We start from the raw sequence: 115,343 nt of genomic DNA on the forward strand, positions 1-115,343 counted from the left end.
TACCAGTGTGCTGGAGGGGATGAACAATCGCATCAAAGTCATAAAGCGAATGGCATACGGATACCGTGATAACGAATACTTCTTTCTCAAAATCAAAGCAGCTTTTCCCGGACTTCCGCGATGAACCTCTTTTTTTTACGCAGGAAGGCCGAAGTAGAGCAGGCTCATATCTTTATCAGAGCTGTTGACCACGGCATGCACTTCACCGGCATCGATGCGGATCGTGCTTCCCTCTCCAACTTTTACACTTTCACCATCAACGATGAATTCACCCTCTCCTGAGAGAAGGTAAAAAACCTCACAGATATGCTCATGATGGTGAGCTGAAACCTGCTGGCCGGGAGCCAGTATCGCTTGCGAAAGACGAACTGAGCAGGGCAACTCCGATTCATGCAGTAGCACCCTTTTCTTTATTTCAGGATCATGCGCCACAGCCTGAACTGCAACCATCTCAAGATTCACCACTTTCATCACGCCCCCCCTTTCATCCGCCACTGCTCTGAACTACTCTGCTGCAATGGCTGAACCGTTTAAGAATCTATTCAATGAAGTACTGATCGACAATGTTGCCGCCTCTCTGGTCAAACACTGCCCTGACTTTGATGCGATGGCCTTCAAATCATCGGTTTTCGACGCCCACTGGCAGCAGCGTGAGCTCAAGGATCGCATCTATCACATCGCCACATCTATGCAGCCCCTGCTGCCATCAGATTATGCGCAGGCCGTTGCGATCCTACAGCTTGCTGGCGCAGCGTTCTCCGGCGTTGAATATCTGATTTTTCCGGCTTATGTGGAACTGTTCGGCCTGGACGATTACGAGCCTTCGGTCAAAGCCCTTGAAGTGATGACCCCCTACTCCTCATCGGAGCTGGCTGTGCGCCCGTTTATCATCCGTTATGGAGATCGCATGATGACGCAAATGGAGCGATGGGCGGAGTCGGAGAATGAACACGTGCGCAGACTGGCCTCCGAGGGCTGTCGACCACGCCTGCCCTGGGCGATGGCACTGCCCGGGTTCAAGAGAGACCCTGGAGCTGTACTCAACATCATTGAAAAACTGATGGATGATAAATCCGAATATGTGCGCCGCAGTGTCGCCAATAATCTGAACGACATCTCCAAGGATAATCCGGACGTTCTGATCGATCTGCTGCACAAACGTTTGGGGAAAAACAGTAGAACCGATTGGATTCTTAAACATGCCAGCCGCAGCCTGCTTAAACAGGGAGATTCGCAAGTACTGCAACGGTTCGGCTTCAGTGATCCGGAGCATGTAAAAGCAGCAAATCTTGAAGTCGATCAAAACGTAGCTATCGGCAAACAGCTGGCTTTCTCCTTTCAACTGCAGACGACTGACAGAGAGCTGGGCAAACTGCGCATCGAATATGCGATCGATTTTATGAAGGCCAACGGCAGGCAGGCCCGAAAAATATTCAAGGTGTCAGAAGCCGACTATGCCGACACAACGAAAACAGTCGCTAAAACCCACTCCTTCAAACTGATTACTACCCGCCGTTATTATCCGGGCAGGCACGATCTTGCTGTGATTGTGAATGGCAAACAGCTGGCCTCAGAAGCCTTTGAACTGCTGGCTGAACAGCCATGAGAAACATCGGCAAAGTCTCAAGAACGTGGTTAAGAGCAATCGAACTCCACACACTGGATGATCTGAAGCGTTGCGGCTCAGTAGCTACCTATCGCATGATTAAATCGATGCAGCCTCAAGCTACGCTGAACCTGCTCCGGGCACTTGAGGGTGCGATTCTCGATATCGACTGGCGTCACATACCGTCGGACCGGAAAGATCATCTGCTCAAATCCCTGCAGCAGAATCACCCTGATATCTGATTATCAAGCCTTGTCGCCACTACCCTCCAGCTTGGATCTGATCACCTGGCTCATCTCCCCCACCTGATAGGGTTTAAGTAACAGCGTACAGCTCTCCGGTAGCGTCGTGCTGGCCATCGCCTCCTCACGATCATATGCAGTAGCAAATATCACAGGCACATCTGATCTGATCTCCTGCATCCTTCTGGCAGCCTCACCGCCACCGAGTCTGGGCATAACCAGATCAAGGATCACCAGATCAATCGTCTCACACTTTTCGCGGAACAGCTGCACAGCAGTCTCCCCGTCGGTAGCGGTCAACACCTGATAATTCAAACTGGTTAACACCGCCTCACCAACCTCACGCACACGCTCTTCATCGTCCACAAGCAGAATCGTTTCGCCATGACCTTTAATTGTTTCAAACGCCTTTTCCAGCTGCTGGCTGCGTCCTGCCTCTTTCACCAGTGGCAGATAGATATGGAAACTGGTTCCCTGACCCTCACAGCTATCCACCTCTATGACGCCGTGATGATTCTCGATCGCACCATAGGCCATCGATAGGCCAAGCCCGGTACCTTTCCCCACCTCTTTGGTGGTATAAAACGGATCGAAGATTTTAGCCTGTTCCTGCGTGGAGATACCACATCCGTTATCAACAATGGAGAGACGGGCAAACTGTTTCACATCCAGTTGAGGATGGCGGCTTATAAATTCCCTGTCAGCCGAATACTCATTCAGCAGTAACTCCACCTTTGGCTCTCTCACACCCGATACCGCATCATGCGCATTATTAAGAAGATTCATAATCACCTGCTGCAACTGGGTCTCATCACCAAGAATAACCAGATCTTCAGCCGGGATATCACAATTAAATTCAATGTTTTCAGGAATAACAACGCTGTTGAGTTGTAAAATCTCCTGCATGAAAGAGCTTAATCCGAACAGTTTCATCTGCACCCGGTCTTTGCGCGCAAAGGTAAGCAGCTGCTGAATCATCTTGGCTGCGCGAAACCCCAGCTGTTCAACAACCTCCAGTCGCTCATTGACCGTCGGGTTATCACCGACCAGTGAGCGCGCGAGATAGATATTGCCCGTCATGCCGGCAAGCATGTTATTAAAATCATGGGCGATGCCACCGACAAGTGTCCCCAATGATTCCATCTTCTGTGACTGACGAAACTGCTCTTCAAGCTGCAGATGCTCAGTCATATCCTTGGCCATCAGCAGATAACCGAGCTGTTCATCACCTTCTTTAATAGCTGAGAATTCGATATCAAGCGTACTCTCGCCATTGCCCTTAACCAGACTTTTCCTGTAGTGACCTTTCTTTTTCACTTCTGAGATAATCCGTTCCTGATCCAGAGAGGGAAAATGGCCATGAACCAGAAGGTTTTGCAGCGTGTATCCTGCCAGGGATTTATCATCGTATGAAAAGAGAGTGCTTGCCGCAGGATTTGAAATGGCAACAACCATCTGTTCATCCAGTGCAATAATGGCTGAATCAATCTCGGAATTCATAATATTGGTTAGCAGAACACTTTTACTCAGACGCTGTTTGGCATGGCTTAACTGGGTACGCATATGTTCCACGTAGCGTGTCTCAAAGGCAGTAAGCAGACTGGTCTGAGTGACAAGGCCAACAAGAAAACCATCATGATCCACTACCACCAGCTGACGAATCGAATGCTGTTGCAGCATTTCAGAGCTCTCGTATGCCGACACATTCAGATCAACCGTGATCACCGGACTACTCATAACATCAGCCACTGAGACGCCATCTGCACAGCCTGTTTTTTCGATAATGGCAGGGATATCACGCTCAGTGATAATTCCAACCGGTTGACGCTGACTGGTTACAACCACGGAGGTCTCTTCTCTTTCAACCATCATCGCAATAACATCAAAGAGCAGATCATCAGGCGCAACCCGAGCGGCAGTGGGAAGCATGACATCCATCGCACGTTTTTTATGCAGAAGATCCATCATGCTCACAGCACGTAACAGATCAGAATGCGTCAGAACGCCGGCAACTTTATCACAATCGGTCACCACCAGATGACGAATATCTCCGCACTTAAGCATCTCATAGGCATCAAAAACAGATGTATCTGCAGAGGCGGAGAGCACAGGTGAACTCATCACCTCTGATATGGGTTGTGTTAAATCGGTATTATGATGAACCAGGCGCATCACATCTCGCTCGGTAAGTATCCCTGCAGCTTTGGCCTGATCATCAACAGCCACTATGCAACTGATACGCTCATTACGCATGATGCCGATAGCCTTTGCTATCGTCTCATCCGGTTTTACCTGAAACAGTTTACCTGACAGTAGCTGATCCACCTTTGTCGACATCAAACACCTCCCCCGCAGTAGCAGCAACCTGCATACGGGCCAATCACGCACTCTGACAAGCAAGGTTAATGCCTTTCTCTATATTCGGGGATATGATCCGTAAATAGTTATCCCCTCAAAGGAGCGGCGTATGACCAAGGGAAGCTGTCTGTGTGGGCAGGTGAGATATGAGATCAGTGGTGAGATGGGGCCGATCACGCACTGCCACTGCCCGAGTTGCCAGAAGGCTCATGCTGCCGCCTTCTCCTCTGTTGCAGCCGTGCAACTTGCTGATCTGAGATTCACAGCCGGTGAAGCGCTGCTCAAGTTCTATGAATCATCGCCGGGTAAAAAACGCTACTTCTGCTCCAACTGCGGCTCCCAGATTTATGCCAAACGTGAGGATCAGAACCACTATATTTTTCGTATGGGTACCATTGATGGTGATCCCGGCACCCGGCCTGCCCAGCACATCTTCACCCGCTACAAAGCACCGTGGTACAATATCCATGATGATATCCCTGAGTTTCACGAATGGGTCGTTCCGGAACAGCAGCGCAGTGCATCGACAGCGCCTGCATATCAGCAGCTCTGCACGATCATGAAGATCACACTTAATCTGGCATCAAAAAGAGCGGCCAGCACCTCCTTGCTGCTGCTTGAGGTCAATGCGGATGAACAGCAAAGTCTGACGACTGAAATCACCCATGAGATAAAAGGCACGATTCGAGCCTCTGATCTGATCGAACCACTTGGCAACAGCCGCTTCGCCGTACTGCTCCCCTACACCGATGCCAGAGCCGCAGTGATCCTGGCTGAACGCATTCGCAAGAGTGTTAAAACTGTCGCTCATCCTGCTGCGATCAGTATTGGTGCTGCTACACTGACTCCGGATCAACTCAATGAGACAAACCTGAGAGAAAATATCGATCTGTTAATTCATATGGCAGAGAAAGCGTGCCAGAGCTCCAACAGAAGCGGTGGTGAAAAAGCGATCCATTTTGACCGTTAGCGTTTAATCAATCCGACAATAAAGATCAGGATCACGGCACCCAGCACTGCAGCCATCAGCGTACCGATCATGCCGGCAAAAGAGAAACCGAGAAAACCGAATACGAACTTGCCGATAAAGGCACCGATCACACCGATCACCATATTACCGATCAGCCCGTATCCGCCACCCTTCATCAGGTTACCGGCAATCCAGCCAGCCACTGCACCAATGAGTAGAAAAATAAGTAAATTCATCGTCACCTCCCGATACCAATCGATGAGAGCTTAACCAACTGTTGCTATTTCAGCCATGCACTCACTGCGCAGCAGGCAGCTGCCAGTCACCACCGAGCGATTTATACAGCAGTGTGAGCGTGGTAAGCAGACGTGTTTCACTGCTGATAATATCGTTGCGCGTTGTCATCAGTGAGCGTTCAGCATCAAGGATGACCAGAAAACTCTCCTCACCGGCCTCATAGCGCAGTTTGGAGATTTCAAAAGCCTCTACTCTGGAGGCCTCGGCAGCGCGCAGCTGTTGAAGTGTCTGCCACTCGCGTGCGTAGGTGATCAGGGCAGACTCCGTATCTTCCAGCGCCAGCAGAATGCTCTGCTCATAGCGGGCAAGTGCCGCCTTCTCTTCGGCGTTTGCCACATCAACAGCGGCATGCAGGGCGCCACCGGCAAACAGCGGCCAGTTCAGTAATCCGGCCAGTGAGCGGGTCAATGTGGCCGGGGTAAACAGATCACTGAACAGGCGCGCGCTGGAACCGAGTGAGCCGGTCAGTGAAAAACCGGGATAGAGATCAGCTGTAACAACGCCGATATTGGCCGTTGCCGCCGCCAGTTCACGCTCCGCCTGCAGCAGGTCGGGGCGTCGTTTGAGTAGCTCCGAGCGCAGCCCGACGGGGACACGATCACGGATCACCGGCATCGGTTTTTCTTGCGCAAGCGTTGCCAGATAAACTTCCGGCGCCTGACCGGTCAATACGGAGATACGAAAGATGCGCGCCATCATACGGGCTTCCAGATCGGGCAGTCCGGCCTGCACACTCTCCCGCTCGCCTCGTGCGCGCAGCAGATCCAGCTCACTGCTGACACCCAGTTCGGCCTGCGCAGCAGCAATCGCCTCCACCGCCGCAAGCAGCTCAATATTGTGCCTGCTCAGGGCAAGCTGACGCTGCAACCCGCGCAACTCAAAGTAGCTGGCTGCCACTTCGGCAATGACTGCAAGCCTCACCCCCTGCCGCGCAGCCTCTACTGCATCGATCCGGGCATCAGCCGCCTGCATCGCCCTGCGCGTACCTCCGAACAGATCAATCTCCCAGCTGGCATCAAGAGATGCATCAAAACTGTTGCGCGTGCCTGTGTTAGCGCCAAATCCGGTCTGCCTGCTATAGCGACTGCGACGCGCTTCACCTGTCGCATCGAGTGTCGGCAACAGCCCTGCAGCAGCCTGCTGTCTGATCGCTTTTGCCCGCTCAACATTGGCCAGCGCAACGGCAAGTTCGAGATTGTTCGCCGCTGCTTTCTCTATCACTTCAGAGAGCAGCGGATCATCGAACTGCTGCCACCAGATACGGGTTGAATCCGATGCCTGCAAAACCTCCTTCGCCACAACTTCACCCTGCCACTGCTCGCCATGTTTAAATGCCGGCTGCTTGTAATCCGGGCCAACGGCACAGGCAGACAGACTCAGGGCAAGCAGGCAGAGAGCAGCCGGTTTCATATCTTCTCCTCATGCTCAAGAAGCTCCGCTTCCAGCTTGCGGCCTGTGGCTTTAGGCGATGCGGTCTGCTGCGACCATAGTCGGTACATCACCGGCACGATAAACAGCGTGAAAAAGGTGGTCACCAGCACACCCGCCAGAATCACCGTACCGATCACCAGTCGCGTCTCTGCTCCGGCACCGGAGGAGAGTATCAGCGGCACTGCTCCCATCGCCGTGGTCAGTGCGGTCATGATAATCGGACGCAGACGTTTGCCGGTCGCCTCGATAATCGCCTGGCGGTACTCCACCCCCTCATCGCGCAGCTGATTGATGAATTCGACAATCAGGATGCCGTTCTTGGCGGCAATGCCGATCAGGATAATCAGCCCGATCTGACTGTAGATATTCAGGCTCATACCAAAACCCCAGAGCGCTGCCAGCGCACCGGTAATGGCCAGCGGCACCGTCAGCATAATGGTCAGAGGGTGCAGGAAACTTTCGAACTGACCGGCCAGCACAAGGAAGGCAACCATCAGGGCCAGTGCAAAGACCAGATAGATCGAGGACTCGCTATCGATAAAGTCGAGCGATGGCCCCTTATAATCAATGGTTGCGCCCGGTGGCAGGTTATCGCGCACCAGCCCTTCGAGATAGGCCAGCGCCTCACCCAGTGAATAATTATCAGCCAGATTGGCCTCCAGTGTAATGGCACGCTGGCGGTTGTAGCGGTTGAGTGTATTGCTGTCGGCAAACTCACTGACCTGCACCAGCGAGGAGAGTGGAATCAACTGGCCACTGAGCTGGGAGCGCACCCGGACATTGCTGATATCGGAGGGTTGCTGCTTGAGCGACTTCTCACTCTCCAGCAACACATCGTACTCCTTGCCGCGATCAATATAGGTGGTGACACGGCGCCCCCCCATCAGCGTCTCCAGCGTCCGGTTGATCTCACTCACCGAAACGCCCAGCGCATCAGCGCGATCTCTGCGCACTGAGAGGCCGATCTGCGGTCTGGTCTCATTGTAATCGTGGTCGAGTCCGACAAGGCCGGGATGTTCAGAGGCTTTGGCCATGATAATATCGCGCCAGCCGGCCAGCTCCTCATAGGTCGGGCCGCCAAGTACAAACTGCACCGGTTTGACCTCGCCGCCGCCGAAGGCCTGCCGCACCATACTGAAGACACGCACGCCGGGAATATCGGCGGTCAGCTGTTTGACCTGATCAAGATAGAACCAGATCGGTTTGCGCCCGCTGTCCCAGTGGCTGAGCACGACAATGCCGCGGGCATCACTGTAGTTGGAGGTGGCACCGAAACTGCCCGGTGCGCGCATCAGCAGACGCTGAATCTCACCGGTTTCGGTAAACGGCATCAACCGTCGTTCAATCTCATCCATATGTTCACGCAGATAATCATAGGAGGCACCTTCAGGCCCCTTGATCATAATATAAAAGACACCGCGATCCTCTTTGGGTGAATACTCCTGCGGGATCTGACGCAGCAATAGCACAGCAACCACCAGCATCAGGCCGATCACCAGCAGGGCCAGCCAGGGGCGATCAAGCATGCTGTTGAGTTTACCGAGATAGAAGCTTCGCAGCCGGGCAAAACTCTTGTCCAGACGCAGACTCAGGCCACTGCTGTCGCTGCGCCCCTGCAGCAGTTTCGAAGCGATCATCGGTGCGATGGTCAGGGCGGCGAAACTGGAGAAGACCACCGCCGCTGTAATGGTGATGGCGAATTCGCTGAACAGGCGTCCGATATCCCCCTCCATGAAGGTGATCGGAATAAATACGGCGGCCAATACGGCAGTCGTAGCGATAACAGCAAAACCGACCTGACGGGTACCACGAAATGCGGCAACCAGACGCGACTCCCCCATCTCCATACGCCGGTGAATATTCTCCACCACCACAATGGCATCATCCACCACCAGTCCGATGGCCAGCACCATCGCCAGCAGGGTGAGCAGGTTGATCGAATATCCAAAGGCGTAGAGCACGGCAAAGGTGGAGATCAGAGAGATCGGCACGGTCACCGCCGGCACCAGCATGGCGCGCATACTGCCAAGGAAGAGATAGATCACCGCCACCACCAGCAGCACGGCAATCAGCAGTGTTTTGAACACCTCATCAATAGCGTTATCAATAAATACACTGGAGTCGTAGCTCTGCTCCATATGCATGTGCGGCGGCAGCACCTCATTGACACGCGCCATCTCCTCTCTGGCCAGTCGGGCCACCGAGAGGGTGTTGGCCTTGGACTGCTTGACGATACCGACACCCACCATCGGGATACCGTTACCGCGCAGGATACTGCGCTCTTCGGTCACGCCGACCTCTATCCGTGCCACATCGCCGAGGCGCACCAGATATCCATCGTTGCCGCTCTTGAGCACCAGCCCGCGAAAATCATCGGCACTGCTGTAGCTGCGCTGCATACGCACGGTGAAATCGCGTTTTTCAGACTCCAGTGTACCGGCCGGCAACTCCACATTTTCACTGCGCAGCACCTGCTCGATATCACCGGCAGTGAGTGCGAAAGCAGCCAGCCGATCGCGATCCAGCCAGATGCGCATCGCCTGCTCTTTGGCTCCGCCAATACGTACACGCGCCACACCATCGAGTGAGGCAAAACGATCCTCCAGATAACGCCTGGCATAATCGGTGACCTGCATCGTGGTCATATCCTTACCGGTCAGATGTACCCACATAATCACCCGCTCATCGGCATCGGATTTACTGATATCGGGTGGGTCGGCACCATCGGGAAGGTCATCCATGATACGGGATACACGGTCGCGGATATCATTGGCCGCCGCATCGATATCGCGATTGATGCTGAAGCGTACCGATATATCAGAGCGCCCATCGCGACTCTTGGAGCTGATTGAACGCACCCCCTCTACACCGGCAATGCGCCCCTCGATCACTTCGGTAATGCGCGTCTCCACCACATTGGCAGCAGCGCCCCGGTAGTTGGTGGTGATGGAAACGACGGGTGGATCGATATCGGGATACTCGCGCAGCGGCAGATTGGAGAAGGAGAGAATGCCGAACACAATGAGCAGCAGATTGAGCACCAGCGCCAGCACAGGCCGACGCACACTGGTATCAGATATCCACATCTAGAACGCCTTCAGGAACGCAGTATGTCTCATCGGCCTGCTGCGGTTGGGAGAGGCAGTGACTGCCAGGTTTCGCTGACAGAGAGAGGTTGGCCCGGTTTAACAAAACCCATGCCGCGCACCACAACCAGCTCATCGGCGGCAAGCCCTGCGGTGATTTCAACCTGACCGTGGCGACGCAGGCCGGTCTCAACCGGCCTGATTTCAGCTTTGCCCTCAGCGTTCATCAGCGTCAGGAAATGTTTGTCCTGTTTCTGGGTCACACTCTCTTCCGGCACCATAAAACCCTGACGCTCATGCTTACGCAGCTCAATGCGCATCAACATGCCCGGTATCAGCCTGCCATCGCGATTATCAATCTCGGCCCGCAACAGTATTGAACGGGTCACCGGATCGATACGCGAATCGATACCGGTCAAACTGCCGCTAAAGGTTGCGCCGGGCAGCGCATCACAACTGGCCTGAATAGCAGCACCGACACTCAACCCCTCCAGCTCGGTGGAGGGGATGGTGAAATCGAGTTTAATGAGCGTGGCGTCATCCAGTGTCGTGATAACGGTTCCCGGCTGCAGCATCGCCCCGGGACTGATCCGGCGAATCCCCAAACCTCCGGCAAAGGGCGCTTTCAGCGTAAGCTCATCGATTCGTGCAGTGATCTGTTTGATGGTGCTGGTGGCCACCGTAGCCAGCGTTTTGCGCTCATCCAGATCGCGTCTGGCAGCGGCCTTGCGCGCCAGCAGTGTCTCCAGACGTTTGATTTCACGTCGATGTTCAGCCAGCTGTGCCGTAGCAGCGCCCAGTTGTGCCTGCTCCTCATCCTGCTCCATACGCACAATCACCTGCCCCGCTTTAACCTGCTGACCATCACGAAAGAGAATCTTCTCAACACGGCCGGCAATTCTGGCACTGATCTCCACCGATTCACGGGAGCGGGCTGTACCCAGCGCTTCTGTACGGTCAAACAGCGCTACAGGATGGGCTTTGAATACTACAACAGGTCTCTCTTCTGCCTGTTTGCCGGGCAACGGCTGATTATCACAGGCGCAGAGCAGCAGCGTGAGCAGCAGCGTGAGCAGCAGCCCAAAGAGATAAGGGGGAAACTTGTCTGAGATTACAGAGCAGCGGTTATACAACATAAGCTGCATGCTATCGGCAGGGGGGAAACTGTGACAGCAGATTTACACGATATTTACACTTCAACCAGCAACAGAATATGGCACGGCAGATTTCGGCATAACAGAAGCCGCATGAGAGAAGCCGGTGAGAATGCAGGCTTGCAATCGGGATTTGACTGATTATGATGCGCCGCCACTGTATGGGAAACCATGCAAACTACATACCTTGCTCCGGGCGCGCTAATCGTACCGGGGCGTACGTTTGTACACCGAGAGGAGCGCCGTTTTGTATTACGAAACTATTTTTATCGTTAATCCTGATATCTCTCAGGAAAACACCGAGAAACTGACCGATGGTCTGGTCGAAAAAATCGAAAAAGTCGGTGGCCGCATTGTTAAACGCGAAAACTGGGGTTCACGTCCGTTGTCATATACCATTGCCAACCGTAAACGTGGCAACTACATGCTGCTGGTAACAGATGGCAGTGCCGATGCGATCAAGACCCTTGAGCATGCGATCAGCCTTGAAGAGCGTATTATCCGCTCCCTGACCACCAAACTGACTGAACTTTCTGACAAACCATCTCCACTGCTGCGTCGCGCTCAGGCTGCTGCCAAGCGTGAAGAGGTTGCTGCTGAAGAGAAAGCTGAAGCGGCAGCTGCTGCTGAAGCAACTGCTGCACCTGAAGCTGCTGTTGAAGAGAAAGTTGCTGAGGCCGCACCTGCTGATGGAGCAGACGCAAGCGCCTGAGTTTAACCGCGCCCGAGTTTCGGGCCGGCTACGCAATTTGCGTAAACGCTGGACACCGGATGGGGCTCTGGCACTGATTGCGGAACTGGTAACATCACGCCCGCAACTGGGCCCGGTTCGAGCAGGAGTCCAGGATCAGCAACCGATGCCACTTCGAGCAACAGGCGAGATATGCAACACAATCTCGGCGCTTGAAGGCAGGCATGTTGTTGTTGAAGGCTGTTTACGCAGACGATTTTACAGCAGGGACGGTGAACCTTGCTGGGGACAGGTGGAGATCTGGGTTGAAGCATGCCGATTGAAAAAACAATCCGCAGCTGACCCGGAACAGACCTGAGAAGAGATTTAGGAGTAATAGATGAGTGAAGATGTAAAAACAACTGCTGCTGCACCAGCACGTCCACAGGGTGACCGCCCTGCACGTCCACAGGGTGACCGTCCTGCACGTCCACAGGGTGATCGCCCTGCTCGTCCACAGGGTGACCGTCCGCGTCGTCCACAGGGTGATGGTGGTCGTTTCCAGCGTCGTCGCAAGTTCTGCAAGTTCTGTGCAGATACAAGCCTGACCATCGATCATAAAGATCCGGATATGCTGCGCGGTTTCATTACCGAGCGTTGCAAGATCCTGCCATCACGCGTGACTGGCACCTGTGCCAAACACCAGCGCTCACTGACCACTGCGGTCAAACGCGCACGTGTACTGGCGCTGCTGGCATTCACCCCGCTACACCACGATTGATATCCTCGATCGTAGGGTGATCTGATGCAGGATCAGGCACCTGAACAGCAGGTTATGCCGCCGCTGGTTGATTTTATACTGACCCGGCGGCTGCCCTGTGCAGCACTGATGAGTTTCATGCTGCTTGGCATGTGGCTTCCGGCCATTGTACCGGGTATACCGACTGTCTTTGCCCTGCTGGTGATGACGCTGGGTATGGCCCTGCATCTGATGACTCCGGCACTGGTGGCACTGATCACCTTTGGTGGAGGGTTAAGATTTGCCCTGCAGGTTGTTGCTATCGCGGCAGCTGCAGTGACAGCCCTGAGCGGTTTCTCGCTCTCGGCAGGCGTGGTGACACTGCTGCTTTATGGTCTGCTGCCAGCCCTTGCTGCAACAGCCCTGATGCAGCCCGGTGGCGTTCGCCGCAGTGCACAACAGCTGGCAGTGGGCACAGGTATTGCGGTGATAGTCGGTCTGCTACTGGCAGCCGGCACGAAGAATCTGGGGCTGCAGGAGTGGGTCAACCTGCTACTGGAGCCACTGTTTGCTGATATGGCTGCGCTTCCGGCCGAACAGGTGCAGGCGATGCAGCTGTTCAGGGAGTCGATGGTTGCAGTGTTACCGGGCCTGTTGGCGCTGACACTGTGGATGACCTGGTGGGGTAATATGGGTTCGGCCCGTATTCTGGCCAGGAGATATGGTTTTTATCATGGTGAAGAGGCAAGCCTGCTCACCCTGAGTTTTGACAATGCACTGGCGTATCTGTTTGCTGTTGTGATGCTGCTGATGGTGATTGTCTCGGGTAATCTGCACTACCTTGTGGCCAATGCCGCGATCGTTATTGGCGGTCTGCTGGCAGCACAGGGGGTTATGGTTGCCCACAGCTGGCTGAAAGTGAAAGGACTGACTTTCTCAATCGGTCTGATGTATTTGATGTTACTCATCTGGTCTGCAATGATCGTACCATTCGTCATTGTCGGCCTGATGGATATTTGGTTTGATTTTCGCCGGAGATTTCCGGCTGCTGGAGGATAAAATGCAATTGATTCTTTTGGAACGTGTTGAAGGTCTGGGTAATGTTGGCGACGAAGTTACAGTTCGTCCCGGTTATGGCCGCAACTACCTGATCCCTAATGGTAAGGCTTCGCTTGCCACTGCCGGTAACCGCAGTGTGTTTGAACGCCGCCGTGCACAGCTTGAGAAGAAGCAGGAAGAAGTTCTGGCTGCAGCTAAAGCTGAAGCTGAGAAGATGTCCGGTCTGAGTCTTGAAATCGTACGTGCTACCTCTGATGGTACCCACCTCTACGGTTCAGTCAGCACTGTTGACCTCGCTCACCTGCTCACTGAAAACGGTTATACCGTTGAGCGTCGCAACATTCTGCTGGATGATCAGATCAAGGTTGTTGGTGATCACGAATTCCGTGTGCGTCTGCACCCGGATGTGACCGCTTCCCTGTCGATCAAAGTCTCTTCCGAGCAGCTTTGAGTCAAGCCATTCCCCTGCGTACCGATACGCTCAGAGAGCGTACACCGCCTCATGCCTATGATGCTGAGCGGGCGGTACTCGGGGGAATTATGCTTGATGCCGAGGCACTGGAGCGACTGGAAGGTTCACTAGAGCCTGAACACTTCTATGTCGAAGCCAATGCCCGGATTTTTTATGTTATCCAGGAGCTTTCAGCGCGCGGCCAGCCGGTCGATGCACTGACCATCAAGGATAATCTGGAGCGGCGCGATGAACTCGCCTCCTGTGGTGGCGAAGCCTATCTGGCCGATCTGGTCACTGCCGTCCCTACCTCCGCCAATGTAAAACATTATGCCGATCTTGTTCGCGAGCGTTCTGTACTGCGCGAGTTGCTCTCTGTCTGTAGCAGCGTTAGCCGCGATGTATATGAAGAGACCGCGCGTGATGTCAACGAACACCTCGATACCGCTGAGAAGAATATCCTCGCGGTTGCCGAGAAGTTCAACCGTTCCCGCCCCTCCTTTGCCAAGATGAGTGATCTGATGCTCTCAAGCTATCGGGAGCTTGAAGAGCGCTATGCCAATAAACAGCTGGTTACCGGCGTCTCCACAGGTTTTGATGATCTGGATGAGAAGACCTCGGGCATGCAGCGCGGCGATCTGATTATTGTTGCCGGCCGTCCGAGTATGGGTAAAACCGCCTTCTCGATGAATCTCGCCCAGAATGCCGCCATGCGTGCAAGTGATAAAAACAGCGGTGTTGTGGCTGTCTTCTCGCTTGAAATGTCCTCCCAGCAGATCGCCCTGCGTATGCTGGCCTGTGAGGCACGCGTGGACATGCAGCATCTGCGTACCGGTCGTTTCTCCTCTGATGACTGGCGCAAACTGGCAGCAGCCAGTGGCTCACTGGCAGAATCGAAGATCTTCATTGATGATACCCCGGCCATTTCAGTGATGGAGCTGCGCTCCAAATGCCGCCGTCTCAAACGTGAAAATAAAGGCCTTGATATGGTGCTTATCGACTATATCCAGCTGATGAGTGGTCGTGCCAGCTCTGAGAACAGAGCCCAGGAAGTTTCCGAAATCTCCCGCTCCCTCAAAGGTCTGGCCAAGGAGCTGGATGTGGCAGTGATCGCCCTCTCCCAGCTTAACCGCTCGCTAGAGCAGCGCGCTGATAAACGTCCGGTGATGTCCGATCTGCGTGAATCTGGTGCGATTGAGCAGGATGCCGATGTGATCATGTTCATCTATCGAGATGAGGTGTATAACAAGAAACCCGAGAACGAAGGTCTGGCAGAGATCATTATCGCCAAACAGCGTCAGGGTCCGATTGGTGATGTGAAGCTCACCTTCGTGCACCGCTTCACCCGCTTCGAAAACCACATCTCCGCCGGTTTCGACGACTAATTCATCTTTCCCGAACACCTGCATGCAGCAATTGCGGTCATTCAATCATTCGAATGATTTGGGGTTCGCCTCCCTGTAATAATGGCACCCCCAAAGCTTGCACGTCTCCTTTTTCTCCATACCGGAGAGCTGCTCTCTCACCTCTGAAATTACATGATGAATACAGAGCGTCTCATCGACCTCCCAGCACTGAGGCCCGTCTTTCTTACCGTACATGGGACACTCTGACTGTTTGCAGCCAAGATACTCGTAGCAGCGCATAGCACCTCCGCGTCATGACATACACACTCAACCGTATATTATAAGCTTAATTCCTACGGCCTTATTTGTCGAATGACCATTGGCCGGAGGCCATTGGTCGATGGGTAGCGTATCATTGAATAAATTTACGCTGAATTCCCTACCGTATTGGGAAAAGCATTCACCTGATCCCCCAGGGGAGCAAGCAATGGTGCTCCCATTGCGCGATAGCTTCAATTCACCTGATCCCCCAGGGGATGCCCTTCTCTCTCTTTGAGGTTAACATCGCGACCTCGCAGGGGGAAAGGGTATGAGTCAGCAGTTTAAAGATCGTATTATCATGGTGACCGGTGCATCTGATGGCATCGGCCAGCAGGTTGCCGCAGCGCTCGGTGAAGCAGGCGCCAGCGTTATTGCCCTTGGCCGCAGTGAGGATGGTCTGCAGCAGACAATGGAGCGCGTTGAAGAGCTCGGTAGTCGTTGCCTCTGTATCCCGTTTGATCTCAATGATTTCGACAACTACGGTAAACTGTTCCTCTCCCTTAAAGATCAGATTCCCCACCTTGATGGCTTGGTTCACTGCGCTGGTGATATGGATCGCTGCACGCCGCTGCAGTATGTGAAGGTTGATGATTTCCGTAAAATGCTCGATATCCATCTTACCGCACCGAATATGCTGACCCAGATCATGTTCCCGCTGCTCAGACGTGCTGAGGCTGCATCGGTGATCTTCACCAGCTGTGATATGGTCGATAAGGATATGGCCAACTGGCACGGTTATGGCATGGCCAAGCGGGCGCTCGCCTACGCTGCAGCGATGTGGCAGATGGAGCATCCCGACAAACCGTTCCGCTTCAACACCCTTAATCCGGGACGTGTACGCACCAAACTCTTTAAGCGCACCTACGGTGGTGAACATCCCGATATGGTGCCGCCGGCCAGTAGTGTGACCCCGGCCTACCTCTATCTGCTATCGGATGAATCCAAAGCGCTGCGTGGCCAGACCGTGCATGCCAGCGATCTGTTCGCAACCAAACAGTAATCGGGCAGAGTGCTTATACTCAGGCTTTTCGAACCGCCTGCTCAACACCCTCCAGCAGCAGTAGTGCTGCATCAAAGTCGTAAGCATCGAGATGTTTCTTCATGCGTGGAAGCTTGGCTGCAATCGATGTGCCGGAAAGGGCTGACTCAAGCTCATCAAGAAGATCAACGGCATCACCGTCATAATCCTCCAGTAGCAGGCGCATGCGTTTAAGCACGGCATTGGCCCGGTCGCGATCAAACTCACCATCCTCTGCCACCACCACCGTTTCAGATTTCCCCTCAAGCCAGCCGCGGATTGCAGCGATAATCTCAACAAGCATGTTGGCAGCCACCCGAAAATCATCCGCATTGGTATCGCTGCCTTCGCGAATCAGCAGCTCCAGTCGGCCAGCCTCATCATGCAACGCTTTGGCACCGATATTTCCCGCCACACTCTTTAAGGAGTGGAACAATCGCTGCGCAACAGCAGCATCACCGCGCTCCATCGCCTGCAAGGCCTGTTCTGTGACATTAGCCTGACTCTCGACAAACTTGCCAACAACCTTACGGTAGAGTTGCAGATCACCACCCACGCGCCTCAGGCCATCGCTGACATCAATACCATGCAGCTGTGGCAGCGTCTCATCCTGAGTCTGCTCGACCATGCCAACCTCACCCAGACGGAAACTGCTCACCCACTTCTCCAGCTTACTATAGAGGTCCTGCGGATCGATCGGTTTGGCGATATGATCATTCATGCCCGCCTCAAAACAGTCACGCACATCTGAGGGCAGCACATTGGCAGTCATGGCGATAATCGGAAGATTTGCAAAAGCGGCATCGCTACGAATCAGACGCGTAGCCTCCAGCCCATCCATAATCGGCATCTGCATATCCATCAGCACACCATCAAAACTATCCGAGCGCACTGCATCAACGGCCTGTTGCCCGTTGTGGGCAACAACCAGACTGATACCTGCTTTAGTGAGCAGCCCTTCAGCCACCATCTGGTTGATCGGATTATCCTCAACCAGCAGCAATCTGGCCCCCTGCAGATGTGCCACACTGCCAGCCAGCCCATCTTTACCTGTAGCCTGCTCATGATCACTACTACTAAAACCGAACACGCCTGCGATCGATTCAAGAATCGAGGTGGCTGTAACAGGTTTGAGCAGTGTGGATGCAAAACCGGCTCTGGCAGCCTCCTCATTGGCCACATTCTGACCATAGTTGGCGGTCAGAATAGCGGGTGGCAGCGTTTTGAGCCTGGCGGCTTTACGGATCAATGTGTAGCTCTCAAAACCGGTTGTTTCAGCCAGAGTCCAGTCGATGATCAGCAGACCGAAAGGATCAGTTGCGGAATCCTTCAACGCTTTCGCTGCCTCTTTTACTGTCGAGACATGCGCGGCACGCATGCCAAAGCTCTCAATAAAACGGGCCAGAATGATTTTGGAGGTGGGGTTATCATCAACAATCAGCGTACGCAGCCCCTGCAGCGGCTCAGGCACGACAATCACTTTGGAGACACTCTCAGTAGCTGCCTCAAAACGCGCCGTAAAATAGAAGCAGCTACCCTTGCCTTCGACACTGTCCAGCCCGATTTCACCACCCATCATCTCAACCAGCTGTTTGCAGATCGCCAGTCCCAGACCGGTACCGCCATAACGGCGGGTAATCGAGCTGTCGGCCTGGGTAAAGGCCTGAAACAGGCGCGACTGCTGCTCTTTACTCAGGCCGATACCGGTATCGGTCACCGTAAAACGGATCAGATGGCCATGTTCATCAGATGACTGAATTCGGGCGCCAACAATGATCTGCCCCTCTTCGGTAAACTTTACGGCATTGTTCACCAGATTCAGCAACACCTGTCCCAGACGATGCGGATCACCATTTAAGCGTGGCATGCGGGGTGGAAAATCGATAAGGAAATCGAGCCCCTTTTCACTGGCGCGAACACCACCGATATTGGCCAGATTATGCATCGCCTCATCCATATCGAAATCGATGCGATCCAGCTCCATTTTGTGCGCTTCGATCTTGGAGAAATCGAGAATATCGTTGATGATGGAGAGCAGCACTTCGGAAGCCTCCAGCGTTTTGGTCAGATAGTTGCGCTGCTGTTTGTCTCTTTCGCGATCCAGCGTCAGATGTGTCAGTCCGATCACCGCATTCATCGGGGTACGGATCTCGTGGCTCATATTGGCAAGGAAATCACTCTTGGCCTTCATCGCAGCAATGGCCCTGTCTCGCGCTTCAGCCAGTTCGCGGGTGCGATTCTCCACCTGCTCCTCCAGCGTATGGCTATGCTCTTCCAGCTTCTCATAGGAGTCGCGCAGGCTTGCCGCCATCTCCTCTAGTGAGCTTACCAGTACACCGATCTCATCTTCAGTGCGGATACTGATATGCGGCGTGGCACTGAAATCGCCGCCGGCCAACTCGTGCGAAAAGCGAACCAACTGCTGAATCGGACGCGTCCACATGCCTGCCAGGAAATAGACCACGATGGAGCCGACAACCAGAAACAGCAGCGCTGTAAGTGTCGCCTGCAGCAGCATATGGTTCATCTCATCAGCCACATAGGCTTCCGACTCTTTCAATGCCTTGTTCAACTCATCGAGAGAGAAACCAAGTCGCAATACACCCCACTGCTCCTCATCCACCAAAATCGGTACAATCGACTCCATGAAGGCGAGCTCTCCGACTTCGAATTCGTGTTTGGCTTTGAGCTTCTGACTGACAGCAAATTCGGAGACATGACCGTGCAGAATCTCCTGCCTCAGCTCACTGCTCAGATTGGCACCATAGGCGACTCTGGGCTGATCACCCTGCATCAGAATCACATATTTGAGATCATCGATATCGCGCACGACCTCACGCACATACTGGTTGGCCAGAGACAGACGGTAGGTGGCAATCAGTTTCTGCAGATGACTGGACATCTGTTCCGAGGCGCGATCTGATTTCTTGGTCATCTGCTCCTTGAGAAAAGAGCTGTGAGCATTGAGATTTTTTTTCAGGGCAGTTTTCTGACTGGTCACCTGCAGCACCGTCAACAGTCCCACAATTGCCACGATCATGCCGACCATCGCCACCATCAGTTTCCAGCGAATACCTTTTCGTATCGAGAGCTTTCCCATCAACTCAGTATCATTCATCGACAACCCTTATGGTGCAGCAGCACCCGGCAAATTAGATGCGTATCATCATCACCTGTCTATAACAATTCTATGGGAAGCATCACAAACAGGCCAAAAATAAAAAAACGGTGTAGGCGCTAACGGGTGATCCGGCTATCATTGCCTCATGTCGAATTCACCTGATCTTTCCGTTTCATTTGCCGGTCTCACCCTGCAAACCCCACTCGTCCTGCTCTCCGGCTGTGTCGGTTTTGGCGAGGAGTACACCCGTGTTGAGGGGTGGGATAACCGCAACATCGGCGCGGTTATCCTCAAAGGCACCACACTGGAGCCGCGCATGGGCAATGCACCACACCGCGTTTATGAGACCCCATCGGGCATGCTCAATGCTATCGGCCTGCAGAATCCCGGTGCGCGTTATGTGGTAGAAAATATCCTGCCCAACCTGCCGCATGAGCAGACCCAGTTCTGGGCCAATGCCAACGGCACCTCGCCTGAAGAGTACGCCGAGGTGGCCCGCATCTTTGAAGATTCACCGGTTACCGCCATTGAGATCAATATCTCCTGCCCCAATGTTAAGGAGGGTGGTGTCCATTTCGGTAACGATCCACGCATGGCGGCCCGCGTGGTCGAAGCGATGCGTCCCCACACCAGCAAACCGCTGATCACAAAACTCTCGCCCAACAGTGCCGATATTGCTGAAACAGCACGTCTGGTGATTGAAGCGGGCAGTGATGGCCTCTCGGTGATCAATACACTGGTGGGTATGGCTGTGGATATCGAAAGTAGAAAACCGGTCATCAATAATATCTCCGGCGGTCTCTCCGGCCCCTGCATCAAACCGGTTGCGCTGTGGAAAATTCATCAGACACGCGCTGTTGCAGCCAAACACAATATCCCGATTCTCGGTCAGGGCGGCATCACCAATGCCAAAGATGCGGTTGAATTTGCCGTGGTTGGCGCCGATGCCATCGGTATCGGCACTGGTCTCTTCTATGATCCACTGATGTGTGGAAAGTTGTTGGACGGTCTCTCCGATTATCTCAATCGCCACAATCTGGGCTCCTATACAGAGCTCGTGGGAAGCCTTGTTACGAACAAAGCTTAATCTGCTGCTGATTGCTCTGCTGCTCACTGCGGCAGGGGCTGCAGATGCCGGATCACTCTCTGTTGTTGGTCAATCCCGCTGGGTAGAGGTGGGCAGAGTAATCGATGGCGATACCTTCCACACCAAGAGCGGCGAAAAGGTGCGTCTGCTTGGTATCAACACACCCGAGATCGCCCATGACAGCTCGCCTGCCCAACCCTACGGCATCGATGCCAAACGCCAGCTAGAGCAGTTGATCAGTGGCAAAACCGTACGTCTGCAACTGGATCGAGACAGAAAAGACAACTACGGCCGTACACTGGCTCAGGTTTTTTTAAGGGATGGCAGCTGGATCAATGCACTGCTGGTACGCCAAGGTCTGGCCCTTGTCTACACCTTTGCCCCGAATTTCCAGTGGGCGCAGCAGCTGTTAAAAGAGGAGGCACTGGCGCGCAACAATATGCTCGGCATCTGGAAATCAGAGAGGTTTAAAGTGCTTGATGCCGGCGATGTGACGGCTCACCTGATCGGTCAGTTTCGTCTGCTGCGCGGCCGCATCAAGAGCAGCGGCCCATTCCGCTACCAGCTCGGTAAAGTCATGGTCACCATTCCGCGCAGCGCCAGAGGGTGGTTTACTCCTGCACAGATGCCCCATGACGGGCAGCAGGTGATTGTGCGTGGCCGCATACGCACATCAACCGGTGGTGGCCTCTTTCTCGCTTTGCACTCACCCTTTGATCTGGAATAATCCGCTTTCTGCCCTCATCCTTGGGCTCTCTCAATCCGGAGGTAATTTGTGAAATCCCGTTTCATGCTGCTGTTGATGCTATTAACCCTGCTCTCTGCCTGCGCCAAAAATCCGGCCACCGGCAATCAGGACTTTGTCATGATGAGTGAGACCGAAGAGCTGAAGATCGGTAAACAGGCCTTTGCAGAGTTCAGTAAAAATCTGATCCTGCTGCCTGAGAGTGATCCACTGGCGCAATATGTGAACCACGTCGGTCAGAAGGTGGCGGCAACTGCGGATCGGCAGGATCTCTTTTACCACTTCTATGTTGTTGATGATGCAACGATCAACGCCTTTGCCCTGCCCGGTGGTTATATCTTTATCCATCGCGGCCTGATCAACCATATGAATAACGAAGCCGAACTTGCTGCTGTGCTCGGCCATGAGGTCGGCCATGTCACCGCCCGCCATTCGGTACAGCAGATATCCAAGGCCAGAGCTTATCAGACGGCCCTGATGATCACCTCTGTGTTTGTTCCCATCCCGCAGGGGGCAACGATGTTCTCCGACCTGATCGCTCTCTCCATCATTCAGGGTTATGGCCGTGATGCCGAGTTCCAGTCCGACGAGTTATCTATCCGCTACCTGACTCAGGCCGGTTATGACCCCAACGCCACCATCGGTATTCTGAAAACACTTAAGCGACTGGATGAGATCGATACGCTTGAGAAAACAGATGCCGGTGAGAAGGTGGAGAAATACCACGGCGCCTTCTCCAGCCACCCGGAGACACGCAAACGTATCGAAAAGAGTATTGCCGAAGCCGCTGCAGGTCAGCTCAGTGGCGGCCTGACCAATCGCGACACACTGCTTTCAGCCATCAATGGTTACGCCTATGGCGACAGTGCTGAACAGGGCGCAGTTGTTGGCCGTCGTTTCCTGCATCCCGAGCTCGGTTTTCAGCTTGAGTTCCCCAAGGAGTGGGTGATCAACAACACGCCGCAGGCGCTGCAGGCACGCCTGCGCAAGCAGGAGGTCTACTTCCAACTTCAGCTGGTTGAGCTGCAGAAGCGTTACAGTGTTGAAGAGGTATTACAAAAGTCTTTTCCGAAAGAGCGTAATCTTAAGATCAACAGTGGCAGGCAGGCCGGTATGGACTACGCCCACGCCAGCATTAAACGCTCAGCCCCCAAGGTGAGCTTCGCCATGATTGATGCCCACGTCTTTCTGCAGGGCAGCAGAGCTTTTGTACTGACCATGTGGTGTGACAGGGATGAGTTCGATAAACACGCAGCTGATTTTGCCACCATTGCCAAATCGTTCCGCTCTTACGACAAACAACGTGACGGAGATGTGCCGCGCATAGCACTACATCAGTGGAGAGCGGGTGACTCATGGCAGGCTCTCGCCGCCAGCAATAAGAACATTCTGGGTCGTTTCACGGCTGACCGGCTGGCTGCACTCAACAGCATGGGCCTGGAGGAGAAGCCTGCTACAGGCAGCCTGATAAAAATCGTGAAGTAAAAGCGGCGCTGATCTTGCTTGTTGATTATACAGCACCTAAAACAGGAGGCTCTATTGGCCCCTTTGAAACAGACAATCAGTAACGACTGCATGCGATGTTTAACTTCGCAAATGATTGTTATATCAAGTCTTTAATGATCCACGCCTCCAACTTTCCACTACTTGACCGCATCTCCAGTGGCATTCTGGCGATCGACAGAGATGGCAGGATTATGCTCTGGAACAGTGTCATGGAATCGTGGCACAGGAAAAGCAGGGCTGAGATGAGCGGCAAAAATCTGTTCAAGCTCTTCCCGCATCTGGACAACAGTATGTTCAAAGCAGAGCTGGCCGGAGTATTTGATAGTAGCAACACAGCAGTTTTCCCTGCTGCTGATCAGCAGATCATCCCCTGCCCGCTTGCCGGTGGCGAGTTTCGTCATCAGAAAGTAACCATCTCGCTGCTGGATGAGCATCAACTGGCACTGTTCACCATCGAGGATCAGACCGAACAGCGCAAATTGATCCACGACTACAGGAAGATAGCAGCCAGCCTTCAATCTGAACTGAATCAGAAAAGCCGTCTGATTAGCGCTATCGATCAGGCTGCCGAAGCGATCATTATCGCCACGGTTGATGGTAAAATTGATTATGTGAACAAGGCCTTTTTCACGCAGACGGGATGGCAACATAGTGATCTCAGCAACGCCACACTGGCGCAGCTGTTCACGCAGGCTGAAGATGGTTTTGAAACACACCTGAATCGGGTATTTAGTGAAGGAAAAACCTGGCAGGGACGACAGAAGATCAGTGGTAGTGACGGCACACTGTTTACCGCCTCGGTCAGTATCGCCCCCATTCAGGATGAGAGCGGCACAGCCACCCATGTGGTGATTATTCAGGAGGATATCAGCCAGCAGGTCGCTCTTGATGAGCGTTTGCGTCGCTCACAGAAACAGGAGGCGCTGGTCACCCTAGTTGGCGGCATTGCACACGACTTCAACAATCTGCTCGCCGGCCTGATCGGCCAGACCTACCTGGCCAGCCGCGAAGTTAAAGAGATGCCCAAGACGCTGACTCGTTTGAAGAAGGTGCAGAAGATTGCTCAGGAAGCCTCTGAGATCGTCAAGCAGCTGTTAACCTTTGCCCGACAGGGCGACCATTCAGCCAAAGAGTTCCCGCTCAGCGCCTTCATCAAAGAGTTCCATAAACTGGCGCAACATACGGTACCCGAATCGATTCAACTGCGGTTGGATTTCTCACCTGACGAATACACCTTCAGAGGTGATGCCAATCAGCTGCAGCAGTCACTACTGAACATGATCCAGAATGCTGTAGAGGCGTGTGGTGACAACCATAATGGGTTGATCGAACTGACCCTTAACCCGCTTGATCCAGCTAAAGATATGGCGCACATTGTTAAATATCCGGTACTGCGACATGGCAATTTTGCCCATATCCAGATCAGAGATAACGGACGCGGTATCAGCAGTGAAAACATTGAAAAAATATTTGACCCTTTCTACACCACCAAACAGTTGGGCAGTGGCTTGGGATTGGCCATTGTTATGGGTTGTATCCGCAGTCATCACGCCATTATCGATGTGCAGAGCACGCCCGGAGAAGGCAGCACATTCCATCTCTTCCTGCCACTGAAAGTGGCCAAACCCATGACCCCGACCATTCCCGTGGAAAATTCACTCAACGCCACTATTTTGCTGGTCGATGATGATCCCAATGTACTGGAACCGACCAAAGAGTTGCTGGAGTGCATGGGGCACCATGTCACACTGGCGTGTGATGGAATTGAGGCGTGTGAACGCTTCGAGTCCAATCCGGCCCAGTGGGATATTGTCATCACCGATATGGTGATGCCACGCATGAACGGGCTGGAGGCAGCACGCAGGATGCGCATGCTGGTGCCAACGATTCCGATCATCTTTGCTACCGGTTACGATCGTTCTCTGGTGATTGAAGATACCCGCAAAATGGCGCAGACACTGCTGATCAGCAAACCGTTCAATCCTGACGAACTGGATCAGCAGATTATCAAAATGGTGAAAACCAACCGAGGCAGTTAAAGGCCTGTAATGCATAGCGAGCATCGATACAGCACGGAGCTCATTCTCCTGCAGCTTCCACCTTATTCGGCCCCGTCAAACAACCCCTGCAGCAAGGCGTCGCTCATCTGCTGCATGTGATCAGGGAAGAAATGCCCAGCCCCCTCAATGGCATGGAAATCGATATGGGCTTTGTCTTTGACGCTGGCTCGCACCCGCGCAAAGGGGACAATCTCATCATCGGTGCCTGCAATCACCGTGATCGGCCTGGTCTCGCCACGCATGAAAGCGAAGGGCCAGAGATTCACGGCAGGTGCAACGGCAAACATATGGGAAACGCGGCTATCGCTTCTGGCAGCCTGCAATCCGGCATAACAGCCAAAAGAGAAGCCGGCCATCCAGAGTGGTGCGTAGGGGTGCATCTGGCTCATCCACTCAAGAGCTGCGCGGGCATCATCGCTCTCCCCTCGCCCCTCATCCCATTCGCCTTGGGACTCTCCCACGCCACGAAAATTAAAACGCAGAACAGAGCAGCCCTGCTGCTCAAATGCGCGGCTCATCCAGTAGACCACCTTGTTACGCATGGTGCCGCCAAACTGCGGATGCGGATGACAGACCACCACGGCAGGGCTCTCCTCTTCACCGGGATGGTAGAGCCCCTGCAGTCCGCCGACAGGGCCCGGAACAGTGACCTTAATATGCTGACTCATCAGTGCCCGAACATCTCGCTATAGGCGACTTCGGAAAAGCCCACTTCAATACCATCACCTTTTACCAGCACAGGGCGTTTGATCATCGAGGGATATTCACACATCAATGCAATGGCACGCTCCCTGTCTACCCCCTCTTTCTGCTTATCAGTCAGCTTGCGCCAGGTCAGGCCGCGCCGATTCAGCAGCAACTCCCAGCCAACCCTGTCAGCCCATTGCGAGAGAAGATCACGACTGACCCCCTCTTTTTTGTAGTCGTGAAAGGTATATTTTACAGCATGTGCATCCAGCCAGCTGCGCGCCTTTTTCATGGTGTCGCAATTGGGGATACCGTAGAGGTCACACATCAGCAAACTCCTTTATTGTTAAAATCAATATTGGAAGAGCCTGACTTTATTAAGCACATCCATCGGGTAATCTCAGTCGGTCTGTTCGCGAATGAATGCGAAGAACTCCATCGCCCCCTCTGTGGTGAGTGGCGTAACAACCATCTCGATCGAGAACTCAAAGCCGTCACGATGCAATCCCTGGGTTCGCATCGGCTTGTACAGCCATGGGCCGATATTGGTTTTTTTGTAGTGTTGCATGCCGCGACGATGATCCTCGCGCAGCCGTTCAGGAACGATTGTCTCAAGTGGTTCGCCGATAATCTTATGGCGCGGCCAGCCAAAGAGAATCTCGGCACTGCGGTTCCACTCAATGATATTGCCATCGGCATCAGCGCTGACATAAGCATCGTAGGTGTGGTCGATGATCGCCTGCAGACGCTCACCCTTCTTCTCCAGCTGACCCCGCAGTGCCTGCTGGCGGCCGAAATCACGCTGGGCATAAAAGCCGAAACCGATCAGCGTCGCAGAGATCAACAGCCGCATCCAGAGCTCATCGGCATCCGCACTGAACAGATTATCCAGGAAACTTTCATCACCGAATATGAACACATGCAACAGCGCTTCAGCAGGCCAGAACAGCACCGCCACAAGAATCCCTAAACCACTATAGCCTATCCGCTGCAGCATCAACCCTCCCGTTCAGGCGCATCGCAACGTGCAACCTGAAAGCGCCTTCCCTGGCACGCTTTGAGTAATATGTACCTCGATCACTGCTGTTGCAACGCATATTGCGCAAAAAGCTGTGACGTTGAGACATTCCGATCCAGATAGAGAGAGAGCAATTGCAGATCAGCCGCTCCTCCGATCTCCCCGCTAACAATGGTGTCAAAACCGGCTCCACCAATCAACCTTAATCGGGTTGTGATAAACAGCCGATCAAGCACCCGATCAGCAATCAGAGTCCTATGCACCTGCGGTCCGGCAATCATATAGGCACTGCGATAACCCTGCTCTATCAACACGCTTTTCACTGCAGCACCGGACACATCAGGGCTATCGAGCACAAACAGTTCAACGCCTGCAGCTTGAAGTGCCGCACCTCTGGCAGGCTCAGCCCGGTTGCCTGTACATATCAAAACACGTCGTCCCTGTAGCAGCTTCAGAGCAGCGACAGGAATATCGAGACTATTGGATAGTATCAGCACGTCAGGCTGAGCTCTCAGGCCCGCTGACTTTCGCCAGTCTCGAAGGTCGGCATATTCATCCTCCTGCCCCACCGGCAACAGATCCTGAGCTTCACCTTTGGCGAGCTGCCTGAAATAGCGGGCAGAGGTGATCATCACATCAGCCTGAGCTGCCAGTTCCTGATAGAGCCTCCAGTCGCGACGATTGATGATATCCGTAGGTACCTGTGACTGCGATGGGCGCTCCGTGGTGAGCGAGATACGTCCATCGAGACTGGTGATGTAGTTGGAGTAGATCAGCAGATCACCATCGGCAGCCTGCCTGTGCAGGTTCAAGCCAAGGTAGAGCCCTTGAAGCGGCCTCTCCTCCTCAGTCGGCGGATAGAGTGATAGCACGGTCACGCTGGCAGAGCCGCTGACGCATTTGCCGATGAAAGAATAAAAGCAGCCATAGAGCCATAGACTATAATGGTAATGAAGGCTGTTCACAACGGAGGTATTCCATGGCTATTGCCATGTTTCGCGATCTGTTTTTCTGCTCTGCCATCATCCATATCGGACTACTGCTCTGGTGGCTTCTCTTCTTCAGGGAAGCTCTGAATATCTACGTCCATGTAGTTCTTCAGCACGCAAAGGCAAAAGCGTGGTTTTTCCTTTGCTTACAAAACCAAGCACTTACTGTGCATATTTTGGCAAGCCATCCATGGCTTGCACGGATACGCTGACTTTTTCAGAGCATCCTTAGCTTTGCCCGTGATCTGATCTATCGCATGCACAGCCGTTTTTTCAAACTTCCGGATGCGACGTTTGATGCCATCCACTACGGCGGCATGGCCGTCTACAAACTATGCATCTTCATTTTCACTATTGTCCCCTACTTTGCCTTGCTGATTATCAGCCCATAAATAACACTCGGGCTTATGCAGGAGAAAAGCACCATCATTGAGCAGTTGCGGCAGTGGAGCGTCAGATTGAAAACCGGTCTGCAAACGCTCTACCTGTGCGGCAAACATCCTGAAACACCGAGGCTGGCCAAGACCATTGCTATCATTGTTGTCGTCTACGCCTTAAGCCCAATCGATCTGATTCCCGACTTTATTCCCGTCATCGGTTATCTGGATGATCTGCTACTGGTTCCGGCAGGTATCTGGTTAGCCATTCACCTGATTCCCGATCCCATCTGGCAGGCCTGCAGAGAGGAGGCGCTTCGCCATCCGATGCAGCTGCCGATAAACCGTACAGCAGCTATCTTTGTGGTCATCTTCTGGCTGATTATTCTGGCCCTGCTGTTATGGCTGTGGCTAGAGCCAGATTCAGCCGCTAGTCTCTAACCTGAATCAAGGAGCTCCTATGTCCCCATTGCGTTTTGTTCAATCCGGCCTGTTCGCCACCACCCTGCTTATCACCACCCCTGCAACTGCCGGCTGGATGGATCAGCTCGGTGGCGCTGTCGATACCTACAACAAGGCCACGCAAGGCAGCACAGCCACTGCCACAGCATCATTAACCAACAGCGATATGATTGCAGGGCTTAAAGATGCACTGCGGGTCGGCTCTGAACAGGTGGTCGGACAACTCAGCAAAAACGACGGGTTCAACAGTGATCCGAAAATTCATATCCCCCTCCCTGAGAGCATGCAGCACGTGAAATCGGCTCTCTCAGCAGTCGGCATGGGTTATATGATGGATGATCTGGAGCTGAAACTGAATCGCGCTGCCGAGGTGGCGACCCCCAAAGCCAAACGCATCTTCGCAGATTCGATCAAAGCGATGACCATTGATGATGCCAAAAACATCCTCAGTGGCCCGGATGATGCCGCCACCCAGTACTTCAAAGGCAAGATGAGCAAGCCGCTCTCGGCAGAGATGCGCCCTATCGTACAGAGTGCACTGAATGAAGCCGGAGCCGTGCAGGCCTATGACTCCGTGATGGGTGAATACAGCTCACTGCCTTTCGTACCTGATGTAAAAGCCAACCTCACCCAGCATGTACTTGATCTGGGACTGCAGGGCATATTCCTCTACATGGCCGAAGAGGAGGCCGCGATCCGTAAAAATCCGGCCAAGCGCACCACCGACATCCTGCGAAAAGTATTCAGCCGCTAACCACACTTCGTATGTAAATCGGGTGAAATCCGGGGTTGCTAACGTTGTTGTAACGTTCTACGTCGCTTCTCTACACATAAGAAAAAGTCCGACAGGACCCATGCATTTTATTTAGAAGAAGCTATACTCTCTAAACTGATTGGAAGATCAGCGCCCCCTATACATCAACAGCAGAGCAGGAGCAGCATCAGGGCTATGGTTCAACAGCAAGACAGTACGCTATCACGTGGATGGAGAGTGATCTCAACCATCGACTCTTCGCACTCACTTATCAGTTGGGTGGGCATCACACTGACCACCTTTATCGCGGCTATTGTTGCCGATATGGCTCACGCTTCAAAATCGACCGTAGTGATCATCGGGGTGGCTGTATTTATTCTCACTACCCTGCTGGTGATGACTATACTCGGTCGACGTAAAGCGGTGGAAGAGAAGAGGATGATCGACAGCACTGCCAAAATATCTCTTCTTCAACTGCGCAGTGAGGCACTTTTGAGAGGCTGGAATTTCAGCCGGGGCAGCGAGCAGACGCTGGAGTTTACCCTGACCGTCAGTCAGGCCGCACTGGATTGTCAGATCGAGTTCTGGGGGCGCAAAGAAATTGACGCCGCAGAGGAGGTAATCCGATCCAATCCGCTGCAACCGATTCCCGCTGGTCACTGGTTAGAGTTTGCCGTTGAACCGGTCCGCTTTGTCACCTCAACGGACAACTATTTCACTCGCAGTTATGAGTTCCCTTCACTGGAGAAAAAAGGCTACCTCGATCTGCATCTGAACCGCGAGCAGGCTCTTATATGGTTAGATACGACTGCAGAATCCTCCAGAAATCCAGACCTGAAAAGCCAGCCAACTGATTAATTACCACAAATCTACAGGACAGTAGATTTGGACGACGATTAGTCGCCCTCAGGGATAGCGGCAGGAGCCGCTAGTCAGAACCAGCTACCATCATCGAGGTCATCTTTGCAGCGTCTTAGCTGTTTATCATAGATGGCAGCCTTGCGTTTGACCTTTTGAGACACCTTAATCAGCCACGGTTTTTTGTTATAGGTTTTACGTTTCCAGCCACCATGCCCTTCATGATAGGCAAGATACTGATTGTAGGCATCCCACTTGGAGATGCCGAGGGTTTTCTGTGAGTAGGTGCCATACCAGCCGATGAAATCGGTGGCATCTTCGAAATCATCACGATCTGCCCCCCAGTTGCCGGTCTGATCAATATACCAGTCCCAGGTCTCATCTTTAACCTGGGCATAACCGTAAGCGGTAGTGATACGGCCATAGGGGATAAAGCCCAGTATCCAGTCACGCGGGGTTTTCGCCTCAGCCCGGAAACGGGACTCCTGCCACATGATCGCCATCTGCACATGCACCGGTACGCCCCACTTCTCAAAGGAGTCGTTGGCATACTCATACCAGTCATCTTTCTCTTTAAAAATTGAGCATACATCATCAACATTTTTCGGCGGCCCACTGGCACAGCCAACCAGAGCAAACAGAGAAAAGATCAGTAGCAGCCTGGTCAGTGACATATCTACATCAGCACCCGTTCGATGCCGCCATTTTTCACCTTCTGAATAAACTGCTTCTGCCAATCTTCACCATGCAGGTGTCTGGCCAGTTCAATGACAATGTAATCTGCACTCACACCACTCTGATCTTCCAGACGGGAGAGTCCCTGGAAACATGACGGGCAGGAAGTGAGGATCTTCTGCGGGTTTTCACCGGGCATCTGTGCCTTGGCAAGCTCCATCTGCTCCTCTTTACGTGTACGGATCTTGCCGGCGATCTGAGGATGTGCAACAGCCATCGTACCCGCCTCACCACAACAATCTTCCGACTTCACCGCATCCTGACCGAGCAGCGATTCGATCGCCGCTTTGGTGCCATGACGTTTCAGTGGCGAGTGGCACGGTACGTGGTACATATACTCCACACCACTGACACGTTCGGTCTTCACTCCCTGCTCCATCAGGTACTCATGAATATCGATCAGCGGCGTATCCGGGAACACCTGCCCCAGCTCATACTTGGTCAGCTGATCATAACAGGTGCCGCAGGAGACAATCACCGCCTCAAAATCGAGGTAGGAGAGCACCTTCTTCATACGGTGGAAGAGCACCCGGTTATCATAGGTAATCTGATCACCGCGCTCATGATCGCCACCTGCCGTAGAGGGGTAGCCGCAGCAGAGGTAGGAGGGTGGCAACACCACATTCACACCGAGATCATAGAGCATCGCCTGCGTGGCCAGCCCGACCTGAGAAAAGAGACGCTCAGAGCCACAGCCGGGGAAGTAGAATACCGCCCGCCCATTGGCTTTTTTCGGATCACGCAGAATCGGAATCATATTCTTGTCACTCGATTCAAGACCCAGCTTCTGACGCGCCGTACCGGCCTGCAGGGCTGGCAGTGGTCGCTCGATGAAATTGATCACCTGCGCCTGAATACCCTCCAGATTACGACTGGCAGCCGGCTCATTTTTCACCAGACCGGCCATTTTACCCAGCCGGTTGAGCATACGGTGCCCCGCATAACCCCAGCGAATAACAACCTCGCGCATCAGTCGAACGGCATTGGGATTCTGCAGGGTGAGGAACATCAGTGAGAATCTGGAGCCAATATTGAATCTGGCCTGCCCCTTATCCTTGAGCAGTGCTCGCATGCGTTCGGTCACATCACCGAAATCGATATTCACCGGACAAGGGCTTTCACATTTATGGCAGATCGTGCAGTGGTCTGCGACATCCTGCATGCCTGCAAACTGCTCAAAAGAGATACCTGAGCCGGTCTGTGACTCATAGAGAAACGCCTCGATCATCGCGCCACTCGCCTGAATCTTGTTACGCGGACTGTAGAGCATATTGGCGCGCGGGAAGTGGGTGTTACAGACCGGCTTGCACTTACCACAACGCAGGCATGGTGAGATCGCTTCGGAGAGGTCGGTAAGATCAGCCGCCTCGAGAATCATCGACTCCATCTCCAGCAGATTAAAACTCGGCGTATAACTCAGCTGCAGATCGGTATCGGGCATCAGTTTGCCACGGTTAAAGAGATGATTCGGATCAACGCGTTTGAGGTACTCGGCTGTCTCGACCAACAGGTTCTTATCCATGTACTCCAGTTTGGTAATGCCGATACCATGTTCACCGGAGATCACACCACCAAGCTCCACCGCTTTGGCCATCACCTTCTCAACCACGCGATGCGCCTTTTTCATCATGCCATAATCGTTGGAGTTGACCGGAATATTGGTGTGCACATTGCCATCTCCGGCATGCATATGGGTGGCAACCACAATACGACTGGAGAGTGCTTTTTTATGCGCTCTGTTAACGCCATCAATCAGAGCGTCGTGACCACGCAACATATCGTGTAGCGGCTTCTGCACGGTCTCACGGTAGGAGACACGCAGTGCAGAGCGCTGAATGACACGGAACAGCGCTTCAGAACGTTTGTATTTGATACCCTCAAGCAGGTGGGCTACTTCCCAGGCAGGTTCATCCATACCTTTCAGCAGTCGGCACCAGTTCTCTCTGGTCTCGGCAATCAGTGTGATACATTGATCAAGTTTTTCGGTCAGATAGGGATCATCATCAAGATCCAGATCGCTGGTCTCCAGTCGGTTACCGCTGATACGCGAACGCGCATCGGTGAGATAGGCCGAGATCGCCTCAATGGCATCTTTCTTATTGAGAATGGAGTTCTCGATATTCAGATGTTCCACGTAATCGTTATATTCAGAGAGACGATCCAGCGGAATCACCACATCCTCATTCATCTTGAAGGCGCGCGTATGTTTGGCAATGGCAGCCATGCGGCCCCGGTCACCCCAGAAACGCTTGCGGTCAGCCTCGCTGGTAGCGACAAAACCTTCACCATTACCGTTGGAGGCAATGCGGCAGATGTCAGCACAGGCTTTGGCAACGGCATGCTCATCATCACCGGAGACATCGATCAGCAACACCACACGTGGCGCCTGACGACGTGTGGCTTTGGAGATATATTCAATCGCTTTGACATACTTCTCGTCAAAGTGCTCCAGCCCCTCAAGGTGGGCTCCCTCCAGCGCATCAACGTGGTGCTTGATCTTCACCATCGCCTTGGTTGCGTCACTCAGCTCCTGGCCGAAAAACTCACAGCAGACGGTACGGGTAACTTCAAAAGAGCGGTGCAGTACAAAGGTCGCTTCAACAATAAAGCCATCGGTGCCCTCTTTCTGCACACCGGGAAGTCCACCCATCGCTTTGCGCGTCACATCCTTGCCCAGCCCCGGTTTACGGAACACCGAGCCTTTGATGGTCAAGATCTCTTCAGATAGCTGTGCTCCGGACCTGGCATCGGTTTTGGTCAGCCTGAAACTGACCTCAGCCTCATCATGCACCTTGCCCATATTATGGTTAATACGCTCCACCAGCAGCCAGTTGCCATCGGGTGTCACCATCTTCCAGGAGAGCAGGTTATCTACACAGGTTCCCCAGATCACCGCATGTTTACCACCGGCATTGGAGGCGACATTGCCGCCAATAGTACAGGCCCAGAGACTGGTCGGATCGGTGGCAAAGACATGCGGCCGACTCGCCTCCATTACCTTACCGGTCACCGCACCGGCACCGGCAGTGATGGTTGCCACCTCACCCTTGCTGCCCACATCCTGCGTGATGATCGGACCGATCTGATCCAGCTTCTCAACATTGATAATCACAGCATTATTGGAGAGCGGTACAGAACCACCGCAGAGGCCTGTTCCGCCACCGCGCGGGATTACCACCAGATCCAGCTCGGCAGTCGCACGCACCAGACCGGCAATCTCTTCTGCAGAGTCAGGAGTAAGCACACAGAACGGTGCATGATGACGCCAGTCGGTAGCATCAGTGGCATGATGGGTAAGCGTATAGGCATCAAAATGGACATTATTGACGTGGGTGAATTTTGCAAAAGCACGACGTGCTTTTTTGCGCTTGGCAGGCTCCTGATCAAACCAGGCGTAGAAATCTTCAAGCATGCGCCCGGTGCAGGCGGCCATCTTCTGTGCACGCGGATTTTCCGATGCGCCCTGCGTAATACGGGCCAGACGATCATAGTGACGACGGTACATCTGCTGGCGTCGTTTCTGGTTATTCAGCAGATCGTTGCGCAAAAATACGTTACGCTCAACCACCCAGAGATCACCGAGAATCTCAAACAGCATCCGCGCAGAACGCCCGGTACGGCGCTGGGTGCGCAATACGTTCATATCATCCCAGGCATCCTCGCCCAAAAAGCGGATGACAATTTCCCGGTCAGAATATGATGTGTAGTTGTAAGGTATCTCGCGAATATTCTCGGACAAACATATCTCCATATTTGGGCGTTAATGATGACGCGCGGACGCAGCATAATAAGCATGCGAGATGAATAAAACCTTAATTCTCAAAAGCAGTTATCGCAATTGCGATTTATAGCACACTTCAGTGCTCAAAGCAGGCCTGATCATGGTCGGGTGTTCATTCGCAGCCGGCGCCGCTAATATGGCGCGCCTAGACCTTTTTTGTGGAGAGTTGCGAATGAAAACCAGCACCCGTGTCATGGATATCATTATTTTCGCCATATGCCTGTTTACCGTTCTTCTGATGTTTGAATACAGGAACGAGGTTGGCCCTAACATGCAGTGGGGCGTCTCCATTCCGCTGGGTCTGATCGGCCTCTTCTTTGGTTTCAGGGCTGCCAACCCCGATATCGTCAGAGGTGAAAAAGAGGATTAATTCACAGCCCTCCGTATCTGCGAGGGTGTTTCGAGCTTTCTGAGAGGTGCTCTTCAGTATGTCAACAGCGGTGTCTGGTGGATATATGCCGGATGCTCAAGCTCTCTTAACATAAAATGGGCAACATCGGCACGGGATATTTTTCCCGCTTTAATGCCTCTCAGGTCAGTTAAAACCCGGTATTTGCCTGTAAACTCTGTTCGCGTCAGTAGCGCTGGCCGCAGAATAGTCCAGTCACAACCACTGGCTCTAATCAGCTCCTCCTGACGGTTCTTATCGTCATACACATGTTTGAGCAGCACCGGCCTGGTCACTTTGTCGTAAAAGAAACCGCCATGACCTTCACTATCCCCCGCGCCTATACCTGTAACAGCCAGTAGTCGTTTGACACCAGCTTGCTCCATGCCACCAAGAACATTTCTCGTTCCATCAGAGAAGAGATTGACCGGCTTGCTGGATGGCACCATGCCAATCGTAAGACAGACCGCATCCTGGCCGACGCATGCCCCCTCAACGATCTTTCTGGTCATGATATCACCAACACGCACCTTAAAATTCCTGTGCACATGCCCCTCAAACACGCGCTTATCCCGAACCAGCGCTGTAACCTTATGACCTGCATCAATCGCCTGCTTGACCAGCTCCAGACCGATACCACGTGATGCGCCGATAATCAGGATCTTCATCTCACCCTCCAGCTGGCTTGCAGCAAGCACACACTACATATTTGCCATCAGATGGCACCAGCCCCAGACATAAAAAAAGCCCGCCTGACTTTTCGTCAGACGGGCTTTAAAAATCGAAACTGGTTAAATCAGGCGATCGCTTTTACACGAGCGTTCAGACGCGACACACGGCGTGAAGCCTGGCGTGCATGAATCTGATTCTTGCGACCGGCACGATCCAGCAGTGAAGTTGCCTGACGCAGTGCTGCAGTTGCAGTCTCTTTGTCACCGGCTTCTACAGCGGTCAACACCTTCTTGATAACAGTGCGCATAGTAGATTTCTGCGTACGGTTCTGCAGACGTTTTTTCTGATCCTGACGTGCACGTTTCAGTGCTGATGCATGGTTTGCCACGTTTTCTTGCTCCTTGCAGCCTCTCAACTGCGCTTGATATGGGCGCGGAACAATACCGTCTGGCAATGCAGTGTCAACAGATTACTGACAGACAAAGCGGGTGCACAAAGTAAAAATTAGGTCTATCCTCGCCGCTGTAATGTCTTTGCATTACACGATGTTTAAAAGTATAGGGGGAATCATGAAAGTTTCTGATGTCATGTCACAGGGATGTCTTACCTGCAAAGCTGGTGATACGCTGCATGATGCAACACAAAAAATGGTAATGCGCCGCTGCGGTTCACTGCCGGTCGTCGACGACAACGACGCCAGCAAGTTGATCGGCATTGTTACCATCCGCGATACCATGCTGCCACTTTATCCCAATTTTGGTGAATATATACACGATGCAAAAACAGCACGTGACTTTGAAGATATGGAAGAGAACTACAAACGCGTAATGTGCATGAAGATCAAGGATGTTATGACACCTGATCCCATGACGGTGGCTTCCGACACTCCGGTTCTCAAAGCGGCCTCCTACATGGGCCTGAAAAACCTGCGCCGTATTCCGGTGGTTGACGATGGCAAGCTGACCGGCATGATCAGCATTGGCGATATCAATCGTGGCATGTTTATCCACAACGGTTAACAGATTGCTGTTACAAAAATATCAGGCTCCGGTTTTTACCGGGGCCTGTTTTGTTTGCAAGGCGGATTAAGCATGGATTCAGTTCCAGCCCACCTCAAGGCCTTGTTTGATGCGGCCATCTATCCGCATCCGGCAGAGAAGATCGAGATGATCCAGACCCATATCTCCTGGGTATTCATGGCTGGCAACTACGCCTACAAATTTAAAAAACCTGTCGATTTTGGCTTCCTCGACTTCAGTACGCTGGAGAAGCGCAAATATTTCTGCCAGCGCGAGCTGGAACTCAACCGCCGCATCTCCCCTGCTATCTATCTGGGAGTACACAGCATCTCTCGACAAGGTGACCACTATCAGCTTGATGGCGAAGGCGAGGTGGTTGATTACTGCCTGAAGTTGCACCGATTCAGCCAGTCGGACCTGTTAGATGGTCGACTCAAACGTGATGATTTTGATGCTGCATGGATGGATCTTCTGGCTTGTGATACAGCCCGCTTTCACGCGGGCTCAACAAGCAACAGCGAGATCGATCATATCGCCCTGCTGCATGACCACATCGCACTCAATCTGGAAGCGGCATCCCGTCACACTGATGCCGGGCTTAACCGCCACACCATTCAAAGCCTCACTGCGTTTGCCGAATGTGCACTGGCACAGCTGCAGCCACTGCTTGAAACCCGTCAATCAGCTGGCCATGTCCGTCACTGCCACGGTGATCTGCATCTGAAAAACATCGCCCTGATCGATGGTTATCCACACCTCTTTGACTGTATTGAGTTTAATGATGATTTCAGCACCATCGATACCATGAGTGATGTCGCATTCCTGATCATGGATTGCGACGCCCATGGCCGAACTGATCTCGGCATGCGCTTTCTCTCCCGCTATCTCGAATGCTCAGGTGATTATGAGGGCCTGAAGCTGCTGCCGCTCTATCTCTTCTACCGGGCCACCGTGCGCGGCAAGGTGGCATGTCTGCTGGCGGATGAGCTGGAGGGAGAGAGCAGAGCAGTGCAATTAGCTGAGGCGGCAAACTATTTCGAACTTGCGCTTGGCTACACCGTCAAGCGGCAGAACGCACTGTTCGCCATTGGCGGCCTCTCCGGCAGTGGCAAAAGCTATCTGGCACTGCTTGGCTGTGGAGAAGAGCAGGCCATCATGATTCGCAGTGATGCCACCCGCAAACGCATCAAGGGTAACTACCCGGGTCTGGAGCTGTATGGCAGACAGATGCATATCAACACCTACAATGACATATTTGAGGCTGCGAAAACTACCATTGACGCAGGTTATTCAGTCATTCTCGATGCCACATTCATCGATTCAGATTCACGCCTTCATCTAAAACAACTGGCAGAGCGCTGCTCAGTACCACTTCACCTCTTCTGGCTGGATATCGAAGAGCCTGTTATAAGAGCTCGAATCAAGCAGCGACAATTCGCCGTCAGTGATATCTCCGATGCCGACCTGCATGTGCTCGAACTGCAGCTGGCAGCATATAAAAAACCTGATGAATCGTGGGTTGAGTTTCTCACTACAAACAGCATCTGGCCGCGCACGCATGGCAGGTGATTCCGGTCACATAAAAAGTTCATCACCAAGCCATATTTCTTCGTCTATAATACCTTTATGAAGGTGACGGCACACAATAATGATCAGCAGGGAAACATGGATATAGACCATATGTCTTACAGGCACGATATCGACCTTCCCAACCGGTTGATTATCACAACCTGGAGCGGCAGGGCTTCAGATGATGACTTCATCCAGGCCTTAACCAGCTATCAGCAAGAGATCAAAGGCCATCGTGATTACCAGCTATTTAATGAACTTCTTGATTTTCGCCACATCACCAAACTCAACCTCTCAACCAGAGGCATCATTGAGCTTGGCAGAATTGCCCAGCGCACAGATCAACCTGCTGTTCAGACAAAGCTTGCTATCGTGATCAGTTCAACAGTGGCCTTTGGACTGGCGCAAATGTACATCACCTACCGAAATCTGGTTCCCAACAGCAACAAAAAACTGAATGCATTCAAAAGATACAACGATGCATTTGAATGGCTCACTGCAGCAACAACCCCTGACCAGTAGGGGTACTCTGATTATTCAGAGCCCCCTGCAGCCACCTCTCTTAAAGCACTTCAACCGCTCTGGATGCCAGCCTTGAACGCTCACTGGCTTTAAGCGCGATATGACCGGCATGCTCCCAGCCTGCGAAAGCCATCGTCGCCTGTGTCAGACCATTGGTATGGGCGGTCAGATAAGGGGTATCGATCTGGGCATTGTTACCCAGCAGTAGAATCTTCGAATCCTCACCCATACGGGTCACAATCGTTTTCATCTGATGCGGGGTCAGGTTCTGTGCCTCATCAACAATCAGCCATGTTTTGGTAAATGTGCGCCCACGGGCAAAAGAGAGTGCTGCAATCTCAATCCTGTGCTGACCAAGAATATCACCGATATTCTGCGCCTCATCGCCAAGCAGAATGGAGAGGTTGTCGGTAATCGCACCCATCCACGGCTCCAGTTTCTCGCGTTCTGTGCCGGGAAGAAAACCGATATCCTGTCCCATAGGCACCGTTGCACGAGTCACCAGAATCTTTTCATACAAGCCCATATCCAGCGTCTGGTGCAGCCCACAGGCCAGTGCCAACAGGGTTTTACCTGAACCGGCAAGCCCGAGCATCGCCACCAGATCCAGTTCTGCATCCATCAGCAGATTCATCGCCATGTTCTGCTCCAGATTTCTCGCCTTAATGCCCCAGATGGCGTGGCGATCACTGCGATAGGATGTGATGTCGCAGAGATGAACCCTGCGCCCCTCATCAATCTGGGTACACTGCACCGCAACCTCGCGCTCACCGGGCAGCACCACAAAGCTGTTCAGGAACGGCAGCTCCTTCTCCTGTGGCCAGGTCACGATATAACGGTTGCCGTGATCGTGTTCACCAACCTCCATATCCTCAGCCATCAGACTCCACTCCGCCTCATCCAGTCGCTGTTTGCCGCTGGGCAGGATAGAGAGATCGGTAACCACACGATCTGAGCGGTAATCTTCGGTTCTAAGACCCAGTGCGCGTGATTTGATACGCAGATTGATATCTTTGGATACCAGAATGACATGGCGATCCGGATGCAGCTTCTGCATGGAGAGGCTGACTGCGATAATACGATTATCCCCTCCGCTTCTGGCCAGCGAGTCAGGTAGAAGTTTAAGTGATTCAATCGTCGACATTTCGAAATAGAGTCTGCCACCACCGGGAAGCAGACACCCTTTGGAGAGATCTTCGCACTCTGCACTGAGTTCATCCAGCTGACGGGAAGCATCGCGCACGTTGCGAGCCAGCTCATCCAGCCCCTTCTTGATCTTGTCCATCTCCTCAAGCACGACAATCGGGATCACCACATCATGCTCATCAAAGCGTTGCAGTGCGTTAGGATCATGTACCAGTACGTTTGTATCTAAAATGTAGATCTTGCGCTTCTCGGTATCGTTCAAGATTCGTCTCCCTGAAAATAGATATGAGTCATGCCAAATATAGTTGACGCTTTACGATTAATACGATGCTATGGAGCCTGATAGTGAGATATAATCTGACGCAACAGCTACCCGAAAGTCAATGCTTGACACTCCCCGCTCATTCGCCATTATTCGCGCCGTCCGCGGGTATAGCTCAGTTGGTAGAGCGCGACCTTGCCAAGGTCGAGGTCACCGGTTCGAGCCCGGTTACCCGCTCCATATTAAAGGGTCCGTAAGGACCCTTTTTTTATCTGTTCAGGTTCAGACGGCAGGGTGGCTCAGTGGCTACGGCGGAGGACTGCAAATCCTTTATTCGCGAGTTCGATTCTCGCCCCTGCCTCCAACCTGAATCACTTCACTTCGAAATCATCCCGCCATATAAAACCTAAAGCGCCAGATACCGACAGCCTTCATCTTTTTAATTCCTCACCATCCTACCTTTGACAATGGCAAAACAGACGGCATTATTCGCCCCGTTAGCGGGTATAGCTCAGTTGGTAGAGCGCGACCTTGCCAAGGTCGAGGTCACCGGTTCGAGCCCGGTTACCCGCTCCAGATCTAAAAGGGAGGATTGCTCCTCCCTTTTATTTTAAGTGGTTGTTAACGGCAGGGTGGCTCAGTGGCTACGGCGGAGGACTGCAAATCCTTTATTCGCGAGTTCGATTCTCGCCCCTGCCTCCAACCTACCTCCCCTACTCTTTAACTTTAAGAAGTTGATTAAACAGTTCGTGCACCCTGTTCATGCGCTCAATCAACACCTCGGGTTTTGTGATCCCGGCGTGCCTGCGCATGGTCTCCCACTCGGTAGCCCCTGCATCATTCGGAAGCTTGCCAATCGAGCGCCACAACTCGACGCGCAACGCATTCTCCATCTGCCGGAAGTCAAGATAAGTAGCGGCCAGCCAGCTGCCCGCCTCTCTCCACATTTCTGGCGCTGATTCCGGAAGATCGTTAAGCACATCAATGGTTCGACGCGCACTACCGCCGAAGGCCAGCCGTGCATATTGAGCCAGAAACTCGATATCAACCAGACCACCGGCATCATGTTTGAGGTTGATTAGCATCTCTGATTTGCTGGCCAGATGGTCAATCATTTTACGGCGCATCTCCACCACATCAGCAGCTAACGTTTTATGATCGCGTTTTTGATCCAGAATCTCCGTCACGATCTTTTCCACAGCTCTCTTTGCGGCATCAGGCCCTGCAGCAGCACGTGCCCTGCACAACGCCTGATGCTCCCAGGTCTGAGCCTCACGCAACTGATAATCATGGAAGCCGATCAGACTGGTCACCAGCACACCACTACTTCCGGATGGGCGCAGCCGTGCATCAAACTCGAATCCAGCTCCGAACGGTGGCGGTGCAGTCAGATACTGGATAACGCGGCGCCCAATGCGCTGGGCATGCTCACCTATACTGCGTTTTCCGAACATCTCACGCGGATTATCATGTACAAAAACAAAGACCATATCGAGATCGGAGACCAACCCCATCTCGTGTGAACCATGCTTGCCCATGGCCAGCGCCACGAATGGGAAATCTTTGGGTAGATCCATCTGAAACAGGCAGAGTCGAATCACGGCAGCCGTTGCAGCATCAGCGATATCCGCCATCCAGCCGCCAATGGTCATGGCATCGGATGCATGCGCATCAACCGCCAGTGCACATAACAGCCGCCCCTTATCTACACCCCGTCCAATATCAGCCAGTGTCTGCTCAACATCGTCAAAATCGTTCTGTGCATTGAGCTCTGCACAGATAGCCCTGATATCCACCTCACCATGCTCACTCATCAGCGGCCACTCCAGCCATGAGGGGTCTCTGGCAATATGATCTGCCAGATAACGACTGGCAGAGAGTACGCCGATCAACCAGTCCAGTGCCCCCTGATGGGTAGCCAGAAGATCGATCCAGGTAGCACGACCGGAGATGGCATGGATCAGGTCGGCAAAGGCCTCCAGTGCAGAGAGTCCATTCTCATCATCGAGCCATTTCGGCATTGCCTGTTGCAGAATGCGCCCGGTCTGCACTCTGCTACGCTCAGGCAGCAGACCTCGCGAGAGCCACCTGTCAATTCGCTCTAGCGCCAGCCCCATGCGCTCACGCTCTTCCGCTGCCAATTTTTCCATTCCTTGCTGGGAACCGGAGAGCCAATCGATCTCTTCCACAACATCGTCACCAACCGGTTTGACAAACTTTCTGAATGCATCCTCGACAATGGCAGCGTGATGCACCATCTGCTGTTCGATATGATCGATACCGGTCGCAGCAGTGAGATAGTCAGCATAATCCTCGGGTAGTTTATGGGTCTGCTCACCACGGCGGGACTGAATCGCATGCTCAATGCGCCGCCAGAAGCGGTATGCGGCTTTCAGATCAGCCACATCCTCTTCTCCGATCACACCCGCCTGCATGAGTCGATCAATGGCGATCATGCTGGGCTGAACCCTCAACTGGTTATCACGCCCTGCATGCAGCAGCTGCAATGACTGAATAATAAACTCAATCTCACGGATACCACCCCTGCCCCGCTTGACATCAAAACCGGGTGCAATGCCGCCTAACCCCGCCTGTCCGTCGATGCGCCGCTTCATATCGGCAAGGGCTGATACTGTGGTGTAATCGAGATAACGCCTGAAAATAAAGGGGGCGATACCATCAATAAAAGCCTGACCCAGCGCCACATCCCCGGCTACCGGTCGCGCTTTGATCAGCATTGCCCGCTCCCAGGTCTGTCCATACTCCAGATAGTGGCTGAGTGTCGCTTCCAGATGCAGGGCAATTGCTGCCCCATCACCACCGGGACGCAGGCGCATGTCCACCGGCCAGACGATGCCATCGACTGTACGCTCACTCATCAGACGAATCAGCATGCGTGAGAGATGCATATAGTACTCAGGCGCAGGGATCGACTGACGCCCTTCCACCGTACTGCCTTCGCCTTGCCATAGAAACAGTGGATCGACATCCGAACCCAGATTCAGTTCACGTCCACCCAGTTTACCCAATCCAATCACACAGAATGAACCACCTTCGATACGGCCATACCGCGGTGCTATCAGCCTTGCTGCCATCCTCAAGGCCTCATCCATCAGCCCTGAAGCCAGATCAGCAATAGCGCGACATGAGTCATCCATATCACCGTTCAACCCCATCTCCCACCAGATCAGGTGACGATGACCGCGATGTTTGCAACGCCGCAGATGCGACAAACAGCTGACCAGATCACCGCTCTCACAAGCAGGCACCCAGCTTTCACTACCATCGGGAAGCAGTGCCTCATCAAGCGGTCGAAAAAGAGCACTGCACTCAACCTCATCAGCATTGCGTATCAGTATCGAAAACTGCTGAGATATTGCGCATAGACGCCGAACATCGGCATGTAGACTTTCAGGGCTATGTTGAAGGATGAAATCGATCTGATCACTCATTGCATGAGTATACCCAAGCAATCGGAAGAGGAAAACCTTCGCAAGCAGCAATTAAATTTCCATCTCTTCGGACCGATATATAAAAGTGAAATGATGAAAGCGGTTCATCAGCGACAAGCAAAGGAGGTCCGGTGATGATGCAACAATCAGTCCAGTTAACCGGCATCTCGAGCTTTGGCAGCGACTGGTCCAACAGGATGGGAAATCCGTGGATCGTAAGAAAAATCACCGATCACGTACTCTTCTCTGCACAACCGGGCCCATGGATGCTGGTTGAGCGCGACCATTTTCAACGCTGGGTCAACCTCAGCACAGATCGCAACTTCCTGATCAGCTGGGCAGGCTGGTTAAAGTGTTAAGTATCCCGTAAAGATTCCACCAAACAAATAAAAAGGCCGCCCAATGGGCGGCCTTTCAGTTTCGATCTGATCAAGCGTGATTAGACAGAGTAGTAGAGTTCGAACTCTTTCGGATGCGGACGCATACGAACTTCATTGAGCTCTTCCATCTTCAGCTCGATGTAGGCATCGATCATGTCGTCATCCATGACACCACCGACTTTCAGGAAGTCACGGTCTGCATCCAGTGCATTGAGCGCCTCTTCCAGAGAACCGCAAACAGTAGGAATCAACTTGCCCTCTTCCGGTGGCAGGTCATAAAGATTCTTGTCTGCTGCTTCGCCCGGATCGATCTTGTTAGCAACACCATCGAGGCCGGCCAGCATCATAGCGGTGAAGGCCAGGTACGGGTTGGATGTGCAGTCAGGGAAGCGAACTTCGATACGGCGAGCCGGATCAGAGTTTACAACCGGGATGCGGATAGAAGCTGAACGGTTACGGTTGGAGTAAGCCAGCATTACCGGAGCCTCAAAGCCTGGGACCAGTCGTTTATAGGAGTTGGTAGAGGCATTGGTGATGGCGTTCAGTGCCTTGGCATGCTTGATGATACCACCGATGTACCACAGTGCTTCCTGAGAGAGGTTGGCATACTTATCGCCAGCAAAGAGGTTCTTGCCCTTCAGCCACAGAGACTGATGCACATGCATGGCAGTACCGTTATCACCGTAGATCGGCTTAGGCATGAAGGTAGCAGTTTTACCATGCGCATGTGCCACATTGTGGATGACATACTTGTACCACTGCACCTCATCCGCCTTCTGGATCAACTCAGCAAATTTCATCGCCAGCTCACACTGACCTGCAGTTGCCACTTCATGGTGATGGGCTTCCACGTGGATACCCAGATCGGTCAGCACCAGCGACATATCACTGCGGATCTCATGCAGAGAGTCAACCGGAGGAACCGGGAAGTAACCACCCTTCACGCGCGGACGGTGACCGGAGTTACGCATCATGCCTTCAGAAGCATCAGCAAAGTTCTTGTTAGAGTTCCAGGCCGCCTCTTCAGATTCGATCTGGTAGCCGCAGCCGCCCATATCGTTATTGAAGCGAACACCGTCAAAGATAAAGAACTCCAGCTCAGGGCCGAAGTAAGCAGTGTCAGCAATACCGGCAGAGCGGATGTAGTTCAGGGCACGCTGTGCCACCTGACGTGGGCAACGGTTGTAATCCTGACCGGTAATCGGATCGATTACCTGGGCAACCAGCACCAGAGTGGAAGCTTCAAAGAATGGATCGATATTTGCACTTTCCGGATCCGGGATCAGCGCCATGTCTGAATTGTTAATATCACACCAGCCGGCAACCGATGAGCCGTCGAAGGCAAAACCGTCTTCGAATGAATCTTCACTCAACTGATGGATTGGATAGGTTACATGCTGCCATTTGCCACGTGTATCGGTGAAACGTACGTCAACAAATTCACACTCGTTCTCTTCGATCAAATCGAAAACTTTTTTGATAGCGTCACTCACAACTAATCTCCTGTTCTGTTTTTAGAAAGTCCCACCCGGTAAAATGGATGCGCGACTGTGTCACAACATGGCTGAAAAGGCAATCTCAGAGCCGGGCTACAGAGCCTCGTGATCGCGCTCGCCGGTACGGATACGGATCACCTGCTCAACAGGAGACACGAAAATCTTGCCATCACCCACTTTACCACTGGAGGCTGCAGCACATATCGCTTCCAGCGCCTCTTCGACGCGATCATCACCGACGACCACCTCAACCTTCACCTTAGGTACAAAATCAACCACATATTCGGCGCCACGATAGAGCTCGGTATGCCCCTTCTGACGGCCATGGCCTTTAACTTCAGTGATGGTCATGCCGTCGATACCCAGTTCGCCCAGTGCATCTTTAACGTCATCGACTTTGAATGGTTTGATGATTGCTTCGATTTTCTTCAATTTATTCTCCTTCCAACAAAAAAACTGCTATCGCACGCCGGGAACACCGACGCCTGCTACTCCCAGAAACCGTGGGTGATCGGATAGCGGCGATCACGGCCAAAGGCGCGTTCGGTGATCTTCACACCCGGCGGCGACTGACGTCGCTTATACTCTGCCAACTGCAGCATGCGTACCACCCGCTTGACCTCGGCAACATCATAACCGCGTGCAGCAATTTCTTCCACGCCCAAACGCTCCTCGATGTGAGCTGCAAGAATTGCATCAAGCACATCATAATCGGGCAGTGAGTCGGAATCCTTCTGATCGGGCCTGAGTTCAGCTGAAGGTGGTTTGCTGATTGTATTTTCCGGAATAATTTCGACATCCCGATTTATCCAGCGCGAAAGTGCAAACACCTGTGTTTTGTAGACATCTTTCAATACGGCAAAACCACCAGCCATATCACCGTAGAGCGTGGCATACCCCACAGCCATCTCCGACTTGTTTCCAGTGGTGAGCACCATGCGACCGGTTTTGTTAGAAATTGCCATCAGCAACACACCGCGAATACGCGCCTGAATATTCTCTTCGGTCAGATCAGGTTCTGATTTCCCCCAGCTTGCAAAGGTATCACTTAGCGTAGCCTCAATGGCATCCACACCATCGGTAATGGGCAGCGTGATCGAATCCATGCCCAGATTGGCAACCAGCGCCTCGGCATCAGAGAGAGAGTGATCACTGGAGTAGCGTGATGGCAGCAGTACACCGAGCACATTTTCAGCTCCGAGCGCCTCCACCGCAATCACAGCAGTCAAGGCTGAATCGATACCACCGGAGAGACCGATCACCACCTGCTTACATCCATTGCGCCGCACATAATCGGCCACACCCAACACCAGCGCTTTGTGCACCTGCTCCAGCTCATCAGGCAAAGGCGCTAACGACTGAGAGCCGACAGCAGCAAGATCAAGCAGCCCACTCCAGGTTTCAAACATCGGCGCACGTAAAAGGAGGTTGCCTTGAGAGTCAGCCACATGAGAGCCGCCATCAAAGACCACCTCATCCTGACCACCGACCGGATTAAGGTAGACCACCGGTGCCGCAAACTGCCTGGCGCGTCGTGCCACCAGCGCCTCACGCTGGGCCTGTTTACCCATGTGAAACGGCGAAGCGTTCAGATTCAGCCAGAGATCACAGCGTTTGCCCGCCTGCTCATTAGCCAGCTCATCATGCCAGAGATCTTCACAGATACCGACACCGACAGACCAGCCATTGATCTCAAAGATGGCGTGTTCCCCGCGACCGGCTGAAAAGTAGCGCTGCTCATCAAAGACACCGTAGTTGGGTAATTTCTGTTTGTCGTAACAGCCGACGACCCGGCCGTGTGAGGCGAGCACCACACTGTTACGCAAAGTCGAGCCCTCTCGTCGTGGCGTCCCGAAAGCAACGATAGCATTGCCTGAGGCAGCGACAACGGCCTCCACAGCCAGCTCCACCTGATCCATAAACAGCGGCCGCAACAACAGATCCTCAGGCGGGTAACCCGTAACAGCCAGCTCAGGCAACACAACCAGATCAGAGCAGTGCTTTTGCGCCTCCGCCATGGCCTGATGAATCTGGCGCACATTGCCGGTCAGATCACCCACCCTGGGACTGATTTGTGCAATAAAAATTTTCATAATTGCTTTAATCCCGGCACAAACATCGCATCACCATAGGAGTAGAAGCGGTAGTTGTGAGCTTTGGCAAATTCGTAAGCATCCAGCACTGCCTGATGCCCGGCCAGCGCGGCCACCAGCATAATCAGGGTCGACTTGGGCAGATGAAAGTTGGTTAACAGCGCGTCCACAATCTGGAAATGGTAACCGGGATAGATAAAGATGGAAGTCCTGCCTGCGCCTGCCTGTAGCTTCCCCTCTACAGAGGCCGCCTCCAGTGTGCGCAAGCTGGTAGTGCCAACGGCAACAATGCGTCGCCCCTCAGCTCTGGCACGGTTCACCAGCTCGGCTGTTTCAGAAGGCACGATGAACGCCTCCTCATGCATCACATGGCTATTGACGTCATCCACCTGCACCGGTTGAAAGGTGCCTGGGCCGACATGCAGCGTGAGATGGGCAAAAACCGCACCGGCATCCTGCATCGCAGCCATCAGCTCCGCAGTCAGGTGCAGCCCGGCAGTGGGCGCTGCCACAGCACCTGCATGTTTGGCAAACACGGTCTGGTAGCGCTCTTTATCCTCCTCACTGTCAGGGCGATCAATGTAGGGGGGTAGAGGCATATGTCCAAAGGCTTCAATGGCGGCAGCCACATCATCAGCTCGCAACAGCACTTCGATATTTTTGCCATCGCGTTTGAGCACTTCAGCACTGAAACCCTCTGAAAAGGTAATCATCGTGCCCGGCTTCAATGGCTTGTTCGATTTCCCCCAGGCCAGCCAGACATGGCTTTCACCTGTCGGCTCCAGCAGCAACACCTCGACCTTGCCACCACTGGCTTTGGTACCCATCAGACGGGCAGGAATAACTCGGGTGTCATTGATCACCCATACATCACCCGGCTGCACCAGCCCGGGCAGATCTGTGATCTTCGCATCAATCGGTTCGCCAGTTGTTGGCAGACAGAGCAGACGCGATGCATCACGCTGCTGCAGCGGCTTTTTGGCTATAAGATGTTCCGGAAGTTCGAAATCGAAATCGCTGACTTGCATGGTGCAGGAGTCTAGAAGCCCGTCAGCTGTTTGGAAATGATAAGCAGCAAAAGCAGTGCTAGGCCGGCTTGTGCATCACCTCATAGAGAACGGTTTTCAGCTCTTTGGCCTTAAACGGTTTCTGCAAAAAGGCATCAGGTCGATCACCACAGACCAGTGTGCCCGCCTCCACTTCACTGTAACCGGAGACAAGAATAATCGGCACATGCGGATTGATCTGGCGCATGCCAGCCATCGCTTCAACGCCACCGAGCACCGGCATGGTCATATCCAGCAGCACAGCCACCAGATCATGGTGATGCTGTGCAAACTGCTCCAGCCCCTCTTTGCCATCGTCGGCAGTCAGCACATCAAAATTGAGCATCTCAATAAACGAACAGGCCACCGAACGCACGCGCAGATCATCATCAACCACAAGCACCCGGCCGTCACCTCGCCACGCCTCCACCTCCATGGTGGTCACCATCTTCTCTTTTACGGCTTGGTTGGTCGCAGGAAGATAGACGCGGAAGGCAGTGCCCTTGCCCGGCTCACTGAACATCTGAATGGCACCTTTATGGCCGCAGACAATGCCAAGTACCGCGGAGAGGCCAAGGCCGCTACCGGTCTCCTTGGTGGTGAAGAAGGGATCAAAAATCTTCGTCTGCATCTCCGGATCGATTCCACAACCGTTATCACGAATCTCAATGGCGACAAACTCACCCTCATCCAGTTCAGAGCCGTTATACATCCGATCCAATACGTTACGATCAATATGTTTAAAGCCGGTTGAAACCTTGATCTCGCCCGGCTCTTTGCCGATAGCATCAGCCGAATTGACAATAAAATTGAGAATCAACTGCTGAATCTGGGCCATATCCCCCTCAATACCGGGAAGATGGCTATCAAGCTTCATTTTCAGAGAGATATTACTACTAACCGAGGCTCTGATCAGTTTGCCCATCGACTTCACCATCTCGTTCAGGTTGAGCACCTCAAGCTCATAACTGCCCTTTCCGGCATAGGCCAGCATCTGCTTACAGAGCTCGGCGGCATGATCACAAGTGCCAACAATATTCTCGATATAACCGTGCAGAGGTGAATCGGGTTCAGCCTTGCCAATCGCCAATTCCGCATTGCCTGAGATCGCAGCCAGAAGGTTATTAAAATCGTGGGCAATACCACCGGCCAGAACACCGAGAGACTCCAGCCGCTGGGCATGCTCCAGCTGCGTTTTGAGGTTGTAGTGCTCTTCATCCTGACGCATCCGCTCGGTCGCATCCTCCAGCGACACCAGGAAGGCAGGGATCCCCTCAATCCTGACAGGAGACGAGAGCAGCGAGCCAGCAAAGGAGCTGCCATCCTTTCTCACGATATGGATATCATAAAGTGGAATCGGCCTGCCGCTGTCACTCATGCGGTTGATGTTCTCTAACACCAGGCCATGATCCGAGGCATCAATATAATCAAACAGCGAACTGCCGATCACCTCTTCAGCACCATCAGCGCCCAACAGAATAGCGGCATTGATATTGCAGTAGATCCATTTGCCATCACTATGCAGTGCTATGGCATGCGGCATCGCATCAAGCAGTTGGCGATGGCTCACCTTGCTTTCGGAAAGTGCAATTTCCCCCTGCCTCAGGAGAGATGATGTTTCATTCAGACGAACGCCTTTAAGCTCTTCACTCTTCTCCCTTGAGAGCACCGTATAAACAGCGACGAGCGTGAAGGCAAAATAACCAAGACCGATATATACCAGCTTCTGCCACACAATTTCCTCAGATCCGATACCGAGCACTACAATGATCAGGGCATAGATCACTGTCCAGGCCAACCCAATGCGGGAACCAGCGCTCAGACATGCGACAAAAGGAAGGCCTAAGCTCCAGATAAAACCGATATCACTATAACCGCCCTGCAGAAACAGAAATGCAAAGAGGATCACCGGGTGTAAAATATAGAGATGTTTGAGAACCGTTGAAGAAGGGCTACCTTTTCTGGCCCACCAATAGAGTGCGGAGAGCGTAAGCACCATCAGGAATTCGATTTGACTCAGGTCGAAAAGACCAAGTGTGAAATTGATCGTGGCAAAGATAAATACAAAAGGAATAGAGACAAGCATGGTGAGCAGAAGCGGATCCATCTGCATCACACTATGCTGTATTCTACTCCAGTTCCCCATGACCAGCACCTCTCCGTTCGCCAATGTAACTAAAAAACAGGCTGACTTTTTTAGAGTACCCCTAAGTTATAATCCTACTCATCCACACCATAAACCAGTTGTAGCAAAATATTACTGTATTTGAAAGTATTGCGTCACCATTACTGCAAGTGGTCGCTGTCCTCTTCAAATAAATTTCCTATTTTCTCATGCAGAGCTTCGGGCGCGTATGGTTTCTGAAGGAATCCCGCCAGCCCCTGCCCGACAAAACGACTGGTTGCATCCTGCTCATTATAACCACTGGAAAGCATGACTTTCACATCAGGATTGATGCGGCGCAGTTCACGGAAACACTCTTTACCATCCATTTTCGGCATCGTCATATCAAGCAGCACAGCCACGATCTCAGACTGATGTTTTCGATATATCTGCAAAGCATCCAAACCATCTACCGCACTTAGTGTTTTAAAGCCCATCTCCTCCAGCAGCATGATAGCAACTTCCCTGACCGTCTCCTCATCATCAACAACCAGAATAGTTCCACCGCTATGCCAGTATTTTGTTTCAACCTGACTGGCCTGCTGCAGGGCATAATCCTGTGATGAGACCGGCAGCAGCACCTTGAATGTCGTACCTTTACCCACCTCGCTGTAGATGCGCAGTGCACCCTGATGGCCGCGCACAATACCCAACACCGCACTCATACCCAGACCGCGACCGGTAAATTTGGTGGTAAAGAAGGGGTCAAAAATCTTATGCATCACAGCTGCATCCATACCACAACCGGTATCAGAAACCTCAATAAATACGTAGCGCCCTTCCGGTAACTCCTGATCGGTGATGGTCTGGCTGAGATAGCTCCTGTCTGCATGCATCACACCGGTTGCAAAGGAGATCACACCGCTCTTGCTCCCAATCGCCTCATTGGCGTTGGTGATCAGGTTCAGAATAATCTGCTGCAACTGGGCCGCATCAGCCTCCACAGCAGGCAGGTTTTCTGCCAGATGGTATTTGATCACCACATTTTTCTCGATGGACACCTCCATCAGCCGGGTCATCTCCTCAACCAGGTGTGACAGATCAACAGCCTGAACAACAAACTTACCTTTACCGGAATAGGCCAGCATCTGCTTACAGAGATCAGATGCGCGCTGCGTGGAGGTCTCAATGCGGGCGAGAAACTCTCTGGCCGGGGAGGCCTCATCGATATTTCGTCCTGCCAGGGCCGCATTGCCCATCACCGCAGTCAGAATATTGTTAAAATCGTGGGCAATACCGCCAGCCAGGATGCCGAGAGACTCAAGCCGCTGCACATGCTCCATCTTCTCCTGTTGCAACAGTTTTTTCTGCTCTTCCACTACCTGCTCGGTGATCTCCTGCACTGTACCGATAGAGGTCAGAGGCCTGCCCTCTGCATCGCATTCGGTTTCACAGCGCTCCCGCACATATTTAATGCGACCATCATCAAACAGCAGTCGGTGCCTTACATCATAGCCGACCGACTGCTCAAGATGTCTTGCATATGCACTGCTCACCCTCTCTCTATCATCCGGATGGATGGTCGCAACAAATGCTTCGTATGAGGCACCAAATTCAGTCTGCTCTATCTCAAAAATACGGTAAACCTCATCCGACCACCACAACTCATTACTGGTTAGATCAAGCTGCCAGCTGCCGACATGCGCCACGCTCTGGGCGGCCAGCAGATGCTGCTGCATCTTCCTCGCTTCATGCTCAGCCTCAACTCGCTTAGTCACATCACGAATCACCGTCATCGCTGCCATGCTTCCCTGATCCCGGAACGGAATTCCCTGCACCTCAGCCTTAAATTCACTGCCATCAAGCCGCAAAATCCCCTGCAGCATCAATGGAGCAGGCAAGGCATCATCCACCTCTTTGCGAATCCGTTCTGACACCTGATCACGCAGATCTAAATGGACTCGTTCAATCACAGGCGTGCCGATCACCTCATCCTCAGCTTGCGCGCCAAACATCATCAGCATGGCAGGATTACAGTAGACCCAGCGCCCATCCCTGTGAATACCGACACCGTCCGGAATAAGATCAAACAGGAGCTGGAAGCGATTTTCACTCTCACTCAGTTGCAGCGCTGCCCGCTGCCGTGCAATAAGTAGCAGCAGCAGATAGAGCAGCAGCACAATAGCCAATGCTGCCAGCAGATACTGGTTACGTTTATTCTCCTCAACCCTGGCAGCGAAATAGCGGTCATAGGCAGCTGAAAGTTCCCTTGCATTCTCTGCTGTACCACAGGTAACCACTGTATTAATAGCGTCAATAACTTGTGGTGAATAATTCAGAATGACCTGCAGATGGCGATGCAGTTTTTTCAACCCCAGCGCTTTAGTTCTGTTTAAGCCACGTTGAATTCGAGCTTTGGCATCCTGATCGTTGGGGTAGATACTCCACTGAAATACATCACGATTGAGCTCGGTAAGCCATTGATAATGTTCGGGATAATCTGCTTGCAGCTGTGAAACTAGCGTAGGTATGTAACGCAGTGAGTTGGATAAAATGGCATAAGAGGCCTTAAAGTCTGATGCGCCCTGCAGCTGGATCTGAGCCGATGTTTTCAGTGCAACAAGATGATCATCAAACTCACTATTATTAGAGAGTTGCAGGGTGAGCTCTCTGCTGAGACTGTTCAACTCAGCCAGATCCCTGCTCATCAGGTCATAATTAAAGAGGTTCCTGCTATAGACCTGCAACATATTCTGCTCGGACTGGGCATCAAGATGCTCCAGCCGCTCCAGCATATAGTGAATATTGTGTGGTTCATTGGCATCAAAGCGCTGAACGTTGATCAACTGCATCACCAGCAGCATGCCCAGGCAGGTAATCAACAGAACATGCACTTTCAATGAAACAGTTTTCACCGTGAATCTTTCCTGTTTTTTATCGGGAAAATAAGATGCTCTCTCTCTTTCGGCTCAAGCGATCTGCCTCTGAATTCACCCGGCAGTGTGTAGAGAAAACTGATGATAGATCGAACATCAGCATCAGGAATTTCACGACCCAACTGGTACTTGGCCATAGTTCGAATCGCATCATAGAGCGAATCGTAAGCCCCATTATGGAAATAGGGCGCAGTCAATACGGTCAAACGTAGTGATGGTACTTTAAATCGATGTTTGTCAGACGCCTTTCCCGTCACATTAAAGCGGCCCAGGTCCGAACTGTTTTCAATCGGATGATCATCATAATAGCTGCCCATCACACCCAGAACCTGAAACAGATTGCCACCCACGTTGGAACCCTGATGACAGGCCATACAACCATACTCTTTAAACAGACGGTAGCCTTTTTTCTCTTCATCTGTGATCGCATCGGCTTCCCCTTTCAGATAGCGATCAAATCGTGAATTCGGGGTAATCAGAGTACGTTCAAACTCAGCAATAGCATGTTTGATATTGGCTGCAGTGACGCCATTGTTATATAACTGGGAGAAGGTTTCCCGGTAGTAGGAATCAGCACTGAGTTTTTTAACTACATCAGGCCAGGTTGAGGCCATCTCCGCATGTGCTGTTACCGGTCCAGCAACCTGATCCTCCAGCGTCTCGGCGCGCCCATCCCAGAACTGTGAAAAATTGAGTGCGGCATTAAAGACCGTCGGGGAGTTGGCAAGTCCGACCCTCCCATCAACGCCAAAGGAGCGTTTCAGTCCATCAGCCCCACCCTTCTCATCAAGATCATGACAGTGGGCGCAACTGATAGAGTTATCTACGGAGAGCTTCGGCTCAAAGAAGAGCTTTTCACCCAGAGCCGCCTTGTCGACATCATATGCCAGTTTGACCGGAATCGGCTGAATCGGTTCAAGGGCAAGGTCTATAGCTTCAGAGGCGTGAGTAAACAGGAACAGGGAGAGCAGGGATGATATCAACACCCTGCAGTGATAAACCCTGCTCTCCCCCATGATCAATCTCCCATCTATAAATATTTAGAGTGTCACCACGCCGTCAGGAGTAGCCATCAACACAATATCGGCCCCCTGATGTGAAAAGATACCATTGGTAACCACACCCGGAATGCTATTAAGATGATCCTCAAGGCCACGCGGATCAGTGATGGTCAGCCCCAGCACATCAATAATGACATTGCCGTTGTCGGTAATAAAACCTTCACGCAGCACCGGCTTACCACCCAGCTTCCTGCATTCGGTCATCAGCAACTCCTGTGCCATCGGAATCACTTCAACAGGTAGCGGAAAAGCCCCCAGATGTTTCACCTGTTTGGTCTGATCAACAATGCAGATAAATTGATCAGATGCTGCAGCCACGATCTTCTCTCGTGTCAGGGCTCCGCCACCACCCTTGGTCAGGTTGCGACCTGCATCAAACTCATCAGCACCATCGATATAGACCGACAGGGAGTCCACCTGCTTCAGGGCATCATTGAGACTGAGAACCGGAATACCGTGCCCCTCAAGCCTGGCCGCGGTCGCCTCTGAACTGGCAACCGTACCGATAATATCACCCTTCATACTGGCCAGGGCATCGATAAACATATTGGCAGTAGAACCCGTACCAACACCAACGATTGTACCGCTTTTCACATACTCCAGCGCAGCTTCTGCCACCTGTTTCTTCATTTCGTCCTGGGTCATGCATCCCCTCCTATTCAAAACTTGAACAGCAGACTAGCGATTCAGGAGCCATTCGGCAAAGAGAGGAGAAGGCATGTCAGATTTGCCGTAACCCCTCTTAACCCCTACTCTGCCGCCATGCCTGAAAGTGTAGCTACAAGCGATATTGTCCTCACCGGACTGGTGCTGTTCGGCATCCTGCAACTGTCCTGGTTTTCGGTCATGCTGCTACGCCGTGGTGCTCCTGCCGAGACCATCCAACAGGCACTGCCGCCGATCTTTTCGATCTGGGTGCTGATGTGGCCGGTCTATATTGATGCCAGCTGGTTATGGGCAGGGCTGATTGCACTGCTCATCCTCAGCCTTGTCGCGACCAGCTTGAAGAGGCCTTTTTTTCACCATTTAAGGATAGCCTGGAGCCCTGTTGTGGAAGAGACCGGCATAGCCGTGTCGCAGCGCCCCCTGCTAATGCCGCTCACCCACACCATCACCGCCCTGCTCATCGCCTCTCTCTGGTTTCAGGCGATCCCTGAGTTCGGCTTCGGACTGGCTTTATGTTTCTGTATCGCTTTTCCGGCAGCCTACTGGGTAGACCAGCTTGCCACCCGGAGATTCAACCACCGCACACTTGGCTTTCCCGCCCACCCTGATCAGACGCTGGCAGGTCACATCACGCTGATAGCCGTCTCTACAGCCCTGCTCTGCTGGGCACTACATGTCTACCACGGAACCGCCTGGCAAGCACTATTGATCGCCACGCTGATAGCAGCCATGACAGCATCCGCCACACGGGCGCTGTTTCCCGGACGCTGGAATGGCCCGGCTACAATGCTGACCAGCGGCTTTGTCATGTGGCTGTTATAACCGTAAAAGCAGTCTATACTATCATTAGTGACAAATCTCACGGAACCGTTTGTAAACAGTGGCACTATTCGCAACATATTGAAATTTATGAGTGCAGAGCGCACATAATCTGCAATGGTTACATAAACAGGAGAAAGAGATGGCAGTAGATATTTCATGGATGGAGAAGAGCATCCTCAAGCGAGAACTCACCGCTTCCGAGCGCAGTGCACTGAACTGCCTCACCGTATCCAATATCGCTTCAGGCGAAAAGATCATCACTGAAGGACAGGCTGGCGGCACGCTGGAGATCATGCGTTCAGGCAAAGCCAAGGTTGAGGATAACAATCGCTATGAAGGGCGCGTTATTCTTGCCGAGATTGAAGCAGGCACCATCTTTGGTGAACTCAGCTTCCTGAACAACAAACGCAGAAGTGCGGACGTGACCGCCCTTGAGAACTGTGTGATCTACACGCTTGCCCACGATGATTTTACAGAGCTGATGAAAAACCATCATGAACTGGCCTACACGATTCTCACAGCCATCATGGATCGTCAGACCAGTGTGATCATGTCGCAGCGCGTCACCCTTGCTCCACTGCTGCGCACTCTCAAAGACAAAGCCCAGAAGCTGCCGCTGTTTATCAAGGTTGCGCCGCTGGTCTTTATCGTGCTCTATATCATGGCCTTCTTTTTTATCTCATGGAAGGATTTCAATTACGGCGGTTAATGCATATCCGGCATGGCCATCAAAACAAACGGGCGCTCTCTGAGCGCCCGTTTTCGTTTGACTTTCTTTTATACGAAGTCGCAGCCAGTCATTTTCACTCTGGTTTTAACAACCCTTTCGGGAGCGCTGTTTAGTAGGGATCCTTATTGTTCAGATCGGGTGGAATGAAACCTTCAACGCGTTCAACAGCGGTCTGGATCTCGCCACTGTCGAGCAACCTGATCCAGCGATAGCCGGGGGATTTGTTGTCCATGCCGAAATCGTCACTTCTGGGGCGGAACTGGATACAGGTGGAGGGGGATCCAAGCACACGCACACCCTCGTGAAAGGTATCAAAAGCCTGATGAATATGGCCACAAAGCAGCACCTTCACCTGCGCATAATCGGCAATCAGATCCCAGAGCACTTCACTGTTTTCAAGGCTGATATCATCCAGCCAGCGACTACCTATATCACAAGCATGGTGGTGCAGTGCAATCAGCGTGTATTTATCCGCTGTGGCCTCAAGGATGGTTCTCAGGCGCTCCAACTCATCAACGGCCAGGAAGCCTGAGATCGTACCTGTCCTGTGGGAGTTAAGCGTAATCACCTGCCAGAGGCCAAGATCAAGATGGTCACTGTAGGATGCGCAGGATCTCAGCGCCGGAATCAGGGAACCTCGAAGCGCACCCAGATTGGCATGGTTACCCGGCGAGATCATCACCGGTGCACACCACGGCAGCATTGCCGCTACCTTGGCATAGGTTGCTACAGCTTCATCCTGCGCCATATCACCACCGAGAACCACAACATCAGGGTCAGGGTAATGGCGGTGAGCCGCCTCCAGAACCGCCGCATAGCTCTCAACCGGGCGCACACCCTTGAGCTCACCGACCGGATCATCATAGAGATGCGCATCGGAGATATGCAGTAACAGACTCATGACAGCGCATTCTCTGCCAGCAACCGGCTGACTAATATTTCGGCCTCAGCCGGAATGTAGGTGATACAGACATGAACATGCAAAGGATCATCGGAGATCTGTCGAATGACTTTGACATAGAGATCTGACGCATCGGCCAGAGTCAGCTTCAGACTGCTCAGCAGTGGACACTCCTGCTCCACCTGCATATCAAACACCGCCGCATTCAAGGCCAATATTTTTCCGGCAAATCGCTCACGGGCAAACTTACCCTCAAGCAGGGAGACACTCACGTCCACAGGATTGCTTAATGCGATGAACGGCTCATCCCTCTTATCCGGCAGCAGCAGCTCTTCATCACCATAGACACCGCCGACATCGTAAATCGTCATCTCTTCAGTAATGCCTTTGGGCATCACCTGCAACTCATTATCGATACGCAGCAACACATCACAAGCGTTACGGGTCGCTTCAGAGATCAGAATCTGGCCACCTACGGTATAGGACTCAATCCTTGATGTTGTATTCACAACGCGGCCGACAACGGCATATTTACTGCGTTTTTTCGAACCAATATTGCCGACAATGGCAGCCCCGCTGTTTACTCCGATACCCATCTGCACCTTGGGATAACCCTTCTGCTGATAAATGCGATTTACCGCCCCCATCGCCAGCTGCATCTCTACCGCACAACGCACTGCACGTGTGGCATCATCCTCGCGCTGAATCGGCGCACCGAAAATGGCCAGTACAGCATCACCGATAATCTCATCGATGGTACCCAGATATTTCTGGATCACCTCGGTCATCTCAGCCAGGTAGATATTGATCATATCCACCACGGTTTCAGCAGGCAGCCGCTCACCAATGGAGGTAAAACCTCTGAGGTCAGCCATCAGCACTGTCACATCCCGCTTCTCTCCACCCAGTTTCAGACCGTGCGGCGAATCGATCAGGCTGTCGACAATCTCCTCAGAGAGATAACGACCGAAGGTGTCGCGGATAAATCGGTATGCTGAGCGCAGTTTAAGATGGGTCTCAACGCGGGCATGCACAATCGCAGGGGTGATCGGCTTACTGATATAATCAACTGCGCCCATCTCAAATCCCAGCACCTCATCATGGGTCTCGTTCATGGCGGTCACAAAGATCACCGGAATACCCTCTGTGCGGGGATCGGCTTTCAGGCGACGACACACCTCATAGCCATCCATGCCGGGCATCATAATATCCAGCAGGATCAGATCAGGTGCCTTATCGGAGAAGCAGCGCTGCAGCGCCTGCTCACCATTGATCGCCACCCTGACGGTATAGATCGACTTCAGCACGCCACGCAGCACATCAATATTTTCAGGGGTATCATCAACAACCAGAATGGTTGCCTTCTCCGGTTGCGTCGCGGTCGCGTTTTCACCGCTCTGTATATCACTGCTCATGGCGGTAATATGACATAAAATGAGCGCAGTGGCATCCCCCTTCAACCTGCTAATGACATTTAATCAGCGGTTCATAGAGTTGCCGGATGCAGACCACAAACAGCCAACTTATTCAGATCGCTCTTACTGAGGATGCCGCCTTCAATGACCTGACTGCTCAGGCCACGATCAGCGCCGATGCAACAGGCAGTGCGCGCATCACCGCCAAGGCAACTGGCATACTCTCCGGTGTATCACTTGCTGATGAGGTGTTTGCCAGTGTTGATACCAATATCACACGCCACTGGCTGCTTGCTGATGGCGACAGAGTTACAACTGGTGATGTCATTTGCGAACTGAGCGGCCCGCTGCGCGCCCTGCTCGCGGCTGAGCGCACCGCCCTGAACTTTCTGCAACACCTCTCCGGCATCGCCACCGCCACCAGCCTTTTTGTTGAAGCAGTTGATGGCACAGGCTGCCGCATTGCCGACACACGCAAAACCACGCCAGGCCTGCGCAGGTTGGAGAAGCTGGCCGTGTTACATGGTGGCGGCATCAACCATCGCATGGATCTGCAGAGCGGCATGCTGATCAAAGAGAACCATATCCACGCCTGTGGCTCGATCACCGATGCCGTGCACGCCTGCAGCAGCATCCATCAAGATATATGGGTTGAGGTGGAGTGTGAAACAGTGGCAGAGGTGATAGAAGCTGTGGCTGTCTGTCCCGATATTATTCTGCTCGATAACATGGAACCGTCGATGGTGGCTGATGCCCGCAAGATCGTTCCCGATTCAATCCTGCTTGAAGCTTCAGGTAACATCACCCTGAGCAATGCCCGCGCTTATGCCGAGACCGGCATTGATCGCATCGCCATCGGCGCTATCACCCACTCTGCCCCGGCACTGGATCTCTCCATGCGCATCACCGGCAAACAGTTGTGAGTGAGATTCGCGACAATATCCTTAACTGCCTGGACGCCAGCAGTGAACCGGTCTCCGGTGATCTGCTGGCTCAGCAACTGGGTCTGTCGCGCACCGGCATCTGGAAACATATTCAACTGTTGAGAAAAAGTGGCGCCAACATCGTTGCCCACTCCGGGCAGGGCTATACGCTGGAATCCGAGGTGTTCAGCAGCGGCCTGTTGCATAAACGCTGCAACGGCAAGCGCATCGGCAATAAAATTCTTATCCTTGATGAGACCGACTCTACCAACCGTGATGCCATGGCTGCAGCTGATCAGGGTGGTGATGAGGGACTGGTCATCTTTGCCCACAAACAGCTTGCAGGTAAGGGGCGTCTTGGCCGCCGCTGGCACACCATTACCGATTCACTGGCCTGCAGTGTACTGCTGCGCCCCGACCTGCCACCGGAGCAGGTACCGCAACTCTCACTGCTCACAGCAGTTGCCTTGCACGATGCGCTGGCACACTTCTCTCCTGATATCCGCATCAAGTGGCCCAACGACATTCTGCACAAGGGTGCGAAACTGGCAGGCATTCTTACCGAGATGCGGGCCGAACCGGGGCGCGTGCACGCTGTTGTACTTGGGTTCGGCATTAATCTCGCTGCCCCTGTCGATGGCTGGCCTGCTGATATCACCCAGAAGGTGACCGATCTACAGAGCATCGCTGGCGGCAAAATATCTCGCCTTGATCTTGCCGCATCGCTGCTTAATGCACTGGACTACTGGTACGACATCTATCTACAGCAGGGTTTTGCGCCAATTCATACCTCCTGGTGGCGCGCCCATGCCGCCTCCGGTCAGCAGGTTCGCGTACACAATGGTCAGGGTTATATTGATGGCATTGCCACAGCCCTTGATGAGGATGGTGCCCTGCTACTGAAGACAAGCGGCGGAACTCAGCGCATCATTGCCGGCGACCTGGAGTTACGATGAATAGAACCACATCTGCCACCAAACGCCTTCTTGTTGCCGATATCGGCAACACGCAGATGGTATTCGGCCTCTATGAGGGTGATCAGCTGCAAAGCCACTGGCGCCTCTCCAGTGAACGCCAGCTTACCCCCGATGAACTGGCCTGGCAGCTGCACGGCATGTTTGAACAGTCCGGTCAACCGGCTACAGATATCGATGGCATTCTCATCGCCAGTGTCGTGCCCCATCTGGATGCGCCTCTGGCAGCTGCCTGTGAACGCACTTGCGGTATTAAAGCCGCATTTGTCGGCTCATCAGCGATCAAAACCGGCATGGCTGTGGATTATAAAAACCCGCGTGAAGTCGGTGCTGATCGTATCGTCAATGCTATTGCCGCCAGAGAACGCTTTGGAGCGCCGGTGATCGTACTCGACTGCGGCACAGCGACCACCTTCGATATCGTCTCGCCTGAAGGGCACTATGCCGGCGGCCTGATTCTGCCGGGCATCGAAATTTCACTCAAAGCACTCTGCAAACGGGCTGCCAAACTGCCCGAAGTCTCCATTGTTCGCAGTGAAACCCTGATCGCCCGCGACACCGCCACCAGCATGCAGGCCGGCAGCTACTGGGGCGCTATCGAGAGCTATCGCGGCATTATCAGAAGATTGCGTGAACAACCCGGTTATGAGTCTGCGCCGATTGTCGCAACCGGTGGACTGACCGCCCTGCTCAACAGCGATCTGCCCGAGATTACCCACCATGAACCGTTCCTCACACTTGCCGGACTTCACCTGCTCGCCGATCGCCATTTTCAGCCATAATGAGTGTAAAAACAGCCACTATAAATAGCTGTTTGGCAGCCCGCAGGGCAACGGCTATCGTTGCGCCCATGCCGCACGTTCTGCCATCGATAACAGCCCTGTTTTTTTCCACCCTGCTTCTGCTTCCTGCTCCGCTACTGGCTTCAGAGGCCAATAGTGCAGAGAGCCCTTCGGCTATTGTTAATGAGTGCAAACGTATCGGCAACAAACTCGGCAGTGTTTCAACCAGAGAGTGCCTGTCCCATCAACTTCAGGAGAGCGGTGGCACCTCGGTCACCGGTCAGGCGATCATGATCAAGGAGTACCCGCCGCTGGCTGCAAGAGAACCCAAAGCCAGAATCCTGCTGATCGGTGGCACCCACGGTGATGAGTACTCCTCAGTGAGTATCATTTTCAAGTGGATGAAAACGCTCGACATTCACCACTCCGGCCTGTTTCACTGGCATGTCTCACCACTGGTCAATCCCGATGGACTTCTGCAGCGCCCCTCACAGCGCCTGAACGCCAACGGTGTTGATCTTAACCGTAATATGCCCACCCCAGACTGGTACAAGAGCACCAGCGCCTACTGGGAAAAGACCGGCTTTGATAAACGACGCTATCCCGGCACTGCCCCCTTAAGTGAACCGGAATCACGCTGGCTCTATGAGGAGATCCGCACATTCAAACCGCACGCCATTGTCTCCGTACATGCTCCCTACGGCGTACTTGATTTCGATGGCCCACCGGTTGGCCCTAATCAGCTGGGCCAGCTGCACCTGCATCTGATCGGCACCTACCCCGGATCCCTCGGCAACAGCGCCGGAGTTCAGCATCAGATCCCGGTTATAACGGTTGAACTCCCCCATGCCGGCATCATGCCCTCAGAAGATGAGATCTCGCGCATGTGGATGGATCTGATCAGATGGTTGCGCCTGAATGTGCCAAAAGAGAAGACCACCAGAGCTTATGCCACCTTTGATGAAACATCGAAACAGCTGATGGCATCTCCTGCAGTCGACACGGGTCAACAGACAAAAGCCCCTGCTGCAGCGGCAAAAGCAGCCGCAACAGAGGCAGAGAAGAGTTCAGATATTCACATGAACAGCAGGATCGATAATTGATGACCAGACCATGGATGTTTAACCGTTACAAGGCTCTGGCGCTGGTGATGCTTATGGCTATGGCCACCCCTGTCGACTCGGCAGTCAGCGATCAGCAGCGCGAGAGAGCCTATCAGCTTCTTCAACAGGGTGAGCATCATGCCGTAACGGCGCTGGCCAGAGGTGATCGTGAGATTCTGCTGGGGCTACTTGCCCTTGAGCAGGGCAAAACCAAAAAGGCCATTACTTTTCTCAGCAGCAGCAGTGTTCAGGGTGATCCGGTTGCGGCCATGATCCGGGCAGAGGCCTACCGCCGCCAATCGGTTCAGGCTGCCACGCGGGCGGGAAATTATGCCCATGCAGTCAATGCCGACATCAGCAGACTCAAAGAGGCAAAACTGAGCGCCGGACTTAATGAGGCAGAGCTTCGTCTTGAGAAATTTGTTGCAGCCATCGATAAGAAACCAGTTGCAGTCGCTGCAGTTGTCACCCCGGAACCTGTTGAGCAACAGCCCGTCACCACAACGGTCTGGGTCAACGACAATACCACCCCGCCGGTTTCTGAAGCTATAACGCTGCTGGAGAGCGTAAGTCAGGCGATTGAGAGCTGGCGCAACGACTGGCAATCGCGTGATGCTGATGCCTACCTGAACCACTATCATCCGGCTTTCTCTAACGACAAACACGATTATGCCTCATGGTCGCAATATAAACGCCGCATCAACCGGAACAAAACCTTCATCGAGGTGGATATCTCCAACATCAGGATCGTCAAAGAGATTGCAGAGCGTTCCGATGCCCGTACTGTTATCGTCACCTTCAACCAGAAGTATCGCTCAAACAACTTCTCAGCCAACGGCAGCAAACAGCTCTATCTGACCCGCACCAGTGCTGATCAGAACTGGCAGATCCTCTCTGAAGGCAATGTAGGCAGCAGCCCGCGCAAAGCAGCGGTAAGAGCGCAGGCAGTCACACCAGCATCCAAACCTGCTCAGAGTAGCAATTCAACGCAGTGGGCAATCAATATCGCCGCCTTTGACACCCGCAGCCATGCCGATGAGATGGCAGCTGGCATCCTCATTGATGGTGAGCAGCAGCCCTTTGTCTCTGCTGTTCCACTGGGAAGCAGAGAGGTTCACAGGGTGCGCATCGGCATGTTTGCCAGCAAAAGTGAGGCGGTTGATGCGATGATGCAGATCTGTCCACAGCTGGATGTCAGCGACTGTTGGCTTGAAAACCTGCCCGGCAACGGGAACTAAAGTGCAACACCATGGCTAAGTCGATATTTGTCTGTCAGGCCTGTGGTGCCGAACATCGTAAGTGGATTGGTCAGTGTCCCGACTGTGGTGACTGGAACAGCATCAGTGAGCAGGTGCTCGAAGCGACCAGCCAGCGCATCGGAAGCAAAGGCAAAGCGCTGGCCACCTCCCCTATTACCGAGATCAACAGTCAATCTTCACCACGCCGCTCTTCCCAAATTCAGGAGCTGGATCGGGTACTTGGTGGCGGCATCGTACCCGGCTCTGCCGTTCTGATTGGCGGCAATCCCGGCATCGGCAAATCAACCCTGCTGCTGCAGGCTGCAGCCAGGCTGGCTGCCAACAGTAGTAAACCGGTTCTCTATATTACCGGCGAGGAGTCGATTCAGCAGGTTCACCTGCGCGGTGAACGCATCGATGCAATTCACAAAAACCTGCTACTGGTCTCGGCATGTGAGCTGGAGTCGATGCTCGCTACGATTGATCAGATTAAACCGGAAACGGTGGTCGTGGACTCGATTCAAACCACCGTCAGCAACCGCCTGACCAGTGCGCCGGGAACGGTGTCGCAGGTACGCGATTGTGCTGCTGCACTAATCCAAAATGCCAAACGCATCGGTCACGCCCTGATTCTGGTTGGTCATGTCACCAAGGATGGTGCGCTGGCAGGTCCGCGTGTATTAGAACATATGGTGGATGCGGTCATCTATTTCGAAGGTGATCACGGTCATGCCCACCGCATCTTGCGCGCCGTGAAAAACCGCTTCGGTCCGGCCGGTGAGATCGGCGTTTTCGAGATGACCGATCGCGGCCTGATCGGAATCCGCGACGCCTCCCGTCTGTTTCTGGCTGAGCGCAGTGCCGATACACCGGGCTCTGTCGTACTGGCCTGTATGGAGGGAACGCGCCCGCTGCTGGTGGAGGTGCAGGCGCTGGTCGCCCCTACCGTCTATGCTACCCCGAAACGTTCGGCTGTCGGCCTTGATACAGGCCGTGTGGCCATGCTTACAGCTGTACTGGAGCGTCGAATAGGGCTGCCGCTCTCCCAGTATGATGTCTATATCAATATAGCCGGTGGCGCGCGCATTGCCGAGCCGGCTGCTGATCTGGCGGTCATGCTGGCGATGGTCTCAGCCTTTCAGGAGAGAGCCGTTGCTGCTGATGTGGCACTGTTTGGCGAAGTCGGTCTTACCGGTGAGGTACGACCGGTTGGACAGCCTGAATCACGCGTCAAAGAGGCGGTGAATCTGGGCTTTACCCATCTGGTACTGCCGAGAGAGAATCACCAGAGGGTGCAGAAGGCAAATATCATTGCTAACATACGCGACGAAAGTGCTTCACCACTGCATTTGACAGCTGTTAAACACCTGTCCGATGCCGTGCAGAAGTTATTGACCTGAAAGGATTCAGGTGCGGATTAACAGAGGCCAACATTGAATTTTGTTGATTATATTCTGATTGCAATCGTCGGACTCTCGATGGTCCTGTCGCTCTGGCGCGGTTTTGTGCGCGAAGTGATCTCCCTGATCGGACTGGTGCTGGCATTTCTGGCAGCCAGCCGCCTCTCCGGCACTACCGGTGACTTCCTCGGTCAGTGGATCGGCAATGCCACCGTCGCCGATATCGCAGGTTTCGCACTTATTTTTATCATTGTCATGATCGTCGTCGGTCTGATCGGCGCGGTTATCCGCAAGCTGGTTGATATGGCTGCCCTGACGGCAACCGACCGCACACTGGGCATCTTCTTCGGTGCAGCCCGTGGTATGCTGCTGATTGCACTGGCCTTTCTTGTCTACACCTCCTACGCCAAACCGGAATCACCCTGGTTGAAAAACAGCATGCTCACCCCCTATGCGATTGAGCTTGGTGATATGCTCGGCGGTGTGATCCCTGAAGGTTACCCATTCTCCAGACAGGGCTCTGCAAAGAAACCCAGCCCGCAAAACAGCAGTGCCCGCATGAAAGATCTGATTCCTGTGAAAGATAAACAGGCACTGAAAGCTATTCTTGAAAACAGTACAAAATGAGGCAGCAATGAGCGTTGAACGCGATAAGAACGATCATTTTCACGACGAATGCGGTGTATTTGGCGTATTCGATCACCCGGAAGCGGCCAACCTGACCTACCTGGGTCTCTATGCGCAGCAGCATCGTGGTCAGGAGTCTGCCGGTATCGTCTGCACCGATGGCCACAGCTTTCACAGCCATCGCGGCATGGGGCTTGTCGCTGATATCTTCCATAAATCCGAGATCAAGGAGCTCACCGGCAGGCACGGCATCGGCCATGTGCGTTACTCCACATCCGGTGATTCAGGACTACGCAACTGTCAGCCCTTCTCTTTTGAATACGCCCATGGCGGTATCGCCATGTGCCATAACGGCAACATCGTTAATGCGCCGGAGCTGCGTAAACAGCTTGAGGAGCAGGGTTCAATCTTTCAGTCCACATCCGATACTGAGGTGCTGATTCATCTGGTTGCGCGCAGTAAAGCAGCAACCATGCCTGAGCGCCTCTCCGAAGCTGTCAGGCAGCTGGCCGGTGGTTTCTCGCTGCTTGTGCTGGTCGAGAAGCGTCTGGTTGGCGTACGCGACCGTGATGGCATCCGTCCGCTGGTGCTCGGCAAGCTCGATGATTCATGGATACTGGCTTCTGAGACCTGCGCCTTTGATCTGATCGGCGCCAAATATGTGCGCGATGTTGAACCGGGTGAGATGGTCGTCATCGAAGAGAATAGCCTGACCAGCTACAAACCACTGGGTAACGACTGCAAACCCCACTTCTGTGTCTTCGAATATGTCTATTTCGCACGCCCTGACTCCACGCTGGAGGGGGTTAATGTCTACAAGGCGCGCTATCAGATTGGCGTGGAGCTGGCCAAAGAGTCACCGGCCGAGGCCGATCTGGTGATACCTGTGCCCGACTCCGGCGTGCCACCGGCGATGGGTTTTGCGGAAGCCTCCGGCATTCCGTTCCAGATGGGACTGATCCGTAACCACTATGTGGGACGCACCTTTATTGAGCCGAAACAGTCGATCCGTAACTTCGGCGTCAAACTGAAACTCAACCCCAACCGTGAACTGATCAGGGGCAAACGCGTGGTACTGGTGGATGACTCCATTGTACGCGGCACCACCAGCCGCAAAATCGTTGAGATGGTTCGTGCTGCCGGCGCAGCCGAAATCCACATGCGCATATCAAGTCCGCCAACCAAACACTCCTGCTTCTACGGTGTGGATACACCCGATGCTGATGAGTTGATGGCCAACAAGATGGATCTGGAAGAGATGCGCAAAGCGATCGGTGCCGACTCGCTCGCTTTTGTCAGCTTTGATGGCATGTACCGTGCAGTTGGCAAGCCAAGAGAGAGTCATTGCGACGCCTGTTTCTCCGGTGTTTACCCCGTCGCCATTGAAGGGCCGCGTTCGCCACAGCTCTCACTACTGAAGATCCTTAACAAAAAACAATGAGCCAGCGGCCGACGGTCGTTCTGATTCACGGCCTGTTTGGTTTCAGAAAACTGTTTTGGCTTGAATATTTCAAAAACGTCCGCCAGCTCTATGAGAGCATGGGATTAAGGGTTATTGTACCCGGCCTGCCGTGGGCAGGCTCCCTTGAAATGCGTGCTTACGCCCTTGCCCGGCAACTTGAGCATGAACCCGGACCTCTGCATCTGCTTGGCCACTCCATGGGCGGCCTTGATGCCCGCTACTGGATCAATCATCTCGGCGGCGCAACAAAGGTGGCAAGCCTGACCACACTGGTCACTCCGCACCGTGGCTCACCTGCTGCAGATCTGATCTGCAGCTCCTTCTCCCCGTTCCGCCTATTTGCCGGCGTTCGCTCCCTGACCACTGACAACATCAACCGCTTCAACGCCCGAACACCTGATCTGCCGCACATCATCTGCCGCAGCTATAGCGCAGCTCGCCCACTGCATGAGCTACCCTGGATTGTGCGTCGTTATGGCCGCTTTATTCAGCAGATCGAGGGGGATAATGACGCTCAGGTGTCAGTAAATTCGGCAACATGGGGGGAACACATCGCCACCCTTCCCTGTGACCACTATGAGACGATCTTTCTTAATCTCTGGTTTAACCCCTTCAAGAGCAGAAATAAATTCGACCCTATGCCTGTCTACCGCCAAACCGCAGAGTGGGTTCTGGCACAGTAGTGCCAGGCAGTAATAATCTATAAGAGAATACCTATAAGAGAATACCCTTATGCCAGTGAATGACGAAATCAGCTGCTGTTGCTACTCTTCTGAGACTACGGGTTTTGGCTCAACGAACAGACCTTCATAGGCCCAACCCTCTCTGCCGTCATGCAAACGGATCTGGTGCCAGCCCCACTTTGTATCAAGCTTGGTGACCACATCCCCCTTGTTGACCGTGAACAGGACATCCCCTTTTGCGCTCGGCTTACTTCTGACGTTACCGACATAGTTCATCACGGTTAGCGTCTCGCCACCCTCTGCTGTGGGTGAAACAACTGCAGGATCAGGGGAAACGATCTTTTCCGCGACCGCTGTTTCAGCAACCAGGGTTTCAGTAACCGCAACTTTAACGACCTCTCTTTCCACAACAGGTGAAACGGTAGAGTTCTGCATAACAGGAAGCACTTCAGCCGCAGGCCAGGTGATCCAGAGAAGCAGCGCGGCAAGCGCCACACCGATCAGACCCTGCCTGAGTATGTAGGATTTAGAGCTCTGATCTGCATGCTCCTTCACATTGAGTTCGCGGATCCTGTAGACCCCGAACTCCTCCTCAATCGAGCGTATCACTTCAGCAGCCTTCTCTTCGCCGATACTCTCCTCAAGATATAACACCTCTGAAGCAGGCAGCAGCTCTTCCACAAGCAATTCTCCACTTAGTGCCTCAGGCGCTCTGTGCAGATCATCAGCAAGATTTTGCTGCTGCTCTTTGGCAAAGGCCTCCACCCGTTCATGCAAGCGGTGCATAAAGTGATCCAGTCGGTACTGCAGCTCTACATCACCGTCTCGCCCCGAGAGGAGCTCCTTCTCACTGGAGATAAAATCATCAAGATGCGCCTTTAGCCGTTTTTTTCTATCCGCATCGTTATGCAAGTGATGCGATCCATCCATTGTTACACTACTCATGCCGGTCACCTCGCTGCGGTGTTTAAGGAAACGCTTATTTTTCAGCGTACCCATAAGCTGAGAGATTAGGCGGCCGACCCTATTGAAGCTGTGACCTGCAGCATATTAGATAGACCTCTTTATTTAATGATTTTTCCGATTCTGCTTCAGATATCGGGGTGACCATGTATAACTGTCACTGTTTATATCAATCCAATAGAGATCACCGGAGTAGCGCCAGCCATCGAGTACGATACCCGATGAAAACGGTGCCCCTTTGAAGGTGACTACCACCGATGAGTGTTCGCGAAGATCGCTGTTACGATGAGCCACGGCAGAGTGAAAATCGAAATACTCGGATTTCAGACTCTGCATCTTTTGTAGCAGATCATCAGTCCAGTGAAAGCAGAGGCCACGCTGCCTGATACCAAGATTGACCAGCAGGTTATGCTGACGTGGAGAGCCGGTTATCCTGTAAATTTTGGCCAGCTCGCTGCTATATTCAATAGCTGTCTCTGCGACCAGAGCGGCAGCGTCAGGGTTGATCGAGCTGTGCAGCTGCAGAAGGTCGTGACTTAGCAGCTCAACCTTCTGCTCTATCCGGTCACTGCTCAGCGGCTGAGGCGCCGCACACCCTGAGATGATAAGAAACAGCAGTGGTAACACTGATGCAAACACTCTGGTCAACCTGCCAATCCTCCCCCTGCTTAACAATCGCGATGCGCCACACTAGCAGAATTCCCAGACAAGCTTACAGGTGGAGTCGAACCCATATTATGGCTATGCTTCGCAGCGATTTGAATTTGAAACCGGATAATCCCGCAGATGCTGTTTTTTCATGCTGTGATTATCTTTTTTATATCACGCACTGGAAAAGTCCCATCTGCGTTGATGAGAGGCAAGAGAATGGAAATTGATGTAAGAAAAGTGGCGATGCTCTCACGCATCCGCCTGACCGATGATGAGGCTGCAGAACTTGGCCCTCAACTCTCCAGTATCCTTGGTTATGTTGAACAGCTGGGCAAGGTAGACACCGATGGTGTCCCGCCCACTGCTCACCCGCATGATGCCGCCATGCCACTACGCGCCAATGTTGTGACCAATGGCAACCGTCGCGAAGAGCTGCAGGCTCCTGCCCCCAAAACAGAATCAGGCCTCTACGTTGTGCCGAAGGTGATCGAATAAACCATGCCATTTTCTTCATTATCAGAGATTCAGAACCGCTTAAGCAGCGGAGAAACCACAGCCGTTGAGGTTGCCCGGCTCTACCTTGATCGCATTGCCAGCTTTAACGATGAACTTAATGCCTTTGTGCATATCGATCCGGCCCATGTACTGGCTCAGGCTCAAGCATCGGACAAATACCGCAGCGAACATGACGCACGCCCGCTGGAAGGACTGCCTATTGCCGTCAAAGACATCTTCTGCACGCAGGATGGGCCTACCCAGTGCTGCTCCAATATTCTTAAAGATTTCCATGCCCCTTATGACGCAGAGGTGATCACCAAATTGAAAGAGGCCGGTGCTGTACTGGTGGGTAAAACCAACATGGATGAGTTCGCCATGGGTTCATCGACTGAAACCTCAGCCTTTGGTGTCTGTCGTAATCCCTGGGATACCGAGCGCATCCCCGGTGGCTCATCCGGTGGCTCCGCCGCTGCTGTTGCCGCAGCCCTTACACCTGCAGCGCTCGGCACCGATACCGGTGGTTCTATTCGCCAGCCTGCAGCGGTAACCGGTATTACCGGCCTGAAACCGACCTATGGTCGCGTATCGCGCCGCGGCATTATCGCTTTTGCCTCATCCCTTGATCAGGCAGGCCCGATGACTCGCACAGTCAAAGACTGCGCCATGATCACTGGCGCCATTGTAGGCCATGACCCTCGCGATGCCACATCTGTTGCCGATGCACCTGCCATCGACTGGCTTGCTGCCTGCGAATCACGCGATATGAAAGGGCTGAAAATCGGCAAGCCAAAAGAGTACTTTGTCGACGGTATGGATGCAGAGGTTCGCGCATCTGTTGAAGCGGCACTGAAGAAGTGTGAAGAGCTGGGCGCTGAGATCATCGATATCAGCCTGCCCAATACCGAACATGCTGTTGCCGCCTATTATGTGATTGCCCCCTCTGAGGCATCAGCCAACCTGTCGCGCTACGATGGCGTACGTTTCGGCCATCGCTGTGACAACCCGGAAGATCTTCTCGACATGTACACCCGCTCACGTGATGAAGGTTTCGGTTCAGAGGTCAAACGCCGTATTCTCACCGGTGCCTTTGCTCTCTCCTCCGGTTATTACGACGCCTATTACCTCAAGGCACAGCAGGTGCGCACACTCGTCCAGCAGGATTTCACTGCTGCCTTTGAACAGGTTGATGTGATTGCCACCCCAACCTCGCCGATCACCGCCTTCAAACTCGGTGAGAAAACAGATGATCCCCTGACCATGTATCTCTCGGATATCTTTACCATCGCGGTGAATCTGGCCGGTCTGCCCGGTCTCTCGCAGCCATGTGGTTTTGCCAACAACCTGCCGGTTGGCCTGCAGTGGATTGGCCCTGCCTGGCGTGAAGACAGCGTGCTTTCTGCAGCAGCAGCTTATGAGGCTGCGACAGAGTGGACAACCCGATCGCCTGCAGCATTTGGAGGTGAGTCATGAGTTGGGAAGTAGTTATCGGACTGGAAGTACACTGCCAGATTAACACCGACACCAAAGCCTTCTGCGGCTGCTCCACCGAGTTCGGTGCAGAGCCCAACACCCAGACCTGCCCGGTCTGCCTCGGTATGCCCGGCCAGCTGCCCGTTCTCAATACCGTTGCCGTTGATAAAACCATTCTCACCGGCCTGGCCATTAATGCCCACATCAATCTGGAATCGAAGTTCGATCGCAAGAACTACTTCTATCCGGATCTGCCCAAGGGCTATCAGATCTCCCAGTTTGCCGTGCCGCTGGTTGTCGGTGGTTATATCGATATCCCGACCAAGGACGGCGGTGAAAAACGCCTCGGCATCACCCGCATTCACATGGAAGAGGATGCCGGAAAATCGATGCATGAGGGGCTGGATGCGGTATCACATATCGACCTGAACCGCTCCGGTGTGCCATTGATGGAGATCGTTTCCGAACCGGATATGCGCTCTGCCGATGAGGCTATCGCCTACCTGAAGCAGCTGCACCAGCTGATCCGCTTCCTCGGTGTGTCCGGTGCTGACATGGAGAAGGGGCAGTTCCGTTGTGATGCCAACATCTCGGTTCGTCGTCCGGGTGAACCGTTCGGAACCCGCACAGAGATGAAGAACATGAACTCGTTCCGCTTTATCAAGCAGGCGATTGAGTTTGAAGTACTGCGCCAGATCGAGATCATCGAGGATGGTGGTGAAGTGGTTCAGGAGTCACGCCTGTGGGATTCAGTTAAATGTGAATCACGCTCGATGCGTAGCAAAGAGGAGGCGCACGACTACCGCTACTTCCCTGAACCTGATCTGCCACCACTGCGTGTATCTCAGCAGGAGGTTGATGCCATCAAAGCCGGTATGCCTGAGCTGCCGGGCCAGCTACGCAAACGTTTTGAAACCGAATATGGTCTCTCCTCTTACGATGCCGATGTGCTGACCCAGACGCTTGAGTCAGCGGCATGGTATGAATCACTGGTTGCAGCACATCCGGCTGACCCCAAACGCTGTGCCAACTGGATGGCCAATGAACTTCTCGGCAGACTTAATGATGCAGGCAAAGATCTATCCGAATCACCTGTTTCAGCGGCCCGACTGGCAGAGTTACTCAACCGTATTGGTGATAACACCATCTCGGGCAAAGCAGCCAAAGATGTGTTCGATGCCATGATGGAATCAACAGATAGCGTCGATGCCATCATTGAGGCCAAGGGGCTGAAACAGGTCAGTGACTCTGGCGCGATTGACGCGATCATCCTTGAGGTGATGGCTGCCAACCCGGCTCAGGTAGAGGGTTATCGTGGCGGTAAAGATAAGCTGATGGGCTTCTTTGTCGGCCAGGTGATGAAAGCATCTCGCGGCACAGCCAATCCCGGCATGGTCAACCAGCGCCTGCTGGAACTGCTCAAGGGTTGAGTCTTAAATGAGCATGAAAGTGCGTCGGCTGGCTGTTGCTGGCGCACTTCTGCTTGCCCTTGTGGTAACACTGCTGGTCAGGCTTGATATCAAAAGCCTGAACAGCCATGTACTGCAGGAGCTGCAGGGTTTCACACAGGTCGGACTGGAGGCGAAAGAGAGTTCCTTCTCATTCATGCACGGTATCGGCCTGCGCCTGGATGGAGTGACGTTGAAACAGCAGCACTACCGGGTAGATGCCGGCCATATGGATGTCGGCATCAGGCTGCTGCCGCTTCTGCTCGGTAAGCTGGAGATCAACAACCTCGACATCCACGATGCCATTATCAAAGTGCGTCCGGAAGCAGTTGCCCCCACCTCCTCTGCCATCTCATCACTGCCTGTAGAACGGATTCAGCTTATCCGCTGCAAAATTCAGACCTTCGAAGGTGCCGACCTGCTCAACAACCTTCATCTGGATCTGCGTAATATCGGCAGCAATCGTGAAACACTGTGGGAGCTGAAGGCCCAACAGCAGGATCACTCACTCAGTGGCCATGGTCGTCTTAATTTTTACAACGGTGAGGTTTCAGCCGGCTTTGGTAAGTTCAAACTTGATCGCGTGCCTCTGGCCCGCCTTCGAGCAGTTACCCCTGCTTCAATATTTGCATGGTTTGAAGCGTCAGAGGGAAGTATCAGTGGCTCGCTGACACTGGATATCACCCACAACCAGACATGGGCTGTATTCGGTGAACTGAGCCTGAAGGGTGACGGTGATGAGCCGCCTCTAAGGCTGCGCGGCAAGCTGGAGCATCCCCAGACAGGCCTGCTCACATGGCACGACAGCTTTATCCATTTTGATAACAACTCGGTCATCGCCATTGATGGCGAATGCAGAAACCAGCAGTGTGAAACAGGGCTTGATGCCATCAACATTGATCTGAAAACGTGGCTGCCGTTACTTCCTGAAACAGTATCATTTCATAAGCAGATCAGTGGTGTAACAGACCTTAATGCACACATTCTATGGAGTGATAAGAGCTGGGAAAGTAGTGCCGCATTCAAACTCAAACATGGTTCTTACCGCTATCGTGAGAGAGAATATCCTCTGCCTGCGCTAGATATACAGAGTGAAGAGCTGCGCGGCGACAAGAAGAGCTGGTTTGCCAAAGCCATTCTTACCTCGCCTGATGCAACAGGCGAGATGGCCATCACCAGCAGCCAGAAACGCTCCGGCAGTAAGGATATGCAGATCATAGCCTCTCAGGTGGATGCGCCGCTCTGGCAGCCACTGGCCAACCTGCTGCTCAGTTCGCTGCAGATCGATCCGAAGCTGGACGGTGACGGCAGTTTGACCGGAGTGATTCAGCTGCAGCAGCATAAAAAAGGTAAAACCCTCAAACTCGATCTTGATGGCAAAAAAGCGGCCATCTCCTATGCCGGGCTGTTCAAAAAGCCGGAATCCATTATCGCCAGCGGTAAAGCCAAAATAAGCTGGACTAACGGCGATAACATGCCAACTGCTATCGCATTGGAGGGGTGTCAGCTGGATAACTCGACACTGGTTAAAGCGTCGTGGAAAGGTAGTGACAAGCAGCAACAGATCGACATAAAGGAGCTCAGCCTGCATTTTGATCAACTCCAGCATCATGGCGTACTGCTTCCTTATGATTTGCGTGAGTTGCGCGGGCTGATCGAGGGAAGTGGCGCAAGCAAATGGGACAGCTCGAGTACAAATACTGCAAACTGGGCCGACCAGATGAGTGGCACTTGGCGTCTGCAGAACTTTGGGGATACCACATGGCACAGCAACGGCACCATCACTGCAAAACATGGTCTTTTCGAATCGCCAAGGCTCCTTGTTGAAGGAGCCTATGGCAAAGCAGAGCTCAAAGGTGGTATCAATTTTAACAAAGCCACGGGTGATGTGGATATGCTTGCCGCAACTTTAATATCTGAAGGCTACCCTGCTCTACCTGAGGCTCTGAGCGGATTGAATATCCGAGGCCGCATCCATCAGGCCCAACTCACACTGCTGGGTAATCAACTGCAGGGCGTTCACGGCTACTACCGCATCAACAGAGGCCAGTTAAGCCTTGAGAACATTCAGGTCTCAGTCGCAGATGGTCAGCTTATCTCAAAAAAACTGACGATCACCCCCGAAGCGGGAAGTTATGGCATAGCTGGCAAAGTGCGCCTGAAAAACATGCAACTGCAGCAGATCAACGGTTTAAGTTCACTTCTGCAGTCAGAGTTGAAAGGTAAGCTGCATGCCAATATTGAATTGCAGGGTAAAATCCCCCATCTCAATCAAGAGAGCTGGAACCTGAGTAATGGCGATATTCTGATCTATAGTGGCGAGTCGATCAGGCAGGGTGAAGCCAGATCGCTATCAGAACATCTTGGTATCAAAGATACTGCGTTGATCTCGTATGGCTTTCGTGAACTGAGTTTTCGTTTTCGCATCCGTGAGGAGCAGAGTGATATCAGTCAGATCAGGCTGAATCTGGGAGGGTCACTGTTTCAGGGCAAAGCAGAGATCTCCACTGATGGTGCCATACAGGGTACGCTACAGAGCAAAGACCTGAGCCAGCTCTACTCCATCACTGGTGAGTGGCCCGTCCCCTCCTGGCAACTTCTGCAATAATACAAAAGCCGCTTGAGCATTCACATTTCTATGGCATCATTAAGGGATGAATCGACTATCTATCCGCGTCCAACAGGTTAAACCATCCGCCACTCTGGCGATTACTGCAAAAGCTGCTGAAATGAGAGCTGCCGGAAAAAGTGTTATCTCACTCTCCGTCGGTGAACCCGATTTTGAAACGCCTAAAGCTGCTCGTGATGCGGGCATTGCGGCGATCAATGACGGCTTCACCCGCTACACTGCAGTAGCTGGCATACCGGAGCTGCGCAAAGCGATTGCTGAAAAGTTTAAGCGGGATAACGACCTCGACTACTCCCCTGATGAGATCCTTGTCTCAACCGGTGGCAAGCAGTGCATCTTCAACCTGTTGATGGCGGTGATGAATCCGGGTGAACGGGCGATTATTCCGGCTCCGTACTGGGTCTCCTATCCGGATATGGTCAAACTGACCGAGGGAACACCGGTGATTGTCAACACCAGCGCAGAGAGTGGTTTCAAAATCACTGCAGAGCAGCTGGAAGAGGTGCTCTGCCACCACTGTAAAGTGCTCTTCCTCAACTCCCCCTCCAATCCCACCGGCATGGCATATACAGCTGATGAGCTGGCCGCTATCGGTGAGGTGGTACGCAAGCATCCTGACCTGCTCGTCGCCACGGATGATATGTATGAGAAAATTCTTTTCGATGGCAAAACCTTCGCCACCTTTGCACAGGTCAATCCCGATCTGAAAGAGCAGACGATTACCCTTAACGGCGTATCCAAAGCCTACTGCATGACCGGCTGGCGTATCGGCTTCTGTGCCGGCCCTCTCACCATCATCAAGGCGATGGGCAAGATTCAGGGGCAGAGCACCTCCAACCCCAACTCTATTGCCCAGAAGGCTGCTCTGGCGGCGCTGACAGGGCCTACCGATGAGCTCGATGAGATGGTTCGCACCTATGAGGTTCGCCGCAACTGGCTTGTCGAGGCGCTTAACGCCATTCCCGGCATGCAGGCCATCGTTCCCGATGGTGCTTTCTACGTCTTCCCGTCAATCGCTGGCTGGATCGGTAAAACAACGCCCTCGGGCATGACACTAAGCGATGATGTCGTAACCTGTGAATGGCTGCTTGAAGAGGCTGGTGTTGCACTGGTACCCGGAACCGAGTTCGGCTCTCCCGGCCACCTTCGCTTCTCCTATGCGGTCAGTCAGGATACGCTGGAAGATGCGGTAGATCGCATCGCAAAAGCTGCTGCCTCACTTAAATAACACGCTTCTTCTATACATAAAAAAGGGGCGCTAATAGCGCCCCTTTTTTATCTTCAAACCTTGATGCGGCAGTGTGTTAGCACCACCGCATCCGAATCGAGACTACCTGCCTGAGTGTGCGTAGTGCTCCACTCTTCTGTTGTTCGCCTGAATCAGACGATTTCTGTATTGGTTCGAATCGTTAGCTCGAGCCTGTGGAGGCTGAAGATGCCTGCTATGGTCACGATGATGCTCGCGGTACTCGTGACGTTCATGTGCCTGCTTCTGGTAGCGATGGTGACCGCGATCATGCCGCACATAACGCCCCCTGTATTCAGATCGATGGGCGTGTCTGTCACCGTAGTAGGGCTTGCGCGGCTGTACATGAACGGGCCTTTGGCTTGTATAGTGGACGGGAGCAGAACGTGCATCAGTGAGGATAGCACCGGCAATGGCACCGAACATCGCACCGATTATTGCCCCTTGAGCTGTCTCATTACTCTGTGAACCGATTACTGCTCCGGCTGTAGCTCCAACAGCTGCACCGGTGACCATACCACGCTCCTGCGGGCCGGCATAAGCTGTTGCGGATGAGAATGTTACAACTACCATAGCTATTAATATCTTTTTCATTGTCGCCTCCTTGTCATTGGCTATGGAGAAAGCATGAAGAAAATCATACGTTGGATAAAGTGGACTATGTCAACTATTCAGGGGGAATTTCGCACGTGATGAAAATCACACTGGCATTCACTAACAGCCAGTCCCCTTGTGAAGCAACCATAGTTATCTATGTACAGATGATATCGTTTTACTGATTAACCGGGGGGGTGAGCAGTTCACGAGAGAAGTTGAGGGGAGCGCGCATTACCACCTCTATTTCTCGGAAGGATCGACCTCAACTGCTGCATCCGCCTTCACCGCAACCTTTTTAGCGGTTTCTGCTGCAAGGATTTTTTTGCCGTAGTTCTCCAGGAACACGGTCAGATTGGCCACCACAAGAGAGTAGACGATGACGCCAAAGATCATCGTCATCACTGCCACCACACGACCGGCCGGAGTCTGCGGCACAATGTCACCATAACCAACGGTGGTCAGCGTAACAAAAGCCCACCAGAGACCATCCTGGAAATCTCCGAACTGTGGATTGCTACCGTGCTCTAGCGAGAAGGTGACCGTGCCGAAGATAAATACGAGTCCGAACAGTGTTGCCATCGCGGCGGGAAGGCTATCGCCTGAGAGCACCAGCAACCGCAGCAGCCGGTCTTTGTTGGCGCGAATGAGCACGCCGAGCCTGAGGGCAGGAAGCAGATGCACGATACGCAGTGCCATCAGCATACGCAGGATCGGAGATGAGAGCAGCACCACCAGCACCAGATCAAACCAGTTGGACTTCATCCAGGCTTTGCGGTTCTCGGCAATCCACCAGCGACCAAAAAACATCACCACAAAGGTGACAAGCACCGCCATAATACTCCACTCAGGGAGCTCCTTGATAAACGAAGTAGCGACCGCTGCGAGGGTAGTTACAAACAGGGATACATCGAGGATGCGCTGATAGAGAAGCCTGCGTGTCACGCTAAGCTACTTCTCCGCTACTTTAGTAACCGCCTTGTGACCCGCCTTGTGACCAAAATAGAGCGCCAGAGAGACGAGGAAGATACCGCCACCCATGTAGAGAATATTCAGTGGATCATCAAATTTCACATGCAGTACATTCTTGAAAAATGCCACGACAAGAATCATCAGGATCACTTTTCCCAAACGGTCTTTGAGGTCATCAAGACTCTCGATCTTCAGCAGCTTGCCCGCTGCAGGATTATCACGGGCACAATCGATCTTATCAATATGCAGCTCATAGACGCCAAGACCGAAGATCAGCAGCACCATCGCCAGCAGGAAATCATCCACTGCGGTAATAACATGGCTCACGACCTGAGTATGAAAATCAGGGACATCGTGCCCAAAGGCATAAACATCAATAAATTCCAGGAGCAGTCTGCCCATATCAAGGGCAGAGAGGACAAACAGCAGCGTCATGCCGATAATACAGGACCAGACCGCCAGCAGCGTCATATAACGTGAACCCCACAGAACTTTTTCAAAAAACGATTTCATAACTTCCCTCTCAGATAATTATTGCATGAATCTAATTAATTATTTCAAAATAACCAGCAGGATTGATGCCAAAAGCAGCACTCTGTCAAACAGGCCATTCCCCTGCCCCCGACCTGCGTAACTCCGGTTCACCTTCACAGATATCAATCACTGTAGTTGGAACCATGCCGCCCCAACCTGCATCCATCACGGCACAGGAGAGATGTTTCAGCCTCGGTACAAACTCATCCGGGTCATATTCAGGCTCATTTTGTCCCGGCAGTTGCAACGTTGTAGCCAGAAGCAGTTCACCGATCTCCTCCAGTAACATCTGGCAAATCAGGTTATCTGGAATACGAATTCCGACATCCCGTCGTTTACCGAAAATGCGTTTGGGCAATGATGAGTTGGCAGGCAGAATGAATGTATAGGCACCGGGCAGGCAGCGCTTAAGAATGCGATGGGCCTGATTATCCATGCGTACACAGGCTGCAGCCTGCGACAGGTCAGCACAAACTACCGACCACATATGCGTATCATCCAGCTGTCTGAGTTTTCGGATATCCGCAATCGCATCACCTGACTGAGGCAAACACAACAGTACATAGGTAGTATCGGTCGGCACGGCAACAAACAGTCCCTGTCGCAGCAGATCAGCAGCGCGCCGAATCTGGCGAATCTGGGGCCGCTCCGGATGTAACCGGAGGTGTTCAAACAGATGCATTTTCTCCTCTCCCTTCAGCCATCGGCAGGTGGCCCTCTCTCACTCACTCAATAATGATCCGGTTTAAAACCCGAATGCGCCACCCAGCCCTTTGAGCAACTTCTTCTCAGGTGATTCAGACGGCGGTGCAGCCTGATCAGCTGGCGCAGACGGGCTTGCCGGTGCATCGCCTCCACCGAGAATCTTGCCGAGCGTACCGCCCACCTTGCCCTTGTTCAGCAGTGCCGGTGCATTGTCGATAAGCGTCGATGCACTGATCTCCGGTTTCACACTCGGCGCCGCAAATGGCCCGGTGATATGCAGCGGCACAGTCAGACCGCGACGCACAGGTGATGTATCGCCCTGCCCTACCAGCGAGCCTACGACGCGCGGTTTAACATGGTAATCAAGCAGCTTCTGAACCAGATCCACCGTACCACTGCCTGTTACACGCAACAGTGGCGAAGCCATAAACAGATCCTGATTATCAGCCACGCCATCATTCACGGTAAAACTACCAGAGAGTTGTGAAAAGTCGGTCTCCCTGGCTCCGGTTTGTGCCACTGGATTGGTGAATTTGCGAATCGCACCGGCAATATCAAAGCCTTTGATCTTGCCGTCACGCATCAGCACATTACCGCGACCATTGAGCGTCTTAACACCGGCCTGTGTCAGACCTGTGGCTTTCAGACTGGTATCCATCGACAGGCTACCTTCAAGCATATCCATATCAGCCAGTGCTTTAAGCAGAGGCCCGACTTTTACATCGGTAATATGTACCGACTCCTTCCAGCTGGCCGGGAACGTGGCCGCATTCAGGCTTGCTGTTTCAGTCACTGTGCCGCCAGAGAGATTAAAGCGCAGCGGGTTAAGATTAAAAAGGCCATTGGAACCGTTGATGCTTACATTGAAGTTTTTCATCTCCATGCCACGCAGATAGAGATTGTCGGCCTGCATCTTGGCAGTCACACGCCACGGCGTAAGGAAACGCAGGTCCGGCTCTACCGGCGCCTTCTCAGCAGCGGCAGCAGAGCCACCCTCTTTTATCTGGCTGGCAGAAGCTTTTGACTCCTGTCTGGGCTGTGGCAGCCACGGATCCATATGCAGATCACGTGTGGCAATACGCAAACGGATGTCGGGAATGGCATAGACTACGGCACCAGAGATCTGCACAAGCTCCTGATCCAGCATCAGCTGCATATCGCGAATCTCAACCTGTTTAGCATCACCAGCGAGAAGCGTGCTGAACTTCACCTCTTTCCAGGGCGAGGGATGGCCGGCATAGAGCGTGTTCAGATCAGGTGCGAAGGCCGCTAACCAGCTGCGCTGAAGAGGATGTCCGTCCAGACGCAGTTGAAACGAAGGGGTCGTAGTCAGTTGTTTTACACTGCCTTTCACCTCCAGAATGTCCTTGCCATTGATGGCAAGGGCAGCTCGGCGCACCTCCAGCCGCTCGGCTTTGGCCATATCGACCTTCCAGCCGAGCTTGACATTGAGCAGTGAATTAAGAACCAGCTCACCCTCGCCCAGACGCAGACCGTCAGGGCGCTGTTCAATATTGGCTGAAAAACCAAGCGAGGCGTTATCAATAGAACCCAGCTCTGCAGGCCAGCCACTGATCAGAGATTTGAAGCCTTTCAACTCCACCCTTTCGGCTACAACCTCTCCCTGCACAGGCAGCTTTAGCGGATCAATATTATTCAGGTCACCCAATGGCCCGACGGTGGCATCCATAGCAAAGGCATTACCGGAGAGTTTGCCCGAGAGTTTTACCGCAACAGGTCGATCCAGCTGCACATCGGTCAGGGCAACATTCAATTCGGAGAGAACGATTGGTGCAGCATCACCATCCACCCAGATCAGTTCACCGCCGCTTAGAATAAGTGATTCAGCCTGCAGCGCGGCCAGTGCGACAGGCGCAGCAGATACTTCAGATGATGGTGCGCTTGCAGCGCTGCTTTCAGGCTCTACAGCTCCGGGGGCAACCAGATCTCCCCAGTTACTCTCTCCATCGGCATGACGCTCCAGATAAATTTTTGGTGTCGCTACTTCGAAATCCTTGATCTCGATGTTTTTGCTCAACAGCGGCAGCAGCGCCAGCTTCACATTCAACCTCTGCACACTGATAAAATCACGCTTGGTAAAACCTTCACGGTTGGCCAGATGCACATCATCGAGCTCCACTCCGATCCACGGGAAGAGCGATGCACTTACCTTGCCGATCGTAAGCTTGCGTCCGGTTGCATCCTCCACGCTCTGCTCAATCTGGGTTTTATAGCTATTTACATCGATAAAGAACGGCACAACAAGGAGCGTAACAATCAGCAACCCTATAACGATAAGCGAATAACGGACGGTTTTGGCAACAGCTGATGTCATATGTAAACTCCTTTGATCAAATGTGCACTCGAACTGCTTCAGCGCAGGCTAACACGGATTGTAAGAGGTATGGTGTGAAATTTATTCACCTCATGCAAGAGGTGGAAAATGATCCAGCAGGGTGACAAACTCATCCACCACAACCCTGGCCCCTGCCTGCAGCAGCTGATCGCGATCGCCGACACCAAAGGATACGCCGATACAAGGCACCCCCGCCGCCACTGCCATCTGCACATCAAACAGCGCATCACCGACTACAACCGTTCTCACTGCTCCCACACCCATCTCGACCATACACTCATTAACCATCGCCGGGTGCGGCTTGGAGTGGGTGCAATCGGCTGTGCGCAGTACATAGAAGTGATCAGCCAGTGCAAAGGTATCAAGCACCCGATGCAGGCCAGACAACGATTTTCCGGTTACTACACCCAGCCAGTAACCTCGCTGGCGCAGCTCCGCCAGCACCTCATGCACATTAGCGTAGAGAGTGATATGCTGCTCAGCAGTGCGATAACTCTCACGGTAAGCCTGCATAATAGCCTCAAACAGGACACTCTGCTGATCAAGTTCAGGAACAAGCCTGCGCACCGCCTCATGCAGGGAGAGTCCGATCACGGCATTGACCGCATCCGCATCAGGTTGCTGCAGGCCATTTTGGAGAAATGCCTGTTGCATCGCTTCTACAATAGCACCGTGCGAATCGGTCAGTGTGCCGTCGCAATCAAATAGAATCAGTGAAGGTTGGGAGTTAATGGTAGTTATCCTTGCCAGCAATTAATGCACTGCTATGGGCTGCAATCTGTCGCAATTTTATAGCCCGCAAGCATCCGGTCAACCAGACACAGCCGACATGCTTTTAGATGGTTGACAGCACAAGTTCCGCCCCTATAGTTCGGCCTCCCTAACGCGGGGTGGAGCAGTGGTAGCTCGTCGGGCTCATAACCCGAAGGTCGTCGGTTCAAATCCGGCCCCCGCAACCAAACATAAGGCCCTGAAAACATTGAGTTTTTCAGGGCCTTTTTTCTTGCCTGAAATCCTGTGCCCAAGCCTCTGTGCCCAAATCGTGCCCATCCTGTGCCCACGCAATTTGGCCTGTATGAATTACTTGCGACAAATCGACCAATTACAAAATCAATCTGTGCCCATCCAAGTTCGTGATTTGGTCATATTTTGCCCGATGGTCACCCTATTTTTAGAGTCTATAACGATCTGAGAAAAATGTTAGAAATGACCATCGGGCATTTTCAACATCCAGTTATATGATGCTCTCGCCGTCTCAGATAGTAGCGGGAAATCCACCCAAGCGTGTTGGTATAGTTTTCCAATGATGTAAATCGGCTGGCATGCCCCAACAACTTGGAGATTAGAATCATGTCAGTAGCATTGCCATAACAGTGACCATCCTCTTCATATGAGTGCCTCCACGAAGCTCCACCCATAACCTCGGCAAACTGAGCCAGCATCTGATCCTCAAACCACGGGTGCCTACCATCAAGATCAATGCTCAAGCGGCCGACTCTGGTATCCTTTCGAAACTGTTTATCGACCAGCATGTAATAACGCACCAATTGCCATGATGCAAAACCATGCCGAAGCCCATGCATTTTCTGAACTCGGGCATCCTTAGACTTAAGTAACCTCCCAACCTGCTTACTAAGCTTCCAGGTCGGAATGGGTTCATCCTCCTCCCCAATGAGCAACCATGTTGCATCATCACTTAATCGTTGTTGAATATAACTCTTAAGAAAATCTAGGTGTTCTTCTGGAACAAACAACCCATATGGAAATGTTCTTCGGCTACTGAACAGTTTGCTTCGGCCAACAAGAAGCCTGTATTCATCTAACGCGCCCTTCACTGTCAAATAACAAACCTCTTCACACCTCAACCCACAATAGAACGCAAAAATAAGAGCGATCTTAATGTTCTCATTATCAGCGGGATTTATAACCTCATCAACTTCATGCGGGTATATCACTGCGCACTTAGCAGTTGTTCTCGATACCCGGAATGAATAATCTGTAAAATCTATTTTCGGAGCTATCCCCTGCTCATGAAGATATTCATTCAACACCTTCATATGAGAGATGGCCGTGCGCCTGCTTGAAGGCATATAATCTTCATTGGATGCCAGGTCACGAATAGCAGCCTTCCATTCATTCGCATTCATTTTCACTATGGATTTACCATCTGGAAGCGGTAGCACCCGGTTAATAACTGCCGAGATGTACCCTCGAAAAGTAGATAGCCTCATGTTTTGGAATCGCTTCTGTTTCATCATCCAGATTAGCCATCTGCCAAGGACCTTCTCATCCTTAACACATCTTCCATTTGACTCTCCATCAATCAACGATTTTTCAAATTCCTTTCGCAACGTTCCCGCGTCTCCAAGTGTTACTTTTCCCCCAGTAGACGAAACATCCGATTTCCTGACTAGGACATGAAGCGTCTTCAACCACGTATACTCATGCTCATTATCCAACGAAATGTCTGAGGCAGCCTGTGAAGCTACATTGCTCACTTCTTCTTCATCTGCTAATAATTGTTCAAGGGGAATTTGGGCCCCGCGAATACGGTTTCTATGGTCGGCCAAGCAGACAAATGGGACGCCATTTAGAACCATGCTCAATCTTGATGACCTAATCCAAAATTCGACATCCAGATAATCTGGCACCGGCCGATCTGGAAATACTGATCTCCATAAAGATTGCAGAAACGCCTCCAGATATATTCGTCGCGGACGCTTTTTCTTATGATCGCGAGTCATCTGCCAACCTTCAGGAAAGATTGAACCATCCTTTTTTGCTCTTTGATATAAAACCTTCATACACCCAAGTGAATAATCGCCCAGATAATAGTGCTTCAACTGACGGTTTTTTTTGCGATTCATCGGTAACTCAATCAATGGCATATCGCAGTTCAAATGAATCATATTTTTTTCAAGATCGACGATTCGTCCATCTGCATTTTCAACGACCACACCATCAAGTGCGATCAATGAAAAAATCAGCCTTGCAAAAGCGTCTTTATGATTATGGCCATTATTAACTGACTTTTTCGTCAGTTCACGAATAAGTTTATGGAATTCGAAAAGACGATCGAAATCCAGATGGTCATACTCAATTGCAAGATACTGGCGCGCCCTCAGATGAACTTCTGGCCAATGAGATATTCTTAAACCTGAACTTGTTTGAAGGCCATGGAGAATCCAGCTAAGCGTTACATTACAAAAAAACTGTTCTTCTTCATTGCATAACGCATACCTCTTTTCATCCATGATTCCCATTTGAGTATAAAAAAAATAAGTCGACTTCTTATTCCACGTCCCTGTGAAACCTGAATCCCGTAGGACAAGCAACGCCGTTCTCGCAACCTTCAAATTATGTGTTCTTCTTGGGATATCTGCATGCAGGCGAATTTTGTGAATTATTTCAACCGTGCAACTCTTATAATGCCGCTTATGCATTGGTGAATGGAACCTTTAGACCAAGGTATTGTACGATCTCTCTTTCAATTGTATCGCTCAACCACTGGGCACTGATAGACCAACTAAGCAGTGATGTAGACATTTCCGGCTCTCTAGCAACATGTCTATGGCCTGAAATTAGATCTATCGCCTCCTGTGGTATACCCACGTTATGCAGGCGCGTCAGCAAGAAATGACGACATCCATTTCCAAGTCCCTCAAAACATCCTTGTTCAGTGGTCAAATGTGTAAGGCGATCAAGATTACTAGGTGTTACTTCAACAAGAGCTTTTGAGCTCTCATCAACGAGAAAAATCTGATTCACTGGAACATCAGATGAATATCCTTCCCTCTTCCAACGCATAAACTGTTTGTTATGAATTTGCAGATGATTCTTCATTGCCTGAAGCAGCGTCGGGCAAAGCGGCACTACACGTGATTCTTTAAATTTCCTGTTCCATTTGTCATCGATATACAAGTTGCCGGCCACTAGATCAAAATCGGAGAACAAAGGAAACGGATCTCTCTGTGGGCGACGCCCGGTGCAACTTGCCAGAAGAAGATACAAATATGAAACATAGGCATTCCACTGCGCTGCAGATGCAATCAGCAATTTCCCCTGCGAATTTGGAATAGTCGACAGAAGTAACTTTGAGTGCCTTTTCAAAGCTTTAGGATCAGGGGTTTTGGCTGCTCCAATAAACTCTAAGCCATCAACAACTTCAGAAACCGCGCGAAATTTCATCTTCTTTAACAACTCAGAAATACTAGTTTTAGGTGTTCGCAAAAAAGCACCTACCATACGACTCCATTCACAAACGGCGTAAGACCATGGAATCGAAACATAAAAATGCTGGCTTGTAAGGTGATTGCGACGTCTTTCTTGCAGATGATCTGCTAATAGTTCGGGCATACCTGCACCATGAACAAACAGAGCTTCAAATGTAATTTGTAACCGCCTCAATGAAGGAACACTAAGGCCATCTTCCCCCAGTCTCTTAAGGAAGGTTTTAGCTTTTGTGAAATCATTCTTAGTAAAAACTAAGCCCTGCTGTTCCCCATCTGCAGGCAAGTGACGCGTAATGGTTCGCGGTAAATCTAGACGCACAATCAAGGGTACATTCAAATAGCCATCAACATTCTCTGCGCCCCGAAAATTCAACCACCAGAGCTGCCTTTTCTCCGGAATGTAGAATCGCCCCCTCTGTAACAACTTTTCTGTCAGCTCCCCACAGGGATCACCATCTTTAGTCAACATCCCGGTTCTGATCTTTTTCATACCCTTTTCACCACTTCCGGTTAGCAATCCCATCCCAAGTATCGCTCGCCATGGTTCGGCCTGACGTACAAGACATTGGGCCAGAACTGACCGAATTGTCATCATCGACAGACATTTGAGATCCCAAGGTAAGATTCGCTCACTGGCGAGCATCGCCTCCTGCTTTCCGCGCATCTTCCGCTTTGCAGTCCAGGGGTCAGAAAACCAGCTGGCGGGAAGTGTTAATTCATGGTCGTGAACATAGTCAACATCATCCTCGCCACCAGATTCCAGTAGTTTTTTGTCTGCATCTGGATGAAGAAAACTCTCTCTTTCCAGCTTGCCTTTGTTATCAGGGGAAAAGCAATCGCTGTCACTTTCAAGCTCCTGAAAATCACAGCCCAAATCACCGTTGTTTATCAGTGCAGGGCCACAACCTCGCTCATATAGCAGCCACCTCGACTGACGTTTACCACTATGCCCCCCTCCACCCTTCCTCAGTTTTTTTCTATCCCGGAAAAGAAGGTCTGATATATAAGTCCACTCTGGTGCCGAAGTTATCTCTACAGTATTATTGATCTTTTCCTGCATCGCACTGGTAGCCAGAAATAACTTGAACTCGTATTGCCAATTAAACTTGGGGCTCAATTGTAGCCGAGGAGCACCAATGACAAGCTTTCTGGCAGCCATCGACAATGAATATAAATAGGAGTCTGTAGCCCCCTCAACCTGATTATAGCACTGCCGAACACGACGAAATAGAAATGGAATCAAAGCTGTATATTGTGGCGAAATCTGAAGTTCCCCATATAAAAGCATGGGATGCATTAATAATGTAAAAACAGGATTCTTTTCTCGAACACCCCATATCGATGGGGGATCAGAACTGACCGAAACATTATCATATAGAGAATTAATATCTTCCCAGTTGAACCTCATCCCAAGTTCGTCTTCCCATGCTTTAATTAAGCAACAAACCACTGGTTTGGTTTCTGAAAAAAGCCTCCCATCATTAGGTAAATCAATGAGGTTTGCCATAACTCCAAACAAAGGGCTAAGGTGAGCAGGTACATTCAAGGCTTGCTCTGCAGGGTGGCCACTGCCTAAACAAAAATAAAACTTGGCGAATTCATCCATCATTTTATTTCTCCTTCAAGTTCAACATTTTTCTCAGTGTCACTCGATTTGGCATTTGACTTTTTTAAGTCGAGCTTCTCGGTAATCGAACTCAGAATTGTGTTTGGAACATCTTTTTTTCCAGTCATCTTAAATGACTTGGGAACATAACCTGTTAGTGATTTAAAAAGATCAGCAGGACTTTTTTTAAGGTACCTTGACGAGAAATAGCTTCCTGACACGCATTTGGCACCTTCTCCCATACTCATAACGTCTTGTATTATAGCGGCTTTAGCAGCATTAAAGACTGGGCCACACTTAACGGCAGACAACCCAAGGTATAAATCATCGTGAAATGACTGAATATCATTACAATTTGATCCTAAATTCAAATCACATGTGATGTCTTTATCCCAAGCGGTTTTCATCAGTACCAGATAAGAAATATAGCCTCCAACAACAATATAAGATTTATTCGTTCGCATCTTAGGCTTTGGAATTACGTGTATGCGCCGATTTGCAGCTGTGGTTAAAACTGATGCTGAAAAATCTTCAAAGATAATCCATTCTAAGAGTTCAAGAGGAACCTGTTGAGACAAACCTTCAGGCCATGCCAACTGATGTAGTTGCACAGAAACAACTTGCTCTAAAGATTGATTTTCGTCTAATTCTGGTATAATTTTTTCTTCGCATTCTGACATAAAAACTCCTTCAAATAAGATTGAGGGCGCTATTATATCAATTCATGCAATCCCATGTGCCGCGTGTCCGTGGACGTAAAGTCTAGTGAAACAACCAACATCACCATTGAGAAAAAGAGTATCGTTTTAAAGGTATTATTAGATTATAGGATGTAAAAAGTCGACTCATTCAAAATCAGAAAATCAATACAGGCCACTATGCCTCTGTATCCGGTTGATCTGGAAGATGTTCCATGAGCTTCTCTATCGGGCATTTAAAAAAGACGCAGAGCTTATCAATGTTATCAGTTGTCATATTATAGCCCCGTTGACTCGATATTTTAGAAAGTGTTGTTCGGTGAATCCCTGTTGCAGCAGATATTTCATCCAAAGTAACTCGCCTTCCTAATTTGAACTCCATGTCTGAAATTAGTTCTTTCAACCTAAATCGAATCACTTATCCCCACCTCTATTACATCATAAGCAGATTATAACCATGCCTCCATGAACCGTACAAGCATCATTTGTAGCGTGTACGCATCATTCGTGCTTGACAAGCACCCTTTACGCATCATATGATGCGTACACGCTACAAATGATGCGTGAAGGTGACATTATGGATAGACAAACTTATTTAACTACGGATCAGCTTTCAGAAAGGATTCATTACGATCCAAGATATATCAGGGAACAACTGAAAGACTCGGTATTCATTGAGGGGGTTCACTACATCCGCCCCTTTGGCCGCAGAAAAATCCTGTTTGTCTGGGAGGCCATTGAGAAAGAGATGATGAAGTCGATGTATCCAACCAGTCAGGTTATTCCTCTTGCCGCAGGCGGCTCGGTCCGTGGGTAGTGTTCGCCCTCGCGCCGAAACCGGAAAACTGTTCATCGACTTTCGCTATCAAGGACAGCGATGCCGGGAACAGACGCTGTTGGATAATTCCCCTGCAAACCAGCGCCGACTGGAGCTACTGCTGGAGAAAATCGAACAAGACATTTCTGTCGGAATTTTCGATTACGCCGCAACATTTCCGAATAGTCCTCGCGCAAAAAAGTTTGCACGCGACTCCGAGCAACTGAATGGTGCTCCACTATTCCCGGAATTTGTCGAAGAGTGGTGGCAGGAAAATGCCTTTCGCTGGAAACGTAGCGGCATTAAGAACATGCAGAGCACACTCGATAAACACCTGCTGCCGATATTTGGTGGAATGGCAGTAAGCCTGATTAGCAAAGGGGACATTCTGAAATTCAGGGCACATCTGGCTGAACTGCCCGGACGCAGCAACAATAAACTTTCGAACAAGCGCATCAACAACATCATGCAGCCACTGAAAAGCATTCTGGATGAGGCGGCAGAGCGTTACGGATTTACTTCTCCATTTCGATCCATCAAGCGTCTGCCGATTAACAAACCTGACGTGAACCCGTTCTCTCTGGCGGAACTGATGAGATTTCTCGATGAGGTACGTCTGGATTTCCACAACTATTACACCACGCGATTTTTTACCGGTTTGCGTACCGGAGAGGTTGATGGCCTACGCTGGAAGAATGTCGACTTCGAACTCGGACTCATCTATGTGCGTGAGTCCTTTACCTATGGAGAAATGGATACGACCAAAACACCTGGTTCTGAGCGTGATGTACAAATGTCCACTCTGGTACGCAACGCATTACTTGAGCAGAGGAAGCTCACCATCGGTATCAGCGAGTTTGTATTCTGCAATCGTGATGGCAGGCAGCTGGATCAGGCCAATGTTACCAAACGAATATGGTATCCCACACTGGCGCGTCTTGGACTGGAAAAACGCCGTCCCTATCAGACCCGGCATACCGCCGCGACTTTATGGCTGGCAGCAGGAGAAAACCCCGAATGGGTAGCACGCCAGCTTGGTCATTCATCTTCACAGATGCTGTTCCAGACCTATGCCCGTTACATCCCCAATGCGACGCGCCAGGACGGTTCAGCAATCGAATCTCTTATCCAGAAAATAATTCTCTCGGAGGACAATCATGAAGGAACAGATGAAAAGTGAAACCTGTCCAACTTGTGGGCATAGAAACATTATCAAGCCAAGCAATGGAATTGTAGAGCAGCGACGCAAGGCAGCCTCATCACTAGCCAACCATCTGGCCTTCTCACTCAACATCCCAAGAACCAAACAGCTTGTGTTTATTCTCGGCAAAGGAACTGAGCGCGATAACCATGCGGCGGTAGCCCATTGGATAATGGAGAAGATCGGATACGTTAATAGCTGGCCCTTACCTGCAGACGAAGTCCATGCCCTGATCTCGGATTTGGAGCGTGATTTAAGCGGAATTCTTTCTGACCTGGACCATGGAAAGTTTTATGTGTGATAAAGGTATCTGGATCAAAGATATCCATCCGAATTTGTTGTTTCAGGGCTTCTTTCACATGAAGCATGATCACTCCCAAATCCTGCTCGCCGATGCAAGCGGAAGCATTCATGCTGACCTTGAAGATCATCGCTATCTTCAAGGGTTATCCGGCAACATCATCTGGGTTTCCGGCCGAGCCACTACAAGCATAGATGGAGATTCAATTAATATTCTATCCCTCCTTCCAACAGAACGCTGGACAGGAAATCCATTTGCCCTGACTGACCCCAAACTTCCGGGTTTCAAGCATTCATCCGCGCTCTACCATCACGTTCAGTCAATTCAAGATCAGGATCTGCGCCGACTAGTCGATATATTATTTGCAGATACAGGATTAATGCGTGGCTTCATGTCTGCCCCTGCCAGCCTGAAACACCATCACGCATTCCCAGGAGGCTTAGCCAAACATACTCTCGAAACACTGGATATGGCGTCACAAATCTGTGCGACTCTCTCTAAAGAAGAACATGCGTTGGTAATTTCCGCCTGTCTTCTTCACGATGCTGGTAAGGCATTCGAATACAGCTGTAATCAGAAATATCTCTCACAAAGAGGATACCTTCTGGGTCATGAAATCACCCTTCTGGAATGGCTTTCTATTTCGAACTGAATAAACGAATGAAGTAGGAGTATTCATGCCAAACAACATCAATATCATCGTTGAAGAAGATGAGGCCCAGCGAATTCTTTGTGCTCTTGAACATTATCGCAGTAAATGTGTTGATCTTTCACTGTCTCATTCAGACAAAAAATCAAGGGTATGGTTTCGCAAGGAGAGTAAGGTCTTAAACGAACTTTTGACTAAGGTTCAAGCTTTCAGTGGTGGCTTGGACACCCTTTGATTCAAAATGCGAAGTACTTCACATTTTGAAACGATGTTTTGAAGGTTAGGTTCAAGGCTAGGCTCGTTAGCGTGCATTCTTGATCAATGCGGCTCCCTCATCTCTGTCATACTTTCCACCATTATGAAACACCTCTAGACATGCCACTGCCATCACGAACGATACCCCCAGTGTGATTAGTAACGTTCTCATTTTTTCACCTCCTCGAAACTCAATAATTATATGAGTAAGAAGGACAGAAAGGGTCTGGGCCTCGCTCCCCGAGATTGTCGATAAGCTTCACATCGATCTGGTCAAAGGCTAGTGAGCTGGTTAAATATTTTGCAAACGATCAAGGGTATAATATGAATCAGGAGTCGCCATGATTGAGAAGTTGTTCATCTTTATCGCTATAGCTACCAGTATCATTGCTTCTGGATTGATTTGGAATGGAACTTTGGATGAACGAGAAGCGGGGTTAGCTACAATTTCAATTGTGATGAACTTTATATTGATTGGGGTAGTTCTGTACAAATGGTCTGTTGAAGAGGCAAAAACCTATAGACTAAAATCCTCAGCAGACGAAACTGAAGAGGCGATCGAAGATGCAAGAATGGGTAATGTTGAGTCATTCTCTAGTATCGCAGACCTGATGAATGATCTTGATTCGAAAAAAGGTTATTGATATTGAGGAGGGATATATGGAAATAAACCAAGGAACTGTTGCTCTTGTGATTCTAGCAGTAGTAATGATCTCATTTAAGATTTTTGGTGAGAAACAATACATCAACTCACACAAAGTATGCAGTCAATGTGATGAATCAATTAAGATTAAAGCTAATATTTGTAAGCATTGTGGATCTCAGCAATGACTGAAAATGTATAAAAATCTCGACTTAGCTTGATAGAGTGCAGATTGATTTGTTGGCCAATGAATCGCTATCGTTTCTCTATACACCCCTGAGCTAACTGTCCGCATCCGCTCCGGCCTCAAGCAAGAGCCTCTGGCACTCTGTTCGCTTAAACGCTGTAGCCCATTTTAAGGCAGTGCCGCCCTTATGGCTGACATTTACGTCCGCACCTGCCTCAATCAGCAGTTTAAGACACTCTGCATGCCCCGCTTCTGCGGACCTCATCAACGGTGTCGCGCCACCGAATGCGTTACTATCGAAATAATTCACATCGGCTCCGGCCTCAATCAGAAGCTTCATACACTCTACATGGCCATTGATTGCGGCAATCATCACCGCAGGATAAGAAGAGCCGGCGGTAGCATCTACGTCCACGCCACCATCAAGCAATAGCTTCAAGCGCCCTGCATCGCCATAGCTTACCGTCAGATTCAAGGCCACTGACTTTGCATCCTGGGTGACATTCAGATCTGCACCAGCCTTAATCAGCTCCCACAGACATCCGCTATGGTTTCTATCTGCAGCGTAGGCAAACGCTGTTCTGCCATCCTTACCCTTGGCATTCACATCGGCTCCAGATTCAATCAGCAATTTAAGGCACTCTGTATGTCCGTTTCCTGCAGCAACCATCAATGATGTCTTGCCACGCCTGTCGGTAGCATTCACATCTGCACCGGCCTCAATCAACACCCTCAATCGTACTGGGTCCTCATAATAGAAGTTCACATTACTGCTAGTGCTCAATATTAATGCTGTCTTGCCATCCTCATCTCTGGCATTCGCATCCGCTCCGGCCTTCAGTAAACTTTGCATAGCGTCTAGATCGCCGCGTCCAGCCGCTGACAATAAATCCTTGTTCAGCTCTTTTGGCTTTTGATTCCCCATCCCATGATCCTCATTTGAAACCTCGGACATACACCCCTCTCTCGTTTCTCAACTCCGCCCAGTCTGAAAGAGAACATCCATTAAGATGGACAAAATCTGACTGCAGATGCCTGACACATTATCAAAGCCCCATCTAACAGAACGTTCTAAAGGGCAACGCTCCCTTTACCCGCAGGATTCCTGAACCAAAGAACTGAATACACTCCGTCATTAAGTTCACTTTCTACCGCCGTTCCATGCCAGAAAAATGAACAGTGGCTCAATCATGGGAACTACCACCCCTATAAAATGCCACTACTTCTGGATCGCTTCCCCAGCATTCTTTTTCCTTCGCAGTAAGGCAAGACTCATCAACTTTTTGCTTACGAGTAGCCGCCTGCTCTTGCAGTTTATAGTATTCTTTTTCTGCAGATCTCCACGAAGCAGTACCATCCTTCACATCAGGGTATTGCCCCCGAATCCAATCGGCCGCAGCTTCCTTTCCCTCCCGTCTACATCTTTCTTCCACTTCTTTTCCCGCTTCAATAGCCAACTTTTTAGATACACCCATTACTATCTCCCATCAAATTGAAAATAATCACATCATTTTAAGAAACTGGTGCTGCAGTTTCTAAATGCGGCATTGACTCAGTATTAATCTTAGATGGCCTATTTCACCTTCGAAAATAGCCTTCTAAGCTCTAATATTACCTGCTTCTAGAGTATTCACTCAACCACTTGCCTTGGTCCGACCCAGAATTCATGTCCGCAGAATTCAATTCCTATAGCTTGTTAGCATTATCCCGCTGACAGGATCGGACCGAGCAAGATCAGCAACAACACCAGTATCGCCGGAATAAACCTTATATTTAAACGTATCATCCGCTCAAGTGGAACCAACCACCACAAGACGCCAGCACGTATCAACGTGATAAAAAAGAGTATGATAATGACGGCTATTCTCACAGGAAAAGACTTCTCATCCGCGAGCTTTCTCAGCATCGACAGCGTTTTAAGGTTCATCGCTTCCGCTTCTCTATGCTTGTTTTGAGCATGAAGCACACGAACCAAAGCAGCCTGATTGCGCACCACATCCTCATGCTTGTCACCTAGAAGCTCACTACTCATAGCCAGCGCTTCTCGATGAAGCGATTCCGCTTCACTATGCTTGTCCTGAGCATGAAGTGCTAAAGCCAGCCCGGTCAGACTACGCGCCACATCCACATGCTTCTCACCCAGAAGCTCCCTTAATATCGCCAGCGCTTCTCGATGAAGCGATTCCGCTTCGCTATGCTTGCCCTGAGCATGAAGTACTAAAGCCAGCCCGGTCAGATTAGCCGCCACATCCACATGCTTCTCACTCAGAAACTCCCTTAATATCGCCAGCGCTTCTCGATGAAGCACTTCCGCTTCGGTATGCTTGCCCTGAACAAGAAGCGTATCAGCCAAGGCTCCTAGGCTGCTCGCCACATCCACATGCTTCTCACCCGGCAGCTCCCTAAATATCGCCAGTACTTCTCGATGAAGCACTTCCGCTTCGGTATGCTTGCCTCGAGCACGAAGTACTAAAGCCAAATTGTGTAGGATGGATGCCACATCCTCATCCTTCTCACCCAGAAGCTCTCTCCGTATTGCCAGAGCTTCACGATGAAGGCTTTCAGCCTCCCGATAGAATCCGCAAAAGTTGTAGAAATCACCCAATGTACTTCTTAAGTGGCCATCATCATCTTTAAACTGTGTCTGATAACGCGCCAGCATCTTATGCTGATTACAACCAGCCGCATTCCAGTAACCGAAGAGTTCGATATCTCCATTGTTTCGTTTCTCGAAGAGCAAGAAAACATCCAGCTTAGCTAGATAGCCTTGCAATTGCATCTTGCTATCCAGATGGACTAATTGCCATGGTAATTCATCAACCTGACGCTGTGTTGGCTCATCAAGCTTCTGGAAGTATGCGACTATCTCTTTTCGAGCAGTGTTGAGTTCGATCGATAAAGTTCCTTCTTTATCGGCAAGCGCATATTTCTTCTCCACCGCCTGCCTGAGCGCATCATGCATAAAACCATAGAGCCCTTCCCGGCCGGCAAGATAGCCGCCCATGCCGAATACGAGGCTTGCCAGATAGATCTGCGGCACATGATGACCGGATTCCTCATGGCAGATATCGAGAAGCTCAGCCTCACTCAACCCATAGCGCGCTGCATAGATAAGCGTGAGCACTTCTTTCACATGCGATTTCGTATATGTGCTCTCACAACGCTTTAGAACCTTTCCAAACAAATTGACCAGATTCTGTGAGCTGAGATAGTCATCCAGCATTGGCTTGAGCGTATCGTGATTAGCATCGAGCCTTAGCTCATCAAGAATCACTCTCAGGAAGAGTGGATTGGATGCATGCTTGTGCGAAATTAATGTATCGAGCAGATCCCCCAACCCTTTGTCTTTCTTGTAGCGTGCCAGATACCCCTCAGCCAAACGCCTGCGATCTACTTCATTCAACGGCTCCACATTCTCAACCGCGCACTTACGTTCTCTGGCTGCATCCAAGGTTTCACCGGGTAGCATTGCCATAAGTAGATGACCATGAGTCGGGAATGAATGGATGAATCGCTTTAACTCCCCATCCTTGCCCCTGAGCTGGTTTACACCATCCAGAGCAACTAGATATGGCGCATCCTTCGGAATTCGCAGCATCCATTCTGCAAACTTGCTATAAATCTCGTTGGTATCCTTTGGAAGATCATCTTCGATCTTGAAGTATTCTTTGATCTCACTCATCACGCGTAGCAGAACACCCTCGGCATCCGACTCACCACCAGTGCCTGCGTAATGTTCGATCACGAATCCTTCAGGGTTGGATGAACGCCAGCGAGTAACATAATTGGAAACTAGTGCACTCTTTCCTGAGCCCGTATCGCCAGTGATAACTAATGGTATCGGATACTCTGCTGAGAAGTGGCTATTAATCTTCTCGAAGATTTTTTCATCAGGGATATAGGCTTCCAGTCGGCTGCTAGCAAATGCAGCATGGAATTTACGCTCTTTCTCCAGAGCAGAATACTCTTCTCCTTCTGGGAATCGTTCATTGATTACCTTCAGTAGATCATCGCGAATCTGATTACCCAACTCCTCCACTGAGGAGTAGGTATCAATAGCACCAGCATCATTTTTATGCTCATAGACGTGCCAGTCACCATCTTTCCTACGGATGCGTTCTTTTAGTTCATAGAGCTTCTTGCGCTTAATTGAATCCTCTTCCTCAAAAAAAACTTCCATCTTTACTGCCGAGTCTTCTGCACTGGCTACATCAAAGAGTTCCTGCGTGAATGCCTTATCGCGGAAATAAAAGTAGGAGAATTCCTGTTGCTTTTCATTCTCAAGCACACCGTGCATGATCTCCATTGCGGTGACGCTCTCCTGAGCCTCATTCCATTTAGCAACCTTAGGTTTTAGATTATCATTACTAATACGAATATGGCAGTCTGTTTCCTGCTCTTCGTCCTTGCGCACAGTTAGTCCATCATCACTCGGACTCCAGCCATAACGCTCACCCAGCATGCCGATAAAATAAGGATGGCAGCGATTTATCTCTTCAAGGCATATCTCTACAGCCGCACCTTGTTTTGAATCTTCCTCGTTGATCCCCCATTGCAAGTCCACCTCAGTAAAAACGGCTCCACGCTTCTCGCAAAGCTGGCGCAACTCAGGAAAAACATGCGCGTTGAGATATTTTCTCTCTTCACGCATATCCGAGAAAGTTGATGATATGAATACTCGAATCTCACGACTCTCATGCTGACCTTTCCCTTGGTTGTTTTCTGCCATGATTTTCCCCTAAAGCTTATTCGATTATCTGATATGTTTTTTCAAAGATAGATTGGCTGACGATGCCATAATCATCTTTGCCATACTGTAATAGCCAGTCGCCCTGTTTTCCCTCAAGACGACCTGAACCCCAGTTCACATCCACATAGAACGGCTCCTGCATCTGCAGGGCGTGAACCACGATCGGCTTCTTGGTGTAAGTGCCATTTTCCCCCGCCCTGATGGGCAATATGGGAGTATAGGTCTCATTGAATCGAGCGCGCTTAATCGGCCAGCGTTCCCCTTCAACGCCGGTCAGAATGGCATCGCCCGCATGATAGGAAACATCTCCCTCAAGGGTATTGCAGACCCCATCTTCCGTCGCGAATACAACTCTGACTCCCACAGGCTTTTTCATCACCCTAATCGACCATTCAGCGTTAATGAGGTCTATCTCATTTCCACACAGCATTTTAATCTTTACTCTCGACAGATTCGAACAGATCCATCTGCTTATGCATGTCGACCCAAGCGGCTTGTTCATGCAATATAGCCCTTCCTAGTCGAAGAGAGACTGCCGAGGCCATCTCCCTGTCTCCAGCCAAATCTCCACTATAGTTCTCAAGCTGCATATTCGCACGACTATAAAACCCAAGGGATGATTCATACCAATCTGCCTCTGCCTCAATTTGTATAGCACTAGCATATCTCGAAACAACCAGTGAAACCGCTATCGGGATTACGATGAATAGACCAAGAAGCCAATCAGGAACACATGCTAACTGCCAAGTTTCAAGGGGCATAAATTGCAAAAGCATATCCTTCAATTGTTGTATGAATTCAGGTGGATGGTCAACTTCCATTTTGGTAAGCCCTAAATAGGTAGCTAATCCAACACCCACTCTTAAAGGCCATTTGCCAAGAAACTGACTCCAAAAAACCATATTTTTATAGCTTTTAAATTGCTGCTTATAGCTGGTCTCACTTCCCTGAATTTTCCCCTCTAAATATTTCTTCTGATCTAGTAGCCAGCCATGCCTAATAAAGTCGATACGTGATTTAGAGAATGGTGTTTTCTGGCGATTATATGGTAAAATGGCATGTATCCCCCGCATAGCCTCAATAATCCATCCTAACTCTTGCTTTTGCTTGGCAGGGTAATAATCAATCACTGAGGACTGAAGCCCCACCATGAACCACGCAGCCTGGATACGAATCCCTTCTGCAAGTGAACGATATTGCAAATGAAGAAGGTGATGTTTTTTCCGCCCAAAAAACCAAGATAACAGCCACGCAAACATGGCAAAAAGAACAAAACCAAGATTCCAGTGCCATGAGGCATCCTCAACACGGTCAAAATATACAAAGCACACCATAGCGATAGCGGCAATTACTGACAGAATTGTGAAATTCCGAAATGAATGTTCTTGAGTGCTATTAGCTAAGGTGTTGGCTGAAGCATAAATATCAGCCAGTAACTCTACACCTTCTTGTTCCGATGACTCCAAAGCCGGACGGCTTGTCAGCAGTACTTCCACATTATCATCATTCTTTTCTTTAATCTCATTCTGAGCGAATAAAAACCATTTACGACCATCGCTCCACACCTTGGATGTCATTTCTAATTGAGATTTTTCATTAAAGTCATTAATTGCCCTCAGGCTTCGTATAGCATTCTTATAAAAACCATCTTCATCTGACCCAGTATCAGAATCAGGTTTCGATGCAGCTTCCCACTCTCTCGCCCAATCAAACTCTGCCACTTCTTCCAAGTTCCAGAGAATCAGGGAATTCTTTTCCTGCAATACAGGCACTTCTGGAATCAACGAGTCTTCAACACTTGCGCCTGTATAAAGGTGCCCCAGTTCACTGTTAAGCATACGATTCTGAAGCTTTTCACTATCCACTGGGTTAGAGCCAGTGAGCAACACATGTGCATGCCTTAAGATATAGGCTGAGATCAATTCGCCTTTGATTGCTTCTTCCTGATTTTGGAAAAGCACATCTACGGATGCCACATGTATCTGGTCTGGCAATGCTAACGCCTTCTTATCAGCATCAGAAATTAACAGATAGATTGAGGAATAAGCACATGTTTTCTCTATCTTTTCAAGCGCATCGCCTAACACACTTGGGGCTATATCCCCAATAACCCCAACAACAATTGGAATATTCCGAACCATCCCCCCCCCTTTTTATGAATCCACTGAATGTCACCTATTAGTAGCAGTAGTGTATAGCACCCAGCTTGCCAAAGGCGACTTTGCCTAAGTCTGGATGAATTTGAAAGTTGGATTATCGAGAGCTTTTTTCGTCAACCTATACATTCCATTAGTGAATTATTTCTACTCCTTAAGAAGCACTGCATGCATAGCATCCGCAATGCGTGGATTTCCCATCAGGGTGTTAAGCAAACCTGTCTCCGGCTTCGGGGTTTCATTGATCTTCGACAAGGTGTGAGCAAAGGTCTCCCCCAACAAAAAGGCCATGGAGAGGTGCTGATAGTCATCCCCGATGTAATCAGGGTGATATCCCTGATCTCCTCCTCTTTATTTTTTGTCTCTGCGATAGTGATTTCCATGCACTTCTCCTTCCATTGATGTCAGCCTTGAAAAGAGACACCCATCGCCATCACCGAAGCAATCAGGAAAAGAAAAACAAACAGTGCCGGTGTCAGGTGAAGCCAGGTGACTGAGCATCCATTCTCAGCTTCAGGGTTTGAATCGTGATTGACCATCTCATCCTCCTTTTGATCACCAACCAATTAAGGTGCTATTTACCCAATATGGCATTTCTAAAATTCCAAGCTGCAAACAGTTCACACAGATGCATGGTGTTAGAGATATGAACCACCCCATCTTCCGGAGACAAATCATCGGCAATCTTGCTCACTAGATATGTCTGATAGCTGTTTGAGAAACCACCCTTGTCTTTAATCCACCCATGCGTTTGATCGTTTTCCATGAAAAATTCAAACCACCTAGACATAGAGACTTCGCCATCCATTCTCCCAGCCTCATTTATCACATAGTTAACAACTTCCAGGTTTTGTGGACTGGTTCTATAGCTACCGGCACTGTTTTTGGCTGAGCCATAAAATTCAACATCTTGTTCAAAGATCTCAGGTATAATTTCAGCGCACTGCTGAGATATCGTTTTTGCTCTTTCAGGCATGTTAAATACCTCTTTCCCTCTGCCATCCCAGGCAGAACATAAAGAGTGATACTCTTCTGGAAGCTGATCACACGCCTGCTGTATGCTCATGCTCTCTTCTGCTCCAGATGTCATCGGAATAAGCAGCAAAAAAAGGAGGGTATTCAGCCCTTTAAATAACATTTTCATATGAGACTCCTTTATTGTCAGGTGATGAAAAATCCAGGGATCAAGAGTGTTGATCACCATTTCCGAAGACGCCCCCTCCAGCTACACGACTGCAACCGGAGAGGGCATTTATCAGAAATCAGATAGCTCCATTCTTTTTCAAAAAGGCGGCGAAATCATTTTCGCCCATTCGATAAACAGTCTCCAGCAGAGCCTGTCCTTTCACGGATACACCTTTTTCCACAAGCTTCTTTACAATGTCCAATCGTTTGTAACGGATCAATTCCTCAATTGTGTACTCTCCAATATTAAGTAGAGAGTTTTTCACACCCGCATTAAGCAGGTAGTCGACCATTTCCTCAGAGCCAAGCTTGCAGTACCCATCTCTCCTGAAAACCTTCTCATAACTCAATGCCTCCAGCGCATAATAGAGTGGATCGTCGATCCAGCTATGTGTACGCTCTTCAATTCGCTTATAACGATGAGTCGTAGTTGTATGATGATGTGTCCGTGTGTCCAGAGTCGCCCCGTGAGCAACAAGGTATTTAACCGCTTCCAACTTCCCTGAAGCCACTGCAGTAGAAATGGCGCTTCTGGGACCATAAAAATCTGGTTTTACAACATTAACCTTCAACTCTTCCACGAGAAACTTTGTCCAGTCACTGATTTCATCTTTACCACACGACACCGAGGTGATGAGCTGCCTTCTTAAGTCCTCTTGCGAAACAAACTTCTCAGCATCTTTCCCAAGATAGCCCCTTAGAAAACGCATCATGTCAGATGATTTCTTATTAAAAGCATTACTATATAAACTTCCAAGAACCTTTTTATCAGGATTGAAGCTCTTGATTTCCTTCTCAAGCAGATCAATCCAGCCCAGCTCTGCAAGGGGTTCAAGAACATCTACTTTGTGAAATGAGCCTTTTTCAATAAGGAGTGCGACCTTTTTACGATTGAGGCCCTCCTTTTCGCTTCCTTTTTCAACATAAATTAGGCTTCCGATCGGGTCACGTTTATGCAACAGACCTGGATATGTATCCAGCAAAAGCTCAAACGTCTCTAATGAGGCATTGTGTAAATCTACAATCGAGGATAATTCCTTGATCGCGTTCTCCAATAATTCAGGATGTTTTAGCAGCCAGCGAAGCTTCTCATCTGACAACTGCATAAAACGATAATCACGATTATGAGCGTTTCTATGGAAACTTTTGTATTCGAAATCCGGATTGCCACCAGCCTCCAACAATGCATCCAGAGACTCAACAGGGGCCTCAGCAACAATCATGGTCCAGTCACCATCGCTCAATTCTGTCGTGTTCTGAATAACCCATTTCACCTTATCCTCGGATAGGTCCTTCGGATACATAGGAAGCGTCTTGAAGTCAGGTAGCTTTTTGGCTGCATCCCAGCTTTGCAGTTTTGCTAATGGGAAGTTTTTGATCAGCCCCCACAGATCCGCCTCAGAAACTGTAGCGCCACTGTCGATAAGAGCCGGAACAAATGTATGCATATTCTTCTTGTTTACAGCTTCTAAGATCAAACCTTGTGGCACATTAATTCCATTTGCGAGCATGTAATCCATACATGCCCCTTTTTGATCAACCGCAGCAACTGCATTAAAGTAGTTCCGGGACTCCAGTTTCACTTGCTTTTCATTTTGGATATATTCAACCACATCCATTTTTCCGGACGTACAGGCAGCTGCAATAACACGCTGCGGAGAAGCCCCCTCCTCCAAAGCTTTCTTGGCATTTTCAACATCCTCTGAGGCTGAGCACCCCGTCAGCAGTGCCATAGCGACTGAAGCAATGATAAATCTTTTTTTCATGCAAAAACTCCTTTTCATTATATTGATTGATGATTTTTAGACATATTTGGCTGGTATAGCCTTGTTCAATGGATCACTCGTATACTTGTAACTGCTGCAACTGAGATTCCCGCCATTCACGGTGTCTTTTCCTGAATTCGGGGCCAACGAAATATTCAAATGCGATTACCATCATTGTACTTCTGGCAAGGTTTGGACGAAACTCCGAAACCCTTTCAGTTCCATTCCAGTGCTTATATGTTTCCGAAATGGTAGTGGTATAATAAATGGGTATATCTCGTCCACGGATTATCCCGGATTTGTGTATGTACTCGAACATATATCGGTTATTAACCCTCTCTTCGGGAGACAGGCTGGTGAGATCCGTCAGTGGCTCACTTGAAGCCCCCGGAAATGTACTTTCAAAAAAGCTGTCCGGATCATTAAAATACTTCTTTGGTTGTTGTAGAGGTGCTAGGCAGCCTTTTCTAATCAACTGAGTCAGATCTGGAACCTCTTTTCCCACATCCTCCCTCTTTACAGATGTGACCAAATAAGCCCTGATGGAATTACAGCTCTCAACGAGATCGGACACATCAAATGGATGTTCAGCCACCTCTTCGGCAACCGCATTTCCATTTGTAATCAGACATACCGCTATTGCGAGAAGACATGTCGCTATAGCAAGGCATTTGAATCGTTTAATCACTGCACGATTACTCATACTCGCCTTCTTTAATCCTTCTTTCGGTACGTGCGCGCCCACTTTCCGGACCAATGATAATTTCAATCCTCATACTCCCCCTCCTGAATTAATTTCCCGCTAAACAGCGCCTAAACTTCAATCAGGAGCCATTTAACTAACGGGTTATAAGGAATGTTATTTAGATCATGGACAAAAACTGTATGGCTACTGCTGCGAATCAAAACGGAGGTATTTACGTGCAAAATTCAACGTCACTCTGCCAACCGGTCCATTGCGCTGCTTTGCAATAACAACCTCGGCTTTAGCCTGCTCTTCACCTTCATTGTCAGAGCATACAAACATCAACACGTCAGCATTCCGCTCTACAGCGCTGTGTTCCTTGATCTTAGACATCACTCTTCGACAATCCAATGGTGTTGGTCTATCCAGATCATAGTTAAAGCGGGAAAGAACGATGACAGGTACATTTAGCTCTTTTGCCAACTTCTTTAGTGATTTCATAATACGGGAGATTTCCTGTTCATCCTCCGCTGAACCTTCCTGGGCTATCATAAGCTGAAGGTCATCGATCAGTATCAGATCGAGTCCCCTGTTTTCGCGCTTGAGACGACGGCATTTGGAACGTATTTCCATAACGGAGATGGCCGTATTATCGCCTATATGTATTTTTGACTCAGCCAAAGAACCACTGGCGGCTGCAAGCGCGCGCCAGTCATCGGGGGTAAAACGTCCGGTTTTGAGAGACTGCATATCCACGCGGGCCTCTCTAGCCAGCATACGCATGGCGATCTCCTGGCTAGAATTGTCCAGTGAGAATGACGCAACCACGCCGGAGTCATCACCCTTGGCGCGAAGAGCGGCATTGGCAGCCAGATTCATCAGGAGGCTGCTTCTGCCCATGCCTGGCTGGCCGGCAATAATAATCAGCTCGCCGCGCTGTAAACCCGAGGTCATCTCATCCAGCTCCTCGAAACCTGTAGTAATACCTGTAACGACCTCCTTGGAGGCGAAACGATCCTCCAGCTCTTTGTAGCTCTGCAGCATCAGGTCGGACATTTTGGCAAAGAAAGGGCGTGAGCGGTTAAACTTTTCGGCAATGGCCAGAATATTACTCTCTGCCATATCGAGATGTTCATTCACATCTCGGTCTGTCTCTTCGTAAGCATCGCGGAAGACGCCACTACAGACAGAGAGCAGGTCACGCATGGCTGAGCGCTCGCGAACAAGATCAGCGTAATATTTTACATTGATGGAACTAGGAGCAGAAGTGACGAGATCAGCCAGATAGGCTTCGCCACCGATTGAGGCTAGTTCGTCACGTTGTTCGAGATGATCTTTGATCGTAAACGCATCAACCGGTTGGCCGCGCGCAGCCAGCTCCTGAATGACATGGAATATCTGGGCATTGGGCTCTACATAGAAGTGTTCAGGCTGCAGTGAGCCCTCCAGTCGTTCCAGTGCCTCGGCATCAAGCATGATTCTCCCGAGCACCGCCCGCTCAGCATCAAATGAACTAAAGTACACTAGACTCCCTAGAGCATATCCATTATCGGCATGCTGCTTCACTTGCTTGTTGTTGGTCATTGCCCCCCCCCGGCACTCCCCCTCTGATTTCCTCAGGGATTATTTTCATGCCGATCAGGATAAATCACGCCTGGACAAAAACTGTCCTGCAGAGGTTTTTTCATTGATATAAGCGCGTCAGGATTTCACCTGCACCATCAGCCAAAAGCTGATCGGCCAGCTGCCGCCCAAGGCTCTCAGCTTCACTTATTGGGCTACGAATCTCTTTTCGGATAATGCGTGATCCATCCAGTTCACCGACCAGCCCATCAAGATGCAGCTCATCGCCATTCACTGTTGCGAACGCGGCAATCGGCACTTGGCATCCACCCTCAAGGCGGGCAAGAAAGGTTCGCTCTGCAACTGTTCGCACCATCGTTTCATGATCGTTCAGACGATCGACCAGCGTATTGAGTTCATCGTCTCTATCGCATGTTTGGATACCTAGGGTTCCTTGAGCCACAGCCGGTAATAGTGTCGCAGTGTCCACAAAGTCATGCATCTGTTGTTCCATGCCCATACGGCGAACACCGGCTGCTGCCAAGATCACAGCATCCACGCTATCACCAAGCTTGGAGAGTCTTTTCTGGATAGTTCCCCGGATAGGCACATATTCGAAATGCGGATAGTGATGTTTAAGCTGAGTTATACGCCTGAGTGCTGATGTACCAATACGTGCCCCTTCTGGCATTGTATCCAGTCCTCCGCCAGTCACGGTTGCCACGGCATCACGCGGATCCTCACGTTTTGGAAAAGCTCGAATCGAGGTGCCCGCTGGAAGCTCGACAGGGACATCCTTCATCGAATGTACAGCGATATCAGCATCACCATTGAGAAGTGCAAGGTCGATCTCTTTGGTAAATAAGCCCTTGCCCCCAATTCGTGCAAGAGGAACATCGGTAAAGATATCCCCGCTGGTCTTGATCTTGATCAGCTCGGTAGTGATCTCGCTATCAAGCTTCTTCAGCTCTGCAGCAACATACTCTGCTTGCCACAGGGCCAGCGGTGATCTCCGTGTTGCGATTCTGATATGAGTCATGGGTTTCTCCGTTACTTTTCTCCCCGTAGGGGCAATATGGAGATTTTGCAGAGGTTCAGGACAAAAATGGTTTATGGCAGAGGGTATCTGGCTTCATCACAACAGTTCGAATTAAAGTTCCACAACCATCGCTGGGTTAAACATACGGTTCTCCCAGCCTCCAAGAGAGTTCGGATTCCCTCTCGGATTACAGACCACCCTTGTGTTGCCAATATGATAATCGAAGCAGTTATGGGTATGCCCGTGTACCCATAGATCAATACCCGGCATCAACGCTTCCATATCTGTAATGAAGCACGGGGTCCAGGGATTATTCATGTATTGCGGGTGCAGGCTTTTTAAGCTTGGCGCATGATGGGTTACAACCACTGTCTTTCCATCAAACGGCCGCTGTAGTGCTGAACGCAGCCACGCACGATTTTTCTCAAAATATTGCTGTTGATGCTCAACCGAAAAGTGAGTCGGCGCGCTACCCGGTGAATACTCGACAATGATGTAGTCATGATCGCAGTAGAGCACGGAGCCAAAGTTGCTCAAATCAGTCCACATCGTCGAAGCCAGAAAGCGTACACCTCCTATCACGGTCTCCTCATTATCCAACACAATGACATTTGATCCCGATGCCGCATCTTTTATAGCATCTAAATGTTCGATCATTGTAGAATCAGAATCGTGAAATTCGTGGTTGCCGCACACATAGACCACCGGCACCTGAAATTTATCGATTGCCCAGGTTACGCCTGCAACACCTTCCGCAATATCGCCGGCCAGGAGAACTACGTCAGCATCCGTTTGCGGGGCTTGGAATGGTGCATTCTCAAGGTGGATATCGGACAGAATATGTAACTTCATGGAAAACTCCGCTTCAATGGAAAGTGAAAAGCCCTCCCCCTCTATGAGACCTCAATGGGTGGAGTGTTGAACTTGACGCACAGGAAACGAATCAAACCATCCAGATAGCAGGGAGAGTGGAGTTTTTTCTAACAGTGCATCAGCTTCGATTCACTGCCCATAGAAGCTCCACCCTCCCCCTAGTATTAACCTACTGGCTGAGCCTGCCTATAGCGCATGACACCTTTGATGAGTCGATAGACGTACCAGATTGAGACCGCGACCATTGCAACCTGCAGCACCACCAGTATCCCTCTGCTAGAAAATTAGTGTGAACAGACCTATAACCCTGTCATCATCGCAGGTGGCTGGTTAACTTCCGTGAAACTCCAGATTCAAGCCGCGAAAATCGCCCGTTGAAAAAGCAGCCAACACTCGTAATAGGGGCATATCGCTGGATGATTCAATCGAAACGCCGAACTCATGCCCCCCATCCACAAAATCCCGGAATGCTGTCGCCGCTTTTTTCTCGTTCCCCTGAGGAGCTCGCTGAACCTTCCTGTTTAGTTCTGATAAGATCTGGTCACGATCCTTATGATCCTGTCTTTCATACATCGCAAAACCGCTTTCAACCAAGCCATCATTCTCAAATTTCAGACCGGCTGACAGTAGCTTAGCCCTCTCCAGCGACGCCACCAGCTGCCTCGGATTCTTCAAAAAGTCGAGAGAGGCCTTCAAAGATAGCTTGCCTGAAACCTTGCCCAGTTCATCCATGGCGATGCTCACATCCTGAATATTCAGGATCTTGTCGGCAGGGGAGTATTTATAGGTAACATTCAAGTCCCCCTGAATGTCTCGGTAGCCCATTTGATACAATAGCGAGAAGTCTTTTTTCATCCTATCTTCTGTCATCGCCAGTTCATAGCCATTGAAAGAGACGGAGCCATAGGTCGGCAACTCCCCTTTCTTTAGCGCTTCACGATCAACAGAACTAACCACAACTTTATCAAAGGTGATATCACCTGCAGAACCAATCACAACATGATCAAAAGTCACACCTCCAAACAAACCGACGCTAACATCATCGTAACGCACCTGCTGACTCACACCCTGGCTTTCCAGTGCTGCACGCACCTGCTTATCCACAACCTGATCGGCGTACACCTTGTAACCAATTAATGCTGCACAAACGATGCCGGCACCAACCCATACCATTTTCTTCATATACCCTCTCCTATTTTGAATTGAGCAATTAGCTCTTAATTTAAAACTCTCACCCTCGAAAACAAAAACTGTTTGATAAGGGACCTGTTTATTTATTTTATCGGATCAACCGACATTTCATTCGGTCATGACGATCAGTGAAACCACACTCATCGGCATCCTTATTGCAGTCAGATGAGGCGCTCATGCATACATCTCTTTTCCATCTGAAAAGCGCATCCAACCCTTGGCAATGCGGTAGATATACCAAACCGAGGCCGCTACGAGCACAACCATCCCAACCACAATAAACAGAGTGGCGAAACCAATGACAGTCCAAAGAAGATAAAACCAGAAGGTCCTTATTTGCCAACGGAAGTGTGATTCCAGCCAGGTTCCCTGCACGTCATCCTTTCTCATATAATTGACAATGACCGCAGCTATTATCGGTACTAGCAGGAGTACTCCTGCCGCCTGCAGAGCATATACGATCATTGTGATTTTCTTGTTTGATTTAGCTTCCGCGTCCTCAAGCTGTTGCGCTTGATCAACTGAAATAACTTCTTCACTCATTATTTTCTCTCCTTGAATAAGTCTTAATTACCTTCATCTGAATAGATTGCGATGTCGGAATAAGTGGAAAGTTATTGAGGAGTCGGACAAATATGGTACATGTGATCTGACTAACACCCCTCTGATGAAGTGCTATGAGTTGGCCTGAAAACAGGAAACTGTTTTTGTCCGTTCATATGCAAAGATTCCACGATTACACAGCACGCTAACGACAACAGGGAGACTTAGATGAGTGAGTTTGCACATCCTCCGATACACGCTGGTGATGGTTATCGTTATGTCCGATTATCGGAGATGCACCAGGAAGAACGTATCTATGTTGAGGCCTTCATGTATGGAGGAGCCCATCCTGTGCCTGATGACTCTATAATGGATGCAATTTACCTATGGGATTACCAGAACTGGCTCGGCTGGAAAGAAGCAAATGGGAGAGAATGGCGTACAAATGCAAAGCAAAGGTGGCGATCTCGATTAAGGAACTTGACCTAACCATGTAGAGATTAAATCATCGGGCTATCCTGCATTGCATGCATCAACATTAAATACAGTAATTGTCTTATGACATGAAAGTATCGGCGGCAATTTGATTGAACAAACAGACAAGGAGCATAAGCCAAATTGAAAAGTGAATATTCCCGCAATGTACTGCTGATAGCCCTTGCCGTTCGCTTGCAGCGGTTGGTCAAAAACCTGCCGAACAACCATATTTCAGCAGAACGCATATCGGTGAAAAGTCTTGCTGAGTTCTATCTCTCGGAAGAGGTATCCAAGAGCTCAGAAGCCGCCAGAAAAAAAGCCAGTCGGTACATGCAGGAGATGGACAGGGTCTTCGGTCTATCCGGTTCCGAGAAGAGTGGCTATGTCATGGCCAAAAAGTTTCATACATTCAGAGAGATGTTCCAATTCTGGCTTGATGCAATCAACCCTCCCGGCAAAGACGACAAACGACTGCATGTCATGCTCAATGGTCTACTCCATGCGATAGATAATGCTTTCACGGAAGATCCCGTTGTGATTCCGAATCTGGCAAAAAAACTGAAAGAGAAATATGGCAATAAGAATATTCGGGATACCAAAGAACCCTTAACCGAGATGTTTGACAACACCTATATCGGAAGCTGGCTTCAGCTCGTTGAGATGGATGAAGACTCGCTGGCTATTGACCCCGCAATGGATCCTTTGCTCCTGCGTCGTCACTCATATGCAGATGTTGGTGGAAACCCCGATATTTCTATCAAGCTCGCAAGGCCAGGACGCATTCATGTGATCTTTGAGAAGACGGTATCTGATCTCGATAAAAGTTTTGTCGAAGTTTGCAGAAAAGCAGCCACTGCAGTCCATGATTCGGAAATATTGATTATCGATGGAGAGGCATTGCTGCCCTATATCCTCTATCGGGAAGGTTCAACCGGGGAGGTTATGCTTACCCTCAGGAACCTGAAACAAGATCATTTCGAGGACAAAGTACTAAACCAACTTACAGGGCAATTCCAATCGGGAAGACAATACATCCCGTACAGCCTGGATAAATGCACCTGGACCGCATTCCAGCGACTTCTCAATTGATGGCGATCATCTTCTATTTCACATTGATCATCGCAGCAGCCTTCATGTTAATTGTAACCCAGCTTGTCTGGGCATGGAGGAGACTGAAAAGGCATCCACATGTCGAAATAGTAGAGCTTGCCAAACCTGAAATTTCCGCTGAGTTAAATACGCTGGTTGAAGTGGTTGCGAACACTGCAGGGGTTGCTCCTCCTCAACTCTATGTTCGCCGCGCATCACTGCCAAACGCCTTTATGATTGCTGCAATCATCCGACCTGAGCTCTACCTGACAGATGAACTGCTAGAGCATTGCGACTCCAGAGACGATGGGTTGAATCATTTAACCCAAACTATTTGCCACGAAATAGCACATATAAAACGTGGTGATGCAATCAGACTCGGTTTTCTAACCTGGGTGATGCATACGGCATCATCCCTTTCCATACACTCAGTAGCTAAGTCAGTTCTGCTAAAGATCGATTCGATAGAGGTTGCCGCAGACAATGAGGCATCATTTCTGTATGCCCGATTAAACGAAAAAGGCTGACGATCACAACCTCATATTTCACTCTCGTGATGACGATTGATCAAACACGTTCGATTGCAGAGTGCTCTGCTACAGAGTCATACTTTCCACCAACATGAAACACCTCTAAGTATGCCACTGCCATCACGAACAATACTCCCAGTGTAATTAGCAATATTCTCATTTACTCACCTCCTTGAAACTCAATGATTATAAGAGTCAGAGGGACAAAAATGGTTTATATGGTGATGCTGTATCCAGTTTTAAACGGTGAGGGATGCCACCACATAAAGACAAAAAGGGATGTCCTAATCATTGCCAACAGGCAATGTACGGTGGCGTTTCAAGGACTCGAATCCCAGACACTCGGATCATAAGACTAAACGACCACGATTAAGCCAATCGACGTGATTGAAAGCATTCAACTATTGACGTTCCTTTTGAAATTCTTTCGAATCCGACTATTGATGGTTTGGCATATTATTGGAATAACATTGGCAACAAATTGACTTTACATTAGCACAAAATGCCACCTTTACGTTCGTGGACTAAAATGGGCTAGGATGTGCTTATCGGGAGGCTATTACAGATGCCCGAAGGTCAGAAAAAGCCCATATAAAACAAGCTCTAATTGCATAACACCATTTAACAACATAGCATTCGCACGAGCTCATAACCCGAAGGTCGTCGGTTCAAATCCGGCCCCCGCAACCAAACATACAAAGGGCTCGCAGTTGATCACTGCGGGCCCTTTTTTATTGAAAATATGCTTGTTGAATAATTAAGTTTATGTCCCCGAAACTTCATGCTGATCTTCAATGATTTCCCGCCAATCAACCCCATGCTCAATCAACAACGTCTTAAGTTGGTCATTCTCTCGCCGCAATTGCAGGGCTTCTTCCCGAAGTCGGCTTATCTCGTGATTCAATTCAAGCACTTGCCTCTAGGAGGGGTTATGGCAACCACTGATTTACGTCCATCGACAAAAACAGTTCCACTTCCAGACCATCGCCTCCAATCAACATGATTTTATCCGGGTGAAATGCATTCACAAAAGCATCCATGCCGGGCAATGCGGTTTGTCGTTTATGGCTCTTGACCTCGATTGCCAGCAAACGCCCCTGGTGGCGGACAATAAAATCGACTTCCCGCCCTCTGTCGCGCCAGTAAAACAACTCAAACCCATATTCGATTGAACTGTTTACCAGATGAGCACCAACCACTGATTCAATCCATCGCCCCCACAGTTCAGGGTCACTTCGAACCGACGTAAAACCCTGCCTGGATAACGCAGACATTAGCGCCATATCTATAACTTGCAGTTTAGGACTGGAGCCTCGCTGCCTGACTTGCTGGCCGGCGTATTTAGATATTCCGCACAACATGCCTGCTCCCGCGAGCAGCTCCAAATAATGCGCCAGCGTCGTCGTATTGCCTGCATCCTGCATCTGCCCCACCATCTTCTGATAAGAGAGAATCTGACCGGAATACTGGCATCCCAGATAGAATAACTGCCTGAGCAGCGCCGGCTTATTCACCTGAGTCATGAGCAATATGTCGCGGGAAATCGTCGTCTCAATCAGCGAGTCGACAATATAGTTTTTCCAACGACCTTCATCCTTCCGGAGATCTGCTGCGCCTGGATAACCGCCAAAATAGACATACTCATCCAGCGACACATCAAAGGCATCCTGCATCTCTTTGAATGACCAGTGCCGAACCGGAATGATCTCAAAACGACCCGCCAGACTTTCTGTGAGCCCCCGTTGAACCAGAAGGGGTGATGAGCCAAGAATCATGACTTTCAGAGGAAGTCCATTGTTGGTGTCTTCATCCCACAGGGACTTTATCACTTCCGACCAGTCGGGAACTTTCTGAATCTCGTCCAGAATCAGCAGCCCTTCTTTGGATTCACTTTGACTTAACTTGAAGCGTGCTATCTCCCATTGTTGACGTATCCACTGCCGGTCTTCTGCAGCCAGAGCATCTGCTGAAGCAAAATGCACCGCGTGATGAGATGCTGCTATCAACTGCCTTGCCAGCGTTGTTTTTCCAACCTGTCTCGGGCCAGCCAGCACTTGTATGAAACGCCTTGATTCGGCTATTCTTTTTTCGATCTTTTGAAATATTGGTCGATTATACATGCTGTCATTGTAATGCAAATTACTCAATAGTAAAGGTAATTTTACTCAAAAGACAACCCATAAAGCTTGAATAGTTTACTCCAGAATTCACCCTTCAAGTGAAATAACAGCTATCGCCAATGGCGACAAATTCTGGGACACTCAACCAGCTTTGAGCTACATAGACCTGCACACCCATGCAGCTAACTGCTTGCTATTAAAAAGTCTGTGACTACTCTTGCCGCCGCGACGGGTTCCGGGTTGGATTTATCAAAGCCTGCATAGCAAACAAACATTAAAAGCCCGGCATGCGATAAGCTTCCGGGCCTTTTTACATTCAGACCTCTTATGAAGTCATTCGACCCGGAAAACAGGAGATAAACATGCAGATCACCAACCATAAAGTTGTTTCATTCCACTACACCCTGACCAATGATCAGGGCACCATCATCGACACATCAGCCGGTGGTGAGCCGATGCCTTATCTGCATGGCGAAGAGAATATCGTTCCTGGCCTGGAGCTGGCGCTGGAGGGCAAGAGCGTTGGTGATAAGCTGAAAGTCTCTCTTGAAGCTGCCGACGCCTATGGAGAGTTTGATCCGGCTATGGTTGAGATTGTTTCAGCTGAACTGTTTGATGGCGTTGATAACATTGAGGTAGGCATGGAGTTCCAGGCTGAGCTGCCTGATGGCGAAGGCGTTCAGATCGTACGTATTACAGACGTTGATGGTGACAACATCACTGTTGATGGCAACCACCCTCTGGCTGGCCAGAACCTCCATTTTGACGTTGAGATCACCGATATTCGTGATGCCACTGCAGAAGAGCTGGAGCATGGTCACGTTCATGGCAGTGATGACGGTTGCTGTGGTGAAGGCTGCGATTGCGACTAACTGTTACGCAAGTACATTAACCTTTTAAAAAGGCCTGCAGTTTATAGCTGTGGGCTTTTTTTATGTGCCTGCACAGAAGCGACCACCGCTTGCCCAAGTGAGAGACCACCATCATGAGCTGGTACCTGCTTATGCTGCAGCACCTCGAACCCTTGTGCGGCAAGTGCCTTGGGCAACCAGTTGGAGAGCAGTCGATTCTGAAACACACCACCGGAGAGTGCGATGCGATCAAAGCCGTGTTGCCCTCTCAACTGCGTAGCTACAAGGGTCAATGCATGAATCAATGTGTGGTGAAAACGCGATGCAATATGGGCTGCTTCAACGCCGTTCTGAAGATCCGATAAAATCTCCAACCACATCGGTTGCCAGTTCAGTATCAGGCAATCCCCCTCATCCAGCTGCATGGCATAGGGCTGACTTACATCCTCAAAGCAGCTGGTGGCAAGCTGTTCAAGATTGATGGCAGCCTGCGCCTCGAACTCCACCCGCTCACGATAGACCCCCAGAGCAGCGGCCACCGCATCAAACAGGCGCCCACAGGATGAGGCCGGAGGTGAATTGAGACCGCTTTCGATCATGTTTTTCAGCACTGAAACCGGCTTACCTTGTAGAAATTGCACAATATCCACATCAATGAATTGATCAGAAACCTGATGCCATAGCGGCATGAGATGCGCCATAGTATTACGCCACGGTTCATGAATCGCTGCAGCACCCCCAAGCATGGCAACCGGTTGAAAACAGGCCAACCGCTGAAATCCATGATAATCGGCCAGCAGGATCTCACCACCCCAGATGGTGCCATCATCGCCAAAACCGAGACCATCCAAGGCAAAGCCCAGAACCGGTTTTGTATCGATGGGTCGTGCATTATCTGCCATGACAGCCGCAATGTGGGCATGGTGGTGTTGTATGGCGGTCAGTTCTATTCCATGTTGCCGGGCCAGCTTTTCGCCCCATTGTGATGATAGGTAATCCGGGTGTCTGTCGATGACAAGCCGAACGGGTAAAATCCCTTCAAACTGACTCTCGACCTGCCTGATGAAATG

Annotated in this window: 107 protein-coding genes and 5 tRNA genes (1 of these 112 running past the window's edge); 56 read left to right on the forward strand and 56 right to left on the reverse strand. The window is 51.0% G+C overall.

Annotated features, from left to right (window positions below; all coding sequences use genetic code 11):
- Positions 1 to 124, forward strand: a 124-nt coding sequence (locus tag F3F93_RS04965) for a transposase (protein ID WP_176958067.1), incomplete at its 5' end; no start/stop codon positions are given.
- Positions 125 to 135: 11 nt separating this feature from the next.
- On the opposite strand, the gene F3F93_RS04970 is transcribed toward F3F93_RS04965, so the two are convergent.
- A complete protein-coding gene (locus tag F3F93_RS04970) occupies positions 136 to 471 on the reverse strand; it encodes a cupin domain-containing protein (protein WP_176958068.1) in 336 nt (111 codons plus the stop codon).
- A 46-nt stretch (positions 472 to 517) separates the two neighbouring features.
- On the opposite strand from F3F93_RS04970, the gene F3F93_RS04975 reads away from it, so the two are divergent.
- Positions 518 to 1,606: a DNA alkylation repair protein gene (locus tag F3F93_RS04975; RefSeq protein WP_176958069.1), complete on the forward strand. Its 1,089-nt coding sequence runs from the start codon at positions 518 to 520 to the stop codon at positions 1,604 to 1,606.
- A complete protein-coding gene (locus F3F93_RS04980) occupies positions 1,603 to 1,848 on the forward strand; it encodes a TfoX/Sxy family DNA transformation protein (RefSeq protein ID WP_176958070.1) in 246 nt (81 codons plus the stop codon). Before F3F93_RS04975 ends, F3F93_RS04980 begins: the two co-directional genes overlap by 4 nt.
- 3 nt (positions 1,849 to 1,851) lie before the next feature.
- Here F3F93_RS04980 and F3F93_RS04985 read toward each other — a convergent pair whose 3' ends face one another.
- Positions 1,852 to 4,185 carry a CBS domain-containing protein gene (locus tag F3F93_RS04985; protein ID WP_176958071.1) on the reverse strand — a complete coding sequence of 778 codons (2,334 nt, stop codon included), beginning with the start codon at positions 4,183 to 4,185 and terminating at the stop codon, positions 1,852 to 1,854.
- Between the two features lie 130 nt (positions 4,186 to 4,315).
- On the opposite strand from F3F93_RS04985, the gene F3F93_RS04990 reads away from it, so the two are divergent.
- Complete coding sequence (locus F3F93_RS04990; RefSeq protein WP_176958072.1) at positions 4,316 to 5,176, forward strand: GFA family protein; 861 nt, start codon at positions 4,316 to 4,318, stop codon at positions 5,174 to 5,176.
- Here F3F93_RS04990 and F3F93_RS04995 read toward each other — a convergent pair.
- The 4 genes from F3F93_RS04995 to F3F93_RS05010 all read right to left on the reverse strand — a co-directional run bounded on the left by F3F93_RS04995 (position 5,173) and on the right by F3F93_RS05010 (position 11,126).
- On the reverse strand, positions 5,173 to 5,412 hold the full coding sequence (locus F3F93_RS04995) for a GlsB/YeaQ/YmgE family stress response membrane protein (RefSeq protein ID WP_176958073.1): 240 nt from the start codon (positions 5,410 to 5,412) through the stop codon (positions 5,173 to 5,175). The two genes, F3F93_RS04990 and F3F93_RS04995, sit on opposite strands and share 4 nt — an antisense overlap.
- 61 nt (positions 5,413 to 5,473) lie before the next feature.
- Positions 5,474 to 6,883 (reverse strand): efflux transporter outer membrane subunit, encoded by a 1,410-nt coding sequence (locus tag F3F93_RS05000; RefSeq protein WP_176958074.1) that lies wholly within the window; start codon positions 6,881 to 6,883, stop codon positions 5,474 to 5,476.
- Positions 6,880 to 9,990, reverse strand: a complete 3,111-nt coding sequence (locus F3F93_RS05005) for an efflux RND transporter permease subunit (protein WP_176958075.1) — start codon at positions 9,988 to 9,990, stop codon at positions 6,880 to 6,882. Before F3F93_RS05005 ends, F3F93_RS05000 begins: the two co-directional genes overlap by 4 nt.
- 29 nt (positions 9,991 to 10,019) lie before the next feature.
- Positions 10,020 to 11,126: an efflux RND transporter periplasmic adaptor subunit gene (locus tag F3F93_RS05010; RefSeq protein WP_176958076.1), complete on the reverse strand. Its 1,107-nt coding sequence runs from the start codon at positions 11,124 to 11,126 to the stop codon at positions 10,020 to 10,022.
- A gap of 265 nt (positions 11,127 to 11,391) precedes the next feature.
- Between F3F93_RS05010 and rpsF the strand changes: the two genes are divergently transcribed.
- From rpsF to F3F93_RS05045, 7 genes are all read left to right on the forward strand, one after another.
- Positions 11,392 to 11,856 carry a 30S ribosomal protein S6 gene (gene rpsF / locus F3F93_RS05015; protein ID WP_176958077.1) on the forward strand — a complete coding sequence of 155 codons (465 nt, stop codon included), beginning with the start codon at positions 11,392 to 11,394 and terminating at the stop codon, positions 11,854 to 11,856.
- A gap of 37 nt (positions 11,857 to 11,893) precedes the next feature.
- Positions 11,894 to 12,193: a hypothetical protein gene (locus tag F3F93_RS05020; RefSeq protein ID WP_241696991.1), complete on the forward strand. Its 300-nt coding sequence runs from the start codon at positions 11,894 to 11,896 to the stop codon at positions 12,191 to 12,193.
- Positions 12,194 to 12,214: 21 nt separating this feature from the next.
- Positions 12,215 to 12,595, forward strand: a complete 381-nt coding sequence (rpsR, locus tag F3F93_RS12730) for a 30S ribosomal protein S18 (protein ID WP_176958079.1) — start codon at positions 12,215 to 12,217, stop codon at positions 12,593 to 12,595.
- Positions 12,596 to 12,619: 24 nt separating this feature from the next.
- A complete protein-coding gene (locus F3F93_RS05030) occupies positions 12,620 to 13,612 on the forward strand; it encodes a DUF2232 domain-containing protein (RefSeq protein WP_176958080.1) in 993 nt (330 codons plus the stop codon).
- Position 13,613: 1 nt separating this feature from the next.
- Positions 13,614 to 14,063 (forward strand): 50S ribosomal protein L9, encoded by a 450-nt coding sequence (gene rplI, locus F3F93_RS05035; protein ID WP_176958081.1) that lies wholly within the window; start codon positions 13,614 to 13,616, stop codon positions 14,061 to 14,063.
- The gene (gene dnaB, locus F3F93_RS05040) at positions 14,060 to 15,448 is read left to right on the forward strand and encodes a replicative DNA helicase (protein ID WP_176958082.1); all 1,389 of its coding nucleotides are present in this window, start codon (positions 14,060 to 14,062) and stop codon (positions 15,446 to 15,448) included. The genes rplI and dnaB (F3F93_RS05040) overlap by 4 nt, the downstream gene beginning before the upstream one ends.
- 550 nt (positions 15,449 to 15,998) lie before the next feature.
- Entirely contained in the window at positions 15,999 to 16,730 is a 732-nt protein-coding gene (locus F3F93_RS05045; RefSeq protein WP_176958083.1) for an SDR family NAD(P)-dependent oxidoreductase, read from the forward strand.
- A 19-nt stretch (positions 16,731 to 16,749) separates the two neighbouring features.
- Here the strand turns inward: F3F93_RS05045 and F3F93_RS05050 are convergent, their stop codons facing one another.
- Positions 16,750 to 19,866, reverse strand: coding sequence for a response regulator (locus F3F93_RS05050; protein ID WP_176958084.1), 3,117 nt, complete (start codon positions 19,864 to 19,866; stop codon positions 16,750 to 16,752).
- 148 nt (positions 19,867 to 20,014) lie between these two features.
- On the opposite strand from F3F93_RS05050, the gene F3F93_RS05055 reads away from it, so the two are divergent.
- From F3F93_RS05055 to F3F93_RS05070, 4 genes are all read left to right on the forward strand, one after another.
- Positions 20,015 to 20,956: a dihydroorotate dehydrogenase gene (locus F3F93_RS05055; protein ID WP_176958085.1), complete on the forward strand. Its 942-nt coding sequence runs from the start codon at positions 20,015 to 20,017 to the stop codon at positions 20,954 to 20,956.
- Entirely contained in the window at positions 20,937 to 21,683 is a 747-nt protein-coding gene (locus F3F93_RS05060; protein ID WP_194334980.1) for a thermonuclease family protein, read from the forward strand. The genes F3F93_RS05055 and F3F93_RS05060 overlap by 20 nt, the downstream gene beginning before the upstream one ends.
- A gap of 48 nt (positions 21,684 to 21,731) precedes the next feature.
- Entirely contained in the window at positions 21,732 to 23,186 is a 1,455-nt protein-coding gene (locus F3F93_RS05065; RefSeq protein ID WP_347239202.1) for a M48 family metalloprotease, read from the forward strand.
- A gap of 134 nt (positions 23,187 to 23,320) precedes the next feature.
- Positions 23,321 to 25,246 (forward strand): PAS domain-containing sensor histidine kinase, encoded by a 1,926-nt coding sequence (locus F3F93_RS05070; protein WP_176958086.1) that lies wholly within the window; start codon positions 23,321 to 23,323, stop codon positions 25,244 to 25,246.
- 62 nt (positions 25,247 to 25,308) lie between these two features.
- Here the strand turns inward: F3F93_RS05070 and F3F93_RS05075 are convergent, their stop codons facing one another.
- The 4 genes from F3F93_RS05075 to F3F93_RS05090 form a co-directional block, all read right to left on the reverse strand.
- Positions 25,309 to 25,935, reverse strand: a complete 627-nt coding sequence (locus F3F93_RS05075) for an alpha/beta fold hydrolase (protein WP_176958087.1) — start codon at positions 25,933 to 25,935, stop codon at positions 25,309 to 25,311.
- A complete protein-coding gene (locus F3F93_RS05080) occupies positions 25,935 to 26,282 on the reverse strand; it encodes an ArsC family reductase (RefSeq protein ID WP_176958088.1) in 348 nt (115 codons plus the stop codon). The genes F3F93_RS05075 and F3F93_RS05080 overlap by 1 nt, the downstream gene beginning before the upstream one ends.
- 72 nt (positions 26,283 to 26,354) lie before the next feature.
- Positions 26,355 to 26,951: a PAS domain S-box protein gene (locus tag F3F93_RS05085; protein ID WP_176958089.1), complete on the reverse strand. Its 597-nt coding sequence runs from the start codon at positions 26,949 to 26,951 to the stop codon at positions 26,355 to 26,357.
- Between the two features lie 80 nt (positions 26,952 to 27,031).
- Positions 27,032 to 27,850: a dihydrofolate reductase family protein gene (locus F3F93_RS05090; protein ID WP_176958090.1), complete on the reverse strand. Its 819-nt coding sequence runs from the start codon at positions 27,848 to 27,850 to the stop codon at positions 27,032 to 27,034.
- Positions 27,851 to 27,951: 101 nt separating this feature from the next.
- On the opposite strand from F3F93_RS05090, the gene F3F93_RS05095 reads away from it, so the two are divergent.
- The 5 genes from F3F93_RS05095 (at position 27,952) to F3F93_RS05110 (ending at position 30,412) form a co-directional block, all read left to right on the forward strand.
- Positions 27,952 to 28,173 carry a hypothetical protein gene (locus F3F93_RS05095; RefSeq protein WP_176958091.1) on the forward strand — a complete coding sequence of 74 codons (222 nt, stop codon included), beginning with the start codon at positions 27,952 to 27,954 and terminating at the stop codon, positions 28,171 to 28,173.
- A 12-nt stretch (positions 28,174 to 28,185) separates the two neighbouring features.
- Positions 28,186 to 28,353 carry a DUF6868 family protein gene (locus F3F93_RS12610; RefSeq protein ID WP_347239212.1) on the forward strand — a complete coding sequence of 56 codons (168 nt, stop codon included), beginning with the start codon at positions 28,186 to 28,188 and terminating at the stop codon, positions 28,351 to 28,353.
- A 15-nt stretch (positions 28,354 to 28,368) separates the two neighbouring features.
- Positions 28,369 to 28,779 carry a YkvA family protein gene (locus F3F93_RS05100; protein ID WP_176958092.1) on the forward strand — a complete coding sequence of 137 codons (411 nt, stop codon included), beginning with the start codon at positions 28,369 to 28,371 and terminating at the stop codon, positions 28,777 to 28,779.
- Positions 28,780 to 28,798: 19 nt separating this feature from the next.
- Positions 28,799 to 29,554, forward strand: a complete 756-nt coding sequence (locus F3F93_RS05105) for a DUF4197 domain-containing protein (protein WP_176958093.1) — start codon at positions 28,799 to 28,801, stop codon at positions 29,552 to 29,554.
- A 195-nt stretch (positions 29,555 to 29,749) separates the two neighbouring features.
- Positions 29,750 to 30,412 (forward strand): hypothetical protein, encoded by a 663-nt coding sequence (locus F3F93_RS05110; RefSeq protein ID WP_176958094.1) that lies wholly within the window; start codon positions 29,750 to 29,752, stop codon positions 30,410 to 30,412.
- Positions 30,413 to 30,486: 74 nt separating this feature from the next.
- On the opposite strand, the gene F3F93_RS05115 is transcribed toward F3F93_RS05110, so the two are convergent.
- Together F3F93_RS05115 and F3F93_RS05120 are read right to left on the reverse strand one after the other, a co-directional pair.
- The gene (locus tag F3F93_RS05115; RefSeq protein WP_176958095.1) at positions 30,487 to 31,086 is read right to left on the reverse strand and encodes a transglycosylase SLT domain-containing protein; all 600 of its coding nucleotides are present in this window, start codon (positions 31,084 to 31,086) and stop codon (positions 30,487 to 30,489) included.
- A gap of 2 nt (positions 31,087 to 31,088) precedes the next feature.
- Entirely contained in the window at positions 31,089 to 34,886 is a 3,798-nt protein-coding gene (locus F3F93_RS05120) for an FAD/FMN-binding oxidoreductase (RefSeq protein ID WP_176958096.1), read from the reverse strand.
- Positions 34,887 to 35,100: 214 nt separating this feature from the next.
- Here F3F93_RS05120 and F3F93_RS05125 point away from each other — a divergent pair, with 214 nt between their 5' ends.
- Entirely contained in the window at positions 35,101 to 35,298 is a 198-nt protein-coding gene (locus tag F3F93_RS05125) for a hypothetical protein (RefSeq protein ID WP_176958097.1), read from the forward strand.
- 53 nt (positions 35,299 to 35,351) lie between these two features.
- Here F3F93_RS05125 and F3F93_RS05130 read toward each other — a convergent pair whose 3' ends face one another.
- Both F3F93_RS05130 and rpsT read right to left on the reverse strand, forming a co-directional pair.
- The gene (locus F3F93_RS05130; RefSeq protein WP_176958098.1) at positions 35,352 to 35,984 is read right to left on the reverse strand and encodes an SDR family oxidoreductase; all 633 of its coding nucleotides are present in this window, start codon (positions 35,982 to 35,984) and stop codon (positions 35,352 to 35,354) included.
- A gap of 128 nt (positions 35,985 to 36,112) precedes the next feature.
- On the reverse strand, positions 36,113 to 36,376 hold the full coding sequence (gene rpsT / locus F3F93_RS05135; protein WP_176958099.1) for a 30S ribosomal protein S20: 264 nt from the start codon (positions 36,374 to 36,376) through the stop codon (positions 36,113 to 36,115).
- Between the two features lie 181 nt (positions 36,377 to 36,557).
- Here rpsT and F3F93_RS05140 point away from each other — a divergent pair, with 181 nt between their 5' ends.
- The 3 genes from F3F93_RS05140 (at position 36,558) to F3F93_RS05150 (ending at position 39,098) form a co-directional block, all read left to right on the forward strand.
- Complete coding sequence (locus F3F93_RS05140; RefSeq protein ID WP_176958100.1) at positions 36,558 to 37,007, forward strand: CBS domain-containing protein; 450 nt, start codon at positions 36,558 to 36,560, stop codon at positions 37,005 to 37,007.
- A gap of 72 nt (positions 37,008 to 37,079) precedes the next feature.
- A complete protein-coding gene (locus F3F93_RS05145; RefSeq protein WP_176958101.1) occupies positions 37,080 to 38,576 on the forward strand; it encodes an AAA family ATPase in 1,497 nt (498 codons plus the stop codon).
- A gap of 57 nt (positions 38,577 to 38,633) precedes the next feature.
- Entirely contained in the window at positions 38,634 to 39,098 is a 465-nt protein-coding gene (locus F3F93_RS05150) for an STAS/SEC14 domain-containing protein (protein ID WP_176958102.1), read from the forward strand.
- 40 nt (positions 39,099 to 39,138) lie between these two features.
- On the opposite strand, the gene F3F93_RS05155 is transcribed toward F3F93_RS05150, so the two are convergent.
- Positions 39,139 to 40,506, reverse strand: a complete 1,368-nt coding sequence (locus tag F3F93_RS05155) for a PhoH family protein (RefSeq protein ID WP_194334982.1) — start codon at positions 40,504 to 40,506, stop codon at positions 39,139 to 39,141.
- A gap of 164 nt (positions 40,507 to 40,670) precedes the next feature.
- On the opposite strand from F3F93_RS05155, the gene F3F93_RS05160 reads away from it, so the two are divergent.
- The 4 genes from F3F93_RS05160 to F3F93_RS05175 all read left to right on the forward strand — a co-directional run bounded on the left by F3F93_RS05160 (position 40,671) and on the right by F3F93_RS05175 (position 41,208).
- Positions 40,671 to 40,746, forward strand: a tRNA-Gly gene (locus F3F93_RS05160).
- Positions 40,747 to 40,794: 48 nt separating this feature from the next.
- Positions 40,795 to 40,870, forward strand: a tRNA-Cys gene (locus F3F93_RS05165).
- Between the two features lie 136 nt (positions 40,871 to 41,006).
- Positions 41,007 to 41,082: transfer RNA gene (locus F3F93_RS05170), tRNA-Gly, on the forward strand.
- Between the two features lie 50 nt (positions 41,083 to 41,132).
- Positions 41,133 to 41,208 (forward strand) — tRNA-Cys (locus tag F3F93_RS05175).
- A gap of 11 nt (positions 41,209 to 41,219) precedes the next feature.
- On the opposite strand, the gene glnE is transcribed toward F3F93_RS05175, so the two are convergent.
- On the reverse strand, positions 41,220 to 43,958 hold the full coding sequence (glnE, locus tag F3F93_RS05180; RefSeq protein WP_176958103.1) for a bifunctional [glutamate--ammonia ligase]-adenylyl-L-tyrosine phosphorylase/[glutamate--ammonia-ligase] adenylyltransferase: 2,739 nt from the start codon (positions 43,956 to 43,958) through the stop codon (positions 41,220 to 41,222).
- Positions 43,959 to 44,092: 134 nt separating this feature from the next.
- On the opposite strand from glnE, the gene F3F93_RS05185 reads away from it, so the two are divergent.
- Positions 44,093 to 44,317 carry a hypothetical protein gene (locus tag F3F93_RS05185; protein ID WP_176958104.1) on the forward strand — a complete coding sequence of 75 codons (225 nt, stop codon included), beginning with the start codon at positions 44,093 to 44,095 and terminating at the stop codon, positions 44,315 to 44,317.
- 80 nt (positions 44,318 to 44,397) lie between these two features.
- On the opposite strand, the gene glnA is transcribed toward F3F93_RS05185, so the two are convergent.
- From glnA to rpiA, 8 genes are all read right to left on the reverse strand, one after another.
- Positions 44,398 to 45,831: a type I glutamate--ammonia ligase gene (gene glnA, locus F3F93_RS05190; RefSeq protein ID WP_176958105.1), complete on the reverse strand. Its 1,434-nt coding sequence runs from the start codon at positions 45,829 to 45,831 to the stop codon at positions 44,398 to 44,400.
- 96 nt (positions 45,832 to 45,927) lie between these two features.
- Entirely contained in the window at positions 45,928 to 46,266 is a 339-nt protein-coding gene (locus F3F93_RS05195; protein ID WP_176958106.1) for a P-II family nitrogen regulator, read from the reverse strand.
- A gap of 56 nt (positions 46,267 to 46,322) precedes the next feature.
- Entirely contained in the window at positions 46,323 to 47,927 is a 1,605-nt protein-coding gene (locus F3F93_RS05200; RefSeq protein ID WP_176958107.1) for an NAD+ synthase, read from the reverse strand.
- Positions 47,924 to 48,955 (reverse strand): tRNA preQ1(34) S-adenosylmethionine ribosyltransferase-isomerase QueA, encoded by a 1,032-nt coding sequence (queA, locus tag F3F93_RS05205; RefSeq protein ID WP_176958108.1) that lies wholly within the window; start codon positions 48,953 to 48,955, stop codon positions 47,924 to 47,926. Before queA ends, F3F93_RS05200 begins: the two co-directional genes overlap by 4 nt.
- 58 nt (positions 48,956 to 49,013) lie before the next feature.
- Complete coding sequence (locus F3F93_RS05210; protein WP_241696992.1) at positions 49,014 to 51,119, reverse strand: ATP-binding protein; 2,106 nt, start codon at positions 51,117 to 51,119, stop codon at positions 49,014 to 49,016.
- A gap of 140 nt (positions 51,120 to 51,259) precedes the next feature.
- Positions 51,260 to 53,992, reverse strand: a complete 2,733-nt coding sequence (locus F3F93_RS05215) for a DAHL domain-containing protein (RefSeq protein WP_176958109.1) — start codon at positions 53,990 to 53,992, stop codon at positions 51,260 to 51,262.
- A complete protein-coding gene (locus F3F93_RS05220; protein ID WP_176958110.1) occupies positions 53,989 to 55,029 on the reverse strand; it encodes a cytochrome-c peroxidase in 1,041 nt (346 codons plus the stop codon). Before F3F93_RS05220 ends, F3F93_RS05215 begins: the two co-directional genes overlap by 4 nt.
- Positions 55,030 to 55,053: 24 nt before the next feature.
- Entirely contained in the window at positions 55,054 to 55,719 is a 666-nt protein-coding gene (gene rpiA, locus F3F93_RS05225) for a ribose-5-phosphate isomerase RpiA (protein WP_176958111.1), read from the reverse strand.
- A 21-nt stretch (positions 55,720 to 55,740) separates the two neighbouring features.
- Here rpiA and F3F93_RS05230 point away from each other — a divergent pair, with 21 nt between their 5' ends.
- Both F3F93_RS05230 and F3F93_RS05235 read left to right on the forward strand, forming a co-directional pair.
- On the forward strand, positions 55,741 to 56,562 hold the full coding sequence (locus F3F93_RS05230) for a hypothetical protein (protein WP_241696993.1): 822 nt from the start codon (positions 55,741 to 55,743) through the stop codon (positions 56,560 to 56,562).
- Between the two features lie 139 nt (positions 56,563 to 56,701).
- Positions 56,702 to 57,271, forward strand: coding sequence for a cyclic nucleotide-binding domain-containing protein (locus F3F93_RS05235; protein ID WP_176958112.1), 570 nt, complete (start codon positions 56,702 to 56,704; stop codon positions 57,269 to 57,271).
- Between the two features lie 130 nt (positions 57,272 to 57,401).
- Here the strand turns inward: F3F93_RS05235 and F3F93_RS05240 are convergent, their stop codons facing one another.
- On the reverse strand, positions 57,402 to 58,193 hold the full coding sequence (locus F3F93_RS05240; protein ID WP_176958113.1) for a metallophosphoesterase: 792 nt from the start codon (positions 58,191 to 58,193) through the stop codon (positions 57,402 to 57,404).
- Positions 58,190 to 59,608 carry an adenylate/guanylate cyclase domain-containing protein gene (locus tag F3F93_RS05245; protein ID WP_176958114.1) on the reverse strand — a complete coding sequence of 473 codons (1,419 nt, stop codon included), beginning with the start codon at positions 59,606 to 59,608 and terminating at the stop codon, positions 58,190 to 58,192. The genes F3F93_RS05240 and F3F93_RS05245 overlap by 4 nt, the downstream gene beginning before the upstream one ends.
- An 86-nt stretch (positions 59,609 to 59,694) precedes the next feature.
- On the opposite strand from F3F93_RS05245, the gene nadC reads away from it, so the two are divergent.
- The 9 genes from nadC (at position 59,695) to F3F93_RS05290 (ending at position 68,800) form a co-directional block, all read left to right on the forward strand.
- The gene (gene nadC, locus F3F93_RS05250) at positions 59,695 to 60,531 is read left to right on the forward strand and encodes a carboxylating nicotinate-nucleotide diphosphorylase (protein WP_176958115.1); all 837 of its coding nucleotides are present in this window, start codon (positions 59,695 to 59,697) and stop codon (positions 60,529 to 60,531) included.
- Positions 60,528 to 61,487, forward strand: coding sequence for a biotin--[acetyl-CoA-carboxylase] ligase (locus F3F93_RS05255; protein ID WP_176958116.1), 960 nt, complete (start codon positions 60,528 to 60,530; stop codon positions 61,485 to 61,487). The genes nadC and F3F93_RS05255 overlap by 4 nt, the downstream gene beginning before the upstream one ends.
- Complete coding sequence (locus F3F93_RS05260) at positions 61,484 to 62,287, forward strand: type III pantothenate kinase (RefSeq protein ID WP_176958117.1); 804 nt, start codon at positions 61,484 to 61,486, stop codon at positions 62,285 to 62,287. Before F3F93_RS05255 ends, F3F93_RS05260 begins: the two co-directional genes overlap by 4 nt.
- Before the next feature lie 68 nt (positions 62,288 to 62,355).
- Positions 62,356 to 63,390 carry a M14 family murein peptide amidase A gene (locus F3F93_RS05265; protein WP_241696994.1) on the forward strand — a complete coding sequence of 345 codons (1,035 nt, stop codon included), beginning with the start codon at positions 62,356 to 62,358 and terminating at the stop codon, positions 63,388 to 63,390.
- A complete protein-coding gene (locus tag F3F93_RS05270) occupies positions 63,390 to 64,628 on the forward strand; it encodes an SPOR domain-containing protein (RefSeq protein WP_176958119.1) in 1,239 nt (412 codons plus the stop codon). Before F3F93_RS05265 ends, F3F93_RS05270 begins: the two co-directional genes overlap by 1 nt.
- 11 nt (positions 64,629 to 64,639) lie before the next feature.
- A complete protein-coding gene (gene radA / locus F3F93_RS05275; protein WP_176958120.1) occupies positions 64,640 to 66,028 on the forward strand; it encodes a DNA repair protein RadA in 1,389 nt (462 codons plus the stop codon).
- A 33-nt stretch (positions 66,029 to 66,061) separates the two neighbouring features.
- Positions 66,062 to 66,655 carry a CvpA family protein gene (locus F3F93_RS05280; protein WP_176958121.1) on the forward strand — a complete coding sequence of 198 codons (594 nt, stop codon included), beginning with the start codon at positions 66,062 to 66,064 and terminating at the stop codon, positions 66,653 to 66,655.
- Between the two features lie 7 nt (positions 66,656 to 66,662).
- Positions 66,663 to 68,096: an amidophosphoribosyltransferase gene (purF, locus tag F3F93_RS05285; RefSeq protein ID WP_176958122.1), complete on the forward strand. Its 1,434-nt coding sequence runs from the start codon at positions 66,663 to 66,665 to the stop codon at positions 68,094 to 68,096.
- The gene (locus F3F93_RS05290; protein ID WP_176958123.1) at positions 68,093 to 68,800 is read left to right on the forward strand and encodes an alpha/beta fold hydrolase; all 708 of its coding nucleotides are present in this window, start codon (positions 68,093 to 68,095) and stop codon (positions 68,798 to 68,800) included. The genes purF and F3F93_RS05290 overlap by 4 nt, the downstream gene beginning before the upstream one ends.
- An 81-nt stretch (positions 68,801 to 68,881) precedes the next feature.
- Here F3F93_RS05290 and F3F93_RS05295 read toward each other — a convergent pair whose 3' ends face one another.
- Together F3F93_RS05295 and F3F93_RS05300 are read right to left on the reverse strand one after the other, a co-directional pair.
- Complete coding sequence (locus F3F93_RS05295) at positions 68,882 to 69,745, reverse strand: SH3 domain-containing protein (protein ID WP_176958124.1); 864 nt, start codon at positions 69,743 to 69,745, stop codon at positions 68,882 to 68,884.
- 123 nt (positions 69,746 to 69,868) lie between these two features.
- Positions 69,869 to 70,411: a hypothetical protein gene (locus F3F93_RS05300; RefSeq protein WP_176958125.1), complete on the reverse strand. Its 543-nt coding sequence runs from the start codon at positions 70,409 to 70,411 to the stop codon at positions 69,869 to 69,871.
- 219 nt (positions 70,412 to 70,630) lie between these two features.
- Here F3F93_RS05300 and gatC point away from each other — a divergent pair, with 219 nt between their 5' ends.
- From gatC to F3F93_RS05325, 5 genes are read left to right on the forward strand one after another with little or no spacing between them, the layout of a single operon-like run.
- Positions 70,631 to 70,909: an Asp-tRNA(Asn)/Glu-tRNA(Gln) amidotransferase subunit GatC gene (gene gatC, locus F3F93_RS05305; RefSeq protein ID WP_176958126.1), complete on the forward strand. Its 279-nt coding sequence runs from the start codon at positions 70,631 to 70,633 to the stop codon at positions 70,907 to 70,909.
- 3 nt (positions 70,910 to 70,912) lie between these two features.
- Complete coding sequence (gatA, locus tag F3F93_RS05310; protein ID WP_176958127.1) at positions 70,913 to 72,382, forward strand: Asp-tRNA(Asn)/Glu-tRNA(Gln) amidotransferase subunit GatA; 1,470 nt, start codon at positions 70,913 to 70,915, stop codon at positions 72,380 to 72,382.
- On the forward strand, positions 72,379 to 73,812 hold the full coding sequence (gene gatB, locus F3F93_RS05315) for an Asp-tRNA(Asn)/Glu-tRNA(Gln) amidotransferase subunit GatB (RefSeq protein WP_176958128.1): 1,434 nt from the start codon (positions 72,379 to 72,381) through the stop codon (positions 73,810 to 73,812). Before gatA ends, gatB begins: the two co-directional genes overlap by 4 nt.
- A 7-nt stretch (positions 73,813 to 73,819) precedes the next feature.
- Positions 73,820 to 76,438: a hypothetical protein gene (locus F3F93_RS05320; protein ID WP_176958129.1), complete on the forward strand. Its 2,619-nt coding sequence runs from the start codon at positions 73,820 to 73,822 to the stop codon at positions 76,436 to 76,438.
- A gap of 46 nt (positions 76,439 to 76,484) precedes the next feature.
- Positions 76,485 to 77,687: a pyridoxal phosphate-dependent aminotransferase gene (locus F3F93_RS05325; RefSeq protein WP_176958130.1), complete on the forward strand. Its 1,203-nt coding sequence runs from the start codon at positions 76,485 to 76,487 to the stop codon at positions 77,685 to 77,687.
- A 102-nt stretch (positions 77,688 to 77,789) separates the two neighbouring features.
- Here the strand turns inward: F3F93_RS05325 and F3F93_RS05330 are convergent, their stop codons facing one another.
- The 6 genes from F3F93_RS05330 to F3F93_RS05355 form a co-directional block, all read right to left on the reverse strand.
- The gene (locus tag F3F93_RS05330) at positions 77,790 to 78,299 is read right to left on the reverse strand and encodes a glycine zipper domain-containing protein (RefSeq protein WP_176958131.1); all 510 of its coding nucleotides are present in this window, start codon (positions 78,297 to 78,299) and stop codon (positions 77,790 to 77,792) included.
- A 243-nt stretch (positions 78,300 to 78,542) separates the two neighbouring features.
- On the reverse strand, positions 78,543 to 79,244 hold the full coding sequence (locus F3F93_RS05335) for an ion channel (protein WP_176958132.1): 702 nt from the start codon (positions 79,242 to 79,244) through the stop codon (positions 78,543 to 78,545).
- Between the two features lie 6 nt (positions 79,245 to 79,250).
- Positions 79,251 to 79,784, reverse strand: a complete 534-nt coding sequence (locus F3F93_RS05340) for a YqhA family protein (protein WP_176958133.1) — start codon at positions 79,782 to 79,784, stop codon at positions 79,251 to 79,253.
- Between the two features lie 85 nt (positions 79,785 to 79,869).
- Positions 79,870 to 80,487, reverse strand: a complete 618-nt coding sequence (locus tag F3F93_RS05345) for an L-threonylcarbamoyladenylate synthase (RefSeq protein WP_176958134.1) — start codon at positions 80,485 to 80,487, stop codon at positions 79,870 to 79,872.
- A gap of 63 nt (positions 80,488 to 80,550) precedes the next feature.
- Entirely contained in the window at positions 80,551 to 82,845 is a 2,295-nt protein-coding gene (locus F3F93_RS05350) for an AsmA family protein (RefSeq protein ID WP_176958135.1), read from the reverse strand.
- 90 nt (positions 82,846 to 82,935) lie between these two features.
- Positions 82,936 to 83,619 carry an HAD-IIIA family hydrolase gene (locus F3F93_RS05355; protein ID WP_241696995.1) on the reverse strand — a complete coding sequence of 228 codons (684 nt, stop codon included), beginning with the start codon at positions 83,617 to 83,619 and terminating at the stop codon, positions 82,936 to 82,938.
- Between the two features lie 131 nt (positions 83,620 to 83,750).
- Between F3F93_RS05355 and F3F93_RS05360 the strand changes: the two genes are divergently transcribed.
- Positions 83,751 to 83,825, forward strand: a tRNA-Met gene (locus F3F93_RS05360).
- 264 nt (positions 83,826 to 84,089) lie between these two features.
- Here the strand turns inward: F3F93_RS05360 and F3F93_RS05365 are convergent.
- The 4 genes from F3F93_RS05365 to F3F93_RS12735 form a co-directional block, all read right to left on the reverse strand.
- Positions 84,090 to 86,120, reverse strand: a complete 2,031-nt coding sequence (locus tag F3F93_RS05365; protein ID WP_176958136.1) for a tyrosine-type recombinase/integrase — start codon at positions 86,118 to 86,120, stop codon at positions 84,090 to 84,092.
- A 181-nt stretch (positions 86,121 to 86,301) separates the two neighbouring features.
- On the reverse strand, positions 86,302 to 88,707 hold the full coding sequence (locus F3F93_RS05370) for a hypothetical protein (RefSeq protein WP_176958137.1): 2,406 nt from the start codon (positions 88,705 to 88,707) through the stop codon (positions 86,302 to 86,304).
- Entirely contained in the window at positions 88,704 to 89,384 is a 681-nt protein-coding gene (locus F3F93_RS05375; RefSeq protein WP_176958138.1) for a hypothetical protein, read from the reverse strand. Before F3F93_RS05375 ends, F3F93_RS05370 begins: the two co-directional genes overlap by 4 nt.
- Before the next feature lie 196 nt (positions 89,385 to 89,580).
- A complete protein-coding gene (locus tag F3F93_RS12735) occupies positions 89,581 to 89,784 on the reverse strand; it encodes a helix-turn-helix transcriptional regulator (protein WP_194334989.1) in 204 nt (67 codons plus the stop codon).
- Between the two features lie 195 nt (positions 89,785 to 89,979).
- Here F3F93_RS12735 and F3F93_RS05385 point away from each other — a divergent pair, with 195 nt between their 5' ends.
- Genes F3F93_RS05385 through F3F93_RS05405 form a run of 5 tightly spaced genes read left to right on the forward strand, consistent with a single transcriptional unit; the run spans position 89,980 to position 92,605 of the window.
- Positions 89,980 to 90,219: a hypothetical protein gene (locus F3F93_RS05385; RefSeq protein ID WP_176958140.1), complete on the forward strand. Its 240-nt coding sequence runs from the start codon at positions 89,980 to 89,982 to the stop codon at positions 90,217 to 90,219.
- A complete protein-coding gene (locus tag F3F93_RS05390) occupies positions 90,212 to 91,399 on the forward strand; it encodes a DUF3596 domain-containing protein (RefSeq protein WP_176958141.1) in 1,188 nt (395 codons plus the stop codon). Before F3F93_RS05385 ends, F3F93_RS05390 begins: the two co-directional genes overlap by 8 nt.
- Complete coding sequence (locus F3F93_RS05395; RefSeq protein ID WP_176958142.1) at positions 91,377 to 91,721, forward strand: hypothetical protein; 345 nt, start codon at positions 91,377 to 91,379, stop codon at positions 91,719 to 91,721. The genes F3F93_RS05390 and F3F93_RS05395 overlap by 23 nt, the downstream gene beginning before the upstream one ends.
- Positions 91,714 to 92,373, forward strand: coding sequence for an HD domain-containing protein (locus F3F93_RS05400; RefSeq protein WP_176958143.1), 660 nt, complete (start codon positions 91,714 to 91,716; stop codon positions 92,371 to 92,373). The genes F3F93_RS05395 and F3F93_RS05400 overlap by 8 nt, the downstream gene beginning before the upstream one ends.
- A gap of 25 nt (positions 92,374 to 92,398) precedes the next feature.
- Complete coding sequence (locus tag F3F93_RS05405) at positions 92,399 to 92,605, forward strand: hypothetical protein (protein WP_176958144.1); 207 nt, start codon at positions 92,399 to 92,401, stop codon at positions 92,603 to 92,605.
- A 66-nt stretch (positions 92,606 to 92,671) separates the two neighbouring features.
- On the opposite strand, the gene F3F93_RS12620 is transcribed toward F3F93_RS05405, so the two are convergent.
- Positions 92,672 to 92,797, reverse strand: coding sequence for a hypothetical protein (locus F3F93_RS12620; protein ID WP_277816512.1), 126 nt, complete (start codon positions 92,795 to 92,797; stop codon positions 92,672 to 92,674).
- A 169-nt stretch (positions 92,798 to 92,966) separates the two neighbouring features.
- Here F3F93_RS12620 and F3F93_RS05410 point away from each other — a divergent pair, with 169 nt between their 5' ends.
- Positions 92,967 to 93,269, forward strand: a complete 303-nt coding sequence (locus F3F93_RS05410; RefSeq protein ID WP_176958145.1) for a hypothetical protein — start codon at positions 92,967 to 92,969, stop codon at positions 93,267 to 93,269.
- A 280-nt stretch (positions 93,270 to 93,549) separates the two neighbouring features.
- On the opposite strand, the gene F3F93_RS05415 is transcribed toward F3F93_RS05410, so the two are convergent.
- From F3F93_RS05415 to F3F93_RS05475, 14 genes are all read right to left on the reverse strand, one after another.
- Positions 93,550 to 94,410, reverse strand: a complete 861-nt coding sequence (locus tag F3F93_RS05415; RefSeq protein WP_347239204.1) for an ankyrin repeat domain-containing protein — start codon at positions 94,408 to 94,410, stop codon at positions 93,550 to 93,552.
- 229 nt (positions 94,411 to 94,639) lie between these two features.
- Positions 94,640 to 94,930 (reverse strand): hypothetical protein, encoded by a 291-nt coding sequence (locus tag F3F93_RS05420; protein ID WP_176958147.1) that lies wholly within the window; start codon positions 94,928 to 94,930, stop codon positions 94,640 to 94,642.
- 227 nt (positions 94,931 to 95,157) lie between these two features.
- Positions 95,158 to 98,184: a tetratricopeptide repeat protein gene (locus F3F93_RS05425; RefSeq protein ID WP_176958148.1), complete on the reverse strand. Its 3,027-nt coding sequence runs from the start codon at positions 98,182 to 98,184 to the stop codon at positions 95,158 to 95,160.
- 16 nt (positions 98,185 to 98,200) lie between these two features.
- A complete protein-coding gene (locus tag F3F93_RS05430; RefSeq protein ID WP_176958149.1) occupies positions 98,201 to 98,581 on the reverse strand; it encodes a PGDYG domain-containing protein in 381 nt (126 codons plus the stop codon).
- A 55-nt stretch (positions 98,582 to 98,636) separates the two neighbouring features.
- Positions 98,637 to 100,346, reverse strand: a complete 1,710-nt coding sequence (locus F3F93_RS05435; protein ID WP_176958150.1) for a hypothetical protein — start codon at positions 100,344 to 100,346, stop codon at positions 98,637 to 98,639.
- A 419-nt stretch (positions 100,347 to 100,765) separates the two neighbouring features.
- Positions 100,766 to 100,900, reverse strand: a complete 135-nt coding sequence (locus tag F3F93_RS12625) for a hypothetical protein (RefSeq protein WP_277816516.1) — start codon at positions 100,898 to 100,900, stop codon at positions 100,766 to 100,768.
- A gap of 35 nt (positions 100,901 to 100,935) precedes the next feature.
- Positions 100,936 to 101,505 carry a hypothetical protein gene (locus F3F93_RS05440; protein WP_176958151.1) on the reverse strand — a complete coding sequence of 190 codons (570 nt, stop codon included), beginning with the start codon at positions 101,503 to 101,505 and terminating at the stop codon, positions 100,936 to 100,938.
- Between the two features lie 118 nt (positions 101,506 to 101,623).
- Positions 101,624 to 103,312 (reverse strand): hypothetical protein, encoded by a 1,689-nt coding sequence (locus F3F93_RS05445; protein WP_176958152.1) that lies wholly within the window; start codon positions 103,310 to 103,312, stop codon positions 101,624 to 101,626.
- A gap of 73 nt (positions 103,313 to 103,385) precedes the next feature.
- Positions 103,386 to 104,015, reverse strand: a complete 630-nt coding sequence (locus F3F93_RS05450; RefSeq protein ID WP_176958153.1) for a hypothetical protein — start codon at positions 104,013 to 104,015, stop codon at positions 103,386 to 103,388.
- A 186-nt stretch (positions 104,016 to 104,201) separates the two neighbouring features.
- Complete coding sequence (gene dnaB / locus F3F93_RS05455; protein WP_347239205.1) at positions 104,202 to 105,521, reverse strand: replicative DNA helicase; 1,320 nt, start codon at positions 105,519 to 105,521, stop codon at positions 104,202 to 104,204.
- A 160-nt stretch (positions 105,522 to 105,681) separates the two neighbouring features.
- Positions 105,682 to 106,599: a hydroxymethylbilane synthase gene (hemC, locus tag F3F93_RS05460; RefSeq protein ID WP_176958155.1), complete on the reverse strand. Its 918-nt coding sequence runs from the start codon at positions 106,597 to 106,599 to the stop codon at positions 105,682 to 105,684.
- Between the two features lie 111 nt (positions 106,600 to 106,710).
- Positions 106,711 to 107,451 (reverse strand): metallophosphoesterase, encoded by a 741-nt coding sequence (locus tag F3F93_RS05465; RefSeq protein WP_176958156.1) that lies wholly within the window; start codon positions 107,449 to 107,451, stop codon positions 106,711 to 106,713.
- 351 nt (positions 107,452 to 107,802) lie between these two features.
- A complete protein-coding gene (locus F3F93_RS05470; RefSeq protein WP_176958157.1) occupies positions 107,803 to 108,654 on the reverse strand; it encodes a hypothetical protein in 852 nt (283 codons plus the stop codon).
- 183 nt (positions 108,655 to 108,837) lie between these two features.
- A complete protein-coding gene (locus tag F3F93_RS05475) occupies positions 108,838 to 109,206 on the reverse strand; it encodes a hypothetical protein (protein WP_176958158.1) in 369 nt (122 codons plus the stop codon).
- Between the two features lie 228 nt (positions 109,207 to 109,434).
- On the opposite strand from F3F93_RS05475, the gene F3F93_RS05480 reads away from it, so the two are divergent.
- The 3 genes from F3F93_RS05480 to F3F93_RS05490 all read left to right on the forward strand — a co-directional run bounded on the left by F3F93_RS05480 (position 109,435) and on the right by F3F93_RS05490 (position 111,299).
- Positions 109,435 to 109,695 carry a hypothetical protein gene (locus tag F3F93_RS05480; RefSeq protein ID WP_176958159.1) on the forward strand — a complete coding sequence of 87 codons (261 nt, stop codon included), beginning with the start codon at positions 109,435 to 109,437 and terminating at the stop codon, positions 109,693 to 109,695.
- A 129-nt stretch (positions 109,696 to 109,824) separates the two neighbouring features.
- Positions 109,825 to 110,772, forward strand: a complete 948-nt coding sequence (locus tag F3F93_RS05485) for a hypothetical protein (protein ID WP_176958160.1) — start codon at positions 109,825 to 109,827, stop codon at positions 110,770 to 110,772.
- Complete coding sequence (locus F3F93_RS05490) at positions 110,772 to 111,299, forward strand: M48 family metalloprotease (RefSeq protein WP_241697006.1); 528 nt, start codon at positions 110,772 to 110,774, stop codon at positions 111,297 to 111,299. Before F3F93_RS05485 ends, F3F93_RS05490 begins: the two co-directional genes overlap by 1 nt.
- A 932-nt stretch (positions 111,300 to 112,231) precedes the next feature.
- On the opposite strand, the gene F3F93_RS05495 is transcribed toward F3F93_RS05490, so the two are convergent.
- On the reverse strand, positions 112,232 to 113,422 hold the full coding sequence (locus F3F93_RS05495) for an ATP-binding protein (RefSeq protein WP_176958162.1): 1,191 nt from the start codon (positions 113,420 to 113,422) through the stop codon (positions 112,232 to 112,234).
- A gap of 362 nt (positions 113,423 to 113,784) precedes the next feature.
- Here F3F93_RS05495 and F3F93_RS05500 point away from each other — a divergent pair, with 362 nt between their 5' ends.
- The gene (locus F3F93_RS05500; RefSeq protein ID WP_176958163.1) at positions 113,785 to 114,294 is read left to right on the forward strand and encodes a peptidylprolyl isomerase; all 510 of its coding nucleotides are present in this window, start codon (positions 113,785 to 113,787) and stop codon (positions 114,292 to 114,294) included.
- A 41-nt stretch (positions 114,295 to 114,335) separates the two neighbouring features.
- On the opposite strand, the gene F3F93_RS05505 is transcribed toward F3F93_RS05500, so the two are convergent.
- Positions 114,336 to 115,343 carry the 3' portion of a carbamoyltransferase HypF gene (locus F3F93_RS05505; RefSeq protein WP_176958164.1) on the reverse strand. The gene runs 168 nt beyond the window's last position, so 1,008 of the gene's 1,176 nt are visible here — the last part of the coding sequence; its start codon lies off the right edge, out of view; the stop codon is at positions 114,336 to 114,338.

This window comes from Mariprofundus sp. KV, assembly GCF_013387475.1.
Taxonomy (GTDB): domain Bacteria; phylum Pseudomonadota; class Zetaproteobacteria; order Mariprofundales; family Mariprofundaceae; genus Mariprofundus.

Bases quoted from the DNA above. Each gene is read 5' to 3' on its own strand.
- F3F93_RS05400 (WP_176958143.1), top strand. From the start codon at position 91,714: ATGTGTGATAAAGGTATCTGGATCAAAGATATCCATCCGAATTTGTTG.
- F3F93_RS05325 (WP_176958130.1), top strand. From the start codon at position 76,485: ATGAATCGACTATCTATCCGCGTCCAACAGGTTAAACCATCCGCCACT.
- F3F93_RS05490 (WP_241697006.1), top strand. From the start codon at position 110,772: ATGGCGATCATCTTCTATTTCACATTGATCATCGCAGCAGCCTTCATG.
- F3F93_RS05140 (WP_176958100.1), top strand. From the start codon at position 36,558: ATGAAAGTTTCTGATGTCATGTCACAGGGATGTCTTACCTGCAAAGCT.
- F3F93_RS04985 (WP_176958071.1), bottom strand. From the start codon at position 4,185: ATGTCGACAAAGGTGGATCAGCTACTGTCAGGTAAACTGTTTCAGGTA.
- F3F93_RS05465 (WP_176958156.1), bottom strand. From the start codon at position 107,451: ATGAAGTTACATATTCTGTCCGATATCCACCTTGAGAATGCACCATTC.
- F3F93_RS05370 (WP_176958137.1), bottom strand. From the start codon at position 88,707: ATGATGGATGAATTCGCCAAGTTTTATTTTTGTTTAGGCAGTGGCCAC.
- F3F93_RS05050 (WP_176958084.1), bottom strand. From the start codon at position 19,866: ATGAATGATACTGAGTTGATGGGAAAGCTCTCGATACGAAAAGGTATT.
- rplI (WP_176958081.1), top strand. From the start codon at position 13,614: ATGCAATTGATTCTTTTGGAACGTGTTGAAGGTCTGGGTAATGTTGGC.
- F3F93_RS05105 (WP_176958093.1), top strand. From the start codon at position 28,799: ATGTCCCCATTGCGTTTTGTTCAATCCGGCCTGTTCGCCACCACCCTG.
- F3F93_RS04995 (WP_176958073.1), bottom strand. From the start codon at position 5,412: ATGAATTTACTTATTTTTCTACTCATTGGTGCAGTGGCTGGCTGGATT.
- F3F93_RS04980 (WP_176958070.1), top strand. From the start codon at position 1,603: ATGAGAAACATCGGCAAAGTCTCAAGAACGTGGTTAAGAGCAATCGAA.
- F3F93_RS05330 (WP_176958131.1), bottom strand. From the start codon at position 78,299: ATGAAAAAGATATTAATAGCTATGGTAGTTGTAACATTCTCATCCGCA.
- F3F93_RS05445 (WP_176958152.1), bottom strand. From the start codon at position 103,312: ATGAAAAAAAGATTTATCATTGCTTCAGTCGCTATGGCACTGCTGACG.
- F3F93_RS05010 (WP_176958076.1), bottom strand. From the start codon at position 11,126: ATGTTGTATAACCGCTGCTCTGTAATCTCAGACAAGTTTCCCCCTTAT.
- F3F93_RS05410 (WP_176958145.1), top strand. From the start codon at position 92,967: ATGATTGAGAAGTTGTTCATCTTTATCGCTATAGCTACCAGTATCATT.
- F3F93_RS04975 (WP_176958069.1), top strand. From the start codon at position 518: ATGGCTGAACCGTTTAAGAATCTATTCAATGAAGTACTGATCGACAAT.
- F3F93_RS05320 (WP_176958129.1), top strand. From the start codon at position 73,820: ATGAGCATGAAAGTGCGTCGGCTGGCTGTTGCTGGCGCACTTCTGCTT.
- F3F93_RS05130 (WP_176958098.1), bottom strand. From the start codon at position 35,984: ATGAAGATCCTGATTATCGGCGCATCACGTGGTATCGGTCTGGAGCTG.
- F3F93_RS05260 (WP_176958117.1), top strand. From the start codon at position 61,484: ATGAATAGAACCACATCTGCCACCAAACGCCTTCTTGTTGCCGATATC.
- F3F93_RS05150 (WP_176958102.1), top strand. From the start codon at position 38,634: ATGAAGGTGACGGCACACAATAATGATCAGCAGGGAAACATGGATATA.
- F3F93_RS05415 (WP_347239204.1), bottom strand. From the start codon at position 94,410: ATGTCCGAGGTTTCAAATGAGGATCATGGGATGGGGAATCAAAAGCCA.
- rpiA (WP_176958111.1), bottom strand. From the start codon at position 55,719: ATGACCCAGGACGAAATGAAGAAACAGGTGGCAGAAGCTGCGCTGGAG.
- purF (WP_176958122.1), top strand. From the start codon at position 66,663: ATGAGCGTTGAACGCGATAAGAACGATCATTTTCACGACGAATGCGGT.
- F3F93_RS05265 (WP_241696994.1), top strand. From the start codon at position 62,356: ATGCCGCACGTTCTGCCATCGATAACAGCCCTGTTTTTTTCCACCCTG.
- F3F93_RS05420 (WP_176958147.1), bottom strand. From the start codon at position 94,930: ATGGGTGTATCTAAAAAGTTGGCTATTGAAGCGGGAAAAGAAGTGGAA.
- F3F93_RS05440 (WP_176958151.1), bottom strand. From the start codon at position 101,505: ATGAAAATGTTATTTAAAGGGCTGAATACCCTCCTTTTTTTGCTGCTT.
- F3F93_RS05365 (WP_176958136.1), bottom strand. From the start codon at position 86,120: ATGGATGAAAAGAGGTATGCGTTATGCAATGAAGAAGAACAGTTTTTT.
- F3F93_RS05495 (WP_176958162.1), bottom strand. From the start codon at position 113,422: ATGTATAATCGACCAATATTTCAAAAGATCGAAAAAAGAATAGCCGAA.
- F3F93_RS05095 (WP_176958091.1), top strand. From the start codon at position 27,952: ATGGCTATTGCCATGTTTCGCGATCTGTTTTTCTGCTCTGCCATCATC.
- glnE (WP_176958103.1), bottom strand. From the start codon at position 43,958: ATGAGTGATCAGATCGATTTCATCCTTCAACATAGCCCTGAAAGTCTA.
- F3F93_RS12735 (WP_194334989.1), bottom strand. From the start codon at position 89,784: ATGGAGTTCAAATTAGGAAGGCGAGTTACTTTGGATGAAATATCTGCT.
- F3F93_RS05385 (WP_176958140.1), top strand. From the start codon at position 89,980: ATGGATAGACAAACTTATTTAACTACGGATCAGCTTTCAGAAAGGATT.
- F3F93_RS05200 (WP_176958107.1), bottom strand. From the start codon at position 47,927: ATGAAAATTTTTATTGCACAAATCAGTCCCAGGGTGGGTGATCTGACC.
- F3F93_RS05085 (WP_176958089.1), bottom strand. From the start codon at position 26,951: ATGCTGCAGCGGATAGGCTATAGTGGTTTAGGGATTCTTGTGGCGGTG.
- F3F93_RS05295 (WP_176958124.1), bottom strand. From the start codon at position 69,745: ATGAGTAGTGTAACAATGGATGGATCGCATCACTTGCATAACGATGCG.
- F3F93_RS05075 (WP_176958087.1), bottom strand. From the start codon at position 25,935: ATGAGTCAGCATATTAAGGTCACTGTTCCGGGCCCTGTCGGCGGACTG.
- F3F93_RS05115 (WP_176958095.1), bottom strand. From the start codon at position 31,086: ATGTCACTGACCAGGCTGCTACTGATCTTTTCTCTGTTTGCTCTGGTT.
- F3F93_RS05145 (WP_176958101.1), top strand. From the start codon at position 37,080: ATGGATTCAGTTCCAGCCCACCTCAAGGCCTTGTTTGATGCGGCCATC.
- F3F93_RS05480 (WP_176958159.1), top strand. From the start codon at position 109,435: ATGAGTGAGTTTGCACATCCTCCGATACACGCTGGTGATGGTTATCGT.
- F3F93_RS05235 (WP_176958112.1), top strand. From the start codon at position 56,702: ATGGCAGTAGATATTTCATGGATGGAGAAGAGCATCCTCAAGCGAGAA.
- F3F93_RS05100 (WP_176958092.1), top strand. From the start codon at position 28,369: ATGCAGGAGAAAAGCACCATCATTGAGCAGTTGCGGCAGTGGAGCGTC.
- F3F93_RS05080 (WP_176958088.1), bottom strand. From the start codon at position 26,282: ATGTGTGACCTCTACGGTATCCCCAATTGCGACACCATGAAAAAGGCG.
- F3F93_RS05240 (WP_176958113.1), bottom strand. From the start codon at position 58,193: ATGAGTCTGTTACTGCATATCTCCGATGCGCATCTCTATGATGATCCG.
- F3F93_RS05210 (WP_241696992.1), bottom strand. From the start codon at position 51,119: ATGGGGAACTGGAGTAGAATACAGCATAGTGTGATGCAGATGGATCCG.
- F3F93_RS05220 (WP_176958110.1), bottom strand. From the start codon at position 55,029: ATGGGGGAGAGCAGGGTTTATCACTGCAGGGTGTTGATATCATCCCTG.
- F3F93_RS05290 (WP_176958123.1), top strand. From the start codon at position 68,093: ATGAGCCAGCGGCCGACGGTCGTTCTGATTCACGGCCTGTTTGGTTTC.
- F3F93_RS04970 (WP_176958068.1), bottom strand. From the start codon at position 471: ATGAAAGTGGTGAATCTTGAGATGGTTGCAGTTCAGGCTGTGGCGCAT.
- F3F93_RS05055 (WP_176958085.1), top strand. From the start codon at position 20,015: ATGTCGAATTCACCTGATCTTTCCGTTTCATTTGCCGGTCTCACCCTG.
- hemC (WP_176958155.1), bottom strand. From the start codon at position 106,599: ATGACTCATATCAGAATCGCAACACGGAGATCACCGCTGGCCCTGTGG.
- F3F93_RS05470 (WP_176958157.1), bottom strand. From the start codon at position 108,654: ATGAAGAAAATGGTATGGGTTGGTGCCGGCATCGTTTGTGCAGCATTA.
- F3F93_RS05405 (WP_176958144.1), top strand. From the start codon at position 92,399: ATGCCAAACAACATCAATATCATCGTTGAAGAAGATGAGGCCCAGCGA.
- F3F93_RS05395 (WP_176958142.1), top strand. From the start codon at position 91,377: ATGAAGGAACAGATGAAAAGTGAAACCTGTCCAACTTGTGGGCATAGA.
- F3F93_RS05350 (WP_176958135.1), bottom strand. From the start codon at position 82,845: ATGACATCAGCTGTTGCCAAAACCGTCCGTTATTCGCTTATCGTTATA.
- radA (WP_176958120.1), top strand. From the start codon at position 64,640: ATGGCTAAGTCGATATTTGTCTGTCAGGCCTGTGGTGCCGAACATCGT.
- rpsR (WP_176958079.1), top strand. From the start codon at position 12,215: ATGAGTGAAGATGTAAAAACAACTGCTGCTGCACCAGCACGTCCACAG.
- F3F93_RS05500 (WP_176958163.1), top strand. From the start codon at position 113,785: ATGCAGATCACCAACCATAAAGTTGTTTCATTCCACTACACCCTGACC.
- nadC (WP_176958115.1), top strand. From the start codon at position 59,695: ATGCAGACCACAAACAGCCAACTTATTCAGATCGCTCTTACTGAGGAT.
- F3F93_RS05450 (WP_176958153.1), bottom strand. From the start codon at position 104,015: ATGAGTAATCGTGCAGTGATTAAACGATTCAAATGCCTTGCTATAGCG.
- F3F93_RS12620 (WP_277816512.1), bottom strand. From the start codon at position 92,797: ATGAGAACGTTACTAATCACACTGGGGGTATCGTTCGTGATGGCAGTG.
- F3F93_RS05125 (WP_176958097.1), top strand. From the start codon at position 35,101: ATGAAAACCAGCACCCGTGTCATGGATATCATTATTTTCGCCATATGC.
- F3F93_RS05475 (WP_176958158.1), bottom strand. From the start codon at position 109,206: ATGAGTGAAGAAGTTATTTCAGTTGATCAAGCGCAACAGCTTGAGGAC.
- F3F93_RS05425 (WP_176958148.1), bottom strand. From the start codon at position 98,184: ATGGCAGAAAACAACCAAGGGAAAGGTCAGCATGAGAGTCGTGAGATT.
- F3F93_RS05340 (WP_176958133.1), bottom strand. From the start codon at position 79,784: ATGAAATCGTTTTTTGAAAAAGTTCTGTGGGGTTCACGTTATATGACG.
- F3F93_RS05000 (WP_176958074.1), bottom strand. From the start codon at position 6,883: ATGAAACCGGCTGCTCTCTGCCTGCTTGCCCTGAGTCTGTCTGCCTGT.
- F3F93_RS05435 (WP_176958150.1), bottom strand. From the start codon at position 100,346: ATGGTTCGGAATATTCCAATTGTTGTTGGGGTTATTGGGGATATAGCC.
- F3F93_RS05045 (WP_176958083.1), top strand. From the start codon at position 15,999: ATGAGTCAGCAGTTTAAAGATCGTATTATCATGGTGACCGGTGCATCT.
- F3F93_RS05345 (WP_176958134.1), bottom strand. From the start codon at position 80,487: ATGCATCTGTTTGAACACCTCCGGTTACATCCGGAGCGGCCCCAGATT.
- F3F93_RS05110 (WP_176958094.1), top strand. From the start codon at position 29,750: ATGGTTCAACAGCAAGACAGTACGCTATCACGTGGATGGAGAGTGATC.
- F3F93_RS05070 (WP_176958086.1), top strand. From the start codon at position 23,321: ATGATCCACGCCTCCAACTTTCCACTACTTGACCGCATCTCCAGTGGC.
- F3F93_RS04990 (WP_176958072.1), top strand. From the start codon at position 4,316: ATGACCAAGGGAAGCTGTCTGTGTGGGCAGGTGAGATATGAGATCAGT.
- F3F93_RS05430 (WP_176958149.1), bottom strand. From the start codon at position 98,581: ATGAAAAAGCCTGTGGGAGTCAGAGTTGTATTCGCGACGGAAGATGGG.
- F3F93_RS05270 (WP_176958119.1), top strand. From the start codon at position 63,390: ATGACCAGACCATGGATGTTTAACCGTTACAAGGCTCTGGCGCTGGTG.
- queA (WP_176958108.1), bottom strand. From the start codon at position 48,955: ATGCAAGTCAGCGATTTCGATTTCGAACTTCCGGAACATCTTATAGCC.
- F3F93_RS05375 (WP_176958138.1), bottom strand. From the start codon at position 89,384: ATGTCAGAATGCGAAGAAAAAATTATACCAGAATTAGACGAAAATCAA.
- F3F93_RS05030 (WP_176958080.1), top strand. From the start codon at position 12,620: ATGCAGGATCAGGCACCTGAACAGCAGGTTATGCCGCCGCTGGTTGAT.
- F3F93_RS05005 (WP_176958075.1), bottom strand. From the start codon at position 9,990: ATGTGGATATCTGATACCAGTGTGCGTCGGCCTGTGCTGGCGCTGGTG.
- gatC (WP_176958126.1), top strand. From the start codon at position 70,631: ATGGAAATTGATGTAAGAAAAGTGGCGATGCTCTCACGCATCCGCCTG.
- gatA (WP_176958127.1), top strand. From the start codon at position 70,913: ATGCCATTTTCTTCATTATCAGAGATTCAGAACCGCTTAAGCAGCGGA.
- F3F93_RS05245 (WP_176958114.1), bottom strand. From the start codon at position 59,608: ATGAGCAGTGATATACAGAGCGGTGAAAACGCGACCGCGACGCAACCG.
- F3F93_RS05185 (WP_176958104.1), top strand. From the start codon at position 44,093: ATGATGCAACAATCAGTCCAGTTAACCGGCATCTCGAGCTTTGGCAGC.
- F3F93_RS12625 (WP_277816516.1), bottom strand. From the start codon at position 100,900: ATGGTCAATCACGATTCAAACCCTGAAGCTGAGAATGGATGCTCAGTC.
- gatB (WP_176958128.1), top strand. From the start codon at position 72,379: ATGAGTTGGGAAGTAGTTATCGGACTGGAAGTACACTGCCAGATTAAC.